This is a genomic window from Parendozoicomonas sp. 2304DJ65-17, from assembly GCF_058148445.1.
In genome coordinates, this window is sequence record NZ_JBYVJV010000009.1 from 1 (window position 1) to 115,343 (window position 115,343).

General features: G+C 46.8%; 98 protein-coding genes and 1 pseudogene (1 of these 99 running past the window's edge). 62 read left to right on the forward strand and 37 right to left on the reverse strand.

Annotated features, from left to right (window positions below):
- The 4 genes from ACY2RR_RS18975 to ACY2RR_RS18990 all read right to left on the reverse strand — a co-directional run.
- The coding region (locus tag ACY2RR_RS18975; RefSeq protein WP_490109751.1) for a beta strand repeat-containing protein at positions 1 to 3,114 on the reverse strand (3,114 nt) is incomplete at its 3' end.
- A gap of 62 nt (positions 3,115 to 3,176) precedes the next feature.
- Positions 3,177 to 4,481 carry a TolC family protein gene (locus ACY2RR_RS18980; protein ID WP_490109752.1) on the reverse strand — a complete coding sequence of 435 codons (1,305 nt, stop codon included), beginning with the start codon at positions 4,479 to 4,481 and terminating at the stop codon, positions 3,177 to 3,179.
- A gap of 252 nt (positions 4,482 to 4,733) precedes the next feature.
- Complete coding sequence (locus ACY2RR_RS18985) at positions 4,734 to 7,841, reverse strand: efflux RND transporter permease subunit (RefSeq protein WP_490109753.1); 3,108 nt, start codon at positions 7,839 to 7,841, stop codon at positions 4,734 to 4,736.
- A gap of 1 nt (position 7,842) precedes the next feature.
- Positions 7,843 to 8,958, reverse strand: a complete 1,116-nt coding sequence (locus tag ACY2RR_RS18990; protein ID WP_490109754.1) for an efflux RND transporter periplasmic adaptor subunit — start codon at positions 8,956 to 8,958, stop codon at positions 7,843 to 7,845.
- Between the two features lie 788 nt (positions 8,959 to 9,746).
- Between ACY2RR_RS18990 and ACY2RR_RS18995 the strand changes: the two genes are divergently transcribed.
- Together ACY2RR_RS18995 and ACY2RR_RS19000 are read left to right on the forward strand one after the other, a co-directional pair.
- On the forward strand, positions 9,747 to 10,982 hold the full coding sequence (locus ACY2RR_RS18995; protein WP_490109755.1) for a tetratricopeptide repeat protein: 1,236 nt from the start codon (positions 9,747 to 9,749) through the stop codon (positions 10,980 to 10,982).
- Between the two features lie 71 nt (positions 10,983 to 11,053).
- Entirely contained in the window at positions 11,054 to 11,533 is a 480-nt protein-coding gene (locus tag ACY2RR_RS19000; RefSeq protein ID WP_490109756.1) for a L,D-transpeptidase family protein, read from the forward strand.
- Positions 11,534 to 12,084: 551 nt separating this feature from the next.
- On the opposite strand, the gene ACY2RR_RS19005 is transcribed toward ACY2RR_RS19000, so the two are convergent.
- Both ACY2RR_RS19005 and ACY2RR_RS19010 read right to left on the reverse strand, forming a co-directional pair.
- Complete coding sequence (locus tag ACY2RR_RS19005) at positions 12,085 to 12,480, reverse strand: hypothetical protein (RefSeq protein ID WP_490109757.1); 396 nt, start codon at positions 12,478 to 12,480, stop codon at positions 12,085 to 12,087.
- A 111-nt stretch (positions 12,481 to 12,591) separates the two neighbouring features.
- Complete coding sequence (locus ACY2RR_RS19010; protein WP_490109758.1) at positions 12,592 to 13,515, reverse strand: LysR family transcriptional regulator; 924 nt, start codon at positions 13,513 to 13,515, stop codon at positions 12,592 to 12,594.
- 116 nt (positions 13,516 to 13,631) lie between these two features.
- On the opposite strand from ACY2RR_RS19010, the gene ACY2RR_RS19015 reads away from it, so the two are divergent.
- The 6 genes from ACY2RR_RS19015 to ACY2RR_RS19040 all read left to right on the forward strand — a co-directional run bounded on the left by ACY2RR_RS19015 (position 13,632) and on the right by ACY2RR_RS19040 (position 19,247).
- The gene (locus ACY2RR_RS19015; protein ID WP_490109759.1) at positions 13,632 to 14,612 is read left to right on the forward strand and encodes a DMT family transporter; all 981 of its coding nucleotides are present in this window, start codon (positions 13,632 to 13,634) and stop codon (positions 14,610 to 14,612) included.
- A 43-nt stretch (positions 14,613 to 14,655) separates the two neighbouring features.
- A complete protein-coding gene (locus ACY2RR_RS19020; RefSeq protein WP_490109760.1) occupies positions 14,656 to 15,264 on the forward strand; it encodes a nitroreductase family protein in 609 nt (202 codons plus the stop codon).
- Positions 15,265 to 15,495: 231 nt separating this feature from the next.
- On the forward strand, positions 15,496 to 16,578 hold the full coding sequence (locus ACY2RR_RS19025) for a LysM peptidoglycan-binding domain-containing protein (RefSeq protein WP_490109761.1): 1,083 nt from the start codon (positions 15,496 to 15,498) through the stop codon (positions 16,576 to 16,578).
- Positions 16,568 to 17,404 (forward strand): hypothetical protein, encoded by an 837-nt coding sequence (locus ACY2RR_RS19030; RefSeq protein ID WP_490109762.1) that lies wholly within the window; start codon positions 16,568 to 16,570, stop codon positions 17,402 to 17,404. Before ACY2RR_RS19025 ends, ACY2RR_RS19030 begins: the two co-directional genes overlap by 11 nt.
- 91 nt (positions 17,405 to 17,495) lie before the next feature.
- Positions 17,496 to 18,566, forward strand: coding sequence for a helix-turn-helix domain-containing protein (locus ACY2RR_RS19035; RefSeq protein ID WP_490109763.1), 1,071 nt, complete (start codon positions 17,496 to 17,498; stop codon positions 18,564 to 18,566).
- Between the two features lie 102 nt (positions 18,567 to 18,668).
- A complete protein-coding gene (locus tag ACY2RR_RS19040; protein ID WP_490109764.1) occupies positions 18,669 to 19,247 on the forward strand; it encodes a HupE/UreJ family protein in 579 nt (192 codons plus the stop codon).
- A gap of 144 nt (positions 19,248 to 19,391) precedes the next feature.
- Here ACY2RR_RS19040 and ACY2RR_RS19045 read toward each other — a convergent pair whose 3' ends face one another.
- Positions 19,392 to 21,848, reverse strand: coding sequence for an alkyl sulfatase dimerization domain-containing protein (locus ACY2RR_RS19045; RefSeq protein ID WP_490109765.1), 2,457 nt, complete (start codon positions 21,846 to 21,848; stop codon positions 19,392 to 19,394).
- Between the two features lie 368 nt (positions 21,849 to 22,216).
- Between ACY2RR_RS19045 and ACY2RR_RS19050 the strand changes: the two genes are divergently transcribed.
- Positions 22,217 to 22,708 (forward strand): hypothetical protein, encoded by a 492-nt coding sequence (locus ACY2RR_RS19050; RefSeq protein WP_490109766.1) that lies wholly within the window; start codon positions 22,217 to 22,219, stop codon positions 22,706 to 22,708.
- Positions 22,709 to 22,754: 46 nt separating this feature from the next.
- On the opposite strand, the gene ACY2RR_RS19055 is transcribed toward ACY2RR_RS19050, so the two are convergent.
- Positions 22,755 to 24,005 carry a D-amino acid dehydrogenase gene (locus ACY2RR_RS19055; protein WP_490109767.1) on the reverse strand — a complete coding sequence of 417 codons (1,251 nt, stop codon included), beginning with the start codon at positions 24,003 to 24,005 and terminating at the stop codon, positions 22,755 to 22,757.
- Between the two features lie 146 nt (positions 24,006 to 24,151).
- Between ACY2RR_RS19055 and ACY2RR_RS19060 the strand changes: the two genes are divergently transcribed.
- On the forward strand, positions 24,152 to 25,048 hold the full coding sequence (locus ACY2RR_RS19060) for a LysR substrate-binding domain-containing protein (protein WP_490109768.1): 897 nt from the start codon (positions 24,152 to 24,154) through the stop codon (positions 25,046 to 25,048).
- Here ACY2RR_RS19060 and msrQ read toward each other — a convergent pair.
- Entirely contained in the window at positions 25,037 to 25,624 is a 588-nt protein-coding gene (msrQ, locus tag ACY2RR_RS19065) for a protein-methionine-sulfoxide reductase heme-binding subunit MsrQ (RefSeq protein WP_490109769.1), read from the reverse strand. The genes ACY2RR_RS19060 and msrQ overlap by 12 nt on opposite strands.
- A gap of 10 nt (positions 25,625 to 25,634) precedes the next feature.
- Positions 25,635 to 26,684, reverse strand: coding sequence for a protein-methionine-sulfoxide reductase catalytic subunit MsrP (gene msrP, locus ACY2RR_RS19070; RefSeq protein ID WP_490109770.1), 1,050 nt, complete (start codon positions 26,682 to 26,684; stop codon positions 25,635 to 25,637).
- Between the two features lie 147 nt (positions 26,685 to 26,831).
- On the opposite strand from msrP, the gene ACY2RR_RS19075 reads away from it, so the two are divergent.
- Positions 26,832 to 27,863, forward strand: a complete 1,032-nt coding sequence (locus ACY2RR_RS19075) for a tyrosine-type recombinase/integrase (protein ID WP_490109771.1) — start codon at positions 26,832 to 26,834, stop codon at positions 27,861 to 27,863.
- A gap of 136 nt (positions 27,864 to 27,999) precedes the next feature.
- Here the strand turns inward: ACY2RR_RS19075 and ACY2RR_RS19080 are convergent, their stop codons facing one another.
- From ACY2RR_RS19080 to ACY2RR_RS19100, 5 genes are all read right to left on the reverse strand, one after another.
- Positions 28,000 to 28,698, reverse strand: coding sequence for an MlaA family lipoprotein (locus tag ACY2RR_RS19080; protein WP_490109772.1), 699 nt, complete (start codon positions 28,696 to 28,698; stop codon positions 28,000 to 28,002).
- An 80-nt stretch (positions 28,699 to 28,778) separates the two neighbouring features.
- A complete protein-coding gene (prfH, locus tag ACY2RR_RS19085) occupies positions 28,779 to 29,399 on the reverse strand; it encodes a peptide chain release factor H (RefSeq protein WP_490109773.1) in 621 nt (206 codons plus the stop codon).
- Between the two features lie 13 nt (positions 29,400 to 29,412).
- On the reverse strand, positions 29,413 to 30,561 hold the full coding sequence (locus ACY2RR_RS19090; protein WP_490109774.1) for an RNA ligase RtcB family protein: 1,149 nt from the start codon (positions 30,559 to 30,561) through the stop codon (positions 29,413 to 29,415).
- A gap of 248 nt (positions 30,562 to 30,809) precedes the next feature.
- A complete protein-coding gene (locus ACY2RR_RS19095; RefSeq protein WP_490109775.1) occupies positions 30,810 to 32,924 on the reverse strand; it encodes a ricin-type beta-trefoil lectin domain protein in 2,115 nt (704 codons plus the stop codon).
- Positions 32,925 to 33,157: 233 nt separating this feature from the next.
- A complete protein-coding gene (locus ACY2RR_RS19100) occupies positions 33,158 to 34,594 on the reverse strand; it encodes an aminotransferase-like domain-containing protein (RefSeq protein WP_490109776.1) in 1,437 nt (478 codons plus the stop codon).
- A 109-nt stretch (positions 34,595 to 34,703) separates the two neighbouring features.
- Here ACY2RR_RS19100 and ACY2RR_RS19105 point away from each other — a divergent pair, with 109 nt between their 5' ends.
- From ACY2RR_RS19105 to ACY2RR_RS19135, 7 genes are all read left to right on the forward strand, one after another.
- Positions 34,704 to 35,159, forward strand: coding sequence for a hypothetical protein (locus ACY2RR_RS19105; RefSeq protein ID WP_490109777.1), 456 nt, complete (start codon positions 34,704 to 34,706; stop codon positions 35,157 to 35,159).
- A 22-nt stretch (positions 35,160 to 35,181) separates the two neighbouring features.
- Positions 35,182 to 36,084, forward strand: a complete 903-nt coding sequence (locus ACY2RR_RS19110) for an NAD(P)-dependent oxidoreductase (protein WP_490109778.1) — start codon at positions 35,182 to 35,184, stop codon at positions 36,082 to 36,084.
- A 114-nt stretch (positions 36,085 to 36,198) separates the two neighbouring features.
- Positions 36,199 to 36,978, forward strand: a complete 780-nt coding sequence (locus ACY2RR_RS19115; protein WP_490109779.1) for a sulfite exporter TauE/SafE family protein — start codon at positions 36,199 to 36,201, stop codon at positions 36,976 to 36,978.
- A gap of 93 nt (positions 36,979 to 37,071) precedes the next feature.
- On the forward strand, positions 37,072 to 37,623 hold the full coding sequence (locus tag ACY2RR_RS19120) for a pyridoxal-phosphate dependent enzyme (RefSeq protein WP_490109780.1): 552 nt from the start codon (positions 37,072 to 37,074) through the stop codon (positions 37,621 to 37,623).
- Between the two features lie 296 nt (positions 37,624 to 37,919).
- Positions 37,920 to 38,942: a cytochrome-c peroxidase gene (locus ACY2RR_RS19125; protein ID WP_490109781.1), complete on the forward strand. Its 1,023-nt coding sequence runs from the start codon at positions 37,920 to 37,922 to the stop codon at positions 38,940 to 38,942.
- The gene (locus ACY2RR_RS19130) at positions 38,939 to 39,790 is read left to right on the forward strand and encodes a DAHL domain-containing protein (RefSeq protein WP_490109782.1); all 852 of its coding nucleotides are present in this window, start codon (positions 38,939 to 38,941) and stop codon (positions 39,788 to 39,790) included. Before ACY2RR_RS19125 ends, ACY2RR_RS19130 begins: the two co-directional genes overlap by 4 nt.
- Before the next feature lie 146 nt (positions 39,791 to 39,936).
- A complete protein-coding gene (locus tag ACY2RR_RS19135; protein ID WP_490109783.1) occupies positions 39,937 to 40,080 on the forward strand; it encodes a hypothetical protein in 144 nt (47 codons plus the stop codon).
- Between the two features lie 80 nt (positions 40,081 to 40,160).
- On the opposite strand, the gene ACY2RR_RS19140 is transcribed toward ACY2RR_RS19135, so the two are convergent.
- Positions 40,161 to 40,538, reverse strand: a complete 378-nt coding sequence (locus ACY2RR_RS19140; RefSeq protein ID WP_490109784.1) for a hypothetical protein — start codon at positions 40,536 to 40,538, stop codon at positions 40,161 to 40,163.
- A 69-nt stretch (positions 40,539 to 40,607) separates the two neighbouring features.
- Positions 40,608 to 41,864, reverse strand: a complete 1,257-nt coding sequence (gene yjeH, locus ACY2RR_RS19145; protein ID WP_490109785.1) for an L-methionine/branched-chain amino acid transporter — start codon at positions 41,862 to 41,864, stop codon at positions 40,608 to 40,610.
- Between the two features lie 138 nt (positions 41,865 to 42,002).
- Between yjeH and ACY2RR_RS19150 the strand changes: the two genes are divergently transcribed.
- Positions 42,003 to 42,431: an Lrp/AsnC family transcriptional regulator gene (locus ACY2RR_RS19150; RefSeq protein ID WP_490109786.1), complete on the forward strand. Its 429-nt coding sequence runs from the start codon at positions 42,003 to 42,005 to the stop codon at positions 42,429 to 42,431.
- A gap of 30 nt (positions 42,432 to 42,461) precedes the next feature.
- Here the strand turns inward: ACY2RR_RS19150 and ACY2RR_RS19155 are convergent, their stop codons facing one another.
- From ACY2RR_RS19155 to ACY2RR_RS19185, 7 genes and pseudogenes are all read right to left on the reverse strand, one after another.
- A complete protein-coding gene (locus ACY2RR_RS19155) occupies positions 42,462 to 43,586 on the reverse strand; it encodes a hypothetical protein (RefSeq protein ID WP_490109787.1) in 1,125 nt (374 codons plus the stop codon).
- 78 nt (positions 43,587 to 43,664) lie between these two features.
- Positions 43,665 to 44,327, reverse strand: coding sequence for a DsbA family oxidoreductase (locus ACY2RR_RS19160; RefSeq protein ID WP_490109788.1), 663 nt, complete (start codon positions 44,325 to 44,327; stop codon positions 43,665 to 43,667).
- A 68-nt stretch (positions 44,328 to 44,395) separates the two neighbouring features.
- On the reverse strand, positions 44,396 to 45,790 hold the full coding sequence (locus ACY2RR_RS19165) for a pyridoxal phosphate-dependent decarboxylase family protein (RefSeq protein WP_490109789.1): 1,395 nt from the start codon (positions 45,788 to 45,790) through the stop codon (positions 44,396 to 44,398).
- A gap of 393 nt (positions 45,791 to 46,183) precedes the next feature.
- Positions 46,184 to 48,502, reverse strand: a pseudogene (locus tag ACY2RR_RS19170) (S8 family peptidase).
- An 11-nt stretch (positions 48,503 to 48,513) separates the two neighbouring features.
- Positions 48,514 to 49,536, reverse strand: coding sequence for an AAA family ATPase (locus ACY2RR_RS19175; RefSeq protein WP_490109790.1), 1,023 nt, complete (start codon positions 49,534 to 49,536; stop codon positions 48,514 to 48,516).
- Positions 49,537 to 49,975: 439 nt separating this feature from the next.
- On the reverse strand, positions 49,976 to 50,161 hold the full coding sequence (locus tag ACY2RR_RS19180) for a hypothetical protein (RefSeq protein WP_490109791.1): 186 nt from the start codon (positions 50,159 to 50,161) through the stop codon (positions 49,976 to 49,978).
- 2 nt (positions 50,162 to 50,163) lie between these two features.
- Positions 50,164 to 50,883 carry a hypothetical protein gene (locus ACY2RR_RS19185; protein ID WP_490109792.1) on the reverse strand — a complete coding sequence of 240 codons (720 nt, stop codon included), beginning with the start codon at positions 50,881 to 50,883 and terminating at the stop codon, positions 50,164 to 50,166.
- A 766-nt stretch (positions 50,884 to 51,649) separates the two neighbouring features.
- On the opposite strand from ACY2RR_RS19185, the gene ACY2RR_RS19190 reads away from it, so the two are divergent.
- The 30 genes from ACY2RR_RS19190 to ACY2RR_RS19335 all read left to right on the forward strand — a co-directional run bounded on the left by ACY2RR_RS19190 (position 51,650) and on the right by ACY2RR_RS19335 (position 90,384).
- Positions 51,650 to 53,197 (forward strand): phage tail sheath family protein, encoded by a 1,548-nt coding sequence (locus ACY2RR_RS19190; protein ID WP_490109793.1) that lies wholly within the window; start codon positions 51,650 to 51,652, stop codon positions 53,195 to 53,197.
- A gap of 58 nt (positions 53,198 to 53,255) precedes the next feature.
- Positions 53,256 to 53,702 (forward strand): phage tail protein, encoded by a 447-nt coding sequence (locus tag ACY2RR_RS19195; RefSeq protein WP_490109794.1) that lies wholly within the window; start codon positions 53,256 to 53,258, stop codon positions 53,700 to 53,702.
- Between the two features lie 110 nt (positions 53,703 to 53,812).
- Complete coding sequence (locus tag ACY2RR_RS19200; protein WP_490109795.1) at positions 53,813 to 55,294, forward strand: phage tail sheath family protein; 1,482 nt, start codon at positions 53,813 to 53,815, stop codon at positions 55,292 to 55,294.
- Positions 55,295 to 55,357: 63 nt separating this feature from the next.
- Positions 55,358 to 55,804, forward strand: coding sequence for a phage tail protein (locus ACY2RR_RS19205; RefSeq protein ID WP_490109794.1), 447 nt, complete (start codon positions 55,358 to 55,360; stop codon positions 55,802 to 55,804).
- Positions 55,805 to 56,302 carry a hypothetical protein gene (locus ACY2RR_RS19210; protein ID WP_490109796.1) on the forward strand — a complete coding sequence of 166 codons (498 nt, stop codon included), beginning with the start codon at positions 55,805 to 55,807 and terminating at the stop codon, positions 56,300 to 56,302.
- Positions 56,303 to 56,354: 52 nt separating this feature from the next.
- Positions 56,355 to 56,513 (forward strand): hypothetical protein, encoded by a 159-nt coding sequence (locus ACY2RR_RS19215; protein ID WP_490109797.1) that lies wholly within the window; start codon positions 56,355 to 56,357, stop codon positions 56,511 to 56,513.
- 2 nt (positions 56,514 to 56,515) lie between these two features.
- Entirely contained in the window at positions 56,516 to 57,262 is a 747-nt protein-coding gene (locus ACY2RR_RS19220) for a CIS tube protein (RefSeq protein ID WP_490109798.1), read from the forward strand.
- A 14-nt stretch (positions 57,263 to 57,276) separates the two neighbouring features.
- Positions 57,277 to 58,932 (forward strand): phage baseplate assembly protein V, encoded by a 1,656-nt coding sequence (locus tag ACY2RR_RS19225; protein WP_490109799.1) that lies wholly within the window; start codon positions 57,277 to 57,279, stop codon positions 58,930 to 58,932.
- Between the two features lie 17 nt (positions 58,933 to 58,949).
- Complete coding sequence (locus ACY2RR_RS19230; RefSeq protein WP_490109800.1) at positions 58,950 to 59,354, forward strand: GPW/gp25 family protein; 405 nt, start codon at positions 58,950 to 58,952, stop codon at positions 59,352 to 59,354.
- The gene (locus ACY2RR_RS19235) at positions 59,354 to 59,779 is read left to right on the forward strand and encodes a hypothetical protein (RefSeq protein WP_490109801.1); all 426 of its coding nucleotides are present in this window, start codon (positions 59,354 to 59,356) and stop codon (positions 59,777 to 59,779) included. The genes ACY2RR_RS19230 and ACY2RR_RS19235 overlap by 1 nt, the downstream gene beginning before the upstream one ends.
- On the forward strand, positions 59,776 to 63,759 hold the full coding sequence (locus tag ACY2RR_RS19240; RefSeq protein WP_490109802.1) for a hypothetical protein: 3,984 nt from the start codon (positions 59,776 to 59,778) through the stop codon (positions 63,757 to 63,759). Before ACY2RR_RS19235 ends, ACY2RR_RS19240 begins: the two co-directional genes overlap by 4 nt.
- Positions 63,760 to 63,820: 61 nt before the next feature.
- Positions 63,821 to 65,320, forward strand: coding sequence for a hypothetical protein (locus ACY2RR_RS19245; protein ID WP_490109803.1), 1,500 nt, complete (start codon positions 63,821 to 63,823; stop codon positions 65,318 to 65,320).
- A gap of 23 nt (positions 65,321 to 65,343) precedes the next feature.
- A complete protein-coding gene (locus ACY2RR_RS19250; protein WP_490109804.1) occupies positions 65,344 to 67,824 on the forward strand; it encodes a hypothetical protein in 2,481 nt (826 codons plus the stop codon).
- Positions 67,825 to 67,944: 120 nt separating this feature from the next.
- On the forward strand, positions 67,945 to 75,297 hold the full coding sequence (locus ACY2RR_RS19255) for a beta strand repeat-containing protein (RefSeq protein WP_490109805.1): 7,353 nt from the start codon (positions 67,945 to 67,947) through the stop codon (positions 75,295 to 75,297).
- A gap of 89 nt (positions 75,298 to 75,386) precedes the next feature.
- On the forward strand, positions 75,387 to 75,854 hold the full coding sequence (locus ACY2RR_RS19260) for a hypothetical protein (protein ID WP_490109806.1): 468 nt from the start codon (positions 75,387 to 75,389) through the stop codon (positions 75,852 to 75,854).
- 3 nt (positions 75,855 to 75,857) lie between these two features.
- Positions 75,858 to 78,950: a contractile injection system tape measure protein gene (locus ACY2RR_RS19265; RefSeq protein WP_490109807.1), complete on the forward strand. Its 3,093-nt coding sequence runs from the start codon at positions 75,858 to 75,860 to the stop codon at positions 78,948 to 78,950.
- Between the two features lie 42 nt (positions 78,951 to 78,992).
- A complete protein-coding gene (locus ACY2RR_RS19270; protein ID WP_490109808.1) occupies positions 78,993 to 79,406 on the forward strand; it encodes a glycoside hydrolase family protein in 414 nt (137 codons plus the stop codon).
- Positions 79,403 to 81,487, forward strand: a complete 2,085-nt coding sequence (locus tag ACY2RR_RS19275) for an ATP-binding protein (protein WP_490109809.1) — start codon at positions 79,403 to 79,405, stop codon at positions 81,485 to 81,487. Before ACY2RR_RS19270 ends, ACY2RR_RS19275 begins: the two co-directional genes overlap by 4 nt.
- Positions 81,484 to 82,410: a Pvc16 family protein gene (locus ACY2RR_RS19280; protein ID WP_490109810.1), complete on the forward strand. Its 927-nt coding sequence runs from the start codon at positions 81,484 to 81,486 to the stop codon at positions 82,408 to 82,410. The genes ACY2RR_RS19275 and ACY2RR_RS19280 overlap by 4 nt, the downstream gene beginning before the upstream one ends.
- A 343-nt stretch (positions 82,411 to 82,753) precedes the next feature.
- The gene (locus tag ACY2RR_RS19285; protein ID WP_490109811.1) at positions 82,754 to 82,987 is read left to right on the forward strand and encodes a hypothetical protein; all 234 of its coding nucleotides are present in this window, start codon (positions 82,754 to 82,756) and stop codon (positions 82,985 to 82,987) included.
- A 9-nt stretch (positions 82,988 to 82,996) separates the two neighbouring features.
- On the forward strand, positions 82,997 to 83,563 hold the full coding sequence (locus ACY2RR_RS19290) for a hypothetical protein (protein WP_490109812.1): 567 nt from the start codon (positions 82,997 to 82,999) through the stop codon (positions 83,561 to 83,563).
- Positions 83,564 to 83,687: 124 nt separating this feature from the next.
- Positions 83,688 to 84,203 (forward strand): hypothetical protein, encoded by a 516-nt coding sequence (locus ACY2RR_RS19295; protein ID WP_490109813.1) that lies wholly within the window; start codon positions 83,688 to 83,690, stop codon positions 84,201 to 84,203.
- A gap of 32 nt (positions 84,204 to 84,235) precedes the next feature.
- Positions 84,236 to 84,847 carry a DUF2589 domain-containing protein gene (locus ACY2RR_RS19300; RefSeq protein ID WP_490109814.1) on the forward strand — a complete coding sequence of 204 codons (612 nt, stop codon included), beginning with the start codon at positions 84,236 to 84,238 and terminating at the stop codon, positions 84,845 to 84,847.
- 116 nt (positions 84,848 to 84,963) lie between these two features.
- A complete protein-coding gene (locus tag ACY2RR_RS19305) occupies positions 84,964 to 85,638 on the forward strand; it encodes a DUF2589 domain-containing protein (protein WP_490109815.1) in 675 nt (224 codons plus the stop codon).
- A 109-nt stretch (positions 85,639 to 85,747) separates the two neighbouring features.
- Complete coding sequence (locus tag ACY2RR_RS19310; RefSeq protein WP_490109816.1) at positions 85,748 to 85,966, forward strand: hypothetical protein; 219 nt, start codon at positions 85,748 to 85,750, stop codon at positions 85,964 to 85,966.
- Between the two features lie 4 nt (positions 85,967 to 85,970).
- Positions 85,971 to 86,441, forward strand: coding sequence for a hypothetical protein (locus ACY2RR_RS19315; protein ID WP_490109817.1), 471 nt, complete (start codon positions 85,971 to 85,973; stop codon positions 86,439 to 86,441).
- Positions 86,442 to 86,446: 5 nt separating this feature from the next.
- A complete protein-coding gene (locus tag ACY2RR_RS19320) occupies positions 86,447 to 86,977 on the forward strand; it encodes a hypothetical protein (RefSeq protein ID WP_490109818.1) in 531 nt (176 codons plus the stop codon).
- Positions 86,978 to 87,009: 32 nt separating this feature from the next.
- Positions 87,010 to 89,364 (forward strand): PDC sensor domain-containing protein, encoded by a 2,355-nt coding sequence (locus ACY2RR_RS19325; protein ID WP_490109819.1) that lies wholly within the window; start codon positions 87,010 to 87,012, stop codon positions 89,362 to 89,364.
- Positions 89,365 to 89,547: 183 nt separating this feature from the next.
- Entirely contained in the window at positions 89,548 to 89,982 is a 435-nt protein-coding gene (locus tag ACY2RR_RS19330) for a hypothetical protein (protein WP_490109820.1), read from the forward strand.
- A 3-nt stretch (positions 89,983 to 89,985) separates the two neighbouring features.
- A complete protein-coding gene (locus tag ACY2RR_RS19335; protein WP_490109821.1) occupies positions 89,986 to 90,384 on the forward strand; it encodes an eCIS core domain-containing protein in 399 nt (132 codons plus the stop codon).
- Positions 90,385 to 90,428: 44 nt separating this feature from the next.
- Here ACY2RR_RS19335 and purU read toward each other — a convergent pair whose 3' ends face one another.
- Entirely contained in the window at positions 90,429 to 91,283 is an 855-nt protein-coding gene (purU, locus tag ACY2RR_RS19340) for a formyltetrahydrofolate deformylase (protein ID WP_490109822.1), read from the reverse strand.
- A gap of 131 nt (positions 91,284 to 91,414) precedes the next feature.
- On the opposite strand from purU, the gene ACY2RR_RS19345 reads away from it, so the two are divergent.
- The 7 genes from ACY2RR_RS19345 to ACY2RR_RS19375 all read left to right on the forward strand — a co-directional run bounded on the left by ACY2RR_RS19345 (position 91,415) and on the right by ACY2RR_RS19375 (position 96,467).
- Positions 91,415 to 91,705 (forward strand): tyrosine-type recombinase/integrase, encoded by a 291-nt coding sequence (locus ACY2RR_RS19345; RefSeq protein ID WP_490109948.1) that lies wholly within the window; start codon positions 91,415 to 91,417, stop codon positions 91,703 to 91,705.
- A gap of 144 nt (positions 91,706 to 91,849) precedes the next feature.
- Positions 91,850 to 92,788: a hypothetical protein gene (locus tag ACY2RR_RS19350; RefSeq protein WP_490109823.1), complete on the forward strand. Its 939-nt coding sequence runs from the start codon at positions 91,850 to 91,852 to the stop codon at positions 92,786 to 92,788.
- A gap of 206 nt (positions 92,789 to 92,994) precedes the next feature.
- The gene (locus tag ACY2RR_RS19355) at positions 92,995 to 93,273 is read left to right on the forward strand and encodes a transposase (RefSeq protein WP_490109824.1); all 279 of its coding nucleotides are present in this window, start codon (positions 92,995 to 92,997) and stop codon (positions 93,271 to 93,273) included.
- 380 nt (positions 93,274 to 93,653) lie between these two features.
- Complete coding sequence (locus ACY2RR_RS19360) at positions 93,654 to 94,628, forward strand: hypothetical protein (protein WP_490109825.1); 975 nt, start codon at positions 93,654 to 93,656, stop codon at positions 94,626 to 94,628.
- A gap of 77 nt (positions 94,629 to 94,705) precedes the next feature.
- Positions 94,706 to 95,230, forward strand: coding sequence for a hypothetical protein (locus ACY2RR_RS19365; protein WP_490109826.1), 525 nt, complete (start codon positions 94,706 to 94,708; stop codon positions 95,228 to 95,230).
- A 439-nt stretch (positions 95,231 to 95,669) separates the two neighbouring features.
- Positions 95,670 to 95,867 (forward strand): hypothetical protein, encoded by a 198-nt coding sequence (locus tag ACY2RR_RS19370; RefSeq protein ID WP_490109827.1) that lies wholly within the window; start codon positions 95,670 to 95,672, stop codon positions 95,865 to 95,867.
- A gap of 108 nt (positions 95,868 to 95,975) precedes the next feature.
- A complete protein-coding gene (locus tag ACY2RR_RS19375; protein WP_490109828.1) occupies positions 95,976 to 96,467 on the forward strand; it encodes a hypothetical protein in 492 nt (163 codons plus the stop codon).
- Positions 96,468 to 96,502: 35 nt separating this feature from the next.
- Here the strand turns inward: ACY2RR_RS19375 and ACY2RR_RS19380 are convergent, their stop codons facing one another.
- Positions 96,503 to 98,233: a hypothetical protein gene (locus ACY2RR_RS19380; protein ID WP_490109829.1), complete on the reverse strand. Its 1,731-nt coding sequence runs from the start codon at positions 98,231 to 98,233 to the stop codon at positions 96,503 to 96,505.
- Between the two features lie 396 nt (positions 98,234 to 98,629).
- On the opposite strand from ACY2RR_RS19380, the gene ACY2RR_RS19385 reads away from it, so the two are divergent.
- Together ACY2RR_RS19385 and ACY2RR_RS19390 are read left to right on the forward strand one after the other, a co-directional pair.
- Positions 98,630 to 100,102 (forward strand): hypothetical protein, encoded by a 1,473-nt coding sequence (locus tag ACY2RR_RS19385; RefSeq protein ID WP_490109830.1) that lies wholly within the window; start codon positions 98,630 to 98,632, stop codon positions 100,100 to 100,102.
- A 7-nt stretch (positions 100,103 to 100,109) separates the two neighbouring features.
- Positions 100,110 to 101,075, forward strand: coding sequence for a glycine-rich domain-containing protein (locus ACY2RR_RS19390; protein WP_490109831.1), 966 nt, complete (start codon positions 100,110 to 100,112; stop codon positions 101,073 to 101,075).
- Positions 101,076 to 101,148: 73 nt separating this feature from the next.
- Here the strand turns inward: ACY2RR_RS19390 and ACY2RR_RS19395 are convergent, their stop codons facing one another.
- From ACY2RR_RS19395 to ACY2RR_RS19410, 4 genes are all read right to left on the reverse strand, one after another.
- Entirely contained in the window at positions 101,149 to 102,438 is a 1,290-nt protein-coding gene (locus ACY2RR_RS19395; protein ID WP_490109832.1) for a hypothetical protein, read from the reverse strand.
- A 128-nt stretch (positions 102,439 to 102,566) separates the two neighbouring features.
- Positions 102,567 to 103,205 (reverse strand): hypothetical protein, encoded by a 639-nt coding sequence (locus ACY2RR_RS19400; RefSeq protein WP_490109833.1) that lies wholly within the window; start codon positions 103,203 to 103,205, stop codon positions 102,567 to 102,569.
- Positions 103,202 to 103,693 (reverse strand): RNA polymerase sigma factor, encoded by a 492-nt coding sequence (locus ACY2RR_RS19405; protein ID WP_490109834.1) that lies wholly within the window; start codon positions 103,691 to 103,693, stop codon positions 103,202 to 103,204. Before ACY2RR_RS19405 ends, ACY2RR_RS19400 begins: the two co-directional genes overlap by 4 nt.
- Positions 103,694 to 103,745: 52 nt before the next feature.
- On the reverse strand, positions 103,746 to 104,696 hold the full coding sequence (locus ACY2RR_RS19410) for a DoxX family protein (RefSeq protein WP_490109835.1): 951 nt from the start codon (positions 104,694 to 104,696) through the stop codon (positions 103,746 to 103,748).
- A 229-nt stretch (positions 104,697 to 104,925) separates the two neighbouring features.
- Between ACY2RR_RS19410 and ACY2RR_RS19415 the strand changes: the two genes are divergently transcribed.
- A complete protein-coding gene (locus tag ACY2RR_RS19415) occupies positions 104,926 to 106,509 on the forward strand; it encodes an alkaline phosphatase family protein (protein WP_490109836.1) in 1,584 nt (527 codons plus the stop codon).
- 84 nt (positions 106,510 to 106,593) lie between these two features.
- Entirely contained in the window at positions 106,594 to 106,758 is a 165-nt protein-coding gene (locus ACY2RR_RS19420) for a hypothetical protein (protein ID WP_490109837.1), read from the forward strand.
- Positions 106,759 to 106,835: 77 nt separating this feature from the next.
- Here ACY2RR_RS19420 and ACY2RR_RS19425 read toward each other — a convergent pair whose 3' ends face one another.
- A complete protein-coding gene (locus ACY2RR_RS19425) occupies positions 106,836 to 108,422 on the reverse strand; it encodes an alkaline phosphatase (protein ID WP_490109838.1) in 1,587 nt (528 codons plus the stop codon).
- Positions 108,423 to 108,679: 257 nt separating this feature from the next.
- Between ACY2RR_RS19425 and ACY2RR_RS19430 the strand changes: the two genes are divergently transcribed.
- Together ACY2RR_RS19430 and ACY2RR_RS19435 are read left to right on the forward strand one after the other, a co-directional pair.
- On the forward strand, positions 108,680 to 109,483 hold the full coding sequence (locus ACY2RR_RS19430) for a substrate-binding periplasmic protein (protein ID WP_490109839.1): 804 nt from the start codon (positions 108,680 to 108,682) through the stop codon (positions 109,481 to 109,483).
- A 45-nt stretch (positions 109,484 to 109,528) separates the two neighbouring features.
- Positions 109,529 to 109,888, forward strand: a complete 360-nt coding sequence (locus ACY2RR_RS19435; protein ID WP_490109840.1) for a hypothetical protein — start codon at positions 109,529 to 109,531, stop codon at positions 109,886 to 109,888.
- Positions 109,889 to 110,163: 275 nt separating this feature from the next.
- Here ACY2RR_RS19435 and ACY2RR_RS19440 read toward each other — a convergent pair whose 3' ends face one another.
- The 6 genes from ACY2RR_RS19440 to ACY2RR_RS19465 all read right to left on the reverse strand — a co-directional run.
- On the reverse strand, positions 110,164 to 110,706 hold the full coding sequence (locus tag ACY2RR_RS19440) for a hypothetical protein (protein ID WP_490109841.1): 543 nt from the start codon (positions 110,704 to 110,706) through the stop codon (positions 110,164 to 110,166).
- 302 nt (positions 110,707 to 111,008) lie between these two features.
- On the reverse strand, positions 111,009 to 111,419 hold the full coding sequence (locus tag ACY2RR_RS19445; RefSeq protein ID WP_490109842.1) for a hypothetical protein: 411 nt from the start codon (positions 111,417 to 111,419) through the stop codon (positions 111,009 to 111,011).
- Between the two features lie 254 nt (positions 111,420 to 111,673).
- A complete protein-coding gene (locus ACY2RR_RS19450; protein WP_490109843.1) occupies positions 111,674 to 112,258 on the reverse strand; it encodes a suppressor of fused domain protein in 585 nt (194 codons plus the stop codon).
- A 97-nt stretch (positions 112,259 to 112,355) separates the two neighbouring features.
- The gene (locus ACY2RR_RS19455) at positions 112,356 to 112,991 is read right to left on the reverse strand and encodes a hypothetical protein (protein WP_490109844.1); all 636 of its coding nucleotides are present in this window, start codon (positions 112,989 to 112,991) and stop codon (positions 112,356 to 112,358) included.
- A gap of 14 nt (positions 112,992 to 113,005) precedes the next feature.
- Positions 113,006 to 114,562, reverse strand: a complete 1,557-nt coding sequence (locus tag ACY2RR_RS19460) for a hypothetical protein (RefSeq protein WP_490109845.1) — start codon at positions 114,560 to 114,562, stop codon at positions 113,006 to 113,008.
- A 319-nt stretch (positions 114,563 to 114,881) separates the two neighbouring features.
- A protein-coding gene (locus ACY2RR_RS19465) for an alanyl-tRNA editing protein (protein ID WP_490109846.1) crosses the window boundary here: on the reverse strand, positions 114,882 to 115,343 show its 3' portion. Its footprint extends 303 nt past the window's final position; 462 of the gene's 765 nt are visible here — the last part of the coding sequence; its start codon lies off the right edge, out of view — the gene reads right to left on this strand; the stop codon is at positions 114,882 to 114,884.

The following is a 115,343-nucleotide window of genomic DNA, read 5'->3' on the forward strand; positions in this document are numbered from 1 at the left end:
CACACCAATGGTCACTGTCACTGGGACACTGATGTTGCCAGCCAGGTCACGGGCAACAATTTGGTGATCATTGCTATTGGCACCACTCTCAAAATCATTGGCACCACTGGCCGCACCGGCTTCGGTCAACGTGATCTGACCATTGGCATCAATAGAGTAGAAGCCATCGGTACTGATATTGGACGGGCTGCCATTGTTGTGGAACTGATAACCGGTGACACCGACGGCATCGGTGGCCGCCACGGTGCCAACCACAAAACCCGCGGCCTGGTTCTCGGCGTAGCTAAAGCTCTGATCGGCGGTGATGACCGGCTTGATATCATCCACATCAATCACCGCGAGGGTGATACCTGTTGCCGCACTGCGATTACCTGCAGCATCTTCAGCGATAATCTGGTAGGTGCCGCTGTTCACACCGTTTTCAAAATCGTTCAGGTCACTGGCAGCTCCCAGCGCTGTCAGAGTGACACGACCTGTGTCGTCAATCAGGAAGAAACCATCCGCACTGGTCGCTGACGGCGTGCCATTGTTAGCAAACAGGTAACCGGTAACACCCACAACATCGGTCGCAACCACAACAGCGACTTCGGCACCAACACTCTGACCTTCCACGTAACTGAAACTTTGATCAACCGTCACCACAGGGGCTGTGTCGTCTACATCCGTGACACCCAGCGTGACACTCTCAGCATCACTGGTGTTGCCGGCGGCATCGGTCGCCACAATCTGGTAGTCGGTGCTGTTGGCGCCATTCTCAAAATCATTGGCACCACTGGCTGCGCCAGCTTCAGTCAGGGTAATCTGACCGTTGGCATCAATGGCGTAGAAACCATCGGCACTGGTGTTGGACGGCGTCCCCCCGTTATAGAACTGGTAACCGGTGACACCCACCGCATCGGTCGCTGCCACAGTACCAACGACAAAGTCAGCAGCCTGGTTCTCGGCATAGGTGAAACTTTGATCGGCTGTGACCACTGGCGCGGTGTCATCCACATCGGTTACACCTAACGTCACACTCACAGCGTCGCTGGTGTTGCCTGCCGCATCGGTCGCCACAATCTGATAGTTGGTGCTGTTGGCACCACTCTCAAAATCATTGGCACCGCTCGCCGCACCGGCTTCAGTCAACGTGATCTGACTGCTGGCATCAATGGCGTAAAAACCATCGGCACTGGTGTTGGACGGCGTACCCCCGTTATAGAACTGGTAGCCGGTGACACCCACCGCATCGGTTGCAGTCACTGTTCCGACCACAAAGTCAGCAGCCTGGTTCTCGGCATAGGTGAAACTTTGACCCGCTGTGACTTCTGGCGCGGTGTCATCCACATCCGACACACCAATGGTCACTGTCACTGGGACACTGATGTTGCCAGCCAGGTCACGGGCAACAATTTGGTGATCATTGCTATTGGCACCACTCTCAAAATCATTGGCACCACTGGCCGCACCGGCTTCGGTCAACGTGATCTGACCATTGGCATCAATAGAGTAGAAGCCATCGGTACTGATATTGGACGGGCTGCCATTGTTGTGGAACTGATAACCGGTGACACCGACGGCATCGGTAGCCACCACGGTGCCAACCACAAAACCCGCGGTCTGGTTCTCGGCGTAACTGAAACTGGAATTCCCCTCAAAGTGGGGTTGCTCTGTATCAACTTTGATAACAAAGCCCTGACTACTCTGGGATTGATTTCCAGCTATATCTGTTTGTCGAACGTAGAGTGTATATTCACCGTCAGTACCTAAAACAGGCTGCTCATTAACCCAAGTATTGCCATCAAGACTGTATTCAACATGAGCTCCCGGCTCTACTCCTGATACCGTGAGTTGACTGATATCAGCAATAGCATTGTTTCCGGTTTGAGTGCTCAGGACTGGTGCTTCAACAACAGTATCAAGGGTATAACCGAAAGCTGTAACTGTCTGATTTCCGGCAACATCTGTCTGGCGAATATAAACAGTCTGTTCGCCTTCACGAGGGCTGAACTGAGATGACCAGCTATTCTGGTCGTAGCTGTACTCTATGCTTGTGCCGGTTTCTCCAGGCTGGACTTCGAGGCTGACACTGCTTGATATATTGTCTGTGTCGCTGGTTCCTGTATCAGTTGATAACTGAACCGACGGGGCAGTCAGCTGTGTATCCAGATTAAATGTGAACTGGCTGCTGCTGGAAACATTTCCCAAAGTATCAATCTGGCGAACATAAACTGTATTTTGCCCTTCTACAGGTACGAAAGAGCTATTCCAGTTTTCACCATCAAGGCTGTACTGAATACTGGCACCAGCTTCCTTCCCACCCAGGGCAAGTGTGCCAATCGAGGTAATAAGGTCGGCTGCAACGCCAGTATCACTGGCCAGAGACACTTCAAGTTGAGGAGCAAATCTATCAATGGCAACGGTTTGATTGCCATAACTTTGGCCATTTGTGGCGATGCCGGACACTGAAACCTGTTGTCCATGTTCCAAAGGAGTTGCAGGTGTGAACAACCATGTTCCATTGGTACCGACGGTAACTGTTGTGTCAGACAAGTTACTGCCCGGAAACGACACTGTCAGTACACTGCCAGGCTCTGCTGAACCTGTTAAGAAATCACCATTACTCGGCTGAATGATCAAGTCAGGAATTGCTGGTACTGAAGCACTGGACTCCGATGAGTAAATATCTGTTGGAGCTGGTCCGGGTCTTACGTCCTGCTGAGTGCTCCGCAAAGGTGTTGCGTCCGGTTCCAGCACTGGCTCAGCAAATGAGCCGGAATCCAGAACGGAAAAGGGAGGTGCATCATTACCTGCGGAGGGAGGTGGCAGCTGTTCAGGGTCAAAACCCGTTTCATTATCTTGTGTGCGCTCAACCTTCGTTCCATCTTGATTGAGTAAAGCCAGTGTCTCTCCAGCGACTGACAGGGTGAACTCCTGATCAAGCACACGTTCTGCGAGGCCTTCCAGAGTCAGCCAGACTTCTCCAGTGTCCAGCATCAGTAGAATGTCGTTATCAACCTGCACCATCTGCACCGGGGCAGACGGGTCAACAATGAGCAGCTCATCACCAGCCTGCAGATCGGACACATTGGTAAATTCAATCTGCTTACTGTCTCGGTTTACGACAATCTTCATCCAGGCCTGTCCTCAAAAACTATTCTTATTCGGTTTTATAAATGACGTTCAGTGGATGACCACTAACGACTCGCCAGAACCTGGCGAATAGAACCTGTGGAATAAAGCAACTCATAGGAGTAGCGCTGTGCGTCATACGTTGCATTCAGGAAGCCTTCCTGAGCGCGCTGATACTGCCGCAAGGTTTTGAGAACATTCTGCAGGTTACTGGTATTCCCTGCTTCCAGATCCAGTTTCTGTCTGGAAGATGTCAGTAATGAGTGAATGCGATCCAGATCATCGCGATAAAGGTCGACAGCTCTTAAGGAAGATTCACGGTACTGTTTGGCAACACGTACACGACGAAGAACATCTTGTGTCAGGTAAGTTAACCGGGCCTGGGCTGCATCCATCTCAGCCATGGCACGGCCAATTTGTGCACTGCGGTTTTGCCCGTAGAGCTGCCAGTTCATACGTACCAGTGCACTACTTTCATTACGACTACCGGTGATACCTTCAATCCCTTCATCCCAGCGATGAGAAACTTCCAGACCAACGGTTGGCATATTGTCGCTGCGTGCTTCATCAATAAGGGCCTGCAGCTCAGCAAGCCTCATCTGCTGCTCCAGCAACTGGGGGTGTTGCTCCAGAGCAAGATCCTGCCAGCTGGCAGTCTGGGAAAACAAATCAGTCGATGGGGCTTCAGGTGGGCTCAGCTGTGTTGGACGTTTTCCCAGATCAACGGTATAGGCTTCTTCAGCTTCAAACAGCTTTTGCATAAGCTGCTGGCGATTCAGTTCGACCTCACTGCTGGATAACTGGATCTCTTCCAGTTCAGAAACAGAGGCCTGCCCGCCTTTTACCCGCTTTTCCACATGTTTCAGCAGGCGGGTGTACTCTTTCTTGAGTTCGGAGTTAAAACTCAACAACTTACGATATCGGAATACATCGATATAGGCTGTTGCAGCTTTCATCAGAACTTCATCTCGGGTGCCGTCCAGAGAGTGTCGGGCCATAAGCAGCCTTTTCCCTGCTGCAGACAAACGGCTATCAAAGCGACCGCCGTCGAAGAAATCCCACCGGGCAGTCAGACCAGCACCATAGCGATCTTTTACGTCATCATTGCCAGCCGCACGTGTCGCATTATCTTTTCGCTGTGAGTAACCAGCATCTGCTGAAGCCGACACTTGAACAAGGCGAGCTCGCTCTTCAAGAGAGATATCTTTTTCGGCAACGGACACCAGACTTTCTTGCTCGATAATATGAGCGCTGTTCTGCACGGCCTGGCTCAGAGCACTTTTAAACTCAGTTGCCTGTAGGGAAGATGAAGTGCCTGCCACACAGAGAGAAATCAACAGGCCGGTTAATAGCTTTTTTGTTTTTAGCATTTCCGACATCACTTTGTTTTTAAAAACAAAACTTTTGTTTTTTAGAATGCCGGGAATGTTAACGCTTTTTGTAGTGTTTCTATTGATTGCTGTCGTATAACGTGAATGTGGTCACTGTATTTGGTAAAAAAACTGACCAAAAGTGTTTGATCCTGACATTTTTTTGCAAAGTGAATAGGAGCCAGTCCATCTCGATAGAAATTTTTTTGAATGCTCCTATCTCAGTGACAGGAGCATTTCTTTCGGGAAGGTTTAAGAAGTTACTGGTGTTAGCTGATCAATAGCAACTGGCTTGGAGCGCATCACCAGCAGGCAGGGAGTCAGTACCAGTGTCAGCACCGTAGCAAAAGCCAGACCTCCTGCCAGCGCTGTAGCCAGCTGATTCCAGTAAGCTGTTGAAGGCGCACCAATTTCAATACGGCCATCAAACAGATAGATGTTAGCGTTCATCACCATCGGAATCAGACCCAGGATTGTGGTGATAGTTGTCAGCAATACTGGCCGCAGGCGCTGAGCGCCGGTTCGCAGTATCGCTTCTGTCGCATCCAGCCCTTTGCGGCGGAAAATATTGTAGGTGTCGATCAGTACAATATTATTATTCACCACAATACCGGCCAGAGAGATCACTCCCACACCAGACATAACAATGCCGAAGGGTTGCCCTGAAATCAGCAGACTCAACAGCACCCCGCCAGTCGACAAGACAACGGCACTGAGAATCAGGCTCATCTGGTAGTAGCTGTTAAACTGGGTCACCAGAATTATGGCCATGACAAACAGCGCGACCATAAATGCGTTAACCAGAAATTCACCGCTCTCCTGTTGATCTTCCTGTTCGCCTTTAAAGGCAAAACCAATATCTGGCCCCAGATCCAGTTCTTTCAGCATTTCGGCAAGGACCGGTAACTCCCTTGCCAGCTGCACGCCTTCTTTTAAATCGGCATCAACAGTGATGGCACGGCGGCCATCAACCCGCTGAATATTGCCAACCCTTGGCTGCACTGTTCTGGTCACGAAACTGCTGACCGGCACCAGGCCATTGGCTGTCATAACCCGCAGGCTATCTAACTGTTCAATATGGCGCTGGTCTTTGGGGTAACGGGCGCGAATCTCGACTTCTTCATCCACATCATCGGGGCGGTAATCTCCAAGGCGCAAACCATTAGTCACCAGTTGTACAGTACTACCAACCACGGCAACATCTGCACCAAACCGTGCAGCTTTGGCGCGATCTACATCCAGCTGCCATTCCAGCCCCGGTATCGGACCGTTGTCGCCAATGTTGGTAAAGCCTCCATGGCTGGCCAGCATGGTTTTGATTTCAGCTACAGCATTCTGCAACTTATCAAAATCGCTGCTCACCACCTCCAGCTGTAATGGTTTGCCGTTCTGGGGACCGTCTTTCATTACCTGCACTTCAACTTCAAGCCCCGGTATGGTTTCTAGCCGCCGACGGATTTCTGCAGAAGCGTAATCGGAGTGGTGCCGGTACTGCCATTCCAGCAATGTGACACGCAGGGTTCCTACTTTGGTAGACCCTCCGGCACGGCTGTAGACAGTGTCAATCTCTTTAAAGTCTTTCAGCAGGGCTTCCGCTCTTAGTACCAGAGCATTCTTCTCTTCGATGGAAAGGTCCGCGCCCCGGGCGCGCAGATTGACAATAATGTTTTTGTTATCGGTCTCTGGGAAAAACTCCACGCCTGACCCATGTGTGGCAAAGGTTGAGAAAATGGTGACCACAATGGCCAGAGTTGCTCCCAGAACCAGCCAGGGATGACGCACGGCTTTGGCCAGAAAACGCACATAACTTCCGCTCAAACCTTTTACGGTAAGAATGTCACCGGTTTCTGCCTGTTCATAAACCTGAGCCTGTTCAGATGTCAGCAAACGTGGTTTGCCAAACAGGCTCCCCAGGGTTGGAATAAAGATCAGTGCCGTTACAAGCGATGCTGTAAGAGTGGCAATCATGGTCAGCGGCAGATAACTCATAAACTCACCAGCAATACCTGGCCAGAAGAGCAGGGGAGCAAACGCCGCCAGCGTGGTTGCTGTTGAGGCAATAATGGGCCAGGCCATGCGCTGGGCCGCTTCCCGATAGGCCTGTTTGCGGTGCTGGCCTTCAATCATCTTCCGGTCGGCATATTCGGTCACAACTATGGCGCCATCAACTAACATGCCCACCGCCATAATCAGAGAGAACAGCACTACCATATTCACGGTGTAACCCAGAACACCCAGCACCAGAATACCGGTTACGAATGAAGTGGGGATTGCCATGCCTACCAGGCCGGCACTGCGTAAACCCAGAGCACCTACAACCACAATAACAACCAGCAGAACAGCGGTGAGCACATTGTTCTGCAGGTCATTGAGCATGTTCTGCACTTCTATAGACGTGTCACCTACATAATCCACCTGCAGGTTGGACGGCCAGAATGGACGCAATTGTTCTACCATCGCTTTCACCTCGGCGATGGTTTCAAAGATGTTCTCTCCAGGGCGTTTTTTTATCTCAAGTGCGATACTTGGGCGGCCATTCAAGCGGGCATAGCTGTCTGGGTCTTTATAGGTGACCCGCACATCGGCAATATCAGCAAAAGTCACAACCCGGTCGCCATTGACCTTGATGGGCTGGGATAGAATGTCGGCCGGTGTCTTATATACCGAAGGTAATTTCACCGGGAAACGGCCTTTACCAGTATCCAGCCTCCCTGCTGCGACCAGCTGATTATTACGGGATACGAGATTGAAGATATCGTTCTGATTCAAGCCATAGGTTTCCATGCGCAGCGGATCAATAATGATCTCTGCCACATCTTCCCTGTCCCCTCCGATATCAACCTCAAGTACTTCCTTTAAGGCTTCCAGCCGCTCCTGCAGATCCCGGCCCACTTTGATTAGTGCAATCTGGCTGACATCACCGGAAAGAATCACATTAATGACCGGTTCTTCCTGAGCCAGAGTCACCTGGTTGACGATGGGTTCATCGGTATTATCCGGCAGCTTGGCTTTGGCCTGGTCCACCTTGTCCCGCACATCACTCAATGCTTTGTCGGGATCAACCCCAGCTACAAATTCCATCACTACAGAACCGTGGCCCTGCGAGGAAGTGGAACTCAACTCTTTCAGACCATCGATACCCTGCAGTTCGTTCTCCATAGGGCGAACCAGCAGGCTTTCTGCATCTTCAGGAGAAATACCTTCGTGGGAAATCGAAACGTAAATCACCGGAATAGTAATATCCGGTGAAGACTCTTTGGGAATAGACAGATAAGTTGCTGTGCCAGATACCAGCAGTAACAGCAACATCATAAGAATAGTTCTGGAGTGATCCAGCGAAGCACGTATGAGATTGACCATATTACTGCTCCGCGGCGGCTTCTGGATTTACAAAATCGCCATCACGGACATAACCCTGCCCTAAGGTTATCACTCGTACCTTGTCGTCCAGGCCGGCCAGCCATACACCATCACTTTCCGTACGGACAATATCTATGGGGGCAAAGCGCACCTGGTTATTATCTTGCAGGTACTTAATACCTGGTTCACCAGTTTCGCTCAGGCTCAGCAGAGCAGGGGAGACCTTGATAGCTGAAGCCTGATCAAAACCAAGAGTAACCTCCGCACTGATACCCGCAGGTATGCGGTAATCAGCATTAGCAAAAACGACTTCCACATTAAAGGTATTGGTAGCAGGATCAGAGTTAGAGGCAATGTATCGCACTGTTCCGGTGTGTGCTTCACCGGTTAAGAGACGAATAGAGGCATTCTGGCCAAGTTCAATATCCGCTATATCTGTTTCTGAGGCATAGACGACAACCACCAGTGGATCGAGATCAACAATTTCTGCCACAGCACGACCTTTATCGAGAAAGTCACCCTTTTCGACAAAGCGCTGATTCAGCTTACCGGTAAAAGGAGCTTCAATGGTGGTGTTGGCGAGCTCCAGCTGCCAGCGCTTCAACTCAGCTTTTGCTGAGGCTAAAGCGGACTGAGCGGCAGCCAGTTGGGTGCGTGCCTGAAACCCCTGGGCATTGAGTTTTTGGACACCTTCAAACTCCAGAGTTCTCTGGGCGACCAGAGCTTTGGCATAGGCCAGTTGATCGGCTCGTGCATCACGATCTAACTCAACCAGAGGCTGGCCAGCTTTTACCAGACTGCCTTTGGTGGTCAGCACTTTTATAACTTCGCTGTCCAGCTCACTGCTCACTGTTACCATGCGATCAGCGGAAGTGCGGCCATAAAGGGAAAGTTCGCGAGCCACAGGCTCAGCCTGATAGGTTGTAAACTCGACTCTGGCCAGTTTTTCCTGCCCGGCTTGAGGTGATCCTTCTATTGTTGTCTGTTTTTTAGCCGGTGGTACACCTTCACCGGCCATAATGTGCTCGCCATTAAAAAGATAAAAGAACAGGGCCAGGCTGATAACCAGGGCCAGAAGGTAGGGACGTTGCTGAAATTGATTGACCAATGCTTTCACAATGAGGCTCTGGTTTGCTGTTATTGGTTTTAAAAGGGTGTAACCCTGCCAAGGGAAATCCCGCCTTATGACTTGAGCAACTCACGATTTTCAGGTGGCTGGCAGGTATTGCAAGACGCCAGATCACCTTGTTTTTTTATTGTTTGGACTTTGCCGATTATTGTAGGGAAAAGCAAACCGTTACTGCTTGGGCATTATACAAATGAATGGCCAGCCCCAGCATCAGGGTTGCTGTTACCTGCTACGTGCGCGGTAACACTTCACAGTAGCGAATACTTGCCGGGTAACACTTTGTAACCTCCTGATTTTACGTTGTTTCCTCGCGATCCCTTGATATACAAGGGATGTCGTTTTTTGGCACACCATCTGCAGTGTATAGGGCGTAAACAGGCAAAAGGTTCCGGAAGAGAATCTTGCCAGGCGAGCAGTAATAAAAATAATAAATGGCAATAACAACAATAAAGGCCAGCTCGAGTAACAAGAACAGTCGTATAATAAAAACAAGAATAACAATAAAAACAAAAGACCCTTTCCGAGAATCCAGGCCCCGCATTGCGGGGTTTTGTTTTTCCAACCTGTTGCTTTCCATGCGACAGCTATTGAGTTACTTCTGTTAAACCATAAAATGACCAACAAATAATAAGCCCATCTCCAAGATGTGCTGTGTCAGGATGACGAAGTATGTGTGATGTTTGTAAGAGCAGTGTTGAGAAAAGTGTCGCGGTAGCATTTGATGCAAAAGCAGTTGATAAAACAGTTATCTGTTCTGTTTAGGAAAGGAGTCGAGAATGAATTTTGAGCTCATTCAACTAACTATTGCTTACACCTTTACCGCTGTTCTCGTCTTCACTGCGGTGATAACTGCACTTTCGCTGATAGGCAAGGTACGTTTCGCGGAGCAAGGTCAACAAAGGGTTCTTTTCCGAGTTCTCATCGTAGAACTGGTAATAGTTGGCGTTGGTTTTTTCGGTGGGTTGATGAAGTTTGACGCTAACGAAGTGCAGAGAAATATTGTTACTTCAGAACTCAATGCACGAAAGCAGATTTTTGATAGTAAGCTCTCTGAAGCACAACGCCTATATGAAGCTGGGCAGCTTACGGCGGCTTATGAATTAGTAAACGACTTATTTCGTTCAGACGAATTAGAAGAATACTTCCCCATAAAAGATTTGTTTGTGCTCAACGGAGATATATCAAAGAGCCGTAAGTTTTGGTTAGAAGCGGTCGAATCTTATGGGCCTGCACTAAAACTAGATCCTAATAATATTGATCTCATCATTAGTGCAGGCTACGCGCAACGACAATTGCAAAATTATGAAAAGGCGGAGTCCCTTTATGAGCATGCACTTTCGGCACAGGGACAAAATTGGGCCGTGCTTAACGGATATTATAATTGCCTTCGCAGATATGCTGCTTTCCTATCTGATGAATACCCAAAGATCGCAAACGAGAAATTTCAAAAAGCAGCTAAAACAGCACAACAGATGGCAATTGTTGCAGCAAATGAAAAGGAGAAACGTTTTTCTGATGTTGCTAAAGCCACTCTCTATTGGGAATGGGAAAAATACGATATAGCATCTTCAACTTACAGACAGTTGATTGATAAGTACCCTGAGCAAGCTCGATTCAAGGAAGATTTAGCTGCCATTCTTGTTGAGATGGAAAAGTTCTCAGAGGCAAAAAATCTTTATGCGGCGTTGTATAACGAAGAGAAAAAGGCTGGTACAACATCCTGGTTTGTCGGTTCAGGATATGCCGAGGCTGCGAGCAAAGCTGAAGCTCTTTCATCAGAGCTCAATCTGGCATTGGAAGCCGGTTTAGCCGCAATAGCGGAAAAACCGGATGAACCATTCTCCTACTATGCAGTTGCACTTGTATATAAAGGGCTGGGCGATGAGGATGCCGCGATTAGGTATATTAAAGAAGCTGAAGCCTTAGAGGCGAGACGCGATACAAATATCCATACTTATGACCGGACTCGTCACAAGTTGTACCAGTCACTAATGAAGAAATGGAGTACGTAAGGAAGACGTACTACAGGGGCAGATAAACGTATGTTACATGCTCAACTAACCTAGGGTTAATATTAAATCGAATGATGAGAATTTTCTTTCTAGTAATCTCAATGCTTTTCTCTCTTCAAGCTTTTGCTGCTGTAGATCTTGTGAGAGTTGATAAATCTGAGCGCCTTATGTATTTAATGGATGGCGAAAAAATCGTGAGGAAATACACGATTTCTCTTGGTGCAAATCCAAAAGGCCACAAGCAGCAAGAAGGCGATGAACGTACACCGGAAGGAATATACACTCTAGATTACAAGAAAGAAGACTCTTCATTTTACAGAGCTATGCATGTCAGCTACCCAAACTTAGCAGATGTAAGGAACGCCGACGCCAAAGGTATCGAACCGGGAGGTTTTATCATGGTTCATGGCCAGAGAAACTGGTTAGGTTCATTAGCTTTCATCGCACAAAGTTTTGACTGGACAGATGGTTGCATTGCAATCACTAACGATGAAATGGATGAGTTTATGAGTTTTGTTACTGTTGGTACAACAATACAAATAGAGTGGTAATAGCCTTTAACATGAATCTGCTTTTTATCTGTACAGAGAACAAGCTTAGAAGTGCTACAGCAGAGTCAATCTTCACAGATCTACCCGGGTTTAATGCCATAGGTGCAGGCACGAACAAAGATGCTGAAACAACCATATCGGGAGATCTTATAGAGTGGGCAGACCTGATCTTTGTCATGGAGTCAGTTCACAGAAGAAAGGTCACGAAAAAGTTCTCTGCCTTACTCAAAGACAAAAAAAATTCGTGCTTAAGCATTCCCGATAATTACGACTACATGGCTCCCGAACTGATCTCCTTACTACGAGCGAGAGTATCAAATTATATAGAACTACCAGCCAATCGCATCTAATATGCGTGGTGTTCTATAAAAGTCGCTATAAAGAAGAAATCTCTTGGGACTTGACACTTGCCCCAGATTTGGCTCCTAAAAAACTAGCCAAAGCCCTGAAGCCTTTACCAACTGTTGGTTAAGACGGTTTTAAAGTTGACCGAAGCTTCTAGGAAGCTGCGGGCATCATAGAAGCAAAGCAACGAACGGCAGAAGCCCTTGTTATACATTGCGGACTCGGGGCTCTGTGCCCGATAAGACATTTGCAGAATAGTTTGTTGTTGCAATAAACCATTCCCTAATACCTACAGCCTTTGAAACATTCAGAGTTCCTTGCTCTGTAGCTTCTCCGTTAGACCAGCCACCTTTGACAATTTCGTAGACGCAGTAAGGCTGGTAAAAGGTTTTACAATCATCGTATCGTATGAGATCTCCTTCCTCTAGAACACGATAACCACGAGCATCTTGAAAGGTGACCTCAAATCGTTGTACTGGAGCATTCTTCCCGTATGCTTCAACCGTAATAGTTAAGCCGTCACTCGAGTCAATCAGGCTAACAATGTCACTTTCCCCAGTTCCCGTACGTTTTCCAGCGAAAGGCTTGGTTTCAATTTTCATTATTTGTATTTGAAATTAAGAGTATCGTATACATAAAAGTATAACTGACGTAGATATAGAAAACGTCCAAGTATGATTTGTACCGCTGAGTTACTAAGAACCATCAGCCCTCTAACTCACGGAAATGATACCCCTATCCCAATAAGGCTGCTGCTGGCCAATCTTTTCAATCAGAAATTCAATAAAGACCCGTACCTTGGCTGGCAGGTAACGACGATCTGGATAAACGGCATACATCTCCTGCTGAGGCATTTGGTATTCCGGAAGTACCTGAATCAGCTCACTAGAATGCAGGTAGCGGCTGGCTACAAATGTGGGTAAACGACCAATACCACTGTGCCCCAGCATGGCTTCAACAAGAGCTTCACTGTTATTTACCAGAAGTTGTCCGGTTGGTTTAATACAGGCCCTTTCCCGGCCATTATCCAACACCCATTCAATACCACGCTGGTAATACACGTAATGCAGGCAGTTATGGTCGTATAGCTGGTGTGGAGTTTCAGGCAGGCCGTGAGTTTCAAGATACTGGGGGGAGGCCGCCAGAAGATTATGAATGGGTGCCAGGCGTCGGGCCACCAACGTTGAGTCTGGTAAATCCCCGCCTCGAATCGCCAGGTCAAACCCTTCACCAATAAGATCAGTCACCCGATCATCCATCATCATCTGTACTGTGATGCCGGGGTAGCGTCGCATAAATTCCGATAACAACGGGGCGATATGTAAACGCCCGAAAGACGTTGAAGTTGAGAGTTTTAACAACCCTTTGGGGTCACCCTGCAGTTCAGTAACAGCATCTTCAGCAGCCTGGGTAGCAGCCAGTGCTTCCAGCGCCACAACAAAGTAGCGTTCGCCGGCCTCTGTTGGGCTGATTTTCCGGGTAGTCCTATGTAAAAGTTTTGCACCCAGACGCTCTTCAAGCTGAGCAATGCGCTTACTGACTGCCGATGTAGAAACCTTCAGTTTACGTGCCGCTGCGGCAAAGCCGTTGCTTTGCACAACCTCAACAAATACCTCCAAAGCACTGAGATGACTCACCTTATTATCCACTTTTTCTCAATAGTGACTTTCCAATATGACTAATTATCAAATTAAAAGAAACAAATTACAGTGTTTATAACGATGATAAACAGCGATTGTGAGCAGTAAACGGTATGAGCAATGTGATAAAACTCTGGGGGCTGGGGCTAACGCTGGCTGTACTTGTTGCCTTGTCAAAAGCACTGAGTCAGGTTGGTTTCCATCCTATTCATATTGCTCTACTGCAGGCTGCTGGCAGTGTGGTGGTACTGGGTGCATTTGGTTTTCCGAATTTACAGTCATCTGTTCGACAGCATTGGCAGTACTTTGCCATTGCCTCACTGCTGGGTTTTACCTTACCCCAGTTGATAGTTTTTTATACCGCTCAGCATCTAGGTGTAGGCATCGCTTCGCTCAGTTACGCCTTACCACTGCTGGTAACCTGGTTGCTATCACTGGTTCTGCGGATAGAAACTTTTGCCTTTAAGCATTTGCTGGCATTGATAACAGTGGTGGCCGGAACTTTTTTGTTTTTATGGCAGCCAGCAGCTCTTTTCTCTTCTCCCGTGCCAGAACAGAATTCAGGTCTTACGCACCCTGTGTTGTGGCTGGCCCTGTTGGCACTGGTGCCGATATGTCTAGGTTCGGCCAACATTTACCGGATTCGGTTCTGGCCGGCCAACCTGCCTGCTCTGCATGTAGCACTTATGACCAACCTGTTCTCAGCCATAAGTTATCTGTTGGCGCTGCCTGTTCTTGAAGTACAGGCTCTGCCGAACCTTGATTTGTTTATGAATGGCAATGTTTTCGGGTTGATGGTTCTGGTTGCTGTACTTGGTGGTGCGAATCAGCTGTTGCTGTTTTCACTACATCGCACTGCTGTACCGGTTTTCATTAGTCAGATTGGTAGCGTGACCACATTTTGTGGTGGGCTGATTGGTTTCGTGGTGTTCCAGGAGCCCTACACACTACAGACGCTACTGGCCTCTCTACTGATTCTGGCTGGGGTGATGGTTTACAGCCGTATGAAAATGCGCGCCGCACATTCCCACCTCAACCAGGTACAGGCCACGGTGAAACCTGTGCCATCGGCGGCCATCTCATCCACAAAATAATGCTACTCCCTGACTTCTTGCATCAACCATAAAGGAAATCATCATGGATATTTTTACAGCCCTTGAATCACGACGTGCAGTAAAGCATTTCGACACCAGCGCAAAGCTGACTGATACCGAGTTTGAGAGATTGATGGCCGCAGTTATTCTCTCGCCCACTTCATACAATATTCAACACTGGCGCTTTGTTCGAATAACCGACCCGGCTTTGCGTGCCAAAATGAAAGAAGCAGCCTGGGGTCAAACGCAGGTTGAAGAAGCCGCAGAGTTGATTCTACTGTGTGCAGATGTAGATGCCTGGCAGAAGCAGCCAGAACGTTATTTTGCCAATACCGACGCGCAAACCCGCGCCACTATGCTGGGCATGCTGGATAATTTTTATCGCGGGGATAGACAGAAGCAACGGGATGAAACACTGCGCTCCTGCGGTATGGCGGCACAAAGCCTGATGCTGGCCGCGAAAGGTTTGGGGTACGACACCTGTCCTATGATTGGGTTTGATCAGGCAAAGGTCGCTGAGCTTATACATCTGCCAGAGGACCATGTGATTACAATGATGATTGCGCTAGGCAAAGCCAAACGCCCTGCTCATCCACGGAGCGGGCAATTGCCCCTGCAGGATGTGCTTATTGAGAACAGCTTTTCTGCCTGATAGGTCATTGATATAGAGGTATCATTTTCTGATACCTCAAGGTCGCATCAGAAAATGATGCGATACGCCTGTATTACTGCAGTCCCTTTGTACAAGAAGCATGCAATTTGTGATGTTGATGAGAATCAGACCGCTTGTCGAAATCAAAATTGACTACATCGTTTTGTCACAGAAAAGCTGTTAGATTCATTGCGGGATTTATAAACATTATAAGATATGCACGGAGCGCATATGTCTGGCCAGACTTACACCATTCGATCGGGTGATACTCTTTGGGATTTATCAGATCGCTTTCTTGGTTCTCCTACTCAATGGCCACGTCTCTGGCGCTACAATAACCGTCCGGAAGTAATCGCTAGAACGGGTTCTTCAATTGATAATCCAGATTTAATTTACCCTGGCCAGAAACTGTTAATTCCTCAGTTACCAACTGCAAAAAAAGGGCACCAACCAGAACCTGACAAGCCAAAGGCAGAACAACACCGCCCATCCGCACAGCCCAAGCGTACAGGAAAACCAGAATCATCTTCTTTGAAAGATGCACTGGATAATATGCAAAGTCCTATGACGATTCAGTACAGCCTGGAAGATATCCCTTTACCACCCATACCTGTGGGGCCGGGCATTCTGGAAGTAAAGATGCAGGGAAATGTGGCACTGACCAGCACAGCCAGTTTACCTATGACAGCTGTCGTTAATAAAAAGGAACTGTCTGCAAAAATTACTCAGGAAGCTAATCATGCTTTTGGAAAGTTGATCAGTGATGCACAGTTGTCTTACAACGATGAAAAACGTTCCCTTACCTTCAGTGCCATGTTGATATCCAAAAGCAATACACCCAACGCACCAGCAACAGCTGTTGGAGTGAAAACAGATTCAGAAACGCTATTGCCAAAGTTGGTCTTTCAAATCTCATTACCTCCATTAAAAGGGACAATCAACAATTTTACTTATGTTGCCCAAAGCGTCAGCATTACTGCTGAGCTGACACCAACACCGCAGAAACCAACGGCACAACCTCATAGACCTGCACCTGTCGCTGAACCTTCCACAGATTGGAATAAAGTCATAGGTACAGGCTTGATTATTGCTGGTACTGCCATAGTTGTGGGCACCATTATTGAAGACTTCCTGACTTTTGGAGCAGGTGTTGCTGACGATCCTGCATCCTTCGCAGCTGCTGGTCTGAGTTTTTCCCGTGGAATGGCTTTGTGGCGTACAGCATCGGTCGTTGTTCCTCGAGCGGTTGTCCCTGCTATTACCCGTTTTCGCGTCGCTTTTGTTCCTGCAGGAGCTGTACAGTATGCCCGTTAGAGTCTGGTTCTTTTTAACAGCACTATTCGCTCTGCAGGGCTGCGGGCAGCCTTCCATGCAGGAGGAAATGTTACGCTTGTCCGCAAAGCATGAAACCCTGATACAAGCCGGCCCTGAGGATCAGTTTTATGCACCACCTTTCACCCAGCAAGACTCAGCTATTGCTGGAGCAGTGATGACGCCTGCAGCCAATACGGCTCTGGCTGTGGCGCTACCGGCTATAGATGAAGCCCTGGATATTTACCCCGCTGGTTTCTTTCAGCAACGCAGTTCAGCTGTATTTGTCACGGGTTCTCTGACTATGGACGGAGCCATTGCTGGCGGTACTTACGGTAAACGTTGGATCATTATTGTGGCTGATGATGCAGACATTCCATCAGCCATTCGGGAGACTGCCCGTTACGGCGTACACCATGAATTCAGTTCACTGGTCTGGCTGCAGTCGCCACATACAATACTGGCCTGGAAGGGATTGATGCCTGAAAGCTGGCAGGCTGTCAGCAATAATGCTGAAGCTCTTGGTCTTGTGAATGAAGTGTCAGCAAGATACGACGAAGGGTTTTTATCAAGCTACGCCCGCAGCAGTATGGAAAATGATTTTAATACTTATGCCGAGATGGTATTTCTGGAGCCAGAACGCCTGGTAAAGCTTGCTCACAAATACCCGAAAGTAGCGCAGAAGCTTGGGGTGCTGATACGTGCTTATCAGGAGGTGTCTCCAGACATTAATGAAGTATTCCAGCGCTCAGGATTGATGCGGTTTGCTGAGCAAGAGGTGCCTGTTCAGAATATTCCCTTAAAGCTCATGTATTCTAAAGACCTGTAGCTCGCGGATAAGTCATTATGAGCTAACTGCTGTTTTCAAGTTTTAGAATTCGTTATTGGCAAAAAACAACTACATACTAATGAGCTCGCACATGGATGATGCGTTCAGGCACTGGTTTATAAATCAACCAGGGGTTTTGGCTGATTTTACTCAGCCCGAAGATAGTTATCAGCGCACCGATGTTGGTGGTGTGTCATTTCCGCAAACAACCGATTTTCTTCTACGTCGGATTCAGGCAACTGATGTTGAACAATTAACGACATCTGAAGTTGGCCGACATCGGCGCTATGTTCAGCTACAACCTGGAGCATTGGATAACCGTTTGTTTGAAATCAAACTGAATGGTGTGATTCTAATTCGTGAGCAGTTGAATGTAGGAGTACAAATAGAAGCTGGTCCACCAGATAACTTTGTTCCACTGGCTGTTGCTTTGGATAATGCCTGCAACGTTCGGTTTTGTGGCCAGGAAGTCATGCAGAACACAATGTTTCTGGGGGCAGGGGGAGAGTGGGATATGGCTTTTCGTCAACCCTTTGGTTATATGTCCAGCGTTTTAGATAAATCGACACTTGGTAACTGGACATTACAGTTAACAGGTCGGGAGTCCTCACCTGAGTGGTTCCTGAGTCGTACCAGCCCTGTCCCCTTGTCATTGTTGAAATTGTACAAAGCCAAGTTGGCTGACGCTTTCTCCATTCTTGATAGTAATCCTGAAGCTATTCATAACCCCAGCGTACGACATGTCCTGAGTCAGCAGATTATTTACTTATCTGTGAAGCTACTGCTCTCCACTCTGGATAAGAGTACGCCTCTGGACAAATCAAGCCGCAGGTTGAAAGGTGTACAGAGGGTTGTCGATTACCTGAAAGCACATGCCAGAGAGTTGCCGTCTATTCCAGAACTATGCTCAGTCGCGCAGCTTAGTGAACGCAGCCTGGAATACGGTTTTCGAGAACAATTGGGTGTGACACCAGTACGCTACCTGACGCTTGTCCGGCTCAATGGAGCCCGCCGTGATCTGTATTTGTCAGACCCTGGTACAACACGGGTATCAGATATTGCCATGCGCTGGGGGTTTCTTGAGCTTGGTCGATTCTCAGGTGTTTATGCTCGAATGTTTGGTGAACGACCATTGCAGACATTGAATCGTATGAGTTGTTGATAGCTAGAGCATTTTGCTTTGGGACGCCTTGGCACTTCATTTGCAAAACACCAAAAGGCATACACTAACAACAACATCATACCTGCAATGAAAGAAGTAATAATGAAAAAAACACTTGGTATTTTAGTAGGGCTCCAGGTTCTGTTTCCTGGTTTTGCATTTGCTCATGATTTGGCTGAGAGCGGGGGATTTCTCTCTGGATTAAGCCACCCCATTCTTGGTTTTGATCATCTACTGGCCATGCTGAGTGTTGGAATCCTGAGTGCTCAAATGGGGAAGCGTGCAATCTGGACTGTGCCTGCAACGTTTGTGATTGTTATGTTGGTTGGTGGGATTCTTGGAATGAATGGCATTGCCTTACTCTCAGTGGAGCTTGGTATAGTTCTCTCCGTTCTGGTGTTGGGTGTTGCTATTGCAAGCGCAAAGAAACTGCCGTCACTCGTAGCCATGCTATTTGTTGGTTTTTTTGCAATCTTTCATGGTCATGCGCACGGAACAGAAATGCCTCATTTAGCTGAACCTGCGCTCTATGCATTTGGGTTTGTTATCGGAACAGCGAGCATCCATGCGCTTGGGGTTATGATCAGCTTCATATCTGAAAAGTTCACCAATGGTGCACAGCTGCTCAGATACACTGGAGCGGGAATCGCTGGTATTGGTGTTCACATGCTGGTCGTTTAACTTCGGCTTCACATTAAAGAATGCACCATGTACGAGCAATTGGTCGTTCATGGTGCGCTATATTCGAGCAATCTGGGTGCTTTCTTTCTGATCTTTGATCTGGCAACAAATTACCAGACCAAAAATTTCATCGTTACGCGCAGTTTAGTTGGTAATCATATCAAAAGGCTTATTGGGCGTGATGATATCAAACCAGAAAGCTTCTTTCTGATCAGTTTCATCCGTAAGGATTTCAAACTGCTCGATGAACGTATAAAGCTTGGTTGTGTCATCAGCGACAATTGCATTTTCTATCTGATTTCCATCAACATCGTTTTCAGTCAGCACAAAATTCAGGTCACTAAAGGTGATTTTTCCTACTAAGAGATCTGTCAGCGTTGTTTTCGTTGTATAAACTCTGGAGCCAATTTGAGATTCACTGTTGTAAGTGTAATTCAGCACGGCATTCCCGAGTGATACATTATACTGGCAGTCTCTAATGATTCTTTTTGTTTCCTCAAGATTACAGTTTTGAGGGGGCAGGTCTGTGGTTGAGATTCCCAAATTCAGTGCGATAGCTTGCTCTTTTGATTTATCAGCATCCAGGCGGATGGCGAGATAATCCAGCAACATATCGATCGACATTTGTTTGATAACATCTGGAGTTGCCGTTTGCAGAGCCACAGGTTTGTTTATATCACCACTATCAACAATCGCCCTGAGTTCCTGAGCACCCTGCAGATAAACTGAACGCCAGGGTCCTGATTCTGCCTGGTAACCCAGCTGTTCCAGAGTATCTGCTAAAAGGGCTTTGGCGTGCTTATCGATATCTTCCGGCAGATATCCCGACGTGTTGTCACAACCAGAACAGTAGCTGTAATACGTGGCATGGCGATCTGTGTTGAACTGAACGGCTTGATAGGCATAGACAACATGTTTCAGTACTTCGGCAACCCAACGATATTCGCCACGGTCATAAGCATCTTTGGCTTTTTTATAGGCCTGGTCTGCACCACCCATAAAATCTACATAACGAATGGAAGCCTGAATATCCGGAAGGTTATTCAGATCCGAAGGATGGCCATCATACCAACCCATATAGTATTGATAGATCGCGCGGGTATTGTGGCGCAAGGTGCCATAGTAACCCCGCGTAGCCCAGTTTTGTTCAAGGGCTTCAGGTAACTCCATCATTTCAGAGATTTCTTCACCGTTATAACCCTTGTTCATCAGGCGTACAGTCTGGTCGTGCATGTACTTGTAAACATCACGCTGCTTTTTAAGATAATCTTTGATGTTCTGCTGTTCCCATACCGGCCAATGGTGGCTCTGAAACTTTACCTGTGCTTTGTCGCCATAAAGTTCAATGGTTTCGTTGAGGTATTTCGCCCACAGCAGTGCATCACGCACTTTTGCGCCACGCAGAGTGAGGATGTTATGCATAGTGTTGGTGGTATTTTCTGCCATCCACAGGGCATTCTGATCAGGCAACCAGGTGTTCATTTCTGCTGGCGCTTCTGTTCCTGGTGTCATCTGAAACACCATACTTATGCCATCTACATTGTATGGGCAGGGACCAGTCTCACCAAGTTTGCACTCGTCGTAGATTGTGTCTTCATTGATAAGAACACTGGGCAAAAGCAGCCCGGGGACACCTGTAGACGTAGTCATACCGAGCCCGGCATTAACGCTGCCAAAACGATCACGATTCAGAAGAGAACCGTACATGTATACAGCACGTCGACCCATAGCATTACCGGCAATGACATTTTCTGAAACTGCATGTTCGGTAAAACCTTCAGGTGCATAAATCTCAAAAGGAAGGTTTTTTTCGTCATAATTTTCTGGCAGGAATCCTGTTACACCGCCGTAATGATCAGAGTGACTATGGCTGTATATAACATTGGTCACGGGGTAATAACCCAGATTCTCGGTAACCAGCTTATAAGATGCTTTGGCTGTTTCTGGGGAAATCAGCGGATCAAATACAATCCAGCCATCTTTTCCTTTTACAAAGGTAATATTGGAAAGGTCATACCCACGTACCTGATAAATATCTCCCTGATCTGGAGTTTTAGATTTATTGTTAATGACATCATGAACCTGGTAAAGGCCGTAATAAACATTCAGCTTGGCATTCCGCCATAAGCTGGGATTGACCGTCATTTCACTTTCTTCGGAGCCGTCCGCACCTTCACCCGGTAGAGCGTTGAACGTGAATTCCCCAGCATCACCTTTACTTTCAACTAGAAGAGCCATGTAATCTTTCAGGCTCCATACTGGCGCTATGATTTGTTTGTGTTTATCTCTCCCGCAAGGGGCTCGCCTACTTTCATAATTTACAACCCCGTTTCCTGGGCAAATAATCAGGTCTTCCGATGGTCTTGCAATAAAGCCTTTTGTAGCATTCTTGTAATCATCTTCAGTAACGCCACTGCCAGTAATATCATCATTAAGTGAAAGATGATTAATGACTGCAATGTTTGATTTTGTTGTTTCAGCTGAGGCTTCTTTGGGGCGAATGCTGGGTCCGTCTGTGAACAGATTTGTCTGTTCAGAAAGCTGCGCACATCCCGCTAACAACGCTACAGTAGCTGTTAGCGTAAAGCTTTTTATTTTCATTGAATGATTCTTCCTGATTGAAGTTTTTTCCATTTTTTATATCAAGTGCTCGTTTGCATTCCATTAGATGCAAAACCTATTTGATTTAAGGTAGTCAAATAAACTTGATGGATTAAATGTTATCGACGCAGGTTTGATTGTTCAATATCAAATAAGAAATTGTTTCTATGTTTAGAATTAATAAAGTGGTTAATTATATTTATCCCCATGTGAATTTAATAAATATAATTTCTAATTAATATGCACTTTCCGCAAAACAATATTTATTTTTTAATTTTGAGAAATAGGTTTGATGTTTATTTTTTCCAGTGATAAAAAATAACAGCCGACTGGTTATCTATGGACTCATTAAATAAAAGGAAATTTAAATGAAAACGCTTGCGCTTTTTGTTGGTCTTGCTATTGCTTTAACAAGCACTGTTACATCCGCTTCAACATGTAGAGTTTATAAAAAACACAGCAACTTCTATGAAGAAATTGGCCGTATTAACAACAACAGAATTGAAGTTAAACACAGTAATTTCTATGAAGAGATAGGTAAGTACGAAAGTTCTGACACTACAAGCTACCCAGCTAAGTGGGGAAAGATTTATCAAAAGCACAGCAATTTCTATGAAGACTTTGCAAAAGTAGAAAATCATCGTTTTAAAATAAAGCACAGTAATTTCTACGAAGAAGTGGGTAAGTACGAGAATTCCAACACAACAAGCTACCCAGCCAAATGGGGTAAGGTTTATAAGAAATTGGGCCGCGATGTTTATGACGAAATTGGTAAAGTCAGTGACAATTGCAGAGATGACCAGTATGCACTGGGTGGTGCTGCCTACCTGCTAGGCATTATTACTCCACCAAAATATTAATGCTTATGATGCTGTGCCTTATTAAAAGGCACAGCATCTGCTTTTCCTAGTAGCGTTCTGCGCCTAGCCCTTCTGAATCTATATCCGGTTGTTTTCCAGAAACAATATCAGCCAGGTAACGAGCTGATCCACAGGCCATGGTCCATCCCAAGGTACCGTGACCAGTATTGGTGTACAGGTTACTGATTCTGGTTTTACCGATAACTGGAGTTCCATCGGGCGTCATCGGCCGCAGCCCTGTCCAGAACTCAGCTTGTTTAATATCCCCACCGTGGGGAAACAGATCCTGAACTACCATGGAAATGGTTTGTTTGCGCTTTTCGGTTAACTCTGTGTTAAAGCCAGCTAGTTCGGCTGTACCTGCCACACGAATACGATCATCAAACCGGGTAATAGCTACCTTATAAGTTTCATCCATCACTGTGGAGCGCGGGGCGAGATCACCATTGGCTACAGGTACAGTCAGTGAATAGCCTTTTACCGGGTATACAGGAATAATAATGCCGAAAGGTTTCAGCAGCGCCCGTGAATAGCTACCCAGTGCCATAACATAAGCATCAGCCTGTAATCTTCCTGCAGAGGTGTGCACAGCATTAATCTGTTGTTGGTCACCTTCCAGCCATTGGACGTGAGTATTGAACAGAAACTTCACACCTGCCTGTTTAGCCAGGTCGGTCAGTTGCTGGCAGAACAGGTAACAATCTCCCGTTTCATCATCCGGTAAACGAAGGCCGCCTACTATTTTGTCAGCGACCGGCACCAGGCCGGGTTCAGCAATCAAACATTGTTCGCGGTTGAACTCCTGATAATGCACGCCACTTTCCTTCAGGAGCGCAATATCTTTCTGAACAGCTTCAATCTGCTGCTCAGTTCTAAACAGCTGCAGTGTGCCCTGTTGTCGGCTTTCAAAGTTTAAATGATGATGTGCCTGCAGCTCGGCTAAACACTCGCGGCTGTAATTGGCAACGCGCAGCATTCTGTTTTTATTAATCTGGTAACGGGTTTTACTGCAGTTGGCCAGCATTTTGGTTGCCCAGAGATAAAGCTCTGGCGAAAGGCCCGGGCGTATTTTTAAAGGAGCATGCTCCTGCATAAGCCATTTTACGGCTTTGGCCGGAATCCCTGGAGCTGCCCAGGGTGAAGAATACCCATAAGAGATCTGGCCGGCATTAGCAAAGCTTGTTTCTTCTGCACTGCGCGGTTGTCTGTCGACAACAGTTACCTCGTGGCCAGCCTGGGCCAGATACCAGGCAGAGGTTAAACCGATAACCCCACTCCCCAAAACCATTATCTGCATAGCATCTCACCTTTCATGGGCTGGTACTGGCCGTTAAGGCTGGAAACCCAGTTTTTTGCGAAGAGTGCCTAACAGGGCTGTGCCTCACAAACGATATTTCTTAACATCTGCCTTTAGAAAAACTAAAAGCAGATGAGTAAAGAGCTGTGAAGTATCAAGTTTCTCTGGCAAACAGCATGGTGAGCTTTTCTATTGTCGGGAGTTGTAAAAGTTTCACCGAAGCTGCCAAAAAGCTGCATATCACCACCGGTGCTGTCAGTCAGCAGATGCGCCAGCTTGAGCAACAGCTGGGGCTGGATTTATTCCGCCGTCATTCGAGAGGCATTCACCTGACGGAAGCAGGCCTGACTCTTTACGATGCAGTTCACCGTGGCCTGTCTGATATCAGTAGCACTATAGAGTCTCTGCAGCAGCAGAAAGCTATGGCTGGTGAAGTGCAACTCAAACTCACACCGTCGTTTGCGTTTAAATGGCTGACACCTCGTTTACCGCAGTTCTATAAAAAGTATCCCGATATCAGTATTCAAATGTTCGCAGAAGGAGCATTGGTTGATGCCACCAGTGCGGACTTTGATCTGGCTATCGATTACGGGCAGATACCTTATAGCACTCATCATGCAGAACTTCTTATTGAAGAGCAGTTGCTCCCGGTTATGAGCCCTGACTATCTGGAATCGATACCGGATTTGAACTGGGAACAGGTCACTCTGCTGCACGATGCCATGCCATGGCAAAGCGCACCCAAATCAGTGGAGTGGCAGGAATGGTTTAAAGCGATGAACATCAAAGCAGATGCCAATCGCGGACACTTCTTTAATCGCACAGATATGGCCATGGCAGCGGCTGAAGCCGGGTTGGGCATAGCCATGGCTCGTACCATGCTGATTACAGATGAACTTGAAAATGGGAAATTAATCTCTCCCTTTGAACCTGTTGATGCACGAGCTGGCTACTATCTTATTCAGCATTCAACGTCAGCTGCCGTTGAATGCTTTAAAGCCTGGCTGCGAAAAGAGTGTCATTCGTCTTTCTCAGAAACGTAAAGCCTTTTTGAGCCTGGGAACTCTCAATAAGAGAAGGCTAAAAATAGCCAGACCGTACAAAACAGGTTCCGTATAATCACTCTTCACCAGCCACAGGAAGTGCAATACCGCCAGGGCCGCTGCAAGGTAAACCAGTTTGTGTAATTTCACCCAGTTTTTACCCAAGCGACGCATCATACTTTTTGTAGAAGTGATCCCGAGCGCAACAAGAATAACAACAGCCACTGCACCAACAATAATGTACGGTCTTTTATAAAGATCCTCGAGCAGTGTCAGCCACTGCCAGCCGAGCATAAATGCCAGATACGCAATCACATGCAGCAGTGCATAAAACAGGGCAAACAGACCAATCATTCTGCGAAAACGAATAAGCTTGTTAACACCGGAGACTGTACGAAGAGGTGTAATGGCTAAACCTGCGCACAGAAAGATCAGCGCCCATTCCCCAAGATCCCGGGTTAAGGTGTTTGCTGGATCTGGCCCCAGCGTATTGCTAAGCACCGACTGAATCAGGAAACCCAGAGGCGCCAGGCACAGAGGAAATATCAGCAGTTTGCTTCGTGCTACCCAATCCATTATCACTGCCTCAATAGTACTTGCTTAAATCCATGCCGCTGTAGAGGTGTGCCACTTCCTCTTCATAACCATTGAACATTCTGGTTTCTATGCGGTTTGGTTCCCACAATGTATCTGGCAGGCGTCTTTCCATGGCCTGACTCCAGCGTGGGTGATCGACATTGGGATTCACATTGGCAAAGAAACCATACTCACTGGGGCCTGATTTCACCCAGGTTGTTCTGGGCATTGTTTCTGTAAAACGGATTCTGACAATGGATTTGATACTTTTGAAACCATATTTCCAGGGTACAACCAGTCTGAGTGGAGCACCGTTTTGTGGCGGCAGGGTTTTGCCATAAAGCCCCACAGCCATAAAGGTGAGCGGGTTCATGGCTTCATCAATTCTCAAACCCTCAACATAGGGGTACTCAATAGAGCTCAAACGGGAACGCTGACCAGGCATTTGTTCTGGGTCGTAAAGAGTATGGAACTCAACATATTTCGCTTTTGATGTTGGCTGAAAACGTTTGAGCATGTCGGCAAGGGAATAACCAACCCAGGGCACCACCATGGACCAGGCTTCTACGCATCTCAGGCGATAGATTCTTTCTTCCAGATCATGGGGTTTCAGAATATCTTCCAGTGTATATGTGCCTGGCTTTTCTACGGCACCTTCTACAGTGACTGACCAGGGATCTGTGATCAGATCTTTTGCATATTCTGCCGGGTCCTGTTTGCCATAACCGAATTCATAGAAGTTGTTGTACCCGGCAACTGTGGGGTAGGGGGTAAGCGCTTCTTCGGTGAGAAATTGGCTTTTAGTATGTTCAGCTACCTTCTGCTGCAGCCATTGCGGGGCATTGAATTGAGGGATGTCTATGTCTGTGCTTGCTGGGGTGTTTTTTACCGCAGCAGTTGTTTGAGTCAGATCATCGGAGCATCCGACCAGGGTCAGGCCAAGGCCAGCCAAAGCAAACTGCCCGCCTTTTTTCAGAAAGCGGCGGCGATCCTGATAAACAGTTTCTGAAGTGATTTCACTGCTACGTACATCGCTGCGGTTTTTTGTTCGGATCAGCACAGAAGAACTCCTTAATACACTCTCCATGATTTACGCCAGAGTGAGCTCTGCAGATTCAGGCTTTGTGCTTATCTCAAAAATGCTCTCCAGAATTCGTTACACTGGGGCTTTCTATTGCCGCTGTATAAAAGAGTCGTGCCACAAAACATGATCAAGGATCGAGATACTCTGATTGAACTGGAATCAGACCAGTCTTCAAAAGAACGGAAAATTGATCGTTATATAAAAGCTGGAACAGCTGAGCATACCCGCACTGCGTATCAGGCCGATGTAAGACATTTCCAGAACTGGGGAGGGTTATTACCTGCTTCAGTAGAAACTCTGTGTGAGTATCTGGTTGAACATGCCGAGCGTTTAAGCGTGTCGACTTTATCCCGGCGCCTGGCAGGTTTGTCGGCCTGGCACAAAGCCCAGGGGTTTACTGACCCTGCCGACAATATAACCGTTCGAAAGATAATGAAAGGTATTCGTCGTGAACATAATGCTCCGGCTCGAAAAGCCCGCCCGTTAACACTGCAGGAGTTGATGAAGATCGTCAGCTACCTCGATCAGGTCATCGAAGAAAACTCTACCAGTGGATTGGTTTCTGCTCGCCAGGAACAAAACTGGCTGAGAGCCAAAAGAGATAAAGCAATGCTTCTGTTTGGGTTCTGGCGCGGATTTCGTGCCGATACCCTATGTAGCTTGAGGCGAGAATTTGTTGAACTGGCTCATGTGACTGCTAATGGTCAGCCACTGGCCGCTTTATCTATTTATATTCCTTATTCGAAAGGTGACAGGCAGGCTCATGGTGAGACGGTAACCATTCCTGCCATGGGCGATCAATCCTGTTGCGCAGTTGTTGCATGGAATGACTGGGTCAATGGGGCAAACTTTTCGTTGTCCAAAGGCCCGTTGTTTGGAAAATTTAGTCGCCAGGGAAACCTCATTGATGAACCACTATCTCCAGGTTCCCTTGGGCACTGGTTAAAGCGGTTGTGTGAAAAAGCAGGCATTAAGAATGCCGATAAATTCAGCAGCCATTCTCTCAGACGCGGACTTGCCAACCTGATGGCTCAGAATGGCGCAGACACTCGTGTGTTAATGGAACATATTGGCTGGAAATCACCAGCAACGGCATTGTCTTATATAGACAGCAACAGAGATGGCCTTGAGCTTTTGTTAACTTTAGGGGAATAAATATGTTCAGGTAGTACTGATATTTTTCTCCAAGATATATGATTGTATAAGATTTAACATAATTTGTATTATGCGTATTTGCAGTTCAGGCTGAGCTGCATTGGAAAATGCTCAAACTCAACCTGAAAAACAGATCCTAAAAATCATCCTTGCTGTTTATTTCACCTGTTAGCAAATAGTCACGGCGCTGAAGGTAGGCATCGCGAATAAATGTATACCGGTCTCCAACTATCAGCGACTCCTGGCTGAGTAGTTTGGTTCTCAAATCTACGACTTCAGTCGCTTGTAAGGCTAAACGAGACTGGCTGTCGTTCACATCCTGAATGGGAGACAACTGACTGTCAGGCACAAACCCGGCCGCAGACCTTAATGTACGAGGCCCAAAGAGTGGAACCACTACATAAGGACCTGAAGGAACATTCCAGTGCCCCAGAGTGAGACCAAAATCCTGGTAGTTGTATTCCAGATCAAACTCAGAAGCGACATCCAGCAACCCGAGCATGCCAACAGTGCTGTTCACTACAAACCGGCTGCCAGTATCCCCCGCTTCCCGGAGTTCAAACTGTAAGAGTGAATTAGCAAAGTTGCGGACTTCAGAAAGGTTTTGAAAAAAGTTAGAAACAAGATTCTGAACAGGTTTGGGAGTGACCTGGTTATAACCACTGGCTACCGGGCGCAGAACCCAGGCGTCCAGGGTATGGTTAAAGGAGTCAGTGACTCTGTTCACTGACTCCCAGGGATCATCATAAGAGACCGTTTCACTGGACTGGGCACTCACACTGAAAGAGAGAGAAGCCGCCAGGCTGACAACAGGAATAATGGTTTTTATTTTCACTTCAAAGCCTGCATAGGGTTGCTGAACTCAAAGAGCTATACGCAACAACTGCAGTTTTGTATTCAGTCAAACGTTCAACTTCACTTCAGCGAAAACCGGGGGCCATAAAATATCCTGTGGGCATTCCCTCGTTCCAGAACTCTGTGCTGGTGTCTCCGTTGCTTTTTCTCACACTCCCTTTGTTGTACCTGTTGTTCTTGCAATTTGCTGTACAGCAACGCAACTGCCAAACGTTTATTCGCATGCTGACTGCGCTCAGTTTGCACTTTTACCTGTAGCCCTGAAGCTGTGTGGACTGCCTGCACGGCACTATCAGTTGTATTAACATGCTGGCCCCCTGCACCAGAAGCTCGACAGGTTTTAAACTGAATTTCGCTCATTTCTGCTGCGTTAACATCTGGTACAGGAAAACATTCTCCACTAAAGAACCAGTTCTTACGGCGAATATTTTTTCTGAACGGGCTGGGACACACCCAGAGAAAATTACCTGACCATTGCTTAGATAACTCTTCCGCTCTCCGCCCTTCCAGTGAAATCAGTGCTGAACGGTAGCAGCCTTTCTCGTTACCATGAGCAATGTCCAAGACCTCTGCATTTACCTTTACCTTTTCGGCTTCCCTTTCAAGAGTTTGCAAAGCGAGAGTCACCGCTCTTTCACACTCTACCGGTCCTTGCCCAGCCGACAATTGTAATAAGATCATTTGAAGGCTCCTTTCATGATACCCGTCCATGGGTTTTAAATGTCAGATAAGGCTTCATACGGGCAATAACATTAACCAATCCTGCATCACTCAGGTCTTCAATGACTCGGTGACTATCTTTGTAAGCTTCCGGTGCTTCGTCATAGAGCAGGTTGTTATCTCCACAGATAACCCGGCTACCCAATGCCGTACGGTACAACTCACCTTTCTTATACTTGCCCTTCAATCGTGATTTGCAGTCACCTCTTACCCACTTACGCCCGGCACCATGGGCCAGAGAAAATAGTGAAACCTCAGAAGGCACTGGTTTTACGAGATAACTGTAATCCCCTCGAGAACCAGGAATTACGACAAGCCCCTGATCTGCCGGAGTTGCTCCTTTTCTATGTAACCAGCCGGCTTCTCCATCAATGGAAACAGCGTTCATCAGGTTATGATTAATATCAAGAACCTCTTCCCCGTTTGTCTTTAATGCACTAAAAAAGCGTTGGGCAATCAAATGCCTGTTCAACTCAGCCCAGGCAAGAGCTTCATTATGTTGCTTGATATATCCATTAAATGCTGGGGAATTTTCTTCAATCCCATCATGGTTAAATTCTTTTACGTGCCGCTGCAAAATATCCTGCCCCAAGCCTCGAGATCCGGAGTGCACTAATAACTGCAAGCATTCACGATTCAAACCAATGCGATCGAATTCTTCGTTATCAAAAACAGAGTCAATCATCTGAAACTCTGCGAAATGATTTCCCCCGCCAATTGTTCCTAATGCGTAATCAAAGGTGCTGGTAGAAATACCACGCTGTAACTTTCCTTCTGTTATTTCTGGTTCCCACTCATCACTCAAGGAACCTTCTACATCACGCAAGCGGCTTTCAACTCTATCCTGGCTTGTTCTCGATCTTTTTAGGCCTGTTTGCCACAAGGCCATGCCACAACCGATGTCGTTCCCAACAAGTGCAGGAAAAACTCTCCCCTGCGAGAAAAAAGCTGCACCAATCGGATACCCTCGCCCGGGATGAAGATCAGGCATTCCAGATACCTTTTTCATTCCCGGAAGATCTGCCGTTTTTAAAAGTTGTTGAACGGCACTGCCTTCTATCCAGCTGGATGAAGACGCAATTAAATTGGTTTTATCAGATAAAACCTGGATGGAGTTGCCCATCGACCAATTCCTTTACGGATTTAAAAATAATTGAATTGGCAGGCCTTACGGCCGGGCAAAGAAGTTACGCGGCGAGACCTGCAAAGGTGAAACGTAAATAAGACATGTTTTTCTCCTCCGCAGTTGATGGATGGTTAATAAGGCGGGGAATACTAAATATCTATTTATTGCAATGCAATAAAAGTTTTGTATCTCGTTATCTGCCTGAAGTATTCAGGCAGATAACGCCACTTTGAATTGCTCAATAATTACTGGTCATAATCCCAATGCCAGCGTTTATCCGCTTTGCGATTATAGTGTTCTAACTGTAAATCCCGCCCTTTTCCAAATTTCTCCATACTGACCGACATTGCCATTCCTGGTGATTTAGCCAGCCGCAGAGAGTTATAGCTGCCATTCAGCCACTTCTGGTTGCTGCCACCATGGCAGCTCCATAGCATCAGGTCTGTACCTTCAGAAGTTTTGCCACCTTCCGCATCCAGACATAACCCGGTGTTCAGATAGGGGCGAATAGTTCCATCCGGGTAATGCCGCCAGAGCTGGCTCTTAGGGTTACGATTGCCATGGCAAGAATACTGTTCTACATCTCTGCCCTTCTGAACTTTACTGTCACCACCTTCTACATCCAGGCAGTAATTCTCATCATTCTTTAACCGAAAGAACCCGGTTTCAACCGGAACTGATGCCAGGCGAGTTGGCAGTACAGCATTGGCCAGCCACTTTCCTTCCTGGCTGATATCGTTGTAGTTCAACCATGCTCGAGTGCCTGCACTGATACTATGAAGTGCATCCATATCAACACTGCTGGCCGGCATAACAAACTTACCAGAGATGGCCGCACAGGCCGCTCCAGCCTGGTTCCAGCTGACAGGTTGAGTCAGGCTCCACAGCCCAGGACTTATTTCACATGCTGCAGGGTAACTGCGATTACACTCGGTATCGTTTAAACGCCCGTCTTCACGAATAACGGCGCAGTCTTCATTACCGCCACTGTTATTGGGCTCCCCACTGTTCCAGCGCGTTTTTGCAAATGGCTGTTTCCAGAATACTGTTGCATTATCAGCAGGCAACCACTCCCCTTCACGCTGTGCATCAGTGTATGCAATCCATACAGAAGGCTTGTTCTCTGCTGTTTTTGCATCCTGTAATTGTCTCATCTGCCAGCCATCATAAGGCAGTGAGAAGCTGTGCTGAGCACCAAACTCTTCACGACATGCTGCAAAGCCATCTTTCCAAGGGCCTTGCTGAGAAGTGATCTGCCAGCTGCCATTAATAAGATTACGACAGGCATAAGGTGCTGAATTTGCACAGTTGCTGTCGTTCATACGGTTATTCAGCCCCCAATTGGTTGTCAGTTGAGCGCAGTGTTCATTATTGCTGCTGTTATTAGGTTCACCAGAAGCCCAGCTCCATATAACATCCTGTAAACGTCCATCGTTCACATCAATAGAATCAAACTGGAAACCCAGGCCACAATCTGTAAGGTGGCGAACTTTTTCACCACTGACCTGCCGCTCAGAAAGGAACACCTTGGCAAAGTTGGTACGATCTTCAGAAACCCAGGCTTTTGCTTTCTGTAACCGGTCCGGTCCGGTGCTGCCAAACACGCAAGTTGGATACGGAGTGTAATCGTCGTTCCAGACTGTACCAGTTAACCCTCCGGGACCTCCTGAAGGTTTACTCTGCGAGAATCCGAAGCTTCCCCACTCCCGACGTGTACTGTTGGATGAGGAACAATGATTTCCGCCACCAAGGCTGATGATCAGCTGTTTACCGGCAGCAAGAATATCGTTTTTCGTTAAAGACTCAGAGAATTTCTGACCACAACTCTCAGGACGAAGAATGATCTCACTGAAGTTTTTCAAAACAGGTAGAGCATCACCATAGCGCTCATCCATTTCATCCTGAAACTCAACCAGTACAACTTCCTCACGGTTTTCCGGTTTACGAAGCCAGGTAACAATTTCATTCATTCCATCTTTGAAAAGCCGGTCGTTACTGCTGCACAAGCGGTGCTGGTCGTCAGCGCTCCAGTGGCAAAGCCTTAACGTTCCATTCACATTGTGTACATCCAAATTAAGCTGCCGCACGCCCATATTAAGCTGGCCTACTAGTGTGTAGTCCTGCTGAGGATCGGCATATTCGATGCCATCAACACGGTATTCCTGAGAGTTAAAGGAATTGTGTGTGCGCAGTTTTTCAAGCTTATAAAACGGTAGATACTCGGTAATTGATTCCTGGTACTGCAGAATTTTATAAGTGCGGGAATTTTTGAAATCTGCCAGCTCATCGGCCAGCAAATTTGTACAGAACAGAATAGCAACAAGGGTTGATAACCCTTGCCGTAATAAACGTGTATGCATTGTTATTATCTCTGATGTTGCTCTAGGCACTTTGCCCTGTTTTTATTTTTTGGTGCACAACATACAACGAGCACACAAATACTACTGATTCATGTACTTCTCAGAACTGACAACAACATATTATTGGCTGCCTGACAAGACCAACATAGCGAGGTATTTTTTACAGGGTCTAATCTTTACCGCTGCTTCGCAGTGAAAACGCAGCAAGCTGCGGGGAATTAGACCCTTGGAGATTAAAAATGGATATGTTTGTATTGTTTCTGTTTAAGCAGAAGCGCAAGTGCATTAAGCCCATCTTTGTATCTATGCTCACTTGCTTCTGCCATAACAGAGAGTCTGACCGAGTTTAATGGTTGGCTGGTCGCATTAAAATAACTTGAGCTACTTACGAGTAGTTGCTGCTTTTTAGCAGATAGTTCGAATTCTTCAGAGCTCCAGTGTTCAGGCAGTGGAAGCCAGATGTGATAACTGCCCGTGTTTTTAAATGTTTCGGGATTTGGCAGTATTTCTCGCGCTATTTCTTGCCTTTGCGCGGCAATCTTGCGCTGCCTCTCTGCTAACCGAAAAGCATCGGCACTTTCAATCATTGAGGTGGCAGCTGAAAAAACCAGAGGAGGAGCCAGCCAGATAGACGTTCTGATGAAGTTTGCCAAATGTCTGGTTTGTGCCTGAGGTGCTTTTATATAAGCACAACGTAACCCTGGACTAATGGCTTTTGACAAGCTGTTAATATAGAACCCCAGATCTGGGATCAGATTCGTCAGGGGAGGGATGGTATCCTGATTCAAAAAACCATAGATGTCATCTTCCAACAGCCATATCACATGCTTTTCAATAACATGAGCAATCGCCTCCCGACGAGGCTCTGGCATAGTAGTACCTGTGGGATTCTGGTGAGAAGGAACAAGAATAACCATTTTAACCGAATGGTCAGTACAAGCCTCATTCAATGCTTCGGGAAGCATTCCTTCCTCGTCCATTTGGATTCCAACAGCCTTACGCCCTAAAAAATCAAGAATCGACAAAATTCCAGGGTATGTTTGTGCTTCAACGGCTACCGAATCACCTGGCGACGTATAAAGCTGAACCAGTGTTGAGAGTGCATGTTGAGCCCCGTTAGCCAGTAACACATCCTCCGGACTACTAACCTCTAACCCAAAAGATTGAGTCCATGCGGCTCCCGCTTCCCTATGCACCCATAACCCCGTGGATTCCGCATAACTATGGAGCTCTGATGTATTCGTTGCAGTACAGGCCGAATGAACGTGATAGTTCAATACCTGCAAATGATCTATGTCAAAGCAAGGTTGTAGGATAGAGAAATTGATTTCATTACTCGTGGCTTCCGGACAGATCACCCGACCAAGCGCCCTTTCATGACAGACAAAGCTGCCGCGCCCTACAAAAGACTCTATCTGACCCTGCTCAGCTAAAAGATTGTACGCTTTAGCTACAGTAGCAGGGGTTGTTCCAAGTTCATCTGCCAACACTCTCTGCGGAGGCAGCTTGCTGCCCTGAGGATATTCACCGTCTTCAATTTTGGCGCTTATGGTTGACGCAATTTCCAAATATTTAGGTGTACTCATCTCAAATGGGAACAACTCTGTAACTGTATGAATTTGATTATGCCACACAAGACATTCACCACCAATCATTGATAAACTCAACATATGTCATTCCACATTATTGACATATGTCATTTGTGAGGAGTAAGCTCCAATCGCTCGCGAAACAGCGAACATGCCATTAATAAAAATCATAATCAGGTTGTATTAGGAAATGTACGAGCCAGTATTACAGCGTCAGGATGACATGGCACAGATTCAGGAAATTCATCTGTCCTATGACGTGTATGATGTTCTGAGAAAAAGGCTGTCCAGACTGGACTGCAAATCGGATGTGGACTGGCTGGAAGCAAAGAGCTGGATATCTGCCCGAATCAAACAAGCTCTGCCAGAAAACATCCTCACTGAGCTGAAAGGATTCCCTAAAAGCTATCATCGTACTGCACTTATCATTCGCGGGTGCCCCATTGATTCAGCACTCCCGCCAACGCCTTACCATGGTTATCTTGATCCCGACATATTGCCTTTAGCCATAGCCATAGCCATGCATATTGGAATCTACCATCTGGCCGGCCTGGAACCGGTTGCCTATCAAAATGAAAATAATGGCAATCTTTTTCGACATGTTGTTCCTGCCTCTGAGGACACACCACACATTGGATTGGATTAATCACCACAACAAGGAGTGACATATGACAATTAAAAAGGCTGCATTTATTGGCCTGGGTGTTATGGGTTACCCCATGGCTGGGCACCTTCAGAGCACATTACCAACAACTGTTTACAACAGGACTCTACAGAAAACCAAACAATGGCAGAGTGAGTACAAAGGTAATGTCGCTTTAACACCCGCTGAAGCTGTAAAAGAGGCAGATATAGCTTTTTTATGTGTTGGGAATGATGAGGATGTGCGCAGTGTCGTATATGGCAATACGGGCGTTTTGGCTGGATTAAAGGAAGGCGCAATTCTTGTTGATCATACGACAACATCCGCAGAACTTGCCATGGAACTGGCGAATGCCTGCCAAATACAGTCCGTCGATTTTATCGACGCTCCCGTTTCAGGTGGTCAGGCAGGAGCCGAAAAAGGGTGCTTAACCGTTATGTGTGGCGGCGAACCTCAGGTTTTTGAACGTATAACACCAGTCATAAGCTGCTATGCCGGCCAGATCCAGCGCCTTGGTGGGCACGGGCAAGGCCAGCGCTGCAAGATGGTTAACCAGATCTGTATTGCTGGTGTTCTCCAGGGGCTGAGTGAAGCCATTCTTCTGGCAGAAAAATCACAACTGGATGTAGAGCAGGTCGCTAAGACCCTGAGTTCAGGTGCTGCTGGCTCCTGGCAGATGAATAACAGGGCTGCGACCATGGCCAAAAGACAATACGACTTTGGCTTTGCTATTGACTGGATGCGTAAAGATCTGGGTATTTGCCTTGAGGAAGCTCAGAAGCATCACCTTGATCTGCCTTTAGTCCGGAATGTCGACATCAGATACGCTGGCCTTCAGGAACAAGGCAAGGGCCGTATGGACACTTCTGTTCTTATCGAATCACACCGGAAAACAGCGCAAGTTGCAAAACCTGTCACCAGCGTCTGAACAGAAAACCTGCCGGTGAATGAGTCACGAAATGCATGCACTCATTCACCCTTTGAATTTTTTTAAAACGGTTTTGGAAAATATTTCCCCGTTACTTGAAAGGAATAACTCATCATGGATTTTTTCGGACCAGAGATGACTCTTTGGATAGTGTCCGCACTCATGCTGTCTGCCTTTGCAGCAGGTTTCATCGACAGTGTTGCCGGTGGAGGCGGACTGATTCTGGTGCCATCATTCATCCTCGCAGGCTTACCCCCGCAAGTAGCCCTGGCTCAGGAAAAAATTGTCAGCACTCTGGGCACACTGGCAGCTATCCGCAACTTTATTAAAAACAAGAAGGTGGTATGGGGAGCAGTAGCCACGGGCATACCTGCTGGCTTAATAGGTTCATATATTGGTGCAGAGGCTATTCTGCATTTCGATCAGGACACGGTGGGAAAAATCATTCTTGCCATGCTGCCAGTGGGCATAATTCTCTCTTTCATTCCCAAGAAAGAAACAGCTCCCAACCAACATGACATCAAACCCCTCACCTTGTACCTTGGTGTACCTGTGGCGGTGTTTGTTATTGGTTTTTACGATGGTTTTTTTGGCCCAGGAACAGGAAGCTTTCTGATTCTGGCACTGCATTACTTGCTACGCTTCGACCTGATAGCGGCCTCTGCAACATCAAAGCTGTTCAATTTTTCTTCTAACATCGGAGCACTGATTGCCTTCATGATCTCCGGTAAAGTGCTCTATATGCTGGCTATTCCTCTGGTTCTCATGAACCTTCTGGGAAACCATGTAGGAAGTGGTTCTGCCCTGAAATATGGCCCAAAAATGGTACGTACCACCCTTTCAGTCTCAATGGTTCTGCTCATGGGCTCTCTGGGCTACAAGTTCATTATTTAATACGGAAGTTAAATTCATGGCGACAGAGCGCTTTGGAGAATTCGGGAGCAGTTATGTTGCTGAACCCCTGAAAAATGTTTGTCGGAAATCAGTATGGGGTTCGAACAGGCATTTAAAAATGCACAGTTCAGAGAGCAACATGCCAGGTTGCATCGGGATTATGTAGGCCGGCCATCACCTTTGTATTTCGCCGAATCCCTGAGTCAGGATTTGGGGGGAGCCAGAGTTTACTTCAAACGTGAAGATCTGAACCATACCGGCTCCCCCAAAATCAACAACTGTATTGGTCAGGCTTTACTTGCCAGGTTTCTGGGTAAAAACAGAGTTATTGCCGAAACTGGAGCCGGACAGCATGGCGCAGCCCTGGCGACAGCATGCGCCTTACTAAAGCTGAGTTGCGTAATTTATATGGGAGCACGAGATTACCACCGGCAAAGTGCCAACGTGCAGAAAATGAAACTGCTGGGGGCAGAAGTGATTTCTGTCACAAGTGGGAGCCAGTCTCTTAAAGACAGTATGAATGCAGCTCTGAGAGACTGGATGAATCATTCAGATTCTACCTACTATGCAGTGGGCACAGTTGCCGGCCCTGCACCTTTTCCCCAGATGGTTAGGGAACTGCAAAAAGTGATTGGCATAGAGTAAGTTAAGGTGTATTGCTCTTATGTCTATTTGAGCGGTTTCAGATCACCCAAATATCCTGCTCAATATCCTTCGCATCGCAATACTTCTAACAGATGAATAAAATCCGGCAGGGAACGTCTCTTCCGAGCAATAAAACTCCGGGTATTCCACCTCATTAAAAGCCCATCTTCAATCCGCTGAATCTAAAGACGCTTAGGTTCGTATATTCTCATGATCAGTGCACAGGTTGCATCAAACACTGAGCATTTGATGCCCCCGGCTCTGCCGAAAATTATAAAAAAGAAGTTGTGGAAACAGTGAAGTTACTAAGTTCTCTCAAATGTACCAGAAACCGGCGACATCGGTTTGTTATACATACTCTGGCTATCCCTCTGCTCTCTGCCGCAGTCTCACACTCAGTCTATGCCTTGAACCTGGATGATGAGCCCATCCAGCCACTTGAAAAGTATCAGGGTATCGATATGGAAAAAGCTGTTCTGGGGAAACGTTTATTTAACGATACAAGGTTATCTATAGATAACAGTACGTCCTGTGCATCCTGCCATGACTTGAGTGGTGGCGGTGCTGATAATAAACCACTCTCTGCCGGTGCTCATGGGACACTGGGAACACGTAACTCTCCAACAGTGTTCAATTCCGCTTTTAATTTCCGACAGCTCTGGGATGGCCGGGCCAAAACACTCGCTCAGCAGGCTGATATGGCTATCGGCAGCGAAATGGTTATGAAGTTTGACTGGGAAGATATTGCTGACACGCTTGTTGAAGATGCCCATTATAAGCAGGCCTTTGAAACCCTTTATGGAGGTGTCTCCCGAAACAATGTGACCGATGCAATTGCGGAGTTTGAAAAAACGCTGGTAACGGTGAATGCACCATTTGACCGGTATCTAAAGGGAGATGATCAGGCAATTACAACTCAGCAGAAACGGGGATACGACCTGTTCAAATCCTACGGCTGTTCGAGCTGTCATCAGGGCAAGAATGTTGGCGGCAACATGTTCCAGAAGTTTGGCGTTCTTAAAGATATCAACTTAAGAGAAAGCAACCAGAACAACGATGACCTTGGTCGTTACCGTGTTACTGGCAATGAATGGGACAAATATGTTTTTAAAGTTCCAAGCTTACGCATGGTCAGCCTGACTCCTCCTTACTTCCACGATGGTTCCGTAGAAACACTGGAAGAGGCTGTTGATGTCATGATTGAGTTCCAGCTTGGCCGACCTGTTCCGCAGCAGGATCGTGATGACATTATCTCTTTCCTGCACTCACTGGCAGGAGAGTACAAAGATGAATTGCCAGCACTGGAGGCCCAACAATGAAAATTAAAGCCTTGTTGTTAGCCGTCTTCATTATTGCTAGTGCGCCAGTACTGTACCTCCAGCTGCAAACACCATTCGATTACACAGATCTTCTTAACAAGCTGCATGCCCTGAAGAATCTCAATGGCGAGATTGATGAGCTGGCTTTGCGTGCTCGCTATAACCTGGATAAAAATTATGACCAGCTCTCTTTTAAAGTGAGAGATGCAGAAGATGTTGTAAGCGAGGTTATGGAGATCCAAGCTGTACTGGATGAGCAAGGACACTCACAGCTTGCCGGGCTTCTGGCTTCCTATAAGGAATCCTGGGAAACCCGGTACGACATGATTGAAAACTTCAAATCCCATAATTCTGTTTTGCGTAACTCCCAGCGCTATGCACCTTTAGCAGCAGAAGATCTGCGGACATCACTCAACAAAGCCCTTTTGCAGACTGACTCTGAAATACTTCACTTAATGAAAGCCAACCTTCTGGAGTACAGCCTGACAAATGCGCAGGTGGTGAAAGTGAATCTCAAGCTCTCCCTTCAGGAACTAACACCTTTTGAGCAACAACTCTCAGAAAGTATGCGTCCTCAACTGCTGCGTCTGACGGATCACACTGCGGTTATTCTGCGTGAACAGGATGTAACGAATAAATACCTGAGCAGAACGATTAATAGTCGTGGCGATAAGATTCTGGATCAGGCCATTGAGTTGTCTCAGGAAGAGTTCTCTCAACAGCAGAAAGAAAATGCTCAAGTAAAACTTGTGATTGCTGCTTACCTCATAGCATTACTCACCTTCCTGGCTATTGCCTTCGGTTTGCAAGTCATCAGGAAAGGCTCTCATCAGAAAACCTTGATCTGATCGGCACTATTCCTCTGGCTCACAGTGAGCCGGAGGAATACCTCCCTGCAATCAATAGATTTTTCCTATAAAAGAATAAGAAACAATCAACTTATCCTTGCGAAGGCAAGTGCATACCATAGAGTTGTATCAAGAGGAGAAAAAACATGACTGGTAACAAAAAAACAGTAAGTGAAGACAAGCAAAGACGTCCACAGCAACAAGAAGCAAAAGCGGCAAGCTGTAACTTTCGTAATAACTATTACGGCGATCAGGTGTGTTCCACAGGCATGCAAAATGGAGCTAAATAAGAGCCTAAGCACTTCTTGTGTTCGGGATGTCTTATCCCCGAAAACCATGTGGTATTCGGGGAAAGACTTTAAACGGGGTTTCAAAAACTAAATGTATAACCTTCTTTCACAATAAAGGGAGCACGGAATTCATCTTTGCGAAAATAATAAATTCCCTGTCCCTTATCGTTTACAACTTTGTAACAGCCCCAACCGTTTCCAAAGTCTGAGCAGTACTGGTTGTCTTCTGCTTTCCACTGCCCTTCTGCTGGTAAAGCATCTCCTTCACTCATCCAAAGTGTGAGCCCGGATTTAGAAAAATATTGCACCGTTTTCTTCTGGTAGTGCACACCCGCAATGCTGTTGCCAGACAGCAGTTTATCTATCTCTGATGTATTGAGCGCAACTTCAGACGCACTGACATGAAAAAACATCAATAAGCTGGTTAGAGCAACTGGAGCTATAAAAACTTTTTTCATCGTTGTGGATGCTCGAGTTAGTGAGTACGACATATACGTCACCAATCAAACAATAGATGCAAAGCGCCTCTAGAAGCTAGCCACAGCACTACGGCGTTTCAGAAGAATTATTCCTCCACTGAAAACCGCCAGTAACAGCGCATATAGCATTGCCTCGCCCAGGCTATAAATGAATAAACTGCAGGCACACAGCCCAAGCAGAATGGCTGGCCGGTATTTCCGTGATAACAGCTTCCAGGCCGCGAGCATAGAAACGCTATAGATCATTACAAACGCCCCATTCACCCAATGGGCAAGTGCAGCAAAATCTAGTCGAGCAAAATAACTCAGTATTAATATCAATCCGGTGATAATGACAAAAACAATCAGGGCCTTCTCTGGTGCATGATGGTTGTTCAGGGATTTCAACTTTGGTGGCAGAACTCCTTCCTCACTAAAGCTCCATGCCAGTCGAGAAACACTGGCCAGATACACATTAATGGTCGCCAGCCCACTGATCAGGCCTAGTGTGCCGATAATCCAACGTCCGGAATTGCCAAGGGCATCACCAAGCACCACTTGGAATGCACCAACCATCGCCAGATCATGCTCCGGGGCCAGAAATGATAACCAGGTACAGCCTATGTAAATCGCTCCAACCAGAACAACACCACCAAGAGTTGCTGGTATAAAGTCACGCTTCACATCTTTAAACTCTGCGGCAAGGTGAGTAAGTGCCTCAATGCCCAGAAAACTCCAAATCGCCAGCCCTATAGCCGCCATAAAACCTGCAGATGAATCGGTTATCAAAGGCAAAGCTGGTGCGCTCTGACTCACGTCGTTCGTAAATGCTGCAACTAACATCAAAACCACAACGGATAGAATCGCCAGTGTCAGCACAAGCTGGATTTTTCCTGACAGCTGTAAACCTTTACGATTGATAAAGAACAATCCTCCCATAACCAGAAGCTCAGTTATCAGGATTTGCAGAGGTGTGAGAGTGATCAGAGGCCGCAGAAACTCAAAAGCCATAATTAAAGCGGCCGCAATGCCTGGAGGAACCGCAAAGAGAAACAGTAACCCTGTTGTTTGCCCGGCCGCTCGGCCAAAAGCCTTTTCAACGAAATAAGCTGGCCCACCAGCATGAGGAAATCTGCGACCAAGCTCTGCGAAAATATACGCCAGTGGCAGAATAGCCATCAACAGCAAAACCCAGACATCAACAGCCATCTCGCCTGCACGAGTGATCGTGAACTGTGGCAGGATAAAGACGCCTGTTCCCAGCAGGGTTGTGGCAATTAAACCCATACCTTGCCAGCGAGTGATTGTTTGATTTAGCCTTGCCATCCTGCGTCTCATTCTCAAAAACTCAATTTTAAAGATGATGTGCAAGGCAAGCCGTCGGCATTCCAAAGCTATAAGCTGCAGTTTGCTTTTTTTCCCGACGTTTTGCTCGCTCAGATTGGCAAACAGGCAGTGTTGGTAATGGATAGTTTTGATAAAAAAATAATCACTGCTCTACAGATCAATGCCCGTCAGAGCATATCGGCGATTGCTGAGCAGGTTAATTTGTCTCGTAATGCTGTTTCCGAACGTATAAAGCGGATGGAAGATCGGGGCGAAATACTTGGCTATCAGGTACTGACGGCGGTTGAAGCAGACAACAATGACTTATTCAAAGCCTATTTCGAGATCAGCAACGGAGGCTACAAGTGTAAACCTCTGGTACAGCTGTTACTGGCGTACCCCGAAGTAAAGTACTGCCGTGGCATCAGCGGCTCTGTTGATCTGTTGGTGTATGTTGAATCTGCAACTATGCAGCGGGTGCACGACATTTTGCAGCACGTTGACCAGGAGTTACCCCCAAACGCTAAAGTCGTGACTCATATGGTGATGCAAGAGTGGGAACGGTAATCTCCTGGTTCCTCTACATGGAAGGTCAATCTAAGATAAATCCAACCGTGAGAGTTCCCGATAAAATTCTTCCAGACCTGCCTGTAGTACTTTTATTCCGTCCATAAACTCACCCGGCCTGTCATGAACTTCGTTATAAACAACGGCTGACACCGTAGGCTCACTCTCTGTTTTCACTATTTTCAGTGGTGGCATGTTATGTTCAGATTGCCAGTGATCAATAAGATCCCGAACTCCTCTGGACTCTTCAAATTGCGCCTTGGTAACCAGTGCAATTTCCAGCCTGATTCGTGTTTTACCCTCTTCTGTTATTGCTGCAACCACCCTCATAAATAGCGGTGAGTGTGGGTTTGATTCCACAGGCAAAAGTAACGCTGAATTATCAGAATAAACATGTTGCGGGAATTTAGTATTGTAGGCCTGTAAGAAACATTGCTTCCTTTCTTTTGCCTGGATACTCGTTAATCGATCAACCTCTTTTAACATGTTCTGACAGACTTCCAGTTGTGATACCAGGCTCCCTTGCTCTTCCCCTGCTGGGAACTCAACTTGCAGGCTTAATCCCTGTTTTGTGGTAACGAGGGTAACTTCGTTATGAAACTCTTTACATCGCGAAAGAAGGAAATCGATCTCCTGCGGCAAAACTGGTGCTGCCATCATCGCAACAATGTGATGTTCAGGGTCTTTCGAAGTATGGGCAACTGAGATCCGGAAGCGGAGGTCACACGTTCCCTCTGACATCTTAATCCCATAGTGGTAATGGTTTTGTTTACCCATAAGTTTGTAAGTTTCGTTGCTCTTCAACGTATTAAGGTCAGAAGTGAAACATTCCCTGAATTTGCAAAATCTGGGCAAGTGCTCAAACAAAGTATTGAAAGCCGTGTGGTTTTCTTTGGACTGACACTCCAGCGCCAACTCATCCTTGCGTTTTTCAAGATAGCTGGAACAACAGGTTTCTTTCACCGAGCGATCAAGAACTTTCTTGCCTTGAATAGATAAAGCTTGGAAGTAGTATGGCAATGTCTCTGTTGCCAGCGGCAATACATCAAGAAATGTGGAAACTCCAGACACTTCCGTTCCATCAGATTTCTTATGGCTGGAGCCCATTAACGGTGAAACTTGGAGATAAGCTGGAGCTTTAAGAGGTGTTGCCATGAGAATACGCCCACTAAGGTTGGTAAGCTTAGTGAGACAGTCTTCTATAGTGTTTATTCGGTGGAACTGACAGCCTTGTTAGTTTTGGGCTTTGGTTTTCTCGTAAACCTTATGCTCATGTATACGAACTATCGCATTCCGGATGTCTAGAGATGACTGCGCGCCAGAAATGATAAAACCTTCAATAGTGTATTGAGGCACACCCTGAACTCCACTCTCAAAAGCTTTATTTATCTGCTCTCTAACTTCCTTTCTGCCTTCATCACCTGCTAAGAAACATGCCACTTCGTCAGGATTCATGCCGCAACTTTCAGCAATGCGAACCAGTGTTTCTGGATTTCCTATATCCCACCCTTCAGTGAAATATGCCGCAAGAATAGAGTGAGCAACTTCCTGTTGTTTTCCATGTCTGGCAGCCAGCCAGTTCAAGCGATGAGCGGAAAAACTGTTGGGAGTCCGTGTTATCTTTTCGTAATTAAAAACGAGATTATCACCCTGAGCCGCATCCCTGGTTTGCTGATCCAGTACCTGGCTGTAAGCCCAGCTCCCAAACTTTTGAGTTCTGTAGGACTTTCTGTCGATACCCTCTTCAGGCATGGTTGGGTTTAATTCATAAGGTTGCCAGCTGACTGACACATCAATGTTTGCAGGCAGCATGGCGATCGCTGCAGCCAGCCTCGCCTCACCGATATAACACCAGGGGCAGATAAAATCTGAGGTGATGGTTATGTTGATACTCATGAAATATAAAAGCCTTGGTTGCAGTCATAAACTGTAAATCAACACGCATGCCGACTCTGGTGCTCAGGTTACCTTGCAGATGACTCACGCCCTGCGCGGGTAATATCTTCTAATAGGCGATCTATATCTTGTTCTGTCGCACGATCATTGGCCAGAATCAGACGTATTCCTGTTCTTCCCTTATAACGCGCGTAATCAACATACCCCTTTCCCTGCGACCGCAACTGATGGCAAATATCGATATTGAGAGAACGCAGATTCTGTTCAGACAGTTCATTCTCAGGCTCATATCTGAATAGCACGTTGAGATAACTGGCAGGAGCAAGCAGATTCAACTCATCGCTCTGATGTACTTCATTGACGCAATAACTCTTAAGCTTTTGCAGGTAATCGACTTTCCGGGCAAATCCACTGCTACCAATAGCCTTCCAACTTAACCAGACTTTTAATGAGTCTGCCCTGCGTCCACATTGGATAGAGCGCTCACCGAGATTAAAGTCAGAATTTTCATCTTTGTGAAACAGATACTCACCGCCGCCCCCAGAACAGCATGCCTGTAACATTCCAGGCTGTTTCACGAGAATTACTGCGGCAGTAATGGGCACATTCATCAGTTTGTGTGCATCCCAGGCAACAGAATCTGCAAGGTCACTGCCAGCTAACAAATGACGGTAATTTTCAGAAAATAGAACCGGTGCGCCCCAGGCTCCATCAATATGAAGCCAGAGATTATATCGACGGGCCACAGCGGCACACTCTTCAACAGGGTCAAACGCACCCGTTACTGTTGTGCCTGCAGTTAAGCCCACGTAAAAAGGTTTATGCCCACGCTGGAGGCTGTCCTGTATTGCTTTATCAAGAGCGTCAGGACACATACTGCCAGCGTCATCACTGGCTACAGCAATCAGATTATCTGTACCCAGGCCAAGAACATTCACCGCCTTTTCTGCTGAATAATGAGCCTGATCAGAAACATAGGCGACCAGTGTCTGCCCCTGCGGACCTTTGGTTTTATATTCTGGAACAGCCTTGTGACGCGCCAGCATCATGCCAATAAGATTTGCCTGGCTGGCCCCGGGAACCATCACGCCTTCCCCGTCATCGAATCCAACCAGTGCATTCCATTGTTTAATAAGTTCCAGCTCCATCAACGTAGCAACTGGCCCTACCTGGTAGGTATGCATGGTTGCATTACTCAATGCGGCAACCCAGTCACCCAAAAGTGCTGGATCATTCTGGCCGGAGTACAGCAGTTTGAAAAAATCTGGCTGGGAAACATCAGGGTTATGTTGGAGATAGGCCTTTACTGCAGCCTCAATTTCTTCAATGCTGGCCCCATGTTCGCTTAAAGACACATCAAGGTTTGCTGCCAGATCCTTTGCTGCCACAAGTCGGGAAGCAGGCCTTGGCTCTTTTACCCATTCGCCAACTGCTTTGTTGAGGATATCCAGATACTGCTGCATAACAATCTGCTTACATGGAAAGTTCGGCGCTTACTATATAACTGGTTGATACAGCCATAAACGTTTTTGAATCAGGTTAATTCCCGCACAAACTATTATGCAGGCTACGCAACAAGTTATGTGGCCATATCATGTAGTTTACTCTCCAAAGGTGAAACTCCCCGCAGCTTGCTATGAGCCCACTGCGAATCCATGTCAAAAAGTAGACCGCTTCGCTTGTGCGAAAGCCTAAAGCGAGAAAGGCTTATCTCGATGATTCTTTATTTTCTGCATGCGTTACCAAGGTGATCCCGGAAAACTACGCTATACCAAAGGAGAGTTTATCTGATGAGACAAGGGCTCCCATATCTGGAAATAGAAGCCCCCATATACCTGTCACGGCTTATATTCTGGTCATACCCTAGTCCTTACTCTTCCTTGTAGGATTGCTTCAACCTGATGTGTCAATTCGGCATTTGCATTTTCTTTATCACGTAAATTCACAACTAGTGAATAAGACTCCTGATCAGCCAAAGTGGACTCTGCCCATGTATGATCATGTCGAGTCACCACAATAAAAAACTTCTTAAGCCTCTCTCTGGCATTTACCTGCTTAAAGTCCCACGTTGAGGCTTGTAGGGTGCCAAGGCTACGTTTCTGAAGGCTGACACTTCTACCAGTAGTGTGCTCACTTTTTCTTCCATCAATAATAGGGTTATCACTAAAATACGCTGAAATTTCATCCAAGGAATTAGCTTTCACTAACTGAAACCCAATCCGCGTAGTCTTGTAATCAAGGCGTGTGGTTTTTACCATTGGCGTATGAGCCAGTGATACGGAAACCTGTCTAAGACGTTTACCACCTTCCCAAAACTCTTTAGGAATTGGCACTTCATAAAAATGGTGGGACTTATTATTGAGTTTCCCTTGAGCGAGGATAGAAACATCATCAAGAGACTTAAACAGTGCCTCTTCGTCAATAATACCATACCCTGCAAGCATCAAGGGAGCATCTTTATTATTGGGGAATAGCGTTTCAATTTCAGATGGAAAAACAGTGTGCGCAGCCAAAAGTGCTCTAATCTGGTTCACATTAGCAGTAGGGTACACAGACAGAATACGCGCGGCTAAGTTAGCAATATAAGGAGCAGCATAAGATGTCCCAACATCTTATGCCATCATTCGACCTGAAGCAAAGTCTTTGCAAAAAGAAATTTCGCCTAGTAAATTTTTAATCAAGTTGCCACTTCTTGTATCAACTGCATAATTGCCACCATAAGCAACAAATTCGGGTTTTATGGAACCCTTTATACCTGGTCCACTCCTAGAAAATGGTGATGGCTGATTAATCGCTGCAAAACTCTTCTCTGCTGGGTCACTTTGATATCGAGCTGAATTAAATGTCATATCATAGCGTGCCAATGACCCAACAGTAACACTATTAATTGAAGGAGCAGGATCAATAAGCACATTATCAACTAACGAATCTGGATAAGATTGCATCCAAGACAATGGGGTATCTTGTGAGGAAAAATTACCTGTTGGCACGACGAATAAAACATTCAATTCCCGTGATAACAAATCAAGAACTACAGCTAAACCACGGACTCTCCCACTTTTGTATGGTTTATTACTATCCCCATAAGATAGGTTAAAAATTTTGCAGCCATAATGTTCTACAAAGTACCTAACAGCCTCTTCAACCTGACTCTCTATGAGTTTAGTGTTGGATTCACAATTCTCATCTAAAATGCGTCCACTGAAGAGTTTTAACTCTGGAATGAATTGACCTGCTTCTATTCTAGAAGCCACGTCACCATAAAGAGCTTTGCCGGCCACCATAGTTCCATGACCATTTTCGTCATCGCTCCCTTTACCGTCCAAAAAGCTTTGTGAGTCACCAACAGCAGACTTCAACAAGGGGTGAGCACTCGTCAAGCCTGTATCCAATACTACGATACTTGGAGCATTTTCCGGAGGTGCGGGGACTTCAGGAATATCTTGAATATCTTTATGAAGTAGGGAGAGGTCAAGCTTAACTTTAGGGGGGAGATCAACCAATCGCACATCACGGTGATTCAATAGTTTTTCAAGCTGGGAAGGGTTTACACATAAGCGAAATAGTACGATAGATGCATTGAAAACACGATCGAGCTTAGCTATATCATTCTTTTCGAGCCACTCTTCAAAAGCGCTAACCAAAGCTGTGCGTTCAGCTGCGTGACCTAGCGGCCAAAGCTCCACATCAACATTAAACAAATCTGATTCTGGCACCCCATAGTACCCAAGAGCCCAACCTGTACGATCTTTTTCGGTGAATGCATCAAAGCCGTTAAGAGCCTCTAATAACGACTTTCTAGTGGGCTTACCGCCATCTGCTAGTGTAGTTAGTCTTGCCTCAAACTCTTCTAGTGCTTCTTCTGTGCTAAATACTAAAAAAACACCTTTATCTTCCTGGCTAATAATCTCGACTCCAGGGATTGATGAAAGATTCCCTCCTTCAAAGTCATCGATTTCAACTTTGAATAGTAAGCGGCCATCAAAACCTTGGTCTTGTTTCTTTGCCGCTGCCTTAGCTCCTGAAAACGAGTGCAGCATTTTTTGCGCGTGGCCCGATGGATCATCGAGAGTCTTACCACCAGGGAACCCAGACTTGGGCCTTTTATTATTTATAAGTTGTTCTCTCTCGAAAGTAAGGTGGTTTCTAGCCACAGCGATAACTCCTTTCTCCATGGTTAGATTTATTATCTAACAACCATTTTTTTTGAAGGATTAGACAATCTCTTCTTTCTTGCTTTTTCGTTGCTTAAAGAAATTTTTATATGTTCAACTTTCAAAAACTCTCCGCCATCCAATAGCATATCTTTTATTGACCTTCTCAAAACTCTCTCAATATCTGCATGGGATAAACCTTTAAACAAATCTAAAAGTGCCCTTTCCAATTCGAATTCTCGGCGAACACCTCTAAGCTTGATTTCCAAGAGGCTTTTAATTTGCTGAATTGTCGGATAATCAAACTCTAAAGCTTCTTCAAACCTTCTCCAAATAGCTGTATCTAATATATTCTCATGATTAGTAGCTGCTACAATCAAGCTCTTACCAACAAACCCATCCAACATTTGCAAGAAAGTATTTACAACCCGTTTTAGCTCTCCATGCTCTGCGACGTCAGATCGTTCTTTACCTAATGCATCAAACTCATCAAAAAGCACAACAACAGGAGACGACTGAATAAACTCAAATACTTTTCTAAGGTTTGATGACGTCTCACCTAAATATGAAGATACAACACTATCAAGCCTAACAATGCATAAAGGCCTATTTAGCTCAAAAGCTAGTACTTCTGCACTAACAGTCTTCCCACAACCTGGTGGACCGAAGAATAGAACTCTTTCTACAGGCCGCATTCCCCAACTTCTTAAGATCTCTTCACGGTTATATTCTTTTAAAATTCTTTTTATTGACTCTTTATTCGTCTTTCCTAGAACGACTTCTTCGAGCCCTCTAACTGGCTCTTTGAGCTCAAGAAGGGGCAGCCCTCGTTCTTTGTCAACAGGCACACTCTGCTTTAAATTTATCTGCGCAACATTGTTAGAACTCTGCAGAGGGTCTGAACCATATAGAATTTTTTCTAGATCATTAGCTAAAAGATTATGATGTTTTTGTCGCTCCTCAGCGATAAGCGCTTCAGATATACGCCTAAAATTTGCATCATCTCCATCAACACCAGACCGAATTAACTGCCTAAGTAACTTTCCGCTAGCCATGTCAGCACCATCTAATATTGATCATAATTTATTCACATTACTGCCAAAAACTGTTCATATGACTATAAAGCGCTTACTTCATAACCTAAAGGTAGTAAATCCAACCTAACCAGCTCACACTTTACTAGTTAACAAATATTCCCTCCATAGGTTGTTATACACTTGCAAATTAAATGCACCTACGAAACGCAACCTTCATAAAAATCAAAAAAAATCAACTCAATAATATGAGTGATCATCTCCTATTTTGACTTTCAATAGCCTTCGGGAACCTTCTATGCTTCCTTGTCCCTATAGCAGGCTCAACCAAACGATAAATACATATTTCTCCCTGATCATCCTCCCCCTATTTTCTAGGAGACAGGCCTATAATTTCTGTGTTTCTTTATATCTAAACACTCTCAGAAGTACTCAGTAGTCCATTTTTTCGCTCTAAATATCAGTCATTCTCTTCATTCCACATTTTCTTGTAGAGTGTATGAGTCAAGCTTACAAAAATTATGCCAGCCAGCACTACAACTCCTATACCCGCTAATGTAATTTTTCCAATCGCGTAGAGCCAGTACAAAAACACTGTAAAAATGGCGAGCATAGCGATACTGGCAATAAAGGATCTGGTATTCATAATTAATTCCAGAAGGCCTCAAAAGCCATTTCTGCCCCTATTGCAAACATAACTCCACCAACAAAAATACCTATTCCAACGCACACTGGAGCTCCTGGCCCACACGCTAAACCGGCTGTAGCTCCACCTGCTACTGATCCCAGTAAACCGCCACCGATAACTGCACCTTCTCTGGCTGTAGCCATAGTTTTATCTTCCGCAGTAACAATGTTGTAAACCGATATGGTAATAGTAAGAGCAATAAGGCCTTTTCCAGCTACACCAACAATCTTGGCTATTTTATTCGCTCTAAGCTGGGGTCTACCGGATGCAAAGACTATCTCCTTCCAAACTTTGTTTTTCTGGATGTCACTAAGAGATTCAAACGATCGACCAAACAACTGCTTCGCATAATGATTCTCTAACTGTGGAAGAGCCTTGCCATGTTTTTTCAAACTCTCCGCATAGGCCAAGCCAATTTCTGAGGACTTGCCTCTCATTGCATCCATCAGCACATTACGCATCTCAGATGCTTGCTTGGCACCTTGTGCAGCTGTCAGCTTTCCAGAAGCAACATGATTTCTAATTTCGGCAGAAAGAGCTTTGGCTCTACTGTTGTATTCTCCTCTAACTGCAGCATCGGGTATAAAACGCATCCCATAATTAAAGGCGGTACTCTCCATTGCAGAAAGAGCGTTATTGAGAGCGAGAGTATCATTCTGCTGCATTGCTGCTTGGTTCATGTCACTTCCTTATTGACCTTATTTACACTGTGGTATGCTGCTGAAGCGTTAGATAAACCCATGCTATTGCAACAGAGCACACAACTGAGCTCTTGACAGATTTATTCCAGAAAACTCCAAGCAAACATTAAATAATATCCACAGCTCTTCTTGTTATGATCATGAGGACTACTGTCATTGTTTCGTAGCTTATTAAAACAGTTATATTAGGGCGTTATTATTCTGTCATTGCCACTTTTCTCTGTCCACATACTGTAATTACTTGCACTACACTGCTCCGTTAATTCTCTCTTTACAGGCTACGCCATTAGTAATACGGACAGATCAGTGCCACTGTAAAACTCTTCACATTCTGAGACATATATTGATTATTAGTAATCCTATCAACCATTTCTTTGTAAACTGTTGTTTGTATTGCATTTAACTAAATAACGACAACTGTCTCCTTCACACTCCGTGTAACTATACTGGCTCAGCTATTGTCTAAGACCCCAGTTATTTTCTATAAATTATCTAGCATGGCCGAAACCTCCTTCCTCTCGGTTATGCCGTATCACCCCTCCCAGTGATACATCCGTTCCCTGGATAGAAAGCCGGTTGTACTCTCAGTGCCCTGTTCCCCGCAAGGCACTGAGGGGGCGGCTTTTGCATTTCGGGTTCTTACATTTCAGTTATGCCACAACGTGCGTATTGGCATCCCCTTGACAGACCAGCAAGGGGATGCCAATGGGTAACGGGTGGCATGAGTAACAATCAGGAAAAGGTCATGCCTCAATACAAAACGCCGAACGTGTATGTTCAGGAAAAGTCTATTTTTCCCCCTTCTGTTGCAGAAGTGGCTACGGCTATTCCAGCCTTTATTGGCCGCACACAGATTTCGGGTGATTTAAAGAATATTCCTCAGCGTATTACTTCTATGGTGGAGTTCGCCAGCATGTTCGGTGGGCCAGATACAGAAGGGTTTACATACCAGGCTCATCCTGTGCAGGAACCTGCACCATTAACGCACGCCGATGACACTCCCTTAACAGATGCAGATATCCAGGAGTTTCTCCTGAATCAGGTTACTGGTGTTGATCTGGTAACATCCACTAAGGACAACGCCGGTACAGTTGTGGGTTATCTGTCCCCTCTGGCAGAACATTTACTTTACCCCATGCTGGAACAGTTTTTTGCCAATGGTGGTGGTGCCTGTTATGTGGTCAGCATAGGTGATTATTCAGAAGAGCCAACAGGCAATGATTCTGAAAAAGCCTGGTTTGAAACAGCTCTGGATGAAATTGCCAAAGTTGATGAAGCTACTCTTTTGGTTCTGTCAGATGCTGCAAAGCGTTTGTCTGACAATGATTACTATGACCTTTGCAATACTGCCCTGAATCAGTGCCGCAAAACCCAGGATCGTTTCACCATTATTGACGTTCTGGATTCTGATAATCCTAACGATCCTGACAATGCTATTAATAACTCTTACAGAGCAGACCTTGCGAATATGAGAGATAAGGTCAGCCAGGATCTGAAATATGGTGCGGCTTATTACCCTTATCTCGAAGTAAATGCGCCACGCTATTTCAATGAAGCTGATGTTTCGCTGAAAGTAATCGGTAAGAAAGTCACAGCTGTGAACAGCGATGGTATCGCAACGGACACCGCAGACGTTGAATTCACGAAACAGATGACCGATATAGCCGGTCGTGCACAACATGCCATTCTGAAAAGTGCGCTTGCTGTCAACCGCATGACATTGCCACCCGCTGCATCCATGGCTGGTATCTACTCACGGGTCGATGGTAACCGTGGTGTGTGGAAAGCTCCTGCAAACGTTGCTGTGTCTGGCGTGATTGGCCCTGTTCGAGCCATCACCAACAGTCAGCAGGAAATGATGAACGTGCATGACTCTGGTAAGTCTGTAAATGCTATCCGAGCCTTCACCGGCAAGGGCACACTGGTATGGGGCGCACGGACGCTGGCAGGTAACGACAATGAATGGCGTTATGTACCGGTTCGTCGCCTGTTCAATATGGTGGAAGAGTCCGTTCAGAAAGCAACCGCCTTTGCAGTTTTCGAACCAAACACACCACTCACCTGGTTGAAGCTGCGTACCATGATCAGCAGTTATCTGGAAAGCCTGTGGAAGCAGGGTGCCCTGTTTGGTGCTACAGCCGATCAAGCGTTCTTTGTGAACGTGGGGCTGGGTCAAACCATGACGGAAGATGACATTAACAACGGCATTATGAATATTGAGATTGGCATGGCGGCAGTTCGCCCGGCTGAGTTCATTGTGCTGACTTTCTCTCATAAATCCATTTCTGGTTAACCCACCTTTTTCAGGTATTGGCCTTCGCTGATACCTTCATTCGTTACGGAGAACGATCATGGCTGATAAAGAAACATTTGATTCTGCTTATCCCCTTCCCGCTTACCGCTTTGTCGTATCACTTGGTGATGATGACTCGATGACTTTCTCAGAAGTCAGTGGTCTCGATGTGGAATACGAAGCCATTACCTACAAAGACGGTCTTGGCGTGAAACATATGCCAGGTATGGCAGCCGATACCAATATCACCCTGAAGCGCGGCATCATGGTTGGTAAAAAAGAGCTGTGGGAATGGATTAATAAAACCAAGCTTAATTATGGTGAACGTAAAGATCTGACCATTTCCCTGATCGACAAGGAAGGCGGCGACCCGCTGGTTACCTGGAAAGTACTGGGTGCTTTCCCAACCAAGCTCACTGCGCCAACCCTGGACGGCAGCTCAAATGATGTAGCTGTTGAAACCCTGGAACTGCGTGCCGACGATGTGCAGCTTGAGTTCGCTTGATCCCCTCATCCCCATTCCCTCTTTTTAACACTTACTGACCTGCATCCGTTTCCTGGCGTTTATGTCGGGAAACGGCCGCTCAGTGTGTGCATGAACCAAGGATACCGATCATGCCCCAGTACAAAACACCGAACGTTTATGTTCAGGAAAAATCAATTTTTCCACCTTCTGTTGCCGAAGTGGCAACAGCTATCCCTGCCTTTATTGGCCGAACAGAAATCGCCACCTATGCAGGTGATAAATCTCTGGTCAACAAGCCAATGCGCATCACTTCCATGGTGGAGTATGCCCAGTGGTTTGGCGGCCCTTACGGTGAAGCTTTTCACTTCGTCAGGGAAACAGAAACAGTCGTTGATAAAGAAACCGGCGATTCAAGTGAAGTGCTGGTCGCGGTAAAGCCAGACCCAGCCAAGAAGCCGGCTTCACTGGCCGACTTTATTCTCTATCACATGCTTGCTCAGTTCTTTGCCAATGGTGGCGGTGCTTGTTACGTAGTTAGTGTTGGCAGCTACGCGGATGCCATGGACGCTAACGGTGCTGTAGCTGGCAGCGCAAAAGACAATGCTGAAAAGAGCATGTTCGAAAAGGCGCTGAAAGCCATTGAGCAGGTGGATGAAGTCACCCTCATCGTTCAGTCTGATGGTATACCTCGTATGGCGACTTCCGGTGAAGGAGATGCCAAAACCAACCCATATAACAAACTGTGTGAAATGGCACTAGCACAGTGCGCAGACACCCAGGATCGCTTCACGATCATAGACACCATCGACACTTTCGACCCACTCGATGCAGACACAGCAAAATCTTCTGTTATGCGTGCCGATCAAGCTCTCATGCGCAAGGATATTTCAGGCCCTCTCCTGTACGGTGCTGCCTATTATCCCAACCTGGTTGTAGCCACTCCTCGCAGCTACGATGAAAACAAAGTCATGCTAGGTGACGATACCATGGCCTCCCTGGCAGGTACGCCAGCACACGCCATGCTGAGTACAGTCCTTGGCAGCAACTATATGCACCTGCCGCCTGCGGCATCCATGGCTGGTGTTTACTCCCGCGTTGATGGCAATCGTGGTGTCTGGAAAGCGCCAGCTAATGTCGCAGTATCTGGTGTCGTCAAACCTTCCCGCAAAATCACGGATGATGAACAGGCAGATATGAACGTTGATGCCACATCCGGAAAATCCATTAACGCTATCCGCTCCTTCACCGGCAAAGGCACCTTGGTATGGGGCGCGCGTACGCTCGCGGGTAACGATAACGAATGGCGCTACGTCCCTGTTCGTCGCCTGTTCAATATGGTGGAAGAGTCAGTTCAGAAGGCCACTGCCTTTGCAGTATTTGAACCGAATGTACCGCTTACCTGGCTGAAGCTGCGCACCATGATCAGCAGTTATCTGGAAACTCTGTGGAAACAGGGCGCACTGTTTGGCGCAACAGCCGATCAGGCATTCTTCGTCAACGTGGGCCTGGGCCAGACTATGACGGAAGACGACATTAATAACGGCATCATGAATATTGAAATCGGTATGGCAGCGGTGCGGCCGGCGGAATTTATCGTACTGACCTTCTCTCATAAGTCGATCTCCGGCTGATCTCTACTTCATCTCTCAGGCATCAGGACCTCCTGATGCCTTCTTAATTTATGGAGCCCTGTCATGGCTGACAAAGAAACGTTTGACTCTGCCTACCCTCTTCCCGCTTACCGCTTTGTCGTCTCGTTAGGCGACGATGACTCGATGACTTTCTCAGAAGTCAGTGGCCTGGATGTGGAATACGAAGCCATTACTTACAAGGATGGTCTTGGTGTGAAGCACATGCCTGGTATGGCAGCCGACACCAATATCACCCTCAAGCGCGGCATTATGGTCGGTAAGAAAGAGCTATGGGAATGGATTAACAAGACCAAGCTCAACTACGGTGAGCGAAAGGATCTGACCATTTCCCTGATCGACAAAGAAGGTGGTGACCCGCTGGTGACCTGGAAAGTACTTGGAGCTTTCCCTACCAAGCTGACTGCGCCAACTCTGGATGGCAGCTCAAACGACGTTGCAGTGGAAACACTGGAACTGCGTGCTGACGATGTTCAGTTAGAGTTCGCCTAAATGGCTGTTCTTGATATCGCCGGTGATTACATCACCGGCAGTCTGCCACCGTTGCCAGGCTACCGATTTGCAGCGGTACTGTTGACCGGTCTGGTGCCGCAAATTATGCCGCTGGATATGCGTTTCCAGAAAATTTCTGGATTGAAAGTCACTCGTAAGATCAATCCTGATCGGGATGATTTTTTGATCGACCCCTCGCGTGATCGCCAAGAACTGGTATTGGAACGTGGTTTACCCCGGCTACCAACCCCGCTGCAGGCGACCCATCTTCTTGAACAGGCATTTTGGGATTCCCGTTTACTGCAGACCGATATTCTGGTTGTGCTGCTAAGCGACAAAGACATTCCCTACCCACTCCACGCCTGGGTTGTACGAGAAGCGTTTTTAACAGAGCTTGATTGGGGGGAGCTTAACGGCGGAGACAACAATGTCATGATTGAAACTATGAAGTACAGCTATTCCTCGTTGATTCCTGTACCCATTCCAATAGCAAATTAAATCGAAAACTTCTTGCCGCTTTTGTCCTTTCACATCACAAAAGAATCCGCACATGCCTATCCAGATTGATCAGCTTAATGTGAGCGCTAAGGTTCGCAAGGAACCTGCTCAGGCCAAGAGCAAAACTCCGGCACCAGCTGCAGCTGGCGCTACCCCACCACCAGTTGTGCTTGAACTTCTGGAACGGGCAATTGATGCGAAGAGGTGGTAGTTATGGGTGTTCTTGGAGCGCTGCTGGGCAGCGAAGCCAGCATGGTGCTGGAAAGTTATACCGATGCTGACCGCAGCGCCGGCAAAAAGGAAATGAAGCTGCCTTACAAAGCAGAGTCACTTGAGTTCAAACTCGCTAATAAATTCAAACCCGACGATTCGATTAACACCATCAGTGGTAGCGGCAGTTATGAAGGGGGAGAAAGCGCGAGGCTGACCACAACCTTCTATCACGATACCACCATATTCAACGGTATCGCTGCGTTTACTGCAGGCACGAAAGCATTGCCACCCGGCAGTAAAAGTATGCCCATGAAAGATTGGGTGAAAGAGCTCACTGACATGATGTACTCCATGGAAGGGAGCACTCATGAACCAAGGTACCTTCTGATTAAGTGGGGGGAAATGCCTATTGGTGACAGTAAATCCGGTGCATTTTATGGCGTACTGGAAGACATGAATGTTAATTACAATGTTTTTGGATCAGACGGCCAGCCACTCAAAGCAGAAGTTACCTGTACATTTGTAGAAAGCCTGTCTCAAAAAGCACTGGAAAAGAAACAAGGGAAGAACTCACCGGATCTGACCCATATTCGCCAGGTTACTCCCTCCGACACCCTGCCCCATAAAGTGTGGGATATTTATCAGGATCCACGTTACATGGTGTCGATTGCCAAAGCCAACGGCCTGAACAACTTCCGTCGTTTAAAAACCGGAAGCTCTCTTATTTTCCCCCCCATCGATAAATAGTCACGAGAAATATTATGTCGGCCGTTAATGTCACCGTCACCGCCGGTGGTAAAAAGCTTACCCCCAAACTTCCGGTGGTCGCGCTGGAAACGGGTTATCACTGCCATGATATTCCCCGGGCAACACTGGTGATCTCAGATGGTGATACTGCCACAGGAAAATGGGAACAATCAGAACTGGCGCAGTTGGCTCCCGGTAAAGAGGTTGAGATAAAAGCTAACTTTATGGCCGATAAAGGCAGTGAAGCCACTCTCTTTAAAGGGTTGATTACCGGCCAGTCTTTGAAGGCATCACCTTCCGGGTCATTTTTAACACTGCAGATTCACAGTGACTTGATCAAACTGGTAGAGCCAAGGATCACACAGGTTTTTCCCGCCAAAAGCAAAGACGGCGATATTATTAAAAAGCTGATAACCGATGGCGGAGCCAAAGCTAAAACAGTGGCAGCTACCAAAGTGCAGCATACACAGCTGGCTGTTTATGATGAAAACCCATGGTCTTTTATTAAATATCTGGCCGAAGCCAATGGTCTGCTGATTATGCCAGGGCTGGAAGGTGTCACTATTGACGAGCCAGCAAAGGTCAAAGGAAAAGACCACAAACTGAAAATTGACCAGTTCAAAAGTGTAAACATCAACCTTGATGACACCAGCGCTCTGGAAAAAGTCTCTACCAGCGCCTGGAGTGTGAAAGACCAGAAAAGTGAGAGTCCTGCCAAAGGTGCCGCCCCCTCAAATATTGCCGGAGGCAAAGAGAAAGCGGCTACTGCTGCCAAAGCACTTGGCCGAAAAGAATGGGCTACCGTAGCTGGCCGTTCTATGGCAGCGGGAGAACTCAGCAGCTGGGGCACGTCAGAGCTGGTTTACCGGGAACTGGATCGTTATCAGGGAACATTTTCCACTGAAGGTATGAACGTTGTTCCTGGCGATACTCTGGCAATAGAAGACTTTGGTGCTGTGTTTAACGGCAAATATATGGTCACGGGAGTCAGTCACCGAATTGATGACAACGGCTGGCAAACCACAATGCATATTGGTTTACCGATTACCCGTACCCGCTTCTTCCAGGGACTTCACAAACAGGCACCCAGTGTTCGAGGTTTGTTAATTGGCCAGGTTCAGGCTTACAAGGATGATCCTGATGCGCAGTTCCGTTTCCCTGTACTAGTGCCAGCCTTTGGCTCGAAAGACAATATTCTCTGGGCCCGTCTCGGTACACCTTACGCCACCGCAGAAGCTGGTTTGTTCCTGCCTCCTAAACCAAATGACGAGGTGGTTCTAGGCTGGTGTGACAACGACCCACGGCAACCCGTCATTCTTGGAAGTCTGCACAACCCAAAAAATAAGCCTCCCATCGCCTACGACAAAAAGATGGAGAAGCGTGGGCTGATTATCACCAAAGATGCACTCACCTGGCAGTTCGACGAAAAAGAAAAAACCCTCACTCTCACAGCCAGCGATAAGGTGTCCACAGTTCTCTCTGAGAAAGATGGGCAGCTGATCAGCCAGGACAAAAACACCATCACACTTAATAAAGAAGTGATTGCTGAAAGCGACAAAGATGTAACCCTCAAGCCTGGCGCTAAAGCCATTATCAAAGCCGGAGCCGATGTGGCAGTTGAGGGTGGCGGCAAATGCACGATTAAAGCTGCGAAAACAGAAATCCAATAACAGGCAGGACACCTTTCATGAGCGAATCCCAGTTAATTGGCCGGGGCTGGAACTACCCGCCCCGGTTCAACAAACCGGGCCTTGGCCCGGAGATGGTGGATGGCGTAGAAGAGATCCGTCAGTCTCTGCATATTCTGATTGGTACCAGTCTGGGTGAACGCACTATGCGACCAGAGTTTGGTACCCCATTAGCCGAGTATCAGTTTGCCAGCCTCGATTACGACAGCCTTTCAATGTTAAGTGAAAGAATGACTGATGCCATCGACCGTCTGGAGCCCCGAATTAATCTGGAAAGGGTCGATGTTGATGCCAGTGAAGGTGCCAGCGGCCTGTTAAAAATCAATGTCGTTTATGTGATCCGTTCTACCAACACCCGGGACAATCTTGTCTATCCCTTCTATTTACAGGAACAGACAACCTGATGCCTGACATTGCCATTATCACCGGTGACCAGGTGCAGTTTCTTCCTGCACAGGGCGCTGCAACCCTTATGGCACCGGCTTTAATCCCTATCAGTGGCACCGGTACTATGACCGTAATGGGAAAACCAGTGTGCCTGGAAGGGGATGAAAAAAACGTACAACTTCCTATCCCCTATATTGCCGGCCCTCATGTTATTCCAGGAATGGGATTGCTGAAGATCACCGCGCTGGCAGGAGACCAGCTGTCCAAGAAAACGCTCAATGGCAAGAAACTGATTCTCAAAGGTGCGCAGTTCGATGCAGAAATGCAGGTGACGGCACCCGCTCAGCAACCAACTCCTACAGGGCCTGTTCCCGATGCCACTCCGAAGTACACCGGCAAGGGCCAGTTTATTTCTACTAACATTAAGTTCACGCCCTCATGACCACACCCCAGAATAAAACACTTATCTCATCTGGTACCCGTCAGGACCAGCGCCAGCTTGCTGATCTTTTACCTGATGCTTTCTCTGTGGAAGAGCGAAGCATTACCGAATGGTTAGAGTATCTGAAAAAGTTTGCAGCCTGGCTTCAATATCACACTCCCAACGGGGTGGAGGGCAACTGGCAGGCATTATTTGATGAACCGGAAGGCCTGGAACAGTGGGCACAATGGTTAGACAAGCAACCGGGCATATCCAGTGCTGTTAAACAACGTGCAGCCTCTCCAGACCGCGCGCTTCTTCTTACTTTCCTTTCAATCCTGCGCAATTCCAAAGACCAGTTCCGGCGTATTACAGATCGTCACTTATCGTATTACTACCGGGACGTTCTGGGGTTTACTGAACAGCCAGCCATGGGAGACAGCGCCCATGTAGTGATGACGCTGGAAGATGGTGCAGAAGTACAAACCCTGCCACAAGGAGTACTGTTTGATGGTGGCACCGACAGCGCAGGTGATCAGCGCTTCTATCGTTTGCAGGAAACGACTGCCATAAACCACAGTCGTATAGAAAGCCTGCGAACGCTGGGGCTCGACACTGACTCTGGCAATACAGGTTTTTTACGCACTGAGTTGATCAATACAGGGCAAGGCCTTGAGTTCCCTGAAAATGGTGCACTGACTTTTGGTGAATACGAAGCCCTTGAAGAAGATCTCGACCAACGCCAGAGTCGCCCTCAGATCGGTATTTTAATGACTTCCCCACTGCTCTGGCTTTCCGAAGGGGATCGAACTATTCATGTGAAGTTTCATAGCCATGGTTCCGTTGGCAGTAGTCTTCCCAACAATCTTGTCAGCCTGTTCGATGTTTCCATAAGCACTGCTGAAGGCCTTATTCCGGTTGTCCCTAAGACTACAGGTCAAAACGATCCTTACACTTTCACTCTGATGCTCGACAAACTGTTCCCAGCTGTCGCGCAAATGCCAGAGCCCGTTTCATCCCGTATTACTGCTCCTCTTATTCAGTTCACATTAAAAGCTGATACCAACGATCGATTTGAGGGCTATCAGACATTACGGCAAGTGGCTTTAGCAAAGGTAGAACTATCTGTTGAGGTAACAGGCTTAAAGCAGGTGTTAATTCGCAATGATGACGCGCCCCTTGATCCGGGCGGCCCGATGGAAGTTTTTGGTACCCGTCCCCGTAATGGCAGCCGGGTACAATTCAGTCATCCCGAGCTGGCACTGAAACCTTTAACATCTCTGAACATTTCTATTGCCTGGGCCAACAAACCTGAAAACCTTCAGGATTATTATCAAACATACCGGGAGTACCTGCAGGATATAGGCGACCCAGAATATGCAACATGGCCTCATCATACCGTAAATGTTGGCAGCGCCTGGGGAGTAACAAGTTCCTCTACCCTGTTTTCCAGCGGGCAGAATTCTTCATCAATAGAGAGGGTTTTGATCCCCCTGCCTCAAAATAATGATCCCAATGCTCCCCCATATATCTACCCTGCTGATTTAGACTGGGAACTCTATAGAAATCTCCCCCATAACAGTCCGGAGCCAAGAGACTGGCCATTCTGGTATCAGGTCACACTGGACAACGATAATTTCGGACACGATCTCTATAACAATGTACTGACATGGGCTTCTAATAAAAACAGTCTGGATATGAGTGAGTTCCAGAGTAATCTGCCTGTTCTCAGAGAAGAGTATAAAAATGACCTGATCGAATATGGCGAAGGCTTGGCGGCTCGTCAGCAATATCTCGAAGAAAAAGCAGCCTGGGATAAACTGAACAACCGTGACTGGTTCCGAATCAGGGCCTCAGACACCGCAAGTACGCCTTCTCAAATCTATTACAAGAACCAGCTGCATGAAAGTATCACTGGCTATACGTTCAATGTATGGGTAACTCAGCATGGTCAAGCTAATTTAGACAGGCATAACCACTTCGACCTGGGAACAGGCAACCAATCAACTAACGAGAGTAATGCTGCAAGCATGGCCAATTATCTGGCCGGAATCGACAGTAGCGAATCTGTCATCATTTTTACTGCCGACAGTCTTGATAAAGAAGGGGCGGGAGGCAGAGAAAGAGTTCATCAGGCCCTCATCGCACAGATTGAACGGTTGGGTGGAAGCAGGGAAGTGTTTGCCAATACCGAAAGCGGAATCGAACATGGTGTCTACCTACTGGTAGGGCGTGGCGGCTTAGGCAAGAACCAGGGCTTTGAAGTCTCCCAAGGCACGAATAATACCCTTGATACATTCACTTATACTGTTATCAGGGACATTGATTACGGCCATCTCCTTCCTCAGGAAACGACAACACAAACTTTCTCGCAAGTAATGCCGCCATCTCCGGCTTATGTTAGTGCGCCAACGGTACCAACTCTTCCCGGAGCTCCTGAGCTAAGAATCACCAACGCCCCCTGGACACCAATCTGTGAGACCTTCAGTGTTGATTACACTGCATCAACAGAACTGAACGTTGACAATGCACAGGGTGAAAACGACAGGCTATTAATGCACCTGCACCCAATCGGCACACAGGTTTTGGCCAGCAGTGAAACGCTGGGGGCATCAGATCAGCATCCGGTGATTCCATCCCTTGAAAAATCTGGTTATCTCTATATCGGATTCGCCAACACCCCCGATACCGGCACCTTGAACGTATTATTTGAAATAGCTTCTATCGACAGCCCCCCAGAACTATCAGAGGCAACCGTGCGCTGGGATTACCTGACCGCCGACGGTTGGGCAAAATTCAGTACAGATCGGCAGCAGGAAGGTACCCGCAGAGCCATGGTACTGGGTGATGAAACCAATAACCTGATCAACACTGGCGTTATACGTTTTGAATTATTACCAGACATGCGCCGTGCTGGTGCCTTTGCCGGTGATAACCAGTTATGGATGCGTGCATCCCTGGAGAATGCACCTTCAAGGATTAAGAGTGAATGGTCTCAATTAACAGGTATTTATACTCAGTCCGCCACTGTTGCGTTCAGCAAAGACGATCCGGCAACGGGCCAGGCTGTCACTCCCCTTCATTTACCAGAACCTTTACCCACCGAAACCATTGTCAGTTTGCAGGAGAATAATCCCGCTATCGCTTCGGTCATGCAGCCCTCCCCTTCTTTTGGTGGTCGTGCTCCTGAGGCCTCAGAAACATTTAACAATCGCATCAGTGAGCGTTTACGCCATCGCGGCCGCGCGATTACCTGTTGGGATTATGAACGTCTGGTATTGGAGCAGTTTCCCGAACTGTTCATGGCTAAATGCATCAGGGGCAGTGAAAAAGGTTCAATTGTTCTGCAGGTTATACCAAAAACCACAGATCCAGCAGTACTGAAACCCAGAGCCCCACTGTTTTTGCAAAACGAAATTAGAACCTTTCTGAATCCGCTGATACCGCCACAAGCTTCTGTTTCTGTCACTTCTCCAAGGTTTCAGGAAGTACGTTTATCAATATCGCTCAATATTCGAGACGGTTACGACCAAGGTCTTATGATTCAAACTCTCAATAATGAGATTGTATCCCTATTAAGCCCGTGGACCGGCACTGACAGTTCAGAGTTTCGTAACACGATTTCCCTGACATCTATTGCCCAGTTTGCAGCAACCCGCCCTTATATTAACCAAGTATTGAAAATTTCAGCTGAACGACAGGAATGGAATTCAACAACAGAGCTGTTGGAATTCAAGCCTCTCTCTGACTCAGTTATATATCCAGATGACAAACGAGGAAACACTGACGAAGTGATTCTTGTTCCAGCCAAACTGCATACGATTAATGTTTTACCTGCAGGTGTTGCTGTCTTTGAAGGCGTGGGCCGCATGGAACTGGAGCTGGATTTCAAGATCGCAGCAGGTATACCACTAACAGACGGTATTAGCATGATGTCCATTGTTGATTCCGACTCTACAAACAATACCGATGGGCCAGAGTTTATTGTGTCCAGTTACTGACCACCCCTTATTTTCGACACTCCATTCACACTCACAGATGTATTTTTGAAAGGATCTCTCCATGCCGAACCCAATACCCTCAGGGTTATCGAACAGCAGTCAGATCAAGAGCCATTTTCAAAATGGCGACAAACCCAGTGAACATGATTTCAGTCAGCTGATTGATAATGCTGTGATTGGACGGGTGCTGTGTAACTACGACAACAACTATTTGTTGTACGGATTGAAAGTTGACGACGATGGACACCTTGCTCTGAATCTGCAAGTGAGCCCGGGACTGCGTTTTGATGCCAATACTGCAACGCTTTCCGTTGATCCAATTCTAGGAGATGGGTTGGATATTGATCTTAATACTGGCGAGATCGGGCTTGTTACCAGTACTGGTATCACAAACAGCGCCCAAGGATTGGCGTTGGAATTAAATACTGATGACAGTCTGAGCTACAACGCTACAACCTCAACCATCTCATTGAACAGTTTTAATGGACTGACGGTTGATAGTAACGGTGTCAGCGTTGCTTTGAACACTGAAGGCGCACTGTCATACGACAGTACATCGGCCACCATGTCTCTCAATTCTGGATCAGGGCTTGATGCGTCTAATGGTGCTCTGTCGGTCAAAACCAAAGTTGATGCTGGTTTGTTCGCTGACAGTGACGGGCTACAGGTTGTCACCGGATCAGGTCTCATTGCTAATGCTCAGGGACTCAATGTTTCTTTAGACACAACCCCAGGGCTCACCTTTGATCAAAACCGTGCATCCCTGTCTTTGGATATTGGTTTAGGGCTCGATAATACCGGCCCTCTGGCTCTGAAAGTCAAACCAAACTCCGGTTTGTCTATTGATGCTGACGGCCTCAGTTCCAATATTTCAGCGGGCCAAGGCCTGGAAGATCTAAATTCACAGCTGAGCGTAAAAACAAAACCGGCATCAGGTCTCAGCATCGACAATGATGGACTGCAGGTGCATACCGGAACCGGCCTTTCTGCAGACAATTCAGGTTTAACTCTCGATCTCACCGCCAGTAATGGCCTGGCATACGATCAGTCTACGGCCACACTATCTCTTAATACGGGTGATGGTCTGGACAGTTCCAGCTCAGAGTTGGGCGTAAAGGTAAAACCAGAGTCCGGCTTATCTGTTGATACTGATGGGCTGCAGGTGCACACCGGAACCGGCCTTTCTGCGAACAATTCAGGTTTAAGTCTCGATCTCGCCGCCAGCAATGGCCTGGCATACAATCCGTCCACCGCTGAATTGTCATTGAGTATTGGCAACGGTTTGGACATCTCCGGCTCGGATCTGGCTGTAAAGGTAAAACCAGATTCAGGTCTGGCAATCGATGCTGACGGTCTACAGTTAACCGCACAAACAATTACTCCTGAAGAACGCAGCCGTCTGGCCAGCCTGGCACTCCTGTCTAATGCCAACAGCGGTGATGTTCAGGTCACCATCTCCAACCCTACGGACCCAAGCCAGACCAAAGACCTTCCGCTGCACGACATTGTTCAGTCTCTGGTTGATGCCAATGTCCTAGATTTCAACACCCTGGGTAACTGATCTCGGGCCAGCAGAGAAACTTCATGACTAATTTGACGATTCCCAACCGGCCTCCAGAGGAACCGGCACAGGATTTCTATGCCCTGCGTGAAGAGGCACTGGAAGCGTTACAACACCTAGCGGGTGGAACCTGGACAGATCATAACCTCCATGATCCCGGCATAACCATGCTGGAAGCTATGTGTTATGCCATTACTGATTTGGGTTATCGTCTTGATTTCCCTATCCCTGATCTGGTGGCGAAGGAAGATGATAGCGAGCCTGATGCTTTCCCCCAGCCTCGGTATATGCTTCCCTGCCAGCCTGTTACCAAAGATGATTTCCGTCGCTTAATTCTGGATATTCCCGGCGTTCGCAATGCTCTTCTGCAGCAGACCACACCTTCACTCTGGCACGTTGATGTGATTCCCGATGCCCATCTGGACAGTGAACAGCGGCAGGAACTGGCCGAACAGGTTCGTGAACGCTTTCTGGCCAGTCGCAATTTAGGTGAAGACCTTGCACAGCTTCGCTTAACACCAACTTACGATGTTGTTTTAAGAATAAAAGTAGAGCTTAAGGCTGCAGCAGATCCCGTTGAAACCCTCGCCCTCCTGTTCAGTTCACTGGCTGACATTATTGCTCCCAGAGTTCACTTTTATTCGCAGGATTCTCTTGAGAGAGAGGGTTACAACCGTGAACAACTCCTTACCGGCCCATGGCTGAATCGAGGTTTTCTTCCTGATAAAGAACTGGCTCGCCCGGCTCTGGTTGATCGTGTTTATGTTGCAGACCTGATGAGCCTTGCTCTGGAAACTGATGGCGTGAGTACCTTAGATGAGCTACTGATTGGGACTGGTACAAACCCTGATCGGGATGATTTTGAAGGATGGGTGTACACCCCTCTCCCAGGTCAGGCACCAGTTCTTAATATCGAGCAAACCCTTAGCCGTCTTGAAGTCAGTAAAGATGGTACACCTATCAATATTCCCACGGCGCGATTAATTGAACGGTACAACAACCTGCGCTTTGGAAGTGCAACTCATGGTCGAAACGGAATCTGGCAGAACACCAGCGCTTATCGCAAGCTCGATGACTACCTGACGCTGCAACATGAATTACCCACCATATATGGTGTCGGGCCGTCTGGCATCGCTCCCGGAGAAGGGCCCCAGCGAACCAGTGAAGTCAGGCAGTTACAGAGCTATCTACTACTGTTCGACCAGGTTCTCGGTAATCAGTTTTCACAGCTCAACCATCTGCGGTTACTACTGGGCCAGCCAAGTGAAGAGTGGCTCAAGCCCCTCAGTGAACTTCTGGAAAAAATGCTTAACAGTGAGAATCTCAGCGACCGTGAACTGGCTCTGTTCTGGCACACTCTGGATAAAATTCCTTTGTCGTACGCCAGCCAACCTGTGGACTCAATAGATCCAGTGACAGGTCGGGGAAAAGATTTACAGGAACTACCAGATATTCTTGGCGACAAGATCAATGCCTACAGCTCTGCACAGCTTCAAACCCTCACTGAAGAACCTTTTAGCGCGTCGCAGCTGCAACGGCTGGTCCGAGCAAGCAACCATATTCTGGCCCGAAACCACGAGCAGCTCCCCGATGCTGCCCAGCTCCGTTATGAAGAGGTTTTCAAGCACTATGCCGACATTCTTCTTAACAACCGTCATGCCATGCCTGGATTAACAGCAGACGACCTGACCCAACGTTTGGCAATGCTAAAAGAAGTGATAGACCGCTCACTGTTTATGCGCGATGTTGTTCTCGGTGGTGAACGCGGACAGGGAAGTAATTACATTGATGATGATATCTGGGGCCCGGGAAATATTTCTGGCCTAAAGCAAAGAGTCTACCGGCGACTTGGACTGCCCACTCTCACTGCCAACGTTCTGTCCACCAGCAACACCGAAGGCTTCCATCTGGTGGAAGATACCCTGTTACGGCACGGCATTGCATCTGGAAGCAGTCATCCGCTCAGTGTTCATACTATTTATCTGGTAGCGCCCACCTGGCCCACCCGTCTGGCAGACACAGAGTTTCGAAATATGTTTCTGCGAACAGTGGAACAGGAGTTACCTGCCCATCTGCACCCCTGCTGGCTGCATCTTGGCCGCAAGGCCATGGCCGATTTTGAAAAGGTCTATAACGCCTGGCGCAATGCAATGACCCGTTACCCTTCCGAACAGAGCACGATACCAGTTACAGAGCAGGATCAACGCCGGGAACTTGTACGTCGCCTGTCTGATTACCTGCACACGTTTATTCATAGCGTGCTGACCGATGGCAACAGCCCCGATATCAGCGGTTGGGATTTTGCTCCAGCTGGTATTGGTTCACCTACAGATGGCGCTATTGGTCGCTGGGCCGTTGGCTACAAGCCGATCGATTCCCTGAACTACGACCCGGACAACACTCAGCCATGGCAGATTAGTCATGCAGCAATCGGCGAAGACCAGGATCAATCTGACAAGCCAATGGTTGTTCACATCGGACCCGCTAATTCAACACAAGACTAACAACAGAAAACCTTCTCTCAGGTGCCTGATTACACAGGCCACAGCAATTCAAGCATTCCACCCTCATCGCACAGCTTTCGCTGAAAGCTCAAATTGACACAGCTAAGGACAGGTAACCCCATGGCCAAGATGGACAGAACGTATCTGAAAAGTCAGTTCGCCAATAATGAAATTCCTGACGGAAATGATTTTAAAGACCTGATTGAGTCAGGCATCAATCAGCAAGACGACAACATTCATGTGAACGATGCCAAGCAGCTTGGTGTTGGCACCAGTACTCCGCAAGCCAGACTGCACGTCGATGGTGATGCCCGTATTGACAGCCAGACTGATATTTATGGTGATGTTGTTGTCCATAACAGCGGGCTGACTGTCAGTAACAATGTCTCGGCCGGTTCAGTCTCTGCGCCAACAGGCACTATCGATGATCTGACTGCTCAATCTGTCACAGCATCAGGTGCTGCCCAGGCAGATTCCCTGACAGTCACCCATCATGTCAGTGCAGAAACGGCCTCTATCCAGGGTGAACTGAATGTTAATGACCGGATTCGCGCCAGCAGCGCAGATGACGGTGAGGGTATCCTGGCGGTAAAACGCGATAGCAGTGATGGAACTCGTGCCTCCCTGACAGTCAAAGATCAAAATGACACCTCACATCTGCAGCTGGACGACAGAGGGCGAATGGCTCTGGGCGGTAACAGCCCAACAGCTGCCCTGCATGTGCAATGGAATCAATCAGGTGACGCTCTGCGTGTTGATGATGAAGTCAACGACAGTACCCCCATGATTGTTACAGAAGAGGGGCTGACCGGTCTCGGTACAGCGACTCCGCAGGCCAAACTGCATATTGAAGCAAGCCATGGAAGAGATGCTCTACGTATTGCCCAGGAATCTGGCCAGGCCTGGTTAACCGCAAAAGAAACCGGTGTCGTTGTATCGCCTCCGGTTACCGCAGAATCATCCATGGTGATTCACAACGGCCTGGAAGTCGCCACCCAGTCTCCCATGGAGCGGGCGATGATGATTAAAGGCTCCAGCCAGATAGAAAAGCATCTGCATGTTGGGGAAGACCCTCTGGCAGATGTGATGTTCAGTGTTCGTGGTAAAACCCGCCTGGTGGGTAGCACACAGGTTGACGGTGACAGCGAACTGAATGGAACACTGACCGTCTCCGGTGCCAGTACCCTTAATGATGATCTGACTGTAACCGGTAGAGCCGAAATCCAGACAGGTGCAGAGATTGCCGATGGCCTCAATGTCATAAGCGGTGACACCAATATCAGCAACCGTCTCGCTGTCGGTGGTTTGCCAGATCCGGACACTGACCTCACTATTCACGGCAAATCCCATCTTAAACATGAACTGACAGTGGATGAAAAAGCCACTCTGGCTGACGGGCTGGAAGTCACTTCTGGCTTAACAGATCTTGAAGGAGGCCTGGCTGTCACAGGAAATACCCAGCTTAATGATGCACTGACTGTTGGTAGCATGGGTGATCAGGCGGACCTTGAAGTCCATGGCCAGACAACAGTTGCTGAGGCGACTCATTTAAAAAGCACTCTGGATACAGATGAGAAGGCTACCTTCAACAACGGTGTGCAAGTTACAGCAGGAATGACTGATCTGGACGCTGGCTTGAATGTGTCCGGTACAACCCAGATGAATGATGATGTCACTGTTGGTGCAATGATTTCACCGGCTGACATCACAGTTTATGGTCATTCGACTATTGAGCAGAACTCTCATGTCAAAGGCACATTAGAGACTGACGAAAAAGCCACTCTCAATAACGGCTTGCAGGTAGCCAATGCTGTCACAGACCTCGAAGCCGGCCTTAATGTTTCTGGTGCCACGCAGCTTAACAATGACGTGACTGTTGGTAGCGACGATGCTTCTGCCAACACAACATTCCATGGCTCGGTCACAGTTCATGAGCCAACCCATCTTCTCAGTACACTCGAAAGCGATAAGAAAGCAACTCTGAGAGACGGCCTGCAGGTTACAACATCCTCCACAGACCTGGAGGCAGGGCTGCATGTGACCGGTGCTACTCAGCTCAATGATGAGCTGACTGTAGGACGCATGGATGATAACGCTGATGTGGCCATCTATGGTGAACTGTCAGTATCCGGCCCTACCCAGCTGCAAAATACGCTGGCTGTTGATGATAAAGCAACACTCAACAATGGTTTGCAGGTGACAGCGTCACTGACAAACCTTGATGACGGTCTGGCCGTCAGTGGCGGAGCAACAACTGATACCCTGACAGCGTCCGCCCACACCCAGTTGAACGACACTCTGCATGTGACCGGCTCGACAACCCTTGATGATAGTTTCACCGTTGCCGGTACCAGTACCCTCAATAATGATATGACGGTTGCGGGCCTTGCGACTGTGAACAATGGTGCAACTATTGCCAATGGCCTTGCCGTAACCAGTGGTGATGCAAATATCAGCGAAAGGCTGGCAATAGCCGGTGCGCCTGATAGTGATGTTGAACTAACCGTCCATGGCCAAAGCCATATCAAGGACCAGCTCCATGTTGATCAGAAAACCACTCTGAACAACGGCCTGCAGGTATCTGCCGGACTCACGGACCTCGATGGTGCCCTTGATGTAGCAGGTGTATCAACGCTGCAAAACAGTGCAACCATCAATAACGGATTGATAGTCGCCAGCGGCCATACTCTGCTCACCGAAAGTCTGGATGTTGATGGCGAAACACATATCAAATCCGATTTCACTGTTGGTGAAGAGCCTGAAGACAATACTGTGACTCCTGCTGGCGCCACCATACACGGGGCTGCGACACTGTACAGCACTCTGGACGTTACCGATAAAGCGACTCTCGGCAACGGCCTGAAAGTTAAGATTGGCCGCGCCGATCTCGATGCAGGACTTGTTGTCACCGGCGACAGTGTTATGCATGACAACGCTCAGGTAGATGGTGCTCTGGCTGTTGGCACTACAGTGGAAGATGGCAAAGCTCTTTCTGTTGTTGGTGACACCTCCATCAATGGTGATGTCAGCATCAGCAAGAGCGCTTCTATCGAAGAAGGCGCCACTGTTCACAAAGGTCTGACTGTTACTGGTGCAGTGGTAGGTGACGATGCCATTCATGCCCAGGGCCATATTAAGGTTGATGACAATGCTGTGATTGATGGCACAACCACTATCGGTCAGCAGCTGGTCATCAATAACCTCGACAACAATGGCTCTGCTCTTGAAGGTCTGGCACTGGAAGTGAAAGGTCCTTCCCAGTTAAGCGGCGATCTAACAACAGAAGGCAGCGTAACAGTGACAGAAGATGTGACTGTTAACAAAACCCTGACTGTAGAAAACCTTGAAGCTGATGCCCTGGCCATTGCAGCCACTGGTGATGTCAAAATTACTGGTAAGGTCGATATAACCGGCTCCGAGGAGCTCGATGGCATACTGAAGGTCAAGAACACAGAATCGGCTGAGATTGCTCTGGATGTGGACGGCAATGCTTCTATAAATGGCAATACTGCTGTTGATGGGGCTCTGACCATAAGCAACAGTGCAGAGGATGAGGTTGCACTCGCAGTAACAGGTGATACTGATGTCACTGGTTCACTGGTTGTTAACAATACTGCCGACGACGAGACTGCTCTGAGTGTCGGAGGCGACTCTCATCTTCAGGGGCACGTACAAACAGATGACAAAGTCACTGTTTCTATCCCTGATGATGCTGCTGATCGAACTGCACTGGTTGTTGAAGGCCAGAGCACACTGAAAGAAAAGTTAGTGGCCGAACAGGGTGCCGATATTACCGGTCACCTTGGTGTTTCAGGTGTCGTACAGGTGACTGGTCCTGTTCAGGTATCCGGCGCAACCAACCTGGATAGTCATGCGGCAGTTGGTGATTATCTGGTTGTCGGTGGAACAGAGTGTGACTCCGAAGCCAAAATGACAATCCATGGTAACTCCCACATTCATGGCGATACCTACCTGGAAGGTGATCTTCGAGTTACTGCTGATCTCACAGTGAACGACACCGCTCATATAAAAGGCCATGGTACCTTTGATGAGGGTCTGGAAGTTCGTGTCCCAGCAACATCTGAGGATTTACTGGCTCTCGATATGTCCGGTGATGGCCTTATCGATGGCGATCTGGAAATCAGGAAAATTGCCAAGGTTGGTGGTTACCTGGACGTGAATGGTGGTGCAGAGGTTGAAGACAACCTGCAGGCAGGATCATTGAACGTAGCAGGTTCGACTGGTTTGAACGGTGAACTCTCCGTCGCCGGAGCCACTTCACTATCAGGAGTGGAAGTCGATCAGGACGCTAACTTCAACAAAGATGTGACCATCAATAACGGCGGAATACTGACCGTCACTGGCAACAGCGTTATTGAAGGCAATGAAAGTGTTGAAGGTGCCTTAAATATTGCCGGTGATGCTGTTGAAGGTAAAAAGCTAACAGTAGCCGGCGACTCCCAGCTGGCTGGAGTGCTTTCGGTTGGTGGTGATGCGCTGGCTGATAAGACTCTGACTGTAACCGGTGATTCTCACCTGGAAGGCAACCTGAAAGTTAATGGTGAAACCTCTGTCAGTGGCTGGTTCCAGGCTCTTGATGATGTCACTGTTCGCGGCGTTCTGCGTGTACCGGAAGACAACATTATTGCTTCCAAAGATCTGGAAGTGAAAGAGAACGCCGAAGTCGGTGGTCACCTGTTAGCCAGTGATATCAGTATTCATAACTCGCTCAGCACCGGCGGAGCCGTAGATATTAGCAACAAGCTGAGTGTTACCAACACCAGCACGGAACCAGAGGCTCTGGCACTGGAAGTTACCGGAGCCAGCTACCTGAAAGATGATGTACGACTGGACGGTGACCTGACCCTGAACGGTATTCTCAAAACAGATCAGGGTATGGTCATTGATCCAGACAACAACACTGGACCAGCACTGGATGTTCGGGGTGACATGATCATCACCGGTCGCCAGACCATTTCAGATGATGCCACAGTCGCTGGCTTCACCACCTTGAATGATGGTTTATCAGTCGCCCGGGATGCCAGCTTCACTGAAAATGTTGTCGTTCGAGACAATCTGGAAGTACAGGGTGACAGTCGCCTGATTGGTGATATCACAGCAGAGAAAACTGTTCGCATCACTAATGCGAACGACAGAGACACGGCATTAAGTGTTGCTGGCGGCAGCGAATTCAATGGCGATATCACCCTCAATGGTACGCTGAAAACCAGCGAGGGTCTGGAGATTGATCCTTCGAATAGCAACGGACCTGCTCTGAAGGTCAATGGGGATCTCGAAGTCACAGAAACCCTGTGTGCTCTGGGACAGGCCGAGTTCCGCGGATCAGCTCAGTTCAACTCTGTTATCTCTGTTGATGAGAATGCCAGCTTTGCCCGGGATGCTGTTGTTGGCCGTAATCTTGAAGTGACCGGCGAAGCCGGAATCTTTGGTGATATCACCGCGCATAATGCGGTCAGGGTAAAAGGCCCCAGTCAGTTCGATGATGACATTACTCTTAACGGCACTTTACGCACCAGCCAGGGAATGGAGATAGAACCAGTCAGCAGTACCGGCCCTGCACTTAAGGTAAAAGGCCAGCTTCAGGTGACTGATAATCTGGATGCAATGGGTCAGGCCGCTATTCGCGGTTTTGCAAACTTTGAATCTGGCATTGCCGTACGAGATAACTCATCTTTCGAAAGTGATCTCACAGTTCAGGACAACTTTGAAGTTCACGATACCAGCCGTTTATTTGGCGACGTTATCGCCAACAAATCTCTGTCCGTAAATAATGCGGACAATGCTCCCTTTGCTCTGGATGTTGATGGGCCCAGCCGTTTTGAGAGTGATATCACTCTGAATGGCAGCCTGCATACCAGCCAGGGACTCACCGTAGCCGGTGCAAACACTCTTGATCAGGTTATGAGCGTAGCCGGCAACACTTGGATGGATGGCGAGCTTGAAGTCAATGATGCAGTAAGACTTCACAGAAACCTGGATGTAGACGGCAGTGTCACAGTTAACAGCTCTGCCACTGTGAACGGCAATCTGTCGATCGACGACAGCGCTACAGTCAATAATGATCTGACTGTGGGCGACAACCTGTCAGTGAACGACAACATTAATGTTGGCCGTGATATTAACGTCAGTGGTCATGCTTCAATAGCCGGACAGGGTAGCTACGGTAAAGGGTTAACAGTTAATCCGGATAATCTGACTGGCCGGGCACTGGTAGCCAACGGCAAGGTGGAAATTAACGGAGCAACTGAAGTTGGCGGCCGTGCCACCTTTGCTCAAGGCCTGGACATTGCCAGTAATGGTTTGTCGACTGACTCTCTGGAAGTTCGCAGTGCTGGTCGTTTCCAGCAGGATGTTCAGATTCAGGGTGGCCTGGCCTTCCTGAACAATGTCCAGGTTGATGCTATTGACGATGATATTGATCTGGGAAGTGGCAACAGCTCTCACCGTGTTCTTCCTACCCAGAAAGCAGTCAAAGATTACGTCGACCTGCACTCTTCACCTTTTGGATTTGGTGGTCGCACATTTACAGTGCGAGACCAGGAGACTTTCGAGAAAGTCTTTGGCAATGGCTCAGAAGTCACTATCGCGCCTTACACCACAATTCTATTGATGCCACCAGCAGAGAATCCTCAGCCTAATCCACTGGTTGTAGGCAATGACCCTGGCATCAGTAACCCCAATGAGTGGCCTGCTGTCAGCAGCTATGTACTGAAGAACAGTGTACGACTCAGCTCAGGTGTCAGCATTATCGGCTTTAACGCCCGCACAACCATCGTTGTTAAAGAACATGCAAACCACCGCTTTGTTATTCAGGGCAGCAATGCCAACGACAAAGTGTATGGCATCACCTGTGAAGGCTGGACGTTCAATGGCGGAGCCCGCACAGCCATGACTGATGGCGGTGCTTTCTACTTGAACAATGCAGAAAACTGCGTACTCAACTGCAGCCTGATAGGACACTATGTCAGTGGCCGGGGCGGAGCCATCTTCGGTATGAACGCCAGCCGCATCCGTGCTGAACATATCCGGGCCTGCCGTGCCATTGGCAGTGGTAACAGTTACGGCGGCGGTGTTTATGGTCTTCATGACTCCGTGATCCGGGTAGATGGCTGTGTATCTGACCACGGTGGTGGCGCATCTAACTGCTCCGAAAGCAAGATTATCGCCATGAACTGTGAGGCAACTTACGGTGGCGGTGTATTCCAGTGCTCAATGTGCCGGGTTCATGCCAGAGATTGTGCTGCCAGCCAGCGTGGTGGTGGTGCCTGCTTCTGCAGTGACATGGTATGTGAAGGTTACTGGACCGGTAATACTGGCCTATCTGGTTACAAACACATCTACGCCAACAACAACCAGACCGGCAGTGATCGTGAAGAGCACTTCTGGCGCGGTGATTATGTTGGTCAGCGCCTCACCTTCTCCCATAGCGAGTGGCGCAGCAATAACCTCTAACCGCTGAAATCTGTAAACCGTTGTCCGCTGCCTGTTTTTGGGCAGCGGAACAAACCTTTCACAGTTGACACTTCCTTCAGAGAAAAATCATGGCGAAATATATTAAGTGTGCCCGCAACGGCGGGCTGGTGATGAGTGAACGTCTGTTTGATGCCCCACAGGAGCTTGGCAATCCCAATACTTTCTGGGTACAGGTACAGGAGCCACCCGCTGGCGTCCATCCGACATGGCGTCCGAACTGCCCCGAAGATCAACTCAAGTTTCAGGCCTACCAGACAATCCCACCCAGCGATTCCAGCCCAACTGTGGTGACTGAGAACCAGGGACAATGGCAACACTCCATCAGCGGATTAACGGCCCAGCAGTATGCAGCCGAGCAGATTGAACAACAGCATGACCGGGAAACATTCCGCTTGATAAAAGACTGGTGCGCCCAGCAGCCCGAGGGGTGTGAAGAAGCTTTTCTCAATCTTGGCGTCACTAATATCAACGACTCCCGATATAAGGTTTATAGGGAAGCGGTTGATCAGATTAAAAATATCCGCCGGGCGTCGTAACCCATGAGCTCCCTCCAGACTCCTCCCGTTCAGATCCATCGAGCCAATCTCAACCTGCTATTCACTGATGAAGAGCATAAGCAACAGATGGTGCCACGCTTAGAGCGGGCGCTGCGTAACAGTATTGCGGCCATACCCGACAGGCTGTTGCCGCAAACCACTCAGGATATCCATCTGGGCACGTTGAATCTGGATCTGGGAGCACTGGATATAACCAGCTGGCACAGGTTTGACCAGCTGTTTCAAGAGAAGATTCGCCAGCAGTTAATTAAACTGCTGGGCCAGGTTGCTAAACAGGAAAAATCTGAGTTCTCAGCAGGTGATGCATCAGCCTCTGGTGATAATGAGTCTGCAGTTAGTCATCAGCAGGACAAAGCACACCCCTCAGAAAACAAAGCGTTGCCAGAGCTACAAAAGCTTCTGCAAAACATACTGAAACCAGACTCTCCTGAACCAAAGAAAAGCTTCTCCCTGACTCAAACCACGAAGAGCTTTTCTTCAGGAAAGATAACACTGGCTGAAAGTCTTGAACGTTTGCAGCAACTAGCAAAAGAATCAGGTTTACCACCTGCAATACACAAGGCTTTAGTGAGCCTGGTTGACGATCTCCAACTATGGCTCAATGCAACAAAAGCTCCTGAGAAAATCCTGCCGGAACTGAAAACTGTGCTGTATCAACTACAGCAGGAAATAAGTATTCGTCCCAAAGAGATACAACTGAGCGATGAGCAACATGTACTAAAGGTACTAGACAAGCCTTTCACAGCCATAGAGAACAATGATAAGCCGGCAGAAGTCTCCTGCCTGGCACTGGAAGCGGCTCTTGCACGACTGATTGTTAAAAAAACTCTGTCGCCTGTTTTTTCAGCTCAACTGGGGTTATGGCTGGCTCGTCAGTCCCAACTGGAACCCCGGTTGCGTATGCGCCGACTTCAGGCACTGCACCGCTACCTGCGTAAAGAGCTGTCTGATCAGAACTCCATTTCCCGGTTTAAATCGAAACCCACCCTGCCAGATAACTGGCTGGATCGGGCTATGGCTGAAAATCATGAGAAGGATTTAAGCGACAGTCCAGATGACTGCACAGCAAAACAAGAAATAGCCGGAGCTGAACAATCTTCTCATGCTGTTCATAAGACTCAGGAAGATGCTTACAAGAACGCGCAACCACAAAAAGCGACTAAGAAAAAACAACCTGGAAAGATTATTACTCCAAAGCAGGATAAGACACCTGCAAAGCAGACCCCACCAGAAAAACCGTTAGAACGTTCATCGAACATTCAACCAGCACAAAAATCAACAGAGGATGTTGTTGTGCCAGATAAAAATAAGAGCCGGAAGGAGCCAGCTGATATTCATGCAATCCGGCCATTCACCCATAATGAGAGTGAGCAGACTTCCCAAAGTCGTGACGTTTTAAATGCGTCGGAGACCAGGGAAGCCTCTTCCCCAACAGCTGTGTCCCCTGTCAGGATTCTGTGGCTCACCGAAGCGCTTCTTTCTGACCCGCAGCTGCCATGTTCACTGGCCCGCAGCCTTTGTTCCTGGCAACAACAATATAAACAGCTATCCCCGAAAAAGCGGTTCCGCTGGCTAGAGGCCCTGTACCAGCGACTTCAGGGCTATGAAAAAAGTGCTCAACAAGAAAACAACCAGACATCATCTGAGAAAAAAACAGATGCAGTGCATGACCCGGACTTCATGCACTTGCGCCGAAAATTTCAAAACAGCTGGGCCAGCGCACCAGTTCAATCACTGAGTGTTGCCTGGCTTGCCCCTCTTCGTGAAGGCCGGGAAGCTTTGGAAATGGCATCCAACAGGCTTGAGCTGGCCAGAGCTGTTCGACATATATTCGTTATCAGCTCAGTAGCGGCAGAACGACAAACCGATATGGCCAGCTGGCTGAAAAGTTACCGCAAGCGCTGGAATAAATGGTTGCAGGCTCTTGACCCCCTCACAAAACCGTTGTCGTTCAATAACAGAGCAGAGCTCTGGCAGAATGAAAGTGAACCCCTGCCAGGCTGGCCCAGCGGCCAGTTAATCACAGAGCTGGACCAACAACTCAGTCAGTGCCGTTTAACACTGGAGCGGTGTGCATTTTCTCGAGAACCTTTGGACAAACTGAACCAGGCTTGTCTGGCAGTAAATATTCAGCAGGAATGCGATCTGGAGTCGGCCTGCAAAGATTGGCTCCTCTCAGATGCTCTCCGGCCAGCTTCACTGGCAAGCGCTCTCACAGATATGCTTGCCAAGCCTGAAACCATAACAACCCGAACTTTGCTGAATGAGATTCAGGATGCTGAAGAACAGCTGGAAGAAGATATTCAGAGAACATCCTCTGAACTGGTACAACTCAGATATCTGACCTCGGCGGTACTTAGCGAACAAAGTCTGGAAGATATAAAAGTCCTTGCTCGACATGTGCCATTACCTCCGGCTCCTTTTGAGCCAGGCCAGGTTAAGAAAGTAACATCGCTACCTGGAGCAGTTCAGGAACAAACCGTGAAGCTTCTTAAAGACCTGAAAGAAGCGTTGCAACCGCGCATTCTCCATCCGCTGGAGCATGACTACCTCACAACGGATACCGGGCTGGTGTTGTTCTGGCCACACCTGCGCAAGCTGTTTTCTCCTCTTCTTAACGGTGATGGCCAATGGCTGAGTGAACAGCACCAGCTACAGGCTATGGCTCATTTGGTTGCCATACTGGGTCAGGACTTTGAAGAAGAACAGCCAAGTCCTGTAGCCGCACTGTTGGTCGGTCTTCTTCCTGAAACGCTGGTCAGTTCTTTACCTGAGCTGACTGAGTCACAACAGCAGGCCTGCGAAGAACTTATGACAGTTGTCGCTCAACAATGGCGGGCATTAAAAAACATGCCATCCGCAGGCTTGCGGCAACTATTTATTAATCGTGAAGGGCTGCTTGATCAAACAGCCAATGGCTGGCGGTTGACTGTTGAATACCAGCCCCAGGATGTTCTCCTGCAAGCTTTGCCATGGCCAATCTCTGTTGTTCGTCTGCCATGGATGTACCAGCTACTCACTGTGGAATGGCATACAGGCCCAAGTGGCCTTTGGCGAGCCTTCCAGAACTCTTAACGCCTTTATTCTGCTCAAAACAATAACTTCAAGGAATGAAACATGGCTGAATCTCTCTCCGAGATGCTGATCCGCCACGAAGGTCTGCGCCTGAAACCTTATCAGGACAGTGTCGGAAAACTCACTATTGGCATCGGCCGTAACCTCGACGATGTTGGCCTGACAAAACAGGAAGCCCTGCAGCTTCTGGCCAATGATATTCACCAGGCCCGTACCGAACTTTTTCGTTGTTACCCCTGGGCCGAAACCCTGAACCAGACCCGGCAGGATGCTCTGGTCAACATGGTGTTCAATCTGGGAATGCCACGCTTCTCCCTGTTTCGAAAAATGCTGGCAGCTTTACAGGATGCAGACTTTGACCTGGCCGCTAAAGAAATGCTGGATTCACGCTGGGCTGAACAGGTTCAGGGGCGAGCTTACGAACTGGCAGACCTGATTCAGCGGGGAGAGCCATGAGTTCACAAACACCCAGCCATCATACTGCCAATGATCACGACGATCTGTTACTGGAAGATATTTCCGCTCTGGCGAGTCTTGTTGATGGTGCCTGGAATATTGCCCGACACTCTGCAGGAAACACTGAAGAATCCTGGGATGATGCCCAGCGTGAACAGGCATTAAACGAGTGGTCAGCATTACGTGCCAGTGTTCTCAGCCAGACAGGAAAAAGTCCTCTGTTAAAGAAACTTCAGGAGCGCTTTGGCCTGAATCAGTGGCAACTGGCTTTACTGTATCTCTGCGCACTCCCCCAGCTGGACCCTCGCTATCAGGCAGTTTATGCAGATCTCCACCCCGCAGGACAGCCGGTTCCGTGTCTGGAGTTATTGCTGAATATTCTCTCTGCCTTCCCACAGAGAAAACGACAGTGGCTTGGTGAACTGTTATCAGACAGTCCTCTGCTTAAATGGCGCCTTTTGATTCTTCCCGAAGGTGCAGGGCTCTCTGAACCTTATCTTCTGACATCACCTGTGAGTCTGGCACCAGACCTGCTGCGTACCTTTATGAGTGCCAGCATCATGCATGACGCCGACAGTGCCGGCGGCTGCTTGTCACGAATCCCTCCCTGTCAGCATGACTGCCCCCCAATAACCAATGATGCCCGCCTGTTAACTGCACGTCTGGTTCAGCTTTCCGGTGAAGAAGGTTCCGGGCGTCATACACTGGCGCTTTCCATCGCAGCCCACAGGCCACTGCTGGAAATGGACGGTGATCGCCTGCTGCAACACAGCGAAAATCTACAAACCTTAAGCGATTGTCTACGCCAGGTGATTCTGGCCGATGGAGAGCTTGTCTGGCCCGATGGTTTAGAGTCCCTGCAAAACAAACCCGCTCTGGCCACACGACTTTCAGAGTGGCTGGCCCTGCCCGGTAACCGTTGCTGGTTCATCGAATCAAAAACGCAACCCTGGCCAGTCAGGCTGGCATCCTCACATCCTGTCAGCCTTGAGATTGACAGGCCAGATATCACGACCAGTTCTGCAATCTGGGCAGCTTTGGCAGAACATTATCTCGAACCTGCAAAACATTGCCCCAGCGATTTCTGGCAGACCGTTGCCCGGAGTTATCAGCTCATGCCCGGGGCTATTGTGCAGATCATGTTAGCTCTGCAGAAGACACTGAGCGCAGGCAATGAATTAACTACAGAACTGGTATTGCAGGAATGTCTTGAGAAAACACCAATCTCTCTGTCGGGACTCGCTACCCGAGTACAACCTGTGTATTCACTGGATGATGTGATCGTCAATGCTGATGCCAGAATTCATATCAATGAAATCCTTCAGCGCTACCGGCAAAGACAACAGCTTCACGATCAAAAACTCAGCAGCACACTGGGCTTGCATGTGCTGTTCTGGGGTAAGCCCGGCACCGGAAAAACCATGGCCGCTGAAGCACTGGCCGACGAACTGAAACTCCCTCTCTACAAAGCCAATCTGGCTTCTATATCCAGTAAATGGATTGGTGAAACAGAAAAGCACCTTGCCGCTTTGTTTGATGATGCCGAGCGTCATAACGGTCTGTTGTTTTTTGATGAAGCCGATGCGGTTTTCTCACGGCGAAGCCAGGTGGAAAGCAGTCATGATAAAAACGCCAACCTCGGTGTCAGCTATCTGCTTCAGAGAATGGAGCGTTATAACGGACTTTTGGTACTGGCGACAAACTTCAAAGGCAACCTTGACCCTGCCTTTATGCGACGCATGCATTTCAGCCTGGAATTCACTCAACCGGATGCCGGAGACCGGTTGCAACTCTGGCAGCACTGGCTGGATAAAGTCGAAACAGATGATGACCTTGATCCAGAATGGCTGGCCAATGAGCTGGAACTTTCAGGTGCCCAGATCCGCAATATTGTTCAACACAGTACATCCCAGGCATTGGGCAGGAATACCGGCCAAATAACCCGGGAGCTTCTTGCCCGGGCGATATACAGGGAATCCCAGAAAAACGACAACAGTTTCCTGATCTCAACACGGCTGGCAGGCTGGCATGATCTGCGACAGTCCGTACAGGAATCCAACAACCAGAGGAGCGAAGTATGAGTCAGAGTGAGGTTTATGTTGCTCCATTTGAAGCCGTTTCCAGAGCGCTGAAAGCCCTGATTCGCAGGGATGCACTCAACGAAGAAAACGGTGGTGACCAGATAGAAATTCGCTTCGATGTGCCTGATACAGATTTCATCAGCAGCCTGCCAGAGTTCCCGGTTGTTAATGTTTACCTCACCAGTTTCTCTGAAAACACAGAGCGTAGACAAAGCGAACCCTTCACTATGCGCAGTCAGGACCGCGATGCTGGCCGGGCAACAATTGTACGACGACCAAGGTATATAGACCTGTTTTATATGGTGTCAGTCTGGAGTCGCAGCCAGGAGGATCGCTCACTCACAGAACAGTATCTGTTGTCACGACTGGTTCAAAGCCTCGGCCGTCATGAGGTTATGCCTGAAGAGCTGTTGGAAGCTGAAAACTATATGTATGGTGCCAGCATGCTGCAGATGCTGGGAGGGGATGATCGCCGCAGCCAGGGAGAGTTCTGGAACGCACTGGGTTCTGCTCCACGCCCGGCTCTGAACCTTCAGATTACCGTTCCGGTTCCTGTACATGAGCCTGAAGATACGCCCATCATTCTTGATATCAATCGTCGTATTCGTGATTACGATAAACTCAAAAATGATGAAACCCCACCAACAGCTGAACCAAAGGCGATTTCTGGGCAGGTCACTCTCAGTGGTTTGGATTACCGGAACTTTGTCGTTCAGGCCGTTCGCACCAGCACTCTCGATATTGAGGAGAGGTCATTGAACCCAATTGGCCTCTATGCATTCAACTCTCTGGAAGAGGACCAATATATGGTGCGCCTGATTAATAAAAACACCAGTCTTGGTATTAAATCTGATTCCTGTCAGGTGGTGAGAAACAGCCATGGCCAGTTCATCACTCAGGAGATCAACTTTTCGGTTCTCTAAATCACATAAAGTATCTCTAAAAAAATAATGTCAGCTTTCGTCAACTTTCCCCCCTTACAAGTTTGTTAATGATGCATTTGTCTCACGACGGAAGACGTTTGATCCCATGAAAATTGACACCGTGTCAATTGCTTAAAAATGCACAGAAACAGCAAAAAACAGCAGGTAAATGCATAGAAAACACACTTAGTGTGTTTATGCGCCTCTCCCCTCAGCAGGGCAATTGATTTAACAAAACCGCCGGGATACAACCAAAGAGAGGGAGAAAGTTGGCCCCTCTGTATTCTGTAACGTGTTGTCCTTGCCGGGGTTGTACCTGCGGTAAGAGCTAAACGGAGGACATATGGAGTTGGCAGTATATATACAGAAAAACACGGACGAAGTTGCCGCGGATCTGTTTGGAGTAACCCGACGTACCATCGCAGCCTGGCGGCGGATGGAAAGAGCACCCGGCCCTGTTCAGTCCATGCGCATCATCGAGCAAACAGATGGTGAAATCAGCTGGGAAGGCATTTACAAGCCTTACGCCAGATACCGTATGCGCCAGCAGCGCCAGACTCCCACCCAGATCACGTAGTCATAAACCATGAACCCATCAAATTTCATGCTGCTGCTCAATGCCCGGAGTCAGTCATGGTCTTTTACACCCGGAAGTTCCGGTAACCGCCGATCCGGGCTGTGCTGGGAAGACGTAGCTTCGGCATTGAGCATGGGAAACCTGGACAAAATGGCGTACTACCTGGCCAGAGCCAAGTACTGCCGGGATGGATCATCCGTTGAGAAACTGTTTTCCCTGGTTAAACAGGAAGCCGCTCAACTGGCGAAAACACACCAGTGGGGTTCTCGAGGGGAAACACTGGCTTCGTTGGCACAACTGGCTTGCTACGAATCCCTGGACACCATGCTCTGCAAGAGCTGCGCTGGTCGTGGTTACAGCACTACCGGAAAGGAGTGCAAAGCGTGCAGTGGTTATGGTCGCAAGCCAATGAGCATGAGGTCTCGCTATTTACTGGCGGGATTCGACAAACGCAACTGGGAAAGGCGCTGGTACAGCCGTTACGAAAAACTCTACCAGATGTTATGCGATGCAGAGAATGATGCTCTGGCTCACCTCTCTCACCAACTGACACCGAAAACGTCAGGTGACGGTTGATTCAGTCATCTTCCTTTTTCTGCCACAGGTTCTGATACATAAATCCGGGTGTTCACCAGAGTTGGCTCGATGACAGGGACGTTGTCGTACCAGCCTAACGCTTGAAAAAAGCAAGGATGCAGATATGGAACAAGCAAAAGCCAATTGGAAAGAAGTCGTTGCCAGTGTTGCTCCTACAGTTGCCGGCATGCTGGGAGGCCCACTCGCAGGTGTTGCCGTAAACCTTCTGGCAGAAAACCTGCTCAACGACCCTCAAGCGAGTAAAGATGATGTTGCCACCGCTCTCAGTTCTGCGCGGGTGGAAGACCTGAACAAACTGAAACTTCTGGAGAAGGACGTGCGTGTGCAACTGAAAGAACTGGGTATACGCGAGCACCGCCTTCTTTATGCCGACAAAGCCGACGCCAGAGCCCGACAGCGGGCAACCAGAGATGCCATGCCCGGCATTCTGGCCATAGTTCTTACTATCGGTTTTTTTGGCGTTATTGCCTTTATGGCGATGGGAGAAATGGCTCCCAGTAATGAAGCCGTTATGCAGGTGATGCTGGGCGCACTCTCAACAGCCTGGATTGGAGCCATGCAGTTTTTCTTTGGCACTACCCAGTCCAGCAGAGATAAAAACAAGTGGCTTTCCCGTTAAAACCTGAATCAAACCAGTAATAAGAGCAGCAGATGATTCATTTTAAAGCGTTAATGCAGGCCATTCACAACAGTATGAACCACGCGGTTCAGGTTGTTGAGGATGAGGCGCTCAAACATATTGAAACGTACTTCGAACCCGTTCCTAATCCGCCGCCTGCACCACCTCCCGAGCAGGCTGATCTTGCGGGTCAGGCACGTACAGCACTGCAGGACGGAGATACCGACAAAGCTCACAGTCTGCTGGAAGCAATTCAGAATCCACCATTACCCGATGAGCAGGACACCCTGCCGCCTGAACAGATGGCCACCCATCGTCCAAAGATGGTGGCCATGGCTTTTCCACACCAGACAGCCAATGGCATTGAGTCAGCAATCGTGAATGTGCCACTGATAACTCTGGCTCCCATTGCTACGCCCAAGTTAAAGGAAGTGAAGTTTGTCTGTGATCTGGAAGTAACCAGTAATGAAGACGATGAACTGCTGGTTGCCTTTCCCGGATCCCAATGCGATGGCCTGCTGAAAAAACGTCGTGCCGCCAACACCCATATTGAAATTGTGATTGAAGGTGGTGAGAGCACGGAAGGCCTGAAAAAAGTTATTGAAGGCTACGAGCGCGCCCTGCGGGCACAAATACCAGGTTAACCCCTGACAACGAGCACCTGTTGCTGCTGAAAGGCATCTCTCTCAGCAGGGCTTTCCTGTGCATGAAAAATAAAAACGACAACAACAAAACATTAAAGAATTAAGAGAGTTCAAACATGAGTACTCCCGGACCAGCTCTGCTTTCCATGGCCCAACAATTCAGCGGTTTGCCCATCAAATCCCTGATCGGATCCCCTCTGGTAGCCGCTGCCGAAGCCAACAGCAAGATGGCCATGGTGCAAACGCAGTTTATGCTCGACACCTGTTTTAATCATTCCACCAGCGACTCCGGTGATGAAAATTATGAGCCAATCATGATTAACATGACCCTGAGCCGCCCGGTGATTAACCCAGATGGTTCACAGGGCCCGGCTGCAACAACAGCATTTAACCTGCCACTGCTCACTCTGATTCCGCTGAATTCCCTGGCGGTTGACGATGTGAAAGTTAACTTTGAGATGGAAGTGAAAAGCTCCTTCTCTAACGACAAGCAGACGTCCAACGAAAGTGAAAGCGCTGCGGAAGGTTCATTCAGCGCCAAGGTTGGCTACGGCTGTTTCTCTGCCGAAGTGTCCGGCTCTGTGTCTGCCAAGAGCAAGAGCTCTTCTTCCGAGAAGTCTCACTACGAGAAGTCCAACTCTGCCCGTTATGAAATCGATGTTCATGCCGGTCAGCTGCCACTGCCTGAAGGTGTGAACACCATTATCCAGGCTTTTACCGAGTCCATCGCCCCCATTCAGCTGAAAGCCCAGGACAGCACCCAGGGTGGAAGTCAGTCTGGCGGCGAATAAAAGCCCGCAGTCTTTTAAACAGAGAATCGTTTAAACGATTGCTCACCACTCTGTTCCCATAGGGAGCAGGGTGTTTGAAAACAACAAGAATAAAAACAGGACTCATTGAATGAGTATTGTGACGGAAGTGCCCTGCCCCTGCTGCAACGGCAAAATCACTGTGAATACCGGTCTGTTGCTGTCCGGAAACAGCTTTACCTGCGTTACCCCCGGCTGTGGTGCCAGCATCTCCATGAGTGCTTCCAGTATGGAAGTCACCAATCGTGCCGTTGAGAAATTTACCGAACTTAAAGCCAGCGTGGCCAGCCAATCAGCGATGGAGCTCTGACATAATGTTTTTTCAACACATTCCTATTTTAAAAAGCCTGCCCGTGCGCAGACTGATGAAAAGCTACACCGCCGCTTTACTGGCTCTGGTATTACTGGGTTTCTCTTACTCAGCGTCTGCTGCACAACTCACGGCACGCCAGTGTTTTCAGTCTTTTAAACTGCTGGACCGCGAAGCGCCTGACAAGCCATTCACCTCAATTTCTTTCAATGAATGGCAGAACACCATGCTGCCGGCGATGTGGCGAGACGACAACAGTCGCTTTCTGCAATACATGCAGGATCAGGCCAAACACACGAATACCACTATTTATACACTGTCTGATCTTGAAGAGTTTTTTGCCCGAGCCCATCTGGCAACCACTTCGGTACGCAACCGATTCGTTGTACAGAAGACCTTTGGCAAAGTGGTGAAGTTTTATTTTCAGTTAAACCTGCAACGCAATACCTGCGACCTTCTGGCACCACAAAGGTAATCATAATGCCTCTCTCCAGGGATACGGTTCATGGATGGATTATGGGGTGGACAGAGAGAAACAAGCGCCACATCACCACCATTTGTCAGCTCAGACGCAACTGGGCTGACTGGGCTCGCAACGAGCTGGTTCACGAACTAATGAGCCTGCCCGGAAACCCAAAGGTTGAGCGTAATACCCATGATTACCATGACCCACATTGCGTCAGCAGCATTCGGGTCACTCCTGGTTACAGCTACTGGGGAAATTCACCAATACTGATTGAGTTTCAGGGGCTGACTCTCACGGCTTCCGCTCCAGACAGCGCCAACACAGTCACCGAATTCAGCCGTCAGTATCATGTGCAGGACCAGATATCAGCCGGTTTATTCAAACTCAGGAAGCGGGTTAACCAGAACTACAGGCCTATGGTTATTACCATGGTGATTACTGAGAAGAGCCGCCCTATCCCCAAAATCAAACACAGCCAACCAGTCCTTCGAGAAGATCTTTACTGCGAGCAGTATGTGATCAGTGTTTTTCGTTGCAACGGTTAATAAAAACGTTTTTAGAAAATAATAAGAATTCCATGGATATTACTTTTAACCGGCAACAATTCTCTGCCCGCTATAACCGTATTATGCTGCTGACCGCACTGGTGCTGGTGTTAATAGCCGCAGCCCTGCTCTACCTGCAAAGCCGGGAAAAAATTCGCAACGAACAGATTCGTATTACTGAAGAGTTCCGTAACCAGGCACTGGCACTGGATAACCTGGTGGTCAGCGTTGGTGAGCATCTGAATCTGTTTCAGAAACAGGCCCAGAGTTACTTTCTGTCTGATCAGCAAACGTCTACAGATCAGGTATTTTCGGCCCTTCAGAACGGCGACTCTATTTATCATTTGGATGAACTGCCAGCCGGATATAACCAAGAACAGCTGGCTAACCTTACCGGCCGCGGAACTTTGCAGAAGCTGAGCTTGAATCAGCAACAGGAGATGGGCATGGCCCTGTCTCTTAATCCTTTATTTCAAGCTGCCAAAGAAAATATTCCCGACTCCTCATGGATTTATTACACCTCGCAGCGGGCATTTATCAATATTTACCCCTGGGTTCCGTCGGCTGATTTTCACTATGTAGATGAACTGCTGACCCACGAGTTTTACCTGTGGGGCCTGCCTGATGCCAACCCGTTTCGGGAAGCGTTCTGGACACCGGCTTATATAGATGAAGCCGGCCAGGGATTAATGGTTACCTCTGCCAAGCCCGTGTATCGAGGTCACACCTTTCTTGGCACCGTGGCGATTGATATTACCGTGAACCAGCTGGTGCAGTTTGTATCCTCCGAACAAACCATTGCCCTTGGGCAGATGATGATTATTAACTCCCAGGATCAGCTGATTGCCCATCCCAATCTGGACAGCAATAACGACGGCGCTTACGAACTCTGGAAGTTTGAAGAACTTCTGCCAGCAGCGTTGCAGAATAATCAGACAGCTTTGTTTGATGCTCCGGCCATGACCATTGAGCAGCGCAATGGTTACAGCTACATCTGGTACCCGATGACCAATGCCCCCTGGAAAGTGCTGTACATCTACAAAACCAGTGACCTCTATGCCCAGTACTGGAGCCGTATGAATATAGATTTCGTGCTTTTGATTCTGGCTCTGGCAGTTATGGTTTATCTCTCCAACAAAGTCACGTTTAAAGAGTTTATCCATCCTTCTGAACAGCTGGTGCAACATATAGCCCACGAGAGTCAGGCTCTGGAACAGGCGGACGCCAACAGGAAAGTTTTGCCTGTTGTTCCCGGGCAGTGGCTGCCCTGGTTTGGCCGTATCAGCCAGCTGTTTGCCGAAAACCGGCAGATGGTGGAAGAGATTCGGGAAAAGAACGAGATACTACTGGAGAAAAACACCGAGCTGGAACGCTATATGCCCAAGACTGTGGTGATTATCAGCATGCAGCCAGACTCCAACAGCCACACCAGTGTGGCAAACAGCAGTTTTGCTAATGCGCTGGCCAGTTGTTTTGCTCAGGGAAGTGCTGACCATGGTGACAGCAAATCCACCGTATACGTGGAGTATCCTGACCTCTCGGCTTCTTTCCAGCGGCTGAGCCTTGTTGAACCTAACCATAAAAGCCACCACCTGCATCAACACCCTAATGGTTACGATATTCAGGGACGTTATGATTTTGGTGATATGCCCCGGGATGCTCATTCTTCTTTATTAATGAACAAGCTACTGGAGAACTACAGCAATGTAGTGATTCATCTCACTGTGCAGGAGAGCCTGACGCCAGAGCTGGAGGTGTTTTTACGTTACGCCAAGCTGGTGCTTATGATGGTGCCTTCACAACCCAATGCAGAATTTGCACAAGACAGCAGCACGACTATGGATGTTTATTCCCTGGTTGAGCAACAGGTAAAGGCTGGCATTCGTCAGGATAAAACCGCTCTGTACACTGTTTATAACCCCCTTGCGGCTCCGGCTCCTGGATCTCATCCGGAAGCGGATTTTGTATTGCCTTCTATTCAACCGGTTACTGAACTCAGTGCCGATGCTTACCGTGTGCCCAAAGCCATGGAGACGGTGATTGAGGAGTTAATTGATCGGGTTGAGCGGGTTCACCAGATTTCTGTGTTTATTCCTACCACCATGAATATTGATGAGGTGATGGACACCTCGGAGTATGTGGAGCGCACTATGGCGTTTTTTGGTGAAAAGTTTGGTGGTGCCACCTGCAGTGAGGCTAATGGTGTGTGGAACAGCAGCAAAGGGGATCTGGTGAATGAGGTGGTGAATCTGGTGGTGAGCTATACCACGGAGGAGAGTCTGAACCGCCACGTGGATGATGTGATTGCTTATGTGAAGGGGATTAAGCAGGAGCTGCAGCAGGATGCCATGGCGATTGAGATTAATAAGAAGATGATTCTTATTTGAGTTGTTGTTTTTCTGTGTGTGCATTTCGCCAGTATTCGGTTCGTTCTTTCCGCTCCATCAGACCATCCATGGTCTGGGTCGCTCGCAGGCCATCCTGGCCTTTGAAAGAACAAACCGAACACTGTCTTTCAACTATCGCGTTTAACGTCTGAATCATCTTCTTATTTTTTGTGAGTGTGTGGGATGGAGTCTCTATTCAATATTGTTGGTATGGCCGCCGGTTTGGTGGGTATCTGGATGACTTACTGGAATTACGTAAGCAGTAAGCGGTTGGAAATCTTTCAGGTGTATACCGAAAAATTCAACGCCATTATCACCCCGGAAGATACCCAGTGGTGGAGTATGGCAATGCGTGATGAGCCAATTCCTGCAGCGTTGCAGAATCATGCTGAACATAAAATGCTGCAGTACCTGAATCTGGTGTGGGAAGAGTTCTATCTGCACTCTGAACGGTTGATTTCTCGCAAGCTATGGCAGCTCTGGTTGCCTAATGTGGTGTTTGTTTTGAATACCGAGTTCTGCCAACAGGTGTTTACTAAACATGAGCAGGAATTTGGCCCCAAATTCCGCGAATGGGTGTATTTAACTGTTTCTTATAACTCCGTTATTGAGGACTGATCTATGTACATGGAAGAACAGCAGCTCGAAACAAAGAGCCAAAAGAAAAAGCCAGCCCCTCTTATTCAAAAGAAGCCGGTGATTCAGAATAAAACCGGGCTGCCAGATAATGTAAAAAGCGGTGTTGAATCTCTTTCTGGCATGAGTATGGATCATGTGAAAGTGCACTATAACTCGCCAAAGCCGGCTCAGTTAAATGCCCATGCTTATACCCAGGGTTCGGATATTCATGTGGCTTCCGGGCAGGAGAAACATGTGGCTCATGAAGCCTGGCATGTGGTTCAGCAGGCTCAGGGGCGGGTGAAACCTACGACATCTGTTGCAGGCCAGGCGGTGAATGATAATTCAGCCCTGGAAAGAGAGGCGGATGTTATGGGAGCTAAGGCCAAGGCAATGGGGTAAAACTCTTCCTTATGAAAAGGAAGAGTTTTGAAGTGCGTAACCGGTTAAGCAAACACCACGGTTTTATTTCCGTGCAGTAGAACTCGGTCTTCAAGGTGGAAGCCCAGGCCGCGGGAGAGAACCATCTTCTCTACATCTCGGCCCATACGCTGCATATCTTCTGGGGTGTCGCCGTGGTCTATACGCAACACATCCTGTTCAATGATTGGCCCGGCATCCAGATCAGCGGTGACATAGTGGCATGTTGCGCCAATCAGCTTAACACCACGTTCAGCAGCCTGATGGTAAGGGCGTGCTCCAGCAAAAGATGGCAGGAAGCTATGGTGGATATTAATAATCTGGCCTGAGTACTTTTCACACACAGGTTCTGGAAGAATCTGCATATAGCGCGCAAGTACAATCACATCAGCGTTGTAGTGTTCTATCAGCCTTTCCACCTCAGCAAAGTGGGGAGACTTGTCGGCTTTGTTCACGGGCACATGGTGATAAGGGATATCCATCCACTCACTCATACTGCGCAGGTCATCGTGGTTGGAAATGGTTGCAACAATATTGCAGTTATACTCGCCACTTTTATAACGAAACAAAATCTCATTCAGGCAGTGGGCTTCTTTGCTCACCATCAAAACCACATTGGGTTTTTCTGCACTGGCAGTGAGCTTCCACTCCATGCTGAATTGCTCGGCTATGGGTGCAAACTCCTGGCGCAGTTGCTCAAGACTAATGGAGAGTGAGTCTGCGACGATCTCATGACGCATAAAAAACCACCCGGATTCTGTATCTGAGTGATGGTTGGCCTCACAGATCCAGCCGTGGTGGCGGGCTATAAACTCACTGACTTTGGCAACAATGCCAACCTGGTCGGGGCAGGAAATACTGAGGCGATACACGGACTGCATTATTTGAGTTGTCTTTTGGTGGATTGTGGTTGGTATTTTAGGAAGAGAAGGTTCCGAATGATATAAAGGGTGCCTATAAAGTTTGGGCTAATTCGTGTGTGCTACGCATTTTACTTACTCCGATATAGAAAATATTTTCCAAAAGCTATCTCCTTGAAGGGGTTTGTGGTGGTAAATGTTCAACAACACGTTTCCGAAAAATATTCCAATGCGCTCTTTATAATTCAGAAATAAAAACACAGGTTTCTCTGCATACGTTTCGCCATTCCTTTTCCACACACTTTTTGGAAAGTGGAACTGACCTTCGTTATATCCAGGCATTACTTGGTCATTCAAGTTCAAAGACAACGAAGATTTACACGCATATCACAACCAAGGGATTTGGGTTATTGGTTCACCTTTGCGATGTTGTGGATATTTAGAAAGGATGGCTCTTTATCTCTTCTAGAAGGTGTTAAAGAGTCATAAAAGATAGTGGTAATAAAGTTCACTTTTTTAAACAGGTGTTAGAGAAAATAAAGAAAGCCTATAACAACCACTAAAGAAAAATTATAAAGGTTTGAGATATGTATGCACAAGAAAATAAATCCAAAGAAAACAAAAGTAGAACCGTTGCTAATTCTGTTGCACAGAAGAAAGGGCAGATGAAGCAAGGTTTTTGGTTTGTGGATAATCGACCTGAGCTTGTTGTACAAAGAAAGTTGCAAGAAATATCTATGAATAAAATACACGTCATGCAGATGAGAAATACTCAGGAGAGGTTAATTCAAAGACAAAGTTTAAGTGTGTTCTGCTCAAATACTCCTCAAGAGACAACGGAGAAAAGTGCCAGATATTCCGCAGAATCGATAATTCAACTTGCGATGGGAGCAGATAAAACTGGTTCGGTATGGACCTTAACAGGAAGGCCATCGTTTATTTCAATTCAATCATTAACTAGTACTCTGGTTGATCAATATAATGCCCAGACTGGTGAGAGTTTATCAAGCTCTAATGTGAATTTGACTGACGAAGCGCTAGCAAGATGCCATATCACTTCTTGGGAGACAATTAGAGATCATATTCAGATTTGGATAAATGGAATTACAGATTATAATTATTTCGAAGGCTTTTCAAATAGCCTTTATAGTGAAAATGATGTTTGGAAAAAGGATATGGTCCACGCAAGAGATAAAATTAAAAATAATTGGTCAAATTTTTCAGCTAGCGATGTTATTGCATTGGGAAAGGAATTAAACAGTTGCCCCTGGAATTTGCGCCTTGCCAATACACTTATAAATAGCACCATTCAATCTCATTTTGACCCAGAAAGCTATGAATTAACAAGCGGTAAACTGGCTTTTTCCGATGAAACGAGACGACAGCTAGACTTTCGAAAAGGGTCAGTTGGATTTAAAAGAAGCGATAGTAAAGAAAAAATTATGTCATCTGATTTACATGGTTTTAGGCGTATAGATTCCTTTGATTCTGAGGATGCGGTTAGAATAACAGATCACATGAGTTAACATTGGTAAAAATATAAAGAAAAATTATGTCATCTGATTTATATGGTTTTAGGCGTATAGATTCCTTTGATTCTGAGGAAAAACATTATGTCAGTAGTACAAGGTAATAATAAAGTAATAAGAATAAAGGACACCCATAAAATTTGACCTAACCTGAATCTCTCCTACATTTCATCTACCTTGTTCATGAAGTAGTAAATAACACTATGACTCGTGCCCGTGGTTCTTTAATTGATGTAGCAACTACACCCTATTACCACTGCATGGCTCGCTGTGTTCGCCGCGCTTACCTTTGTGGGGAAGATCATCTTACCGGAGCTAACTACGAACACCGTAAGCCGTGGGTTGTTGATCGCTTGCGTGAGCTGTCTACTATTTTTGCTATTGGGATCCTCGCTTACGCGGTCATGTCCAACCATTATCACGCTGTTTTGCATGTTGATAGCCAAGAAGCTACACGCTGCTCTGTGTGTAAAGGGAATTAACGCAAGTCATCGTTTGTTTTTTAACTGATGGCAATTCTGAAAAATTATGAATTTCTATATAGTATCAACTAAAACCATTCTGGTTTTAGAGGTTAATAGACCCTCTATTTCTTCATTTTTATTCATTTAATAAAGTCACCTACTGCTTTATAAACTTCAGACGGTAGCCGAACTATTTTATTTCTAAAACCTTCAGGCATTCTTTATTTTTACTACCTATTTCATATAGAAATTGAGGCTCTGTATCTATTATAAAAGGTGATAAAGAGTCATAAATAATAATTAAATAGTGTTAATGAAATTAATTTTTAAATAGATTTAATAGGCAACGGGGAACAATCTATAACATTCAATGAAGAGAAATAAAAAAGGTTTTAGACATGCATTTACAAATAGAAAAGTCAAAAGGCAATAGAATTAGAACATTATTCAGTTCGGTATCTCAGAAGAAAATTAATAATCAGAATGGTTTTTCTTTTTTGGATAACCGCCCTAAATCTCTTGTTCAAACGAAATTGCAACAAAGCACAGGAGCAAGAAAGAATGTAGAAACTTTACAATTTGCAACCGATATAACGTATTACAGAAAAAGGAATTTTGGACATGGTGCACTCGCTATGGGTGCATATGCTAATAATACTCCAGTTGGATATTCGGTTCATGCAAAGCTAGATAGAAATGACCCAAAGCAAGGGTCTGATACTGGAGTTGGAGCCCTTAACGCAGCCATGGCCGCACTTGGTGCAGGACCTTTTGCAGCAGATAATTGGAGACAAGGTCACTTACTTAATGCCAATACAGGAGGATTAGCAGTTGATTCAAATTTAGTCCCAATTACTCAAGAAGCGAATCATTATCATGAGTCACTCGTAGAACGAGGTGTGAAGTATCGACTACATAATGCAAATACTGCTGTAAGAGCCCTTGACGCAAATGACCCTGGGTACGATGTCGATTATAGGGTATCAGCTTGGCCACAAAATTTAGGAGGAAACCCTTATGGTGAGAATAATCCAGATGTGGATATTGTTACTAGTTGGAAATACTGGAGAGCAGGAGATAATAAGTGGTCGGCTCATAGAGTAGATACCATTCCTTCTCGAAACGGTGGTGCAGGTGTCGCAAATGATCCCGCGTGGATGAGTGCTGGAACGAGGTTAGGTGGAGGCATGGCAGTTGTAGCCAATAGAACTATAGTGCCAGCTGGACATGCTGCATTGGGACCAGTTGCAACTCCAGTATTAATGAACTGGGCAATAATAGATGCTGTATATGGTGGGGGGCCTCTTGCTGCTCCTACAGGACTGGGACCTCACGGAGTGATTTCGTGGCATGCGGATCAACCAACCCCCTAACAGTAGTATCGCTCTAGTAAAAGTGGGGGGATTAAGGGAGTCTGTAACATCCAAAAAAATTTAACAAGGATAGATATATGTATACACAAGTTGAGAAGCCGAAAGAGAGTATAAGTAGAGCAGTTTCTAATTCTGTTACCCAGAATAAAAGAAATAATAAACAAGGTTTTGGAGATGTTGTTGTACAGCTTTTCGCGCGACCGTATACCCAAAACTATTATACGGTAATGCCCCAAGATCACGTGCTAGGTGGCGGGAGAACGGTGATGATTGGGGATCGTGATAGGGTAGTCAACTGGGACAATAGGACATACTGGCCACCTAATTTAAATATAGGCCAAGGAAATAATTACAATCAAATAGTTGCAAGTGCTGTTACCACAGCAGATGGCTTAAACATGTGGGGAAATAATCACGGTACATTTGAACTAACTAGCCTAGTAAACCACATTGCGGCTGATGGTTTACCAATTACAACACGGATTCTCGCATCCTATAAAAACAGGATAGATGCCTATTCTATGAAAGCATACCCCGTAAATAACACTCAAAACCAAGTACGGGAAATTAGCGTGGAATACAGTGATAACCCAGAAGTATAAAGGCTAATAATTAAATGTTCGCTCCCAACTTTAGAGGTACTAAAATTAAGATTGAATTTTAACAAGATATCAGTTGACATAATCCCATAACAAAACCTAAAGATTATTAAAAATGTCTTTTAGCTGAATTGTTATTTATAGCAAAACCGGAAACTTCAATAAAAGTCACTAAAGTAACAAACAAAACTCTTAACCAGAAAGAGTACAGAGCCGCCCGCTCTGCCACCACTGCGTAATCCTCATTCCCAAAATAATAATCAAACAAGGACGAAACATTATGTCTGATGCAACCTGTGGTTGTGAAAATACCTCCTGAGAGCAGGATAAGCCTTTTGGTTTAGCTTTAAAATATAACCGCAAATACAACCAGTGCCTGCAGTGATATCGATGGCACTATTGATCTGAATATAACCTGTGGGGCACTACAGACTCTCAGCAGATGGCGACTGTTCGCCTTTCTGATGTGGTGTGTAATGATCAGGAACGTGAAACACTGATCGCTTACCTGGAAGATATTACTGACTGGGCAGTTGCTAAAGACAACTCGACCGCTTATGTCAGTGGTACTATGTCTGAAAAAGACCAGACTTTGCTGTTCTCCATCAGCAAACTGACCAGCGCCCGTATCAAGCAGTAACAGATACTGGTAGTGATAAATATGGGGCAGTTGTTAACAGCAGTAAGCCGCCTCGCATTATTGCTATATCAAACCCTGATAGGCGAATAAACAACAGGAACCACAGTTATGGAAAACTGGCCAGTACCACGGGAAAAACAACGTACCGGAAATGTGCCTTACAAATTCACCATTAAGAAAGATTACATCTGTGAATCCGGTTGGTTATTAAAAGATTCATTTGAGTCAAAGTGGCTGAATATTTCTACCAGTGGTCAGATTACAGTGAAAGCCAACAAAACCGGCTACGCCTGGGATGGCTGCACACCAAAGTGGAGTTTTCTGAACCTGTTTATTATCGGCACACCCGATGGCCATATTGATTACCGTACCGGGAAGCCTTTCTGCTTTTATGCATCCATGGTGCATGACGCTTTATACCAGTATCTCGACACGGTTCCGGTTCCCAAAAAAGATATTGATCGTCTGTTTATGGAAATGCTGGGTGATTTTAAACTGCGCTGGGTTTATTACTTTGCCGTTCGTCTGTTTGGCGGCAGGTGTGTGAAGCAGAAGAATCTGCCGAAAGAGTCTGTCTTTTCTCTTGTACAAAAGGATTAATAACGGCCCTGCAACGTATTGCAGAGCCGTTAAGTTTATTTTGTTTCCAGCTGTACACTCACTTCTGAGAGAGGGTTAGCATTCAGGAAACCCCAAATAAAGTCTGTTTGCAGAACCTGCAGTGAGAAGTTCGGGTCATCACCATAAAACCAGCTGTGATTCGGTACTCCTTCCTGAGACTGTTCATAGCCAAATTCACTGAGAACAGGTTCAAATACACCCAGTTTCAGGAAGTTGGCATTCTCTTTGTGCAGGGTCACGCTGGCACTGAGGCTCTGGGTAATGTCATAAGACAGTTTGGCTTTATCCACAAGGCTTAGCTGTAAGGCAACTCCTGCCCGGGCATGGCAACCTACACAACTGGAACGGCTCATAAATCCAGCTTCGGTAATAGAATTACCTAAATGTGTGGCGCGCCCCTGGTGATCAGTGAAATCTACCTGTGATCCTTTCAAGCGATAGTTCGCCCATGCCTGATCACCTTTTGCAGGCAGCAGGCCGCTGGATTGGGACGTTGCTGTGGCAATGCCATACAGATTAAACAAACTTGTCAGCGCTTCACTTTGCTGGCCATCCGGGTATTGTCTGTCCCGCTTGTATACGATGCTGGAAGAGGCTAAACCATCGTTCTGTTGCAGTGGAGTGATATAGTTGCTCTTCTTTCCATCAACCTCAACACTGTGGCCAAAACTGTCGTTACACCCGGTGAAATCACAACGGCCCGGATTATCTTTATGTTCAAAGGTTGTCCATACCCACTGGGGAATATCCTTTGAAGAGATGTGAAACGCCATCAGGTAATGTGTGTCAGAGAGAGTGCACTTGCTACTCCCTTCGTCTACTTCAAGAATAGTGATCAGCGGCATCTGAATGTAGGAGTCGGCTGGTCCGAAGCCGACAATTTCATCCGGATACTTGGACTTCATAGCCTTAACCAGGGTATCGCTGACCCAGTTACTCTTGATCATAATGGCATCAGGCGGTAGATCGATAGTAGACAACTTACCTGTACCGCTGACTGAACCAGATGTGTTGGCCAAATGATAAGGAGCATTCGCCTGCTGGTTGCTGTTGTTCAGGCGATAGACATCCAGTACGCCATTGGCATTGTAAAGATTATTGTTGAACAGATATTTATGGAATGTGCTGTTACGGATAGTTATCTCAGAGTTGCTCTGCCGTAGTATCCGCCCAATACTTTGCGGATTATCTGGCAATACACTTTTAACCTGTGCAGATGTGCACGCCGAAAGATTTTCTGCATCGGAATAGTTCAGGGCTGTTCTTTGCCCCTTACGACGAGCAGTACCAACTTTTACCAGCTCACGATTATTCTTGAAAAACATTTGCAGAGACTGTGTATTCTGACTGTTTTTCAAAACATTGTTGATAACACCTGTGTACGTTGCAGCCGGATAGACCGGGCAATGATCTTTGTCATTTGTAGCACTTCCTGGCTGACAGCAATCTTCCGAAGAAGTATTACTGCACAGTGGCCATGGATCTTTGGGCCAGTTTTGCCTTTCGTTTGCCCAATCAACCCAGAACTTGTCTTCAATCACTTGCGCGAACAGGTTCCAGGAAAACGCATCCGGGCAAGTCATGGCAGGGTTCGTGACCAGAGAACCATAATCGAATTTGCCGTCTTTAATACTCGGATCACAATATTCAGCATCACGAATATCGGCATCAAAATACATGATTCTGTCGATATCACTGGGATCAGAAACTGCGTATTGGCTCAAGCTCAAAACAAACACAGCCATAATCATAAATGCTTTTAGCATTCGATTTATTAGAAACGTGTTCATAGGGTTCAAGTTCTCCCAAGCATTGAATTCAGTTAATTATTTATTGAGAACCCTTAAGACAACCTCAACAACATTCCTTCTATATTTATGATTATGGAATATGCAATAACGGCTCATAACAATATATAAGAGCAAAAGAACATAAATGAAAATGAAATTTTGATTAATAATGACACCGTATCAATTTCGCAACACTGCCTGATTTAAAGATAACTCTTATTAAAAATATAAAAAAATAGAAAACCATTTTGGTAATTACTTATCAAAACAACCATTTTTTAAATCTGCAAAAAATGGAAATCGAACCTACTCCCCATTGATATAACACCATGCTTAAAGGCAGGAAAACCTATGGCTGACTCACAAAAAAAGACAACCGTTAAAAGTTACTTTGAAGCGGGCGATGTTCCTACAGCGCAACAATTCTCAGAGTTTATAAACCTTGCCACAGATGCTTCGGAAGTAGTCGGCACCATAACTGAAGATCAGGACATATTTATCCACGGCAGCAGAATACAGGGCGATGTGAACCTGGGTAGCAATACCACCCTTACTGCAACAAATCTGGTGGGTAACGGTTCACAGGTAACCGATTTGGCCAACACCAACCTGCCTGATGATATTGACCTTTCAACTCGTGCGACTGGCGTTATCAAAGCCAAGTCTTTCGAAGGCAATGGTTCTCAGATCACTGATCTGAACAATAACAATTTGCCTGACGATATTGACCTTTCAACTCGTGCGACTGGCGTTATCAAAGCCAAGTCTTTCGAAGGCAATGGTTCTCAGATCACTGATCTGAACAATAACAATTTGCCTGACGATATTGACCTTTCAACTCGGGCGACCGGCGTTATCAAAGCTAAGTCTTTCGAGGGTGATGGGTCTCAGATCACTGACCTGAACAATAACAACCTGCCCGATGATATTGATCTTTCAGCTCGGGCGACTGGCGTTATCAAAGCCAAGTCTTTCGAGGGCAATGGTTCGCAGATTACTGATCTGAGCAATACCAACCTGCCCGATGATATTGATCTTTCAGCACGTGCGACTGGCGTTATCAAAGCCAAGTCTTTCGAGGGTGATGGGTCTCAGATTACGGATCTGAACAATAACAACCTACCTGACGATATTGACCTTTCAACTCGGGCGACTGGCATTATCAAAGCCAAGTCTTTCGAGGGTGATGGTTCACAGATTACGGATCTGAACAATAACAACCTACCTGATGATATTGACCTTTCAACTCGGGCGACTGGCATTATCAAAGCCAAGTCTTTCGAGGGTGATGGTTCACAGATTACGGATCTGAACAATAACAACCTACCTGATGATATTGACCTTTCAACTCGGGCGACTGGCATTATCAAAGCCAAGTCTTTCGAGGGTGATGGGTCTCAGATCACTGACCTGAACAATAACCACCTGCCCGATGATATTGATCTTTCAGCTCGTGCGACAGGCGTTATTAAAGCTAAGTCTTTCGAGGGTAATGGCTCTCAGATCACTGACCTGAACAATAACCACCTGCCCGATGATATTGATCTCTCAACTCGTGCGACCGGCGTCGTAAAAGCCAAATCATTCGAAGGTAATGGTTCTCAAATCACTCATCTGAATAATAACAATCTGCCTGATGATATTGATCTCTCAGCACGGGCCACTGGTGTGATTAAAGCCAAGTCTTTTGAAGGTGATGGCTCGGATTTAATCAATATGAACGCCAACCAGATTTTCCTGTTTGCAGAAGACACTGGTCAAACAGTTAATGCCTCCATGGTGCCTGAAGGCAAAATTCTTGCCCTTTACGAAGACCTGCCCTGAGGTTGCTATGTTCTATATCAAACAAAACCAGCAGATAAAAAAATTAAGCCGGTGTTTTATTAACACTCCAAACGGCGTTAAGCAGCTTAGTCGCCTGGTATCCAGACAAGGTTCACAACTCCAGATAACTGAACTGACTCCACCACTGGTTACAGTAGGCCTTAATACCCAGAGTTACAGCAGTGGCATCATTGTTCTTGAAGGCCGCGGCGTTATCTATACCAGTCCCGGCAATTTTACTTTTCAGGTACCTCAAGGTGTTGGTGAACTGCATATGGTAGTTGTGGGTGCCGGTGGCGGTGGCGGTCGCGGGAGCGGTCATGGATCCGGCGGTGGAGGTGGTGGGCTGTCTGCAGCAAATAACATTCAGCTTCAACCTAATACCACTCATCTCTCTGTCGTGGTCGGTCAGGGAGGGGGGGCATTAGCGCAAAACGTAAATGGTATTCCGGGAGGAGTAAGTGAAGTTACTGGATATCTTCAAGCTACAGGTGGGGCTGGCGGTTTGAAGGATTTAGCAGCAGGCGGTGCTGGCGGTACAGGCACTGGCACAGTCGCTAATTTGATTACAGGCTCAGGTGGTAGCGGCGGAAATGCTACAGAATCTACAGCCGATGGGGCCGGAGGAGGCGGGGCCGGAGGGTACGGCGCACCCGGAGGACAAGGCGGTGGATCTAACGGACAACCTGGCTCCGGACAGAATGGTTCGGGAGGTGGTGGAGGCAGCGCCACAAATGATGGAACTGGAGGCCCGGGTGGAGGTGTAGGTTTGTTTGGCAAAGGCAGCAACGGTGCACCGGCGAGCAATGTCAACGCCACTACTGGTATTGCCGGCAGCCCTGGGAGCCTGAACTCCCAGTACCCTTATGTGGCCGGTGGCGGTGGCGGTGGCGGTGACGATTCAGGTAATTCTTCAGCAGGTCAGCATGGTGCAGTACTCATCTGCTGGGGCGAACCTCTGGTTCTCACCTGATAAAACTTATTTCAGAGAAACTATCACTGGAACAAGTAATAGGGACACACCTGTGCCAAATGCCAAGGCCTGTTTAAACAGGCTTTGGTTTACCCTTTCGGTACCAGGTACGCCGGCTTATTCCCAGTTCTTCCCAAGGCTTTTTCTGGGTTATGGATTGCGCTTCCCACGTTGCTCTATCTATAGCTCCGGCAGCGCGACGTTTGCTTTGCTTTCTCAAACGATCCCGTTCTCTGGCTTCGCTTTTAGAAACAATTGTTTTTAATTGTTTCTGCTCTTCATCAGTAATGCGCAGCTGATTTATCAGCGTGTCATTTCTGGGTGTATATAAAGCAGAGTAAGAGCGGCCGTTAAATTCAATCTTCTCCCCGGATTCATGAGCCCGAGCCTTTCGGTAGAGCGTAGAGAGTTCCGAGGATTGGTAACCCCATTTTGGGTCAATCTGTCGGGCCAGCTCCGCCGCTTCATGCCACAAACCGCTGGAATGTGTTGCCCCGCTGAGTAGCAGGAAATTAATCTGCCAGAACAGCATGCACATTCTGTCGCCCTCTTTCACTTTGCCACGCAGTTTGTGCAAAGTTCGAATGTCTTCCAGCCTGTCCCAAGCCAGGCGACGACCGCTGAATGTTTTCAGTCCCTTCCCTTCTATCTCTGAAACCAGAGACAGTGCTTTTTTCCCCTTCTTCTTTTTCTTCTCCAGATCCCAACGTGCCATAGGCAATAGCATTTCGCACAGCCATTCAAAGCTGTAACGAACAGGTTCGTTATTGGTACCCGATGCCACATGAACAGCTCTGGCAATATCACCACTTCGTGTATTAACGGTGTCGACTAACCTGAGAACACGGGAAGCATCCTTTGCTCTTGGATCTGCACCCAGAGTTTTGAGCTTTTCTACCAGAAAGCGCTGACAGGCATTCCAGCGGGGTAATGCCTGGCGCGGTACCGGGCCATCAAGTATCCACTTTGCATGAAGCCCCCTGCCACTCCAGATAATCATTGATGGTTCTGGTAAACCTTCTTCCTGGCAAAAGTACAAAAGGCTTTGTGCCTGTTGTTCAGGGTTACGATCGTCAGCCCAGGGCAAGTTGTATGAATCAATATCAACAAAAAGAAGGCCAATACGCGCCAGATTCACTATACGACGGTTGGGAAGCAGGAACTCTGCCTGGCTGATCCAGGTGTCGTTGCGATTGTCGACCAGGTTCAATACACGAGCCATGTCGGTTAATCGGTAAGAACTCTGTTTCTTGCGGCTTCCCTGCTGAACCAGCAGAGAGAAATATCCGTAACGTTGCGAATCATGATAGGCACTCGCTTCCGTGCACGAATCTATAGCGAGCGCTATCTGCTGATCGACCATGATCCCATCCCCTGCCCTGGTACTCTTCTCTCCCGAAAGAGCTGCAACGTTTACTGTTGCATCGGTACACAGAAGCGTCCATGGAGGGGACGATTAGATTACACAGATGGTGGGGGAATATTTTAAAGTCAGGGCAGAGACTCTCCGGCAAGCCCCATAAGTAAGCCGCGTTCTTTCCACAGGCGAACCTCTACACCATCGGCATAACCCTCGAAATCAGAAAAACTAGTCATCTTCTCTGGTTCCAGAGCCTGATAGAACGTGTAAATCCGTTGATTTCTCTTGTTGCGTATCTTCAGCTGTGCGGCAAGCTGGCCATCGATACTGCAATAACGTCCACCCAGTAATTGCCACTGCCCGGAAGTCAGAATATTGGAATTTACGAGTGGAAAGTCCAGCTGAGAGAGATAGCCGCTGACATCTTCTATATTGGCTGAAGCAACCTCAAGGGACATTTGTTTATTATGGTTGTACGCCACTTCATTCACCACTTGCCAGGCTTTGTCCTGATTAGGCATTAAAAACAAACTGGCAGTAGCGATTAAAAATAGTAGGCATGTTGCTGTAACCTGCAGCTTGGTTCTTTGCTCCAGAAAAAACCTGAGCTGATTAAACTTTTCGGTTATGCGTTGTTTGAAGGAAGTCCTTTCCTGCTGAACAATTAATTGCTCAAGCTGTGATTCTGACAGTTCGATAGTAGAGAAATGATTTTTCAAAGCCTGGGGGAGATCAACCTTTTCTGACCTATTCTTACTGTTCTGGTTCATAGCTCAACCCCCTGCTTCTGGTCTTCTGTTTCCAACGTTGAGAGTTGCTTTCTAAGCCGTTTTTTCAAACGGTGTACCTGCGACAGGAGTGTTCCTTTTGGAATATTCTTTAACTCTGAGATTTCCTGAAATGTATATTCTTCAACCGCCCAAAGATAGAGCAGTTCTCTTTCTTCAGGCGATAACAGCATCATAATCTGCTCAACATCCTGCTGCTGAATCAGAATATCCGAAAGTGTTGGCAGCGATGTTTCCTGATAATCCTGCTGTATTTGATCACTAACAACCAGATGCAACCGGTTTTTGCGCAACTGATCGTACCAGCTGTTACGAATACTACGCATAAGATAAAACTTTACAGACTCTGCTGAAACAGCCTGACCCAGATAGTTTTCCAGCGCCTTCTGCAGCAGGTCGTAGGCATTATCGCGATCCCCCGTGAGAGTGAAGGCATAACGATATAGTGTGTTCAGCAGTGCTTTATCCACTCGGGAATCCCGGTTGTTTGTTATCTTTATGACCGCTTTATGAAATGTATTGTTATTGAGCTGTACGCTTCGATGAGTAACCTGAAAACATTACCTGCCTGATGTAATTACGGCACCGGGTAAACAGATCGTGCAGAGTAAACGCATATCCGCCACCCAGAATCGCAAGAACAATTCCAGCACTGCCCAAAGCGAATTCCCGTTTAAAGCTGTTCAGGTTACCAATCAGGTTTTTATCCATATTCAGCTTATGGATCATGTACCAAACCATAATGCCAGCTGAAACAGCACCAAACACTCTCACAACTTTCGGGCTGCCAAATATCAGAGCAAGACCTGTTATTGCCAGTAGCCACTGTGCTGCGGCAAAACTTGGAACTTTGGGAAAGTGTCCAAAGAAACCGCCAACAACAAACATGGCACCGAGAGAGAAGCGCAGCAATAACCCCATGTGCGACCAGTTTATACTGGGTTTGTGTTTTATTATTCTTCCATCCAGGCTGGCAGCACCTGCCCCAAGATTAAATAAAACAAACATCATACCTGAGAGTGCAATATCCCGAATTTGCACAAAGATTGCTGGAGATGTGTAGGTTTTTACATCAATGCCAACACCAGGAACAGTATGAACAGGTAAAGACACGACAAAACTCCACAACAGAAAGCCGTAGAATAAAGCCAGAGGCCTGACCAAAAGCCCGACAATTAGCGCAATTCCCGAAAACAGTTCAAACGCAGAAAGAGTGGTAAGAAATCCGGACGGCGTGAGCACAGAGCCTTCAAAAAACAAATAATCCTGGAACAGAGAATTAATATACCCGGTTGTTCCCATGTAATTCGCAACCATTCCATCGTGGGTTTCAGGGTTGAGAAGCAGCCCAAGCTTGGACCACCCTCCAATAAAAAAAACCAGCCCAAGGCCAATACGCAGTATCATTGCCGTTATCTGGTAATGCGCATGAGAAAGCATTTGTGGTGAAGATAAGGTTTCTGCCTGGGTCATTCTCTATTCCTTAGTTCCGGTAAGTTCTTGCTGATAGACGAAGCAGACAGGCATTTGATTGCAGGTTGTTTGTAATTAAATTTATATTTTCCTGAAGATTTGCTGAAACAACGTATTACTCGTAGATAAATGCTCCTTATGAACCATACCTTATTGTTGACACTCCAATTTCCCTGACACATCTTCATTCAGTAATTACAAATAAAACACACAGGGAAAAGGTCAGAGCATGGATAGCAATAATCCAATGAAAAAGAACATCAAAAAGATTGTCTACGTGATGTTCGAAAACAGGTCATTCGATAACGTGCTTGGCTGGCTATACGATGGGAACCCCAATCCTGATGTGAACAATATCCCCGCAAACACGGATATTCCCTTTCATGGCCTGACATCTGAATTAAAAAACATTTTTGCTCAACCTGTTGAGTACCGCATTGAGCGATGGAATAACGGTAAAAAATCGATTGTGAGAGGAGTGGAAAAGAATCACTTCCCTACCTGCACTCCCATTATTGATCCTGAAGAAACCTTCAGTAATATCACCCAGCAACTGTATGGCACTGCCCCTGTCTGCGCATCCACACCGCCATCAATGGATGGCTTTCTGCAGAACTATTACGATAGTCGGGCTGGATACGTAAATGTGGAACTGGAAATTCTTGATACTTACGACAATACCCAGCTACCCATTCTGAATACCCTTGCCAAATCATACGGTGTATCTGATGAGTGGTTCTGCTCCATCCCGTCTCAAACATCCATAAACAGGGCATTTTCTATCTGTGGTAATTCAGTGGGTTTGCCTGAAAAAAATTCTAAAAAAACCATGGCGATGGTGAACAACCATTACTGGAACCATGAGTTCCTGCCTGCGCAATTCACTGGTAAAACAATCTGGCAAGTGTTGTCTGAAAATGGTTATAACACTGAAGATGACTGGAAGGTGTATTACTCCTGCCCCTATCTCCACGGTACGTTCGGTTATAAGCACAGCTACAGCTGGTATATGTTCCAGGGTTTACAGGAACAGCTTGCAAAACCTGAATCCAAAAACCAGTACCTGAATATTGACCAGTTTTATGAAGACGCCAAAGCTGGAAACTTACCCCGTTTCTCTTACATAGAACCCAAGTATTCGATGGACCTGGTTGGGGATCTGGGTATTGCAGGCAATGATTACCATCCACCGGGCAGTGTGGTTGAAGGTGAACAGTTTTTGAAACAGCTTTATGAAGCCGTGAGTCAATCACCGGACTGGGAAGAGACTCTGTTCATTGTGGCCTGGGATGAACACGGCGGAACCTTTGATCATATGCCTCCACCTCATACAGCTATTAACCCTGGTGGGGCAGATGAATATGAGTGCGGATTCGAATTTGATCGCTTTGGCATAAGAGTTCCAATGTTATTTATATCTCCATGGGTGACGGAAAACACCGTTATACGCAGCGATAACCCAACAACCCCTTTTGATCACACATCCTGGCTGGCAACGCTGTTGGACTGGTTTGACCTGGAGCCTTCACTCTTGGGCAAACGAACCGCAGTTGCCCCCACATTTGATGCTGTGATCAGTGATCAAAAACGTGAGACGGTCACCCTCCCGAATGTATGGAAGGGGCGTTCCCATGCAACGCTTACTGCTGAGCAGGGAGAAACAGTGGATGTACAAAAGGCAGCTGCGCTGGCTCATGCCATGGCGTTGCAATCACCTGATACAAGTGCTGCAGAGCTGTTAGAAAACTCTTTGAAGAACGCTAAAACCCAGGCTGATATTGTGAACTTTTATAAATCGAAAGCGAAGCTTTGAACAAAAGTGAAGAAATAAACAAAACGGCAACTGCAGACTATATTGATACAGTCACGCAAAACCATATGTATCGTGGAGGGTATTATGTCTGCATTGCCCACTCAGCAAATGGCCAAAACCAGCCAAAACAGTAGCCAACCCGGCTACAAGCACCTGCCGGAGCATTTGCGTTGCAAAATGGTTGATAACAACATGCGCCACCTGCATCTGGCTGTTCTTCTGGGAACAGAGGCTATAAAGCAGCGGTAAGAAAGAAAGGAAAAGTGAGAGCCTTGTCGGCTCTCACTAAGGCTTGTTATCCAAGCCAGTAACACTGGCAGTCTGCTTTACAGTGCGCTCATCAGCTTCTTGCCGATGTCTGTGTGGTGCTGCATACCATCAAACTGATCAACCAGTTTTTCAGGGCCAAACGCCATAACAGAAACAGGCGTGCTGGTGTGTGTACCAGTTCCCCATACTACGTTCTGCTGTTCAGCAAGTTCACGACCCAGAAGGTTCAGGTGGATTTCATCGCCATACACATAGAAAGCGGTGAAGTCTTTGACAACCGGCAGAGTCTTGGCAGCCAGGTATTTGTGCCCTTCTGTAATGTACGGGTTAGGGCCACGCTGGAGAATACGTTCAGCCTGCTTCTCACTGATCTGGAAAGGACCGGTTTCTGCAACGACAGCAGCCAGAGCTTTAGGAGTCTGCTCTGCAGCCGGACGGGCACGGAACTTGTCCATAATGCCGTAGAAGCTGGCAGTCTGGTTGTAGAGGTTATCCAGGATCTGAGGCGCACCAAAGTTGAAGTTAGGCTTGTAGTCACGCTTGCTGAAACCTTTGCCTGGCAGCTTGGTAGCCTTAGGCAGATTGCTGGCAGAGTAGCTGAAGCCAAAAGAACCTGTTTCATGGTCAGCAGTTACAACAACCAGCGTGTCATCACGATCAGCGGCCCATTCGTAAACAGCTTCTACTGCTTCGTCGAACTTCAGCATTTCGTGCAACATAGTTGCCGCATCGTTGTTATGGGCAGCCCAGTCAATCTGACCACCTTCAACCATCAGGAAGAAACCGTCTTTATCCTTTGAAAGAATCTCCAAAGCCTTAACAGTCATCTCTTTCAGAGTTGGCTGTGCACGATCTTTGTCGTTTTTGGTCTTGGAATACTCAATGCCATCCATCATGCCGGAGTATGCAAACAAACCAAGTACTTTACCGTCTTCAGCTTTGTTCATTTCATCCCGGCTGAAGGCCAGCTGGTAACCGGCTTTCTGGGCATCCAACAGCAGGTTTTTGTTGTCCTTACGCTTGGACTTCACCCTTACGTGGCCACCGGTCAGCTCTTTCACCTGCTCGTAGGTCGCACCTTTTTCATTAACAGACTTGGGAATCCAGTAACGAATACCGCCAGAAAGCATAACGTCTGGTCCTACTTTCAGCATTTCTTCAGCAATCTGGTTTTCCATAGAACGATGAGGCTGATGCGCTGCAAAAGACGCAGGTGTGGCGTGAGTCAGGCGAGTGTCTGAAATCAGGCCAGTAGCCTTACCGCGCTTTTTCGCAGCTTCGAGAATAGTTTCTGCCGGATCACCGTTGCGATCCAGGCCAATGGCCTCTGAAGGAGAGAGCTTGCCAGTAGCCAACTGACTTGCGGAGCTGGCGGAATCAACCACCATTGAACCATCCGGATAAGTCATAGACAGGCCAATGGTTCCGGCATTGGCCAAGCGGGTCATGGCCGTGTCTTTGCCCTGATAAATAGAATTGGGTGCCAGCTCAGCATAGCTTTCCAGCATGCTGAGCTGCTGAGGCCCCATACCATCGCCAATCATCAAAATGATGTTGCGAGCTTTGTCAGATTCAGCAAAAGAGCCGGAAGACAGCGTAGTTAACGCCAGTGCAGCAGCACAGAGTTCGCGCTTAAACCTCATAATTATTATTTCCGTTTGCGTTGGTTTAATACATTCCTGTTTCGCACGAAGTATATTGTCATGAAATCGTTTAATTTGTATTACATTTTTGACACATTCCCTACAGATTTTTTTACATTGTCGTTTATCTCTGTACACTGTGATTCGGGAATAAACTATTACTTCCTCGCAGTAACACTCTTTTGGGCAATTAAGCTATTTAATGGCTTTTAGTATCCAAGCTGTAGGGCGTTTGAGGTCATACGGATTGACTCAAGATGCATCCCAGAAAAAATTTAATTATTGCTTCTCTCTGCCTGCTGGCTTCTGTTTACACTTCCACAGCTTCGTCAGCGGCTCGTGAACGTGTCACTCTCTGTAGTGATAAAGGCTACTGGTTTCCCTTCACCCTGATGAAAGATTATCGGGCGGCGGGTGTTTTTATTGACATGATGAATGAGGCTGCCACACGCACAGATCGAAGGGTTTTAATACGGCCAACCAGCTGGTCTCGCTGTCTGCGCCTTGCCAAAGAAGGAAAAGTTGATGGTGTACTTGGCGCCTCCTATAAGGATGAGCGCAATGAATGGATGGAATATCCTCCCACAGCCAGAAAAGGCAAAGGTGGAGAGCACAGCATGAGCCTGGTGGACTACGTGATTGTGACTCCCAAAGAGTTGTCATTTACCTACAACGGCACGCCTTCCACACTTCCCGGGCCAGTGCGAGTTCCACGTTCTTACTCTATTGCAGATGACCTGAAAAAGAATCAGGCCGAAGTTAAAGCCATCTATTCAACTGACCGCAGTGCTCTTGTTGACCTGGTACGGAGAAAAGATGGATCAGCCGCTGTACTGGGCAGCATCGCTAAAGAGTTCCAGAAAAACCCTTTCTTCGCCAATAAATATGATATTCAGAAAAAGACTCTGAAATCTAAAAACTACTATCTGACGTTCTCCCGTAAAAGTGATTTATCACGTGAAACCCGAGAAACACTATGGTCGGCTTTACAAGTGATTCGAGAAGATGAAGACTTGATGGGGCTGTTCTATGAGAAACACCTAAACGAAGAAGAGATTTAATTTTATAAGCCATAGTGATCACAATTAAAGGGAGAGGGGGGGGCCATGCCTGGAGCAATCGTTGGTTTTAACCAAGCGGTAACCAGTATGAATCTGGTTTGCATTGCAGCAAACATCAGAGATGCTCTGCTCGATGGTACCTGTATTATGGTTATAGGTAATGCTCATATCGCAGGAAATGGCAGAAACCCTCCACTTCTGGCTCTGTCTAAGAAATTAACTGACAGAAACGATTATAACCATGTAACACGCTACAGAGTTCCCAAGCAGAGTAATAATCAACGGTATGTGAACATTCACGTTGTTCGCAGTCATCGTATTGTGTTGAACCCCGTTAATACAGTTCCTGCCCCAGTGGTTGGCTTAGGCGGAGTGATTCGCCGCGGCAACAGCATGCACCGGTAAATGAGAGTTGCCCCGAAAGGGGCAGCTTTACTGCAGTTCAAAATGCTTTTACCTGACCAAAGAAGCCGCCCATTTGACAGAAGCATCCATAGATTTGTAACTCGCAAGAAGTAAATATAGGGTCATTGCCATTCAGACTAAGTGACTTTCATTAACTTCCCTATTTAATATCAAAATGGATCCTGTTTTTCTTGATTCGTACAAGAAATCTTTAAGAATATCGGGATATGATTAAGAATGTCTACGGTTAATATTTATTACCAGCACAACCTCATCTATCTAGATAAGTCCATTAAATGATCAGCTTTGAAATTTGGCGTCAGTCTCATTCCTCTATCCAACATTTCAGCAGCATATGGAGAAACACGAAAGCTTTTTATTTTCTCATAGTCCTTAAGTACATACTTTCTAAACATCATATATAGATGCTTGGATTTTCTATTAGTAATATCCAAACCTGCAATTGTTCCATGGAGAATGCATCGATCTTCGTACACACCGCCTGGAGTAAATGTAACTGATGACGGGGTAGTTCGCGCATTCACCGAGTACTTCACTCCCCCACACCTTTGGGAAATTTCTTTGACTGTTAAATCGTCAACACTTTCAAATATGAGAAACGTAGGCAGTTTTTCTATTCGACCATCCAAACTGACACCTATATTCTCGATATCTCTATACGTCTTGTATAGAGCCATTTTGGGGCTATCAAAGAGCCCCGTGCGCACATATTTAGTGGCGCACACGGCTTCGAATCGCTCTAAGCCATTGAACAAATCTTCAGTAGTTGCATAAAACTGGATCTGCTTAGCTGGCAATACCTGACTCCTAGCTTCTTTTGTAATTTGAATATATGTGAACCTTGATCTGGAACTCTTATTCCTAGAGTTCTAGATCATGAGTCGTCATAATTCATATTATAAGAACGTATTATGCGACTGGTGGATATAAAAATAACTAAATTGTCCGTCACTTCCCACCATAAAGTGCTGCTTTTGAAATTCGCCGAGTCTATTCATGTGGAATAAGGAGCCCATCCCTGAGAGGTAAAAGAAGGGAGCAACCTGTTAACTGCTTCCCCGAAAAATCTTAAGGCTGTCAAAGGTTTGAGCATTTGACGCTATCGAGATGGTATGTCCAATCTCTGCAAAAGCTCCATAAGCTGATCAACTTTTTCTCTCTCAAAAGGGCGAACTAAGTCGTACAACCTATTACTATCCTGAAGCTCCCGCACCGCAGCCATAAAATCTTCTTTATGAGCCTTTTTCTTTATCGGCGAAGACTCCATTTTAGTCTTCATTTGTATGTATTTATCAGATTTTCCATCTGCAAATTTTAAGAATTCTTTAGAAGAGCAGTAATCAAAAGATGTATACAAATCAGCCACTATCAGTCCGATTCTTGCAGCATCATCAGCACTACTTGCAGATAAGTTTTGACCTCTCAAAATAGACCCATGCTTTAGAAGGTCAATATCCCCTCCTTTGATTAAAGTCAGAACCAGGTGAAGAACATTTTGTTTAGTGGTCATAAATTATATAGTTTTAAATCTCTCTTCGAAAAAAACATATATTGTAAGTATCAAAAATTTATTACAATTATTACGCTACATACTAAAACCTTTTAATCCAAAACTAGCCAAAAAACTTATACTCCAGTGTTCGATTTAGGCAAGTAAATTTATAAGTGCAGGTTGCCCCTTTCAGAGCAACCTTGGCTACAACTATATTGATATATAATTTTTTCAAAGCACTACTCTGCAATTGATTTGAGCACTATAAGTCACTAAATGACCGAAGGTCTATTCAAATTATAAATATCAATGTCATTATCAGAAAAAAGATTTTCTAGCTTGTCTGATCCATTTTCTTGCGCAAACTCCCTCTCTGATTTTGAGATTGGAACGGCCAACAGCCATGCTACAGAGTGATTATCCAGAGATATTGATGAAAACTTATCACCCCATAGAAATGGGCTAGTGAAGTAAATATCACTCATAGTTTCAGATGCTTTATACATAGACACAAGGTCAGGAAAAATAGCTCCGGGAGCACAAAACCATTTTGAATTAATCACGTAAAATGCAATTGTTGCCAAGATATTCTCAAAACCAGAAAAAGAAGATCCACACGCTCCAAGGACCTCAACACGAGTACTAAACTCTTCTCCTTTATGTATTAAAGGGTGGTCAGAAAGACCAATGGTTGCATATGAGTTAACACCGTCCTGAAGGCTATTTCTAGCTTCAAGAATAAACACGCTGCTTTCTTTATTATCATCCAAAAATTGGATTATCGGTGGCCTTTCTGCGCCAAAAGCCAATGCAGTGTGTTTTGCAACGCTCTTCTGGTAATTAGTAACTGCATCCATTTTTCTATATAAAATACATCCATAGATACGCCCGCATAAAAAACGGGCATGCATTAACAATATTACTATAAGTAATCGAACTTATCGTATAAATTTTTTATATAATACTTGTTACGTAGCCTTCCTTTTTAAAAAAATCCAACTGTTTATTGAATTCTTCAGATGAAGACTTTCCCATAGGAATAGAAAAAACACCAACATCCGATCCATTCCTTGTAACTTTAGATGCACTTGATATAAAAAAATTAGCTCGACTTAGTTTGAAAGCATCTTGTTTAAGAAGATCTTTTTTTATAAATTGGTGTCTTCTCTTGTCAATTTTCACCCTTGAAACATCATTTCCAGTAATAATAACATCACCAAAAAATTCTGATATATCTAGATCAATATTGTTTTTGGAACAATCAGTAGTTCCTAAGATATTTTTTATCCAAAGCATATTTTCGTTATTTGAACTGGAAATTTTAGTATTTTTCATGGTGACGCCAGAATGTATATCAAAATCACCGTTGACTTCAAAGTTGTCAAATAAAACATCTTCCAAAGAAACATTACTTCCGATCTGAAAGCTTCCGCGCGAAACTTTACAGTTTTTAAAAGTGCAATTTTTAATTGTTACTTTTACACCATCTATTGGGTTGATGGAAAAGTTATCAAATAAAACCCCATCAAAAATCTGTCCATCAATTAAAGTATCTTCTTTACACCGCCCGGCGGTCACTTTTTCAATCACAATACTTTCCTCTATCAGTTACCCATCAACCAATTATGGAAGGCGAATATTTCTTCATTCGTCAATGAATCATAAGTAATAACACAATCTATTTCCGGCCTTCTTTGATGTAAAAGTATTGAAGACTGTGAATTACCAGTTAGGTCAAACCCAAAATCGTTTTCATCAAACCAATCCTGCGGAGCGTTAGACTTACCCGTCCATGTAAGGTTCTCAAGCTCGGGAGAGTTCATCCTCTTTGCATTGACAAGTTCTTCAATTGCCCCCCCAAAAAAAGGTCTTAATAAGAAAGGGTGAGTCTCCAATTTAGTTAATTGGGGCTCAGACAGAAGATCAGCTAATAGCTCAAAATCAGCCATCAATTCTTCTCGGGACTCTTTAGCTAATCGAGTCAACTCTCTCTGCTGAGTTAAAGTCGGAAACTCCTTGATCGTGCTTACAACACTATCATCAGCTTCTGAAATATCAACCGATTTAGTTTTCTTATCTCCTTTTGGCGTATCACCGATAGTAGGTATCTTACCCTCACTCGCGAATTCATCTATCTGAGACCCACTACTTTTTGCGCTCTGCATCTTCTTTGGGCGAGCAGGACGCTTACCCTGTCGTAGATCAGACAGCTTCTCAAATAATTTTCCGACCTTAGCTAACTGCCCCATCAGCCGAGCCTTGCTTCCTGCACTGGCGGCAGTTTTGGTGGCTGTACCAGCCGTTTTGGCAACTGCCCCTACACCTCCAGTTGCTGCTGCTAGTACAATTGTCAGCAGCACTTCAAAAGCAGCTGCACCTGCCAGTTCGGTAATCTCCAGACTGTGTTGAGCTCGGGTATAGTCTTTGGCGAATTGCACCAGCAATTCCTGGCTACTTTCATCTTCCCAGATGAAGCAGGCTAGATCCCAGGCTTCGCTGAACATATCTGCCGTGATGGTTGAAGGGTCAAACCCCAGAGCCTCTACCATCTCCCGGTATTCACCTTCCCGCCACTCAGTGTAAAAAGTACGCCCCCAGTCTTCAAAAGCGCTGGTGCGATAAGTTTTTAATGCCGCTCCTGCCGCTCGCTGTAGTTGCTTTTGAATAGAAACAACGTCGTGTACTTCTTTCGCCCAGGTCAACAGTGAAGTACCAGCATCAACCAGCCCACTGCCAAAGCTCTCACCATAAGCCAGCACTTTACCCATAGTGGAGCGTTGCTGATGCTCCTTTTCAATACCTGCAGCTTCCAGTTTTTCTGCAGCAATTATCTGGTTTAACTGGTTACGTATATCGATGTAAGTTTCTTTAAGCGCTTTTTCCAGGTTACCAGAGGAGTCAAGGGAATAAGCGTAAAGGCGCCCTGTGGCCATCTGCTCTACTACCTGCCCACGTTTGTTCGTGGTAAGCCCAGGAAATCCAGCATCAATGCGCTTTTGAGAGTCTGGATCAAGATCAAACAAAAACCGCCGGGCACGGCCTTCATCTCTTAGAGAGAGCCTTTGAAGCCCCTCAAGAAATGAACGGGTTGTGAGTAGAAAGGCATCACCATAGAGGTTTTTTACCTCCAAGCTCAGCTCAGTGCTAATTCCCTGATGCACGCTGATATCCCTAATTACAATTAATTAATTTTTTGTTTGTTGTCTATTTGTTATAGGCATTGAATCAGAAATACTATAGAAGAGCTAGAAGCAACCTCAAAACTTCCCAATCAATCGTTCAATACACATTTAATCTACTTGAAAATAGTGTTCCTTCAGTATTGCCACTACTACTATTCCCAGCAGGAGTACTTTCAAGATTTTGACTGAGCACCTGCAAATACTGCTAGCAGAATTTAAAAACGGTTCATAAAAAAAACCTCTCCGAAGAGAGGCAAAAATGCCAACCGGGGGAGCTGGCATGAGCAGTGCCTGGTAATCAGACAGAGGCCGTATCAGCTTCTATCTCCCAGCGTAAAACCACCCGTCTATTTTTCCGACTGCGTTTTTCAATCTTTGCACAAACAATTCGGCCAATTTCACCGGTCGTTTTAACATGAGTTCCACCGCAAGGCTGAACGTCGGTATTTTCAATATCTATCATTCGCACGAAGTTATTAATAACTGGTGGTTTTACATTAGATGTCTTTGCAAAATAGCCGGACTCTTCCAGCTCTTCAGGCGTCATTCGAAATACATTGACAGGCTGATTCAGTGCAATGAGAGCGTTGATTTCCCTGGTCAAACTGCCTTTTTCAATTGTTGGCTCCGGGAGGTCGAAATCAAGCCGGCCTTTTTCTTCAGCAATACTGCACCCGGTGACAGGAGCATCAACCATGGCAGAAAGAACATGCAGGCATGTGTGCATTCGCATATGTCGGTAACGTCTCTCCCAGTCAAT

What these genes read in the sequence shown, in the direction of transcription:
- ACY2RR_RS18980 (WP_490109752.1), bottom strand. Translation starts at nt 4,481, where the DNA reads ATGCTAAAAACAAAAAAGCTATTAACCGGCCTGTTGATTTCTCTCTGT.
- ACY2RR_RS18985 (WP_490109753.1), bottom strand. Translation starts at nt 7,841, where the DNA reads ATGGTCAATCTCATACGTGCTTCGCTGGATCACTCCAGAACTATTCTT.
- ACY2RR_RS18995 (WP_490109755.1), top strand. Translation starts at nt 9,747, where the DNA reads ATGAATTTTGAGCTCATTCAACTAACTATTGCTTACACCTTTACCGCT.
- ACY2RR_RS19000 (WP_490109756.1), top strand. Translation starts at nt 11,054, where the DNA reads ATGATGAGAATTTTCTTTCTAGTAATCTCAATGCTTTTCTCTCTTCAA.
- ACY2RR_RS19005 (WP_490109757.1), bottom strand. Translation starts at nt 12,480, where the DNA reads ATGAAAATTGAAACCAAGCCTTTCGCTGGAAAACGTACGGGAACTGGG.
- ACY2RR_RS19015 (WP_490109759.1), top strand. Translation starts at nt 13,632, where the DNA reads ATGAGCAATGTGATAAAACTCTGGGGGCTGGGGCTAACGCTGGCTGTA.
- ACY2RR_RS19020 (WP_490109760.1), top strand. Translation starts at nt 14,656, where the DNA reads ATGGATATTTTTACAGCCCTTGAATCACGACGTGCAGTAAAGCATTTC.
- ACY2RR_RS19025 (WP_490109761.1), top strand. Translation starts at nt 15,496, where the DNA reads ATGTCTGGCCAGACTTACACCATTCGATCGGGTGATACTCTTTGGGAT.
- ACY2RR_RS19030 (WP_490109762.1), top strand. Translation starts at nt 16,568, where the DNA reads ATGCCCGTTAGAGTCTGGTTCTTTTTAACAGCACTATTCGCTCTGCAG.
- ACY2RR_RS19035 (WP_490109763.1), top strand. Translation starts at nt 17,496, where the DNA reads ATGGATGATGCGTTCAGGCACTGGTTTATAAATCAACCAGGGGTTTTG.
- ACY2RR_RS19040 (WP_490109764.1), top strand. Translation starts at nt 18,669, where the DNA reads ATGAAAAAAACACTTGGTATTTTAGTAGGGCTCCAGGTTCTGTTTCCT.
- ACY2RR_RS19045 (WP_490109765.1), bottom strand. Translation starts at nt 21,848, where the DNA reads ATGAAAATAAAAAGCTTTACGCTAACAGCTACTGTAGCGTTGTTAGCG.
- ACY2RR_RS19050 (WP_490109766.1), top strand. Translation starts at nt 22,217, where the DNA reads ATGAAAACGCTTGCGCTTTTTGTTGGTCTTGCTATTGCTTTAACAAGC.
- ACY2RR_RS19055 (WP_490109767.1), bottom strand. Translation starts at nt 24,005, where the DNA reads ATGCAGATAATGGTTTTGGGGAGTGGGGTTATCGGTTTAACCTCTGCC.
- msrQ (WP_490109769.1), bottom strand. Translation starts at nt 25,624, where the DNA reads ATGGATTGGGTAGCACGAAGCAAACTGCTGATATTTCCTCTGTGCCTG.
- ACY2RR_RS19075 (WP_490109771.1), top strand. Translation starts at nt 26,832, where the DNA reads ATGATCAAGGATCGAGATACTCTGATTGAACTGGAATCAGACCAGTCT.
- prfH (WP_490109773.1), bottom strand. Translation starts at nt 29,399, where the DNA reads ATGATCTTATTACAATTGTCGGCTGGGCAAGGACCGGTAGAGTGTGAA.
- ACY2RR_RS19090 (WP_490109774.1), bottom strand. Translation starts at nt 30,561, where the DNA reads ATGGGCAACTCCATCCAGGTTTTATCTGATAAAACCAATTTAATTGCG.
- ACY2RR_RS19095 (WP_490109775.1), bottom strand. Translation starts at nt 32,924, where the DNA reads ATGCATACACGTTTATTACGGCAAGGGTTATCAACCCTTGTTGCTATT.
- ACY2RR_RS19100 (WP_490109776.1), bottom strand. Translation starts at nt 34,594, where the DNA reads ATGTTGAGTTTATCAATGATTGGTGGTGAATGTCTTGTGTGGCATAAT.
- ACY2RR_RS19105 (WP_490109777.1), top strand. Translation starts at nt 34,704, where the DNA reads ATGTACGAGCCAGTATTACAGCGTCAGGATGACATGGCACAGATTCAG.
- ACY2RR_RS19110 (WP_490109778.1), top strand. Translation starts at nt 35,182, where the DNA reads ATGACAATTAAAAAGGCTGCATTTATTGGCCTGGGTGTTATGGGTTAC.
- ACY2RR_RS19115 (WP_490109779.1), top strand. Translation starts at nt 36,199, where the DNA reads ATGGATTTTTTCGGACCAGAGATGACTCTTTGGATAGTGTCCGCACTC.
- ACY2RR_RS19120 (WP_490109780.1), top strand. Translation starts at nt 37,072, where the DNA reads ATGGGGTTCGAACAGGCATTTAAAAATGCACAGTTCAGAGAGCAACAT.
- ACY2RR_RS19130 (WP_490109782.1), top strand. Translation starts at nt 38,939, where the DNA reads ATGAAAATTAAAGCCTTGTTGTTAGCCGTCTTCATTATTGCTAGTGCG.
- ACY2RR_RS19135 (WP_490109783.1), top strand. Translation starts at nt 39,937, where the DNA reads ATGACTGGTAACAAAAAAACAGTAAGTGAAGACAAGCAAAGACGTCCA.
- ACY2RR_RS19140 (WP_490109784.1), bottom strand. Translation starts at nt 40,538, where the DNA reads ATGAAAAAAGTTTTTATAGCTCCAGTTGCTCTAACCAGCTTATTGATG.
- yjeH (WP_490109785.1), bottom strand. Translation starts at nt 41,864, where the DNA reads ATGGCAAGGCTAAATCAAACAATCACTCGCTGGCAAGGTATGGGTTTA.
- ACY2RR_RS19150 (WP_490109786.1), top strand. Translation starts at nt 42,003, where the DNA reads ATGGATAGTTTTGATAAAAAAATAATCACTGCTCTACAGATCAATGCC.
- ACY2RR_RS19155 (WP_490109787.1), bottom strand. Translation starts at nt 43,586, where the DNA reads ATGGCAACACCTCTTAAAGCTCCAGCTTATCTCCAAGTTTCACCGTTA.
- ACY2RR_RS19160 (WP_490109788.1), bottom strand. Translation starts at nt 44,327, where the DNA reads ATGAGTATCAACATAACCATCACCTCAGATTTTATCTGCCCCTGGTGT.
- ACY2RR_RS19165 (WP_490109789.1), bottom strand. Translation starts at nt 45,790, where the DNA reads ATGCAGCAGTATCTGGATATCCTCAACAAAGCAGTTGGCGAATGGGTA.
- ACY2RR_RS19175 (WP_490109790.1), bottom strand. Translation starts at nt 49,536, where the DNA reads ATGGCTAGCGGAAAGTTACTTAGGCAGTTAATTCGGTCTGGTGTTGAT.
- ACY2RR_RS19180 (WP_490109791.1), bottom strand. Translation starts at nt 50,161, where the DNA reads ATGAATACCAGATCCTTTATTGCCAGTATCGCTATGCTCGCCATTTTT.
- ACY2RR_RS19185 (WP_490109792.1), bottom strand. Translation starts at nt 50,883, where the DNA reads ATGAACCAAGCAGCAATGCAGCAGAATGATACTCTCGCTCTCAATAAC.
- ACY2RR_RS19190 (WP_490109793.1), top strand. Translation starts at nt 51,650, where the DNA reads ATGCCTCAATACAAAACGCCGAACGTGTATGTTCAGGAAAAGTCTATT.
- ACY2RR_RS19195 (WP_490109794.1), top strand. Translation starts at nt 53,256, where the DNA reads ATGGCTGATAAAGAAACATTTGATTCTGCTTATCCCCTTCCCGCTTAC.
- ACY2RR_RS19200 (WP_490109795.1), top strand. Translation starts at nt 53,813, where the DNA reads ATGCCCCAGTACAAAACACCGAACGTTTATGTTCAGGAAAAATCAATT.
- ACY2RR_RS19205 (WP_490109794.1), top strand. Translation starts at nt 55,358, where the DNA reads ATGGCTGACAAAGAAACGTTTGACTCTGCCTACCCTCTTCCCGCTTAC.
- ACY2RR_RS19210 (WP_490109796.1), top strand. Translation starts at nt 55,805, where the DNA reads ATGGCTGTTCTTGATATCGCCGGTGATTACATCACCGGCAGTCTGCCA.
- ACY2RR_RS19215 (WP_490109797.1), top strand. Translation starts at nt 56,355, where the DNA reads ATGCCTATCCAGATTGATCAGCTTAATGTGAGCGCTAAGGTTCGCAAG.
- ACY2RR_RS19220 (WP_490109798.1), top strand. Translation starts at nt 56,516, where the DNA reads ATGGGTGTTCTTGGAGCGCTGCTGGGCAGCGAAGCCAGCATGGTGCTG.
- ACY2RR_RS19225 (WP_490109799.1), top strand. Translation starts at nt 57,277, where the DNA reads ATGTCGGCCGTTAATGTCACCGTCACCGCCGGTGGTAAAAAGCTTACC.
- ACY2RR_RS19230 (WP_490109800.1), top strand. Translation starts at nt 58,950, where the DNA reads ATGAGCGAATCCCAGTTAATTGGCCGGGGCTGGAACTACCCGCCCCGG.
- ACY2RR_RS19235 (WP_490109801.1), top strand. Translation starts at nt 59,354, where the DNA reads ATGCCTGACATTGCCATTATCACCGGTGACCAGGTGCAGTTTCTTCCT.
- ACY2RR_RS19240 (WP_490109802.1), top strand. Translation starts at nt 59,776, where the DNA reads ATGACCACACCCCAGAATAAAACACTTATCTCATCTGGTACCCGTCAG.
- ACY2RR_RS19245 (WP_490109803.1), top strand. Translation starts at nt 63,821, where the DNA reads ATGCCGAACCCAATACCCTCAGGGTTATCGAACAGCAGTCAGATCAAG.
- ACY2RR_RS19250 (WP_490109804.1), top strand. Translation starts at nt 65,344, where the DNA reads ATGACTAATTTGACGATTCCCAACCGGCCTCCAGAGGAACCGGCACAG.
- ACY2RR_RS19255 (WP_490109805.1), top strand. Translation starts at nt 67,945, where the DNA reads ATGGCCAAGATGGACAGAACGTATCTGAAAAGTCAGTTCGCCAATAAT.
- ACY2RR_RS19260 (WP_490109806.1), top strand. Translation starts at nt 75,387, where the DNA reads ATGGCGAAATATATTAAGTGTGCCCGCAACGGCGGGCTGGTGATGAGT.
- ACY2RR_RS19265 (WP_490109807.1), top strand. Translation starts at nt 75,858, where the DNA reads ATGAGCTCCCTCCAGACTCCTCCCGTTCAGATCCATCGAGCCAATCTC.
- ACY2RR_RS19270 (WP_490109808.1), top strand. Translation starts at nt 78,993, where the DNA reads ATGGCTGAATCTCTCTCCGAGATGCTGATCCGCCACGAAGGTCTGCGC.
- ACY2RR_RS19275 (WP_490109809.1), top strand. Translation starts at nt 79,403, where the DNA reads ATGAGTTCACAAACACCCAGCCATCATACTGCCAATGATCACGACGAT.
- ACY2RR_RS19280 (WP_490109810.1), top strand. Translation starts at nt 81,484, where the DNA reads ATGAGTCAGAGTGAGGTTTATGTTGCTCCATTTGAAGCCGTTTCCAGA.
- ACY2RR_RS19285 (WP_490109811.1), top strand. Translation starts at nt 82,754, where the DNA reads ATGGAGTTGGCAGTATATATACAGAAAAACACGGACGAAGTTGCCGCG.
- ACY2RR_RS19290 (WP_490109812.1), top strand. Translation starts at nt 82,997, where the DNA reads ATGAACCCATCAAATTTCATGCTGCTGCTCAATGCCCGGAGTCAGTCA.
- ACY2RR_RS19295 (WP_490109813.1), top strand. Translation starts at nt 83,688, where the DNA reads ATGGAACAAGCAAAAGCCAATTGGAAAGAAGTCGTTGCCAGTGTTGCT.
- ACY2RR_RS19300 (WP_490109814.1), top strand. Translation starts at nt 84,236, where the DNA reads ATGATTCATTTTAAAGCGTTAATGCAGGCCATTCACAACAGTATGAAC.
- ACY2RR_RS19305 (WP_490109815.1), top strand. Translation starts at nt 84,964, where the DNA reads ATGAGTACTCCCGGACCAGCTCTGCTTTCCATGGCCCAACAATTCAGC.
- ACY2RR_RS19310 (WP_490109816.1), top strand. Translation starts at nt 85,748, where the DNA reads ATGAGTATTGTGACGGAAGTGCCCTGCCCCTGCTGCAACGGCAAAATC.
- ACY2RR_RS19315 (WP_490109817.1), top strand. Translation starts at nt 85,971, where the DNA reads ATGTTTTTTCAACACATTCCTATTTTAAAAAGCCTGCCCGTGCGCAGA.
- ACY2RR_RS19320 (WP_490109818.1), top strand. Translation starts at nt 86,447, where the DNA reads ATGCCTCTCTCCAGGGATACGGTTCATGGATGGATTATGGGGTGGACA.
- ACY2RR_RS19325 (WP_490109819.1), top strand. Translation starts at nt 87,010, where the DNA reads ATGGATATTACTTTTAACCGGCAACAATTCTCTGCCCGCTATAACCGT.
- ACY2RR_RS19330 (WP_490109820.1), top strand. Translation starts at nt 89,548, where the DNA reads ATGGAGTCTCTATTCAATATTGTTGGTATGGCCGCCGGTTTGGTGGGT.
- ACY2RR_RS19335 (WP_490109821.1), top strand. Translation starts at nt 89,986, where the DNA reads ATGTACATGGAAGAACAGCAGCTCGAAACAAAGAGCCAAAAGAAAAAG.
- purU (WP_490109822.1), bottom strand. Translation starts at nt 91,283, where the DNA reads ATGCAGTCCGTGTATCGCCTCAGTATTTCCTGCCCCGACCAGGTTGGC.
- ACY2RR_RS19350 (WP_490109823.1), top strand. Translation starts at nt 91,850, where the DNA reads ATGTATGCACAAGAAAATAAATCCAAAGAAAACAAAAGTAGAACCGTT.
- ACY2RR_RS19355 (WP_490109824.1), top strand. Translation starts at nt 92,995, where the DNA reads ATGACTCGTGCCCGTGGTTCTTTAATTGATGTAGCAACTACACCCTAT.
- ACY2RR_RS19360 (WP_490109825.1), top strand. Translation starts at nt 93,654, where the DNA reads ATGCATTTACAAATAGAAAAGTCAAAAGGCAATAGAATTAGAACATTA.
- ACY2RR_RS19365 (WP_490109826.1), top strand. Translation starts at nt 94,706, where the DNA reads ATGTATACACAAGTTGAGAAGCCGAAAGAGAGTATAAGTAGAGCAGTT.
- ACY2RR_RS19370 (WP_490109827.1), top strand. Translation starts at nt 95,670, where the DNA reads ATGGCGACTGTTCGCCTTTCTGATGTGGTGTGTAATGATCAGGAACGT.
- ACY2RR_RS19375 (WP_490109828.1), top strand. Translation starts at nt 95,976, where the DNA reads ATGGAAAACTGGCCAGTACCACGGGAAAAACAACGTACCGGAAATGTG.
- ACY2RR_RS19380 (WP_490109829.1), bottom strand. Translation starts at nt 98,233, where the DNA reads ATGGCTGTGTTTGTTTTGAGCTTGAGCCAATACGCAGTTTCTGATCCC.
- ACY2RR_RS19385 (WP_490109830.1), top strand. Translation starts at nt 98,630, where the DNA reads ATGGCTGACTCACAAAAAAAGACAACCGTTAAAAGTTACTTTGAAGCG.
- ACY2RR_RS19390 (WP_490109831.1), top strand. Translation starts at nt 100,110, where the DNA reads ATGTTCTATATCAAACAAAACCAGCAGATAAAAAAATTAAGCCGGTGT.
- ACY2RR_RS19395 (WP_490109832.1), bottom strand. Translation starts at nt 102,438, where the DNA reads ATGGTCGATCAGCAGATAGCGCTCGCTATAGATTCGTGCACGGAAGCG.
- ACY2RR_RS19400 (WP_490109833.1), bottom strand. Translation starts at nt 103,205, where the DNA reads ATGAACCAGAACAGTAAGAATAGGTCAGAAAAGGTTGATCTCCCCCAG.
- ACY2RR_RS19410 (WP_490109835.1), bottom strand. Translation starts at nt 104,696, where the DNA reads ATGACCCAGGCAGAAACCTTATCTTCACCACAAATGCTTTCTCATGCG.
- ACY2RR_RS19415 (WP_490109836.1), top strand. Translation starts at nt 104,926, where the DNA reads ATGGATAGCAATAATCCAATGAAAAAGAACATCAAAAAGATTGTCTAC.
- ACY2RR_RS19420 (WP_490109837.1), top strand. Translation starts at nt 106,594, where the DNA reads ATGTCTGCATTGCCCACTCAGCAAATGGCCAAAACCAGCCAAAACAGT.
- ACY2RR_RS19425 (WP_490109838.1), bottom strand. Translation starts at nt 108,422, where the DNA reads ATGAGGTTTAAGCGCGAACTCTGTGCTGCTGCACTGGCGTTAACTACG.
- ACY2RR_RS19430 (WP_490109839.1), top strand. Translation starts at nt 108,680, where the DNA reads ATGCATCCCAGAAAAAATTTAATTATTGCTTCTCTCTGCCTGCTGGCT.
- ACY2RR_RS19435 (WP_490109840.1), top strand. Translation starts at nt 109,529, where the DNA reads ATGCCTGGAGCAATCGTTGGTTTTAACCAAGCGGTAACCAGTATGAAT.
- ACY2RR_RS19445 (WP_490109842.1), bottom strand. Translation starts at nt 111,419, where the DNA reads ATGACCACTAAACAAAATGTTCTTCACCTGGTTCTGACTTTAATCAAA.
- ACY2RR_RS19450 (WP_490109843.1), bottom strand. Translation starts at nt 112,258, where the DNA reads ATGGATGCAGTTACTAATTACCAGAAGAGCGTTGCAAAACACACTGCA.